Annotated in this window: 70 protein-coding genes and 1 tRNA gene (1 of these 71 only partly in view); 31 read left to right on the forward strand and 40 right to left on the reverse strand. The window is 53.7% G+C overall.

Annotation, left to right across the window (positions count from 1 at the left end; all coding sequences use genetic code 11):
• Positions 1-732: the 3' portion of an HAD family hydrolase gene (locus ACTQ1N_RS03490; protein WP_441954670.1), read on the forward strand. 27 nt of this gene lie to the left of the window's left edge; only the last 732 of its 759 coding nucleotides appear in the window; its start codon lies off the left edge, out of view; its stop codon occupies positions 730-732.
• 18 nt (positions 733-750) lie between these two features.
• On the opposite strand, the gene ACTQ1N_RS03495 is transcribed toward ACTQ1N_RS03490, so the two are convergent.
• Positions 751-1,713, reverse strand: coding sequence for an AEC family transporter (locus tag ACTQ1N_RS03495; RefSeq protein WP_441954672.1), 963 nt, complete (start codon positions 1,711-1,713; stop codon positions 751-753).
• 307 nt (positions 1,714-2,020) lie between these two features.
• On the opposite strand from ACTQ1N_RS03495, the gene ACTQ1N_RS03500 reads away from it, so the two are divergent.
• The 17 genes from ACTQ1N_RS03500 (at position 2,021) to ACTQ1N_RS03580 (ending at position 19,024) form a co-directional block, all read left to right on the forward strand.
• The gene (locus tag ACTQ1N_RS03500) at positions 2,021-3,412 is read left to right on the forward strand and encodes an NAD(P)/FAD-dependent oxidoreductase (RefSeq protein WP_441954674.1); all 1,392 of its coding nucleotides are present in this window, start codon (positions 2,021-2,023) and stop codon (positions 3,410-3,412) included.
• Positions 3,409-4,110 (forward strand): class I SAM-dependent methyltransferase, encoded by a 702-nt coding sequence (locus ACTQ1N_RS03505; protein WP_441954676.1) that lies wholly within the window; start codon positions 3,409-3,411, stop codon positions 4,108-4,110. Before ACTQ1N_RS03500 ends, ACTQ1N_RS03505 begins: the two co-directional genes overlap by 4 nt.
• A gap of 73 nt (positions 4,111-4,183) precedes the next feature.
• On the forward strand, positions 4,184-4,747 hold the full coding sequence (locus tag ACTQ1N_RS03510; RefSeq protein ID WP_441954678.1) for a hypothetical protein: 564 nt from the start codon (positions 4,184-4,186) through the stop codon (positions 4,745-4,747).
• A 51-nt stretch (positions 4,748-4,798) separates the two neighbouring features.
• On the forward strand, positions 4,799-5,875 hold the full coding sequence (locus ACTQ1N_RS03515) for an undecaprenyldiphospho-muramoylpentapeptide beta-N-acetylglucosaminyltransferase (RefSeq protein ID WP_441954680.1): 1,077 nt from the start codon (positions 4,799-4,801) through the stop codon (positions 5,873-5,875).
• A 385-nt stretch (positions 5,876-6,260) separates the two neighbouring features.
• A complete protein-coding gene (locus tag ACTQ1N_RS03520; protein WP_441954682.1) occupies positions 6,261-6,473 on the forward strand; it encodes a Flp1 family type IVb pilin in 213 nt (70 codons plus the stop codon).
• Between the two features lie 77 nt (positions 6,474-6,550).
• Positions 6,551-8,167: a DUF5702 domain-containing protein gene (locus ACTQ1N_RS03525; RefSeq protein WP_441954684.1), complete on the forward strand. Its 1,617-nt coding sequence runs from the start codon at positions 6,551-6,553 to the stop codon at positions 8,165-8,167.
• A gap of 456 nt (positions 8,168-8,623) precedes the next feature.
• Positions 8,624-9,286 carry a hypothetical protein gene (locus ACTQ1N_RS03530; RefSeq protein WP_441954686.1) on the forward strand — a complete coding sequence of 221 codons (663 nt, stop codon included), beginning with the start codon at positions 8,624-8,626 and terminating at the stop codon, positions 9,284-9,286.
• A complete protein-coding gene (locus tag ACTQ1N_RS03535) occupies positions 9,283-9,726 on the forward strand; it encodes a prepilin peptidase (RefSeq protein WP_441954688.1) in 444 nt (147 codons plus the stop codon). The genes ACTQ1N_RS03530 and ACTQ1N_RS03535 overlap by 4 nt, the downstream gene beginning before the upstream one ends.
• Positions 9,727-9,737: 11 nt before the next feature.
• A complete protein-coding gene (locus ACTQ1N_RS03540) occupies positions 9,738-10,232 on the forward strand; it encodes a TadE family protein (RefSeq protein ID WP_441954690.1) in 495 nt (164 codons plus the stop codon).
• Positions 10,229-11,800, forward strand: coding sequence for a DUF6382 domain-containing protein (locus tag ACTQ1N_RS03545; RefSeq protein WP_441954692.1), 1,572 nt, complete (start codon positions 10,229-10,231; stop codon positions 11,798-11,800). Before ACTQ1N_RS03540 ends, ACTQ1N_RS03545 begins: the two co-directional genes overlap by 4 nt.
• A gap of 45 nt (positions 11,801-11,845) precedes the next feature.
• Positions 11,846-12,463, forward strand: a complete 618-nt coding sequence (locus tag ACTQ1N_RS03550) for a rhomboid family intramembrane serine protease (RefSeq protein ID WP_441954694.1) — start codon at positions 11,846-11,848, stop codon at positions 12,461-12,463.
• Positions 12,450-12,857, forward strand: coding sequence for an HIT family protein (locus tag ACTQ1N_RS03555; RefSeq protein WP_441954696.1), 408 nt, complete (start codon positions 12,450-12,452; stop codon positions 12,855-12,857). The genes ACTQ1N_RS03550 and ACTQ1N_RS03555 overlap by 14 nt, the downstream gene beginning before the upstream one ends.
• 41 nt (positions 12,858-12,898) lie before the next feature.
• A complete protein-coding gene (locus ACTQ1N_RS03560) occupies positions 12,899-14,005 on the forward strand; it encodes a GDSL-type esterase/lipase family protein (protein WP_441954698.1) in 1,107 nt (368 codons plus the stop codon).
• Between the two features lie 188 nt (positions 14,006-14,193).
• Positions 14,194-15,426 carry a CpaF family protein gene (locus ACTQ1N_RS03565; RefSeq protein WP_441954700.1) on the forward strand — a complete coding sequence of 411 codons (1,233 nt, stop codon included), beginning with the start codon at positions 14,194-14,196 and terminating at the stop codon, positions 15,424-15,426.
• A gap of 169 nt (positions 15,427-15,595) precedes the next feature.
• Positions 15,596-16,375, forward strand: a complete 780-nt coding sequence (locus ACTQ1N_RS03570; RefSeq protein WP_441954702.1) for a type II secretion system F family protein — start codon at positions 15,596-15,598, stop codon at positions 16,373-16,375.
• A gap of 24 nt (positions 16,376-16,399) precedes the next feature.
• Positions 16,400-17,917 carry a hypothetical protein gene (locus ACTQ1N_RS03575; protein WP_441954704.1) on the forward strand — a complete coding sequence of 506 codons (1,518 nt, stop codon included), beginning with the start codon at positions 16,400-16,402 and terminating at the stop codon, positions 17,915-17,917.
• Positions 17,918-18,001: 84 nt separating this feature from the next.
• Entirely contained in the window at positions 18,002-19,024 is a 1,023-nt protein-coding gene (locus tag ACTQ1N_RS03580; RefSeq protein WP_441954706.1) for a nucleoside hydrolase, read from the forward strand.
• 68 nt (positions 19,025-19,092) lie between these two features.
• On the opposite strand, the gene ACTQ1N_RS03585 is transcribed toward ACTQ1N_RS03580, so the two are convergent.
• Entirely contained in the window at positions 19,093-20,970 is a 1,878-nt protein-coding gene (locus ACTQ1N_RS03585) for an outer membrane protein assembly factor BamB family protein (protein WP_441954708.1), read from the reverse strand.
• A gap of 93 nt (positions 20,971-21,063) precedes the next feature.
• Here ACTQ1N_RS03585 and ACTQ1N_RS03590 point away from each other — a divergent pair, with 93 nt between their 5' ends.
• Together ACTQ1N_RS03590 and ACTQ1N_RS03595 are read left to right on the forward strand one after the other, a co-directional pair.
• The gene (locus ACTQ1N_RS03590) at positions 21,064-21,750 is read left to right on the forward strand and encodes an A24 family peptidase (protein ID WP_441954710.1); all 687 of its coding nucleotides are present in this window, start codon (positions 21,064-21,066) and stop codon (positions 21,748-21,750) included.
• Between the two features lie 30 nt (positions 21,751-21,780).
• Complete coding sequence (locus tag ACTQ1N_RS03595; protein ID WP_441954712.1) at positions 21,781-22,896, forward strand: hypothetical protein; 1,116 nt, start codon at positions 21,781-21,783, stop codon at positions 22,894-22,896.
• A gap of 12 nt (positions 22,897-22,908) precedes the next feature.
• Here ACTQ1N_RS03595 and ACTQ1N_RS03600 read toward each other — a convergent pair whose 3' ends face one another.
• The 20 genes from ACTQ1N_RS03600 to ACTQ1N_RS03695 all read right to left on the reverse strand — a co-directional run bounded on the left by ACTQ1N_RS03600 (position 22,909) and on the right by ACTQ1N_RS03695 (position 50,589).
• Positions 22,909-23,931 carry an NAD(P)H-dependent glycerol-3-phosphate dehydrogenase gene (locus tag ACTQ1N_RS03600; RefSeq protein WP_441954714.1) on the reverse strand — a complete coding sequence of 341 codons (1,023 nt, stop codon included), beginning with the start codon at positions 23,929-23,931 and terminating at the stop codon, positions 22,909-22,911.
• Between the two features lie 168 nt (positions 23,932-24,099).
• On the reverse strand, positions 24,100-25,509 hold the full coding sequence (locus tag ACTQ1N_RS03605; protein ID WP_441954716.1) for an MATE family efflux transporter: 1,410 nt from the start codon (positions 25,507-25,509) through the stop codon (positions 24,100-24,102).
• Between the two features lie 101 nt (positions 25,510-25,610).
• Positions 25,611-27,398, reverse strand: coding sequence for an aspartate--tRNA ligase (aspS, locus tag ACTQ1N_RS03610; RefSeq protein ID WP_441954718.1), 1,788 nt, complete (start codon positions 27,396-27,398; stop codon positions 25,611-25,613).
• Positions 27,399-27,601: 203 nt separating this feature from the next.
• Complete coding sequence (gene nrdG / locus ACTQ1N_RS03615) at positions 27,602-28,186, reverse strand: anaerobic ribonucleoside-triphosphate reductase activating protein (protein ID WP_441954720.1); 585 nt, start codon at positions 28,184-28,186, stop codon at positions 27,602-27,604.
• A 243-nt stretch (positions 28,187-28,429) separates the two neighbouring features.
• The gene (nrdD, locus tag ACTQ1N_RS03620) at positions 28,430-30,685 is read right to left on the reverse strand and encodes an anaerobic ribonucleoside-triphosphate reductase (protein WP_441954722.1); all 2,256 of its coding nucleotides are present in this window, start codon (positions 30,683-30,685) and stop codon (positions 28,430-28,432) included.
• A gap of 538 nt (positions 30,686-31,223) precedes the next feature.
• Positions 31,224-31,832: a hypothetical protein gene (locus ACTQ1N_RS03625; protein WP_441954724.1), complete on the reverse strand. Its 609-nt coding sequence runs from the start codon at positions 31,830-31,832 to the stop codon at positions 31,224-31,226.
• The gene (locus tag ACTQ1N_RS03630; protein WP_441954726.1) at positions 31,813-32,031 is read right to left on the reverse strand and encodes a DUF1858 domain-containing protein; all 219 of its coding nucleotides are present in this window, start codon (positions 32,029-32,031) and stop codon (positions 31,813-31,815) included. The genes ACTQ1N_RS03625 and ACTQ1N_RS03630 overlap by 20 nt, the downstream gene beginning before the upstream one ends.
• A gap of 102 nt (positions 32,032-32,133) precedes the next feature.
• Entirely contained in the window at positions 32,134-32,970 is an 837-nt protein-coding gene (locus tag ACTQ1N_RS03635) for a carbohydrate ABC transporter permease (RefSeq protein WP_441954728.1), read from the reverse strand.
• A gap of 3 nt (positions 32,971-32,973) precedes the next feature.
• Positions 32,974-33,861, reverse strand: coding sequence for a carbohydrate ABC transporter permease (locus tag ACTQ1N_RS03640; RefSeq protein WP_441954730.1), 888 nt, complete (start codon positions 33,859-33,861; stop codon positions 32,974-32,976).
• Positions 33,862-33,962: 101 nt separating this feature from the next.
• The gene (locus tag ACTQ1N_RS03645; protein ID WP_441954732.1) at positions 33,963-35,291 is read right to left on the reverse strand and encodes an extracellular solute-binding protein; all 1,329 of its coding nucleotides are present in this window, start codon (positions 35,289-35,291) and stop codon (positions 33,963-33,965) included.
• Entirely contained in the window at positions 35,288-37,096 is a 1,809-nt protein-coding gene (locus tag ACTQ1N_RS03650) for an alpha amylase N-terminal ig-like domain-containing protein (RefSeq protein ID WP_441954735.1), read from the reverse strand. The genes ACTQ1N_RS03645 and ACTQ1N_RS03650 overlap by 4 nt, the downstream gene beginning before the upstream one ends.
• On the reverse strand, positions 37,093-38,151 hold the full coding sequence (locus ACTQ1N_RS03655; RefSeq protein ID WP_441954737.1) for a LacI family DNA-binding transcriptional regulator: 1,059 nt from the start codon (positions 38,149-38,151) through the stop codon (positions 37,093-37,095). The genes ACTQ1N_RS03650 and ACTQ1N_RS03655 overlap by 4 nt, the downstream gene beginning before the upstream one ends.
• A gap of 593 nt (positions 38,152-38,744) precedes the next feature.
• The gene (locus ACTQ1N_RS03660) at positions 38,745-40,466 is read right to left on the reverse strand and encodes a carbon starvation CstA family protein (RefSeq protein WP_441954739.1); all 1,722 of its coding nucleotides are present in this window, start codon (positions 40,464-40,466) and stop codon (positions 38,745-38,747) included.
• Positions 40,467-40,755: 289 nt separating this feature from the next.
• Positions 40,756-41,352 (reverse strand): hypothetical protein, encoded by a 597-nt coding sequence (locus ACTQ1N_RS03665; RefSeq protein ID WP_441954741.1) that lies wholly within the window; start codon positions 41,350-41,352, stop codon positions 40,756-40,758.
• Positions 41,353-42,078: 726 nt separating this feature from the next.
• A complete protein-coding gene (locus tag ACTQ1N_RS03670) occupies positions 42,079-44,121 on the reverse strand; it encodes a right-handed parallel beta-helix repeat-containing protein (RefSeq protein ID WP_441954743.1) in 2,043 nt (680 codons plus the stop codon).
• A gap of 12 nt (positions 44,122-44,133) precedes the next feature.
• On the reverse strand, positions 44,134-45,186 hold the full coding sequence (locus ACTQ1N_RS03675; RefSeq protein WP_154526833.1) for an NAD(P)-dependent alcohol dehydrogenase: 1,053 nt from the start codon (positions 45,184-45,186) through the stop codon (positions 44,134-44,136).
• A gap of 146 nt (positions 45,187-45,332) precedes the next feature.
• The gene (locus ACTQ1N_RS03680) at positions 45,333-47,351 is read right to left on the reverse strand and encodes a right-handed parallel beta-helix repeat-containing protein (RefSeq protein ID WP_441954745.1); all 2,019 of its coding nucleotides are present in this window, start codon (positions 47,349-47,351) and stop codon (positions 45,333-45,335) included.
• 43 nt (positions 47,352-47,394) lie between these two features.
• Complete coding sequence (locus ACTQ1N_RS03685; protein ID WP_154526839.1) at positions 47,395-48,234, reverse strand: carbohydrate ABC transporter permease; 840 nt, start codon at positions 48,232-48,234, stop codon at positions 47,395-47,397.
• A gap of 3 nt (positions 48,235-48,237) precedes the next feature.
• Positions 48,238-49,128 (reverse strand): carbohydrate ABC transporter permease, encoded by an 891-nt coding sequence (locus ACTQ1N_RS03690; protein ID WP_154526841.1) that lies wholly within the window; start codon positions 49,126-49,128, stop codon positions 48,238-48,240.
• 129 nt (positions 49,129-49,257) lie between these two features.
• Entirely contained in the window at positions 49,258-50,589 is a 1,332-nt protein-coding gene (locus ACTQ1N_RS03695) for an extracellular solute-binding protein (RefSeq protein ID WP_277066687.1), read from the reverse strand.
• 255 nt (positions 50,590-50,844) lie between these two features.
• On the opposite strand from ACTQ1N_RS03695, the gene ACTQ1N_RS03700 reads away from it, so the two are divergent.
• Both ACTQ1N_RS03700 and ACTQ1N_RS03705 read left to right on the forward strand, forming a co-directional pair.
• Positions 50,845-51,705 (forward strand): helix-turn-helix domain-containing protein, encoded by an 861-nt coding sequence (locus tag ACTQ1N_RS03700; RefSeq protein ID WP_205839827.1) that lies wholly within the window; start codon positions 50,845-50,847, stop codon positions 51,703-51,705.
• 140 nt (positions 51,706-51,845) lie between these two features.
• Complete coding sequence (locus ACTQ1N_RS03705) at positions 51,846-52,316, forward strand: hypothetical protein (RefSeq protein ID WP_321048602.1); 471 nt, start codon at positions 51,846-51,848, stop codon at positions 52,314-52,316.
• A gap of 7 nt (positions 52,317-52,323) precedes the next feature.
• Here the strand turns inward: ACTQ1N_RS03705 and ACTQ1N_RS03710 are convergent, their stop codons facing one another.
• On the reverse strand, positions 52,324-53,238 hold the full coding sequence (locus ACTQ1N_RS03710) for a ketopantoate reductase family protein (protein WP_441954749.1): 915 nt from the start codon (positions 53,236-53,238) through the stop codon (positions 52,324-52,326).
• A gap of 289 nt (positions 53,239-53,527) precedes the next feature.
• Here ACTQ1N_RS03710 and ACTQ1N_RS03715 point away from each other — a divergent pair, with 289 nt between their 5' ends.
• From ACTQ1N_RS03715 to ACTQ1N_RS03725, 3 genes are all read left to right on the forward strand, one after another.
• Positions 53,528-54,694 (forward strand): exonuclease SbcCD subunit D, encoded by a 1,167-nt coding sequence (locus ACTQ1N_RS03715; protein WP_441954751.1) that lies wholly within the window; start codon positions 53,528-53,530, stop codon positions 54,692-54,694.
• Positions 54,695-54,697: 3 nt separating this feature from the next.
• On the forward strand, positions 54,698-57,946 hold the full coding sequence (locus ACTQ1N_RS03720) for an AAA family ATPase (RefSeq protein WP_441954753.1): 3,249 nt from the start codon (positions 54,698-54,700) through the stop codon (positions 57,944-57,946).
• A gap of 138 nt (positions 57,947-58,084) precedes the next feature.
• Complete coding sequence (locus tag ACTQ1N_RS03725; protein ID WP_441954755.1) at positions 58,085-58,819, forward strand: PrsW family intramembrane metalloprotease; 735 nt, start codon at positions 58,085-58,087, stop codon at positions 58,817-58,819.
• Positions 58,820-59,014: 195 nt separating this feature from the next.
• On the opposite strand, the gene ACTQ1N_RS03730 is transcribed toward ACTQ1N_RS03725, so the two are convergent.
• The gene (locus ACTQ1N_RS03730; RefSeq protein WP_441954757.1) at positions 59,015-59,164 is read right to left on the reverse strand and encodes a hypothetical protein; all 150 of its coding nucleotides are present in this window, start codon (positions 59,162-59,164) and stop codon (positions 59,015-59,017) included.
• 210 nt (positions 59,165-59,374) lie between these two features.
• On the opposite strand from ACTQ1N_RS03730, the gene ACTQ1N_RS03735 reads away from it, so the two are divergent.
• The gene (locus tag ACTQ1N_RS03735; protein ID WP_441954759.1) at positions 59,375-60,562 is read left to right on the forward strand and encodes a PucR family transcriptional regulator ligand-binding domain-containing protein; all 1,188 of its coding nucleotides are present in this window, start codon (positions 59,375-59,377) and stop codon (positions 60,560-60,562) included.
• Between the two features lie 167 nt (positions 60,563-60,729).
• Here the strand turns inward: ACTQ1N_RS03735 and pyk are convergent, their stop codons facing one another.
• From pyk to ACTQ1N_RS03765, 6 genes are all read right to left on the reverse strand, one after another.
• On the reverse strand, positions 60,730-62,163 hold the full coding sequence (pyk, locus tag ACTQ1N_RS03740) for a pyruvate kinase (RefSeq protein ID WP_441954761.1): 1,434 nt from the start codon (positions 62,161-62,163) through the stop codon (positions 60,730-60,732).
• A gap of 219 nt (positions 62,164-62,382) precedes the next feature.
• Entirely contained in the window at positions 62,383-62,946 is a 564-nt protein-coding gene (locus tag ACTQ1N_RS03745; RefSeq protein ID WP_441954763.1) for an NUDIX hydrolase, read from the reverse strand.
• Between the two features lie 188 nt (positions 62,947-63,134).
• Positions 63,135-64,613, reverse strand: a complete 1,479-nt coding sequence (locus ACTQ1N_RS03750) for a uracil-xanthine permease family protein (RefSeq protein WP_441954765.1) — start codon at positions 64,611-64,613, stop codon at positions 63,135-63,137.
• Positions 64,614-64,744: 131 nt separating this feature from the next.
• Complete coding sequence (locus tag ACTQ1N_RS03755; RefSeq protein WP_441954767.1) at positions 64,745-66,184, reverse strand: sodium:solute symporter family protein; 1,440 nt, start codon at positions 66,182-66,184, stop codon at positions 64,745-64,747.
• Between the two features lie 275 nt (positions 66,185-66,459).
• A complete protein-coding gene (locus ACTQ1N_RS03760; protein WP_441954769.1) occupies positions 66,460-67,446 on the reverse strand; it encodes a 2-hydroxyacid dehydrogenase in 987 nt (328 codons plus the stop codon).
• A 369-nt stretch (positions 67,447-67,815) separates the two neighbouring features.
• Complete coding sequence (locus ACTQ1N_RS03765; protein ID WP_441954771.1) at positions 67,816-68,271, reverse strand: Hsp20/alpha crystallin family protein; 456 nt, start codon at positions 68,269-68,271, stop codon at positions 67,816-67,818.
• A gap of 332 nt (positions 68,272-68,603) precedes the next feature.
• Here ACTQ1N_RS03765 and ACTQ1N_RS03770 point away from each other — a divergent pair.
• The 4 genes from ACTQ1N_RS03770 to ACTQ1N_RS03785 all read left to right on the forward strand — a co-directional run bounded on the left by ACTQ1N_RS03770 (position 68,604) and on the right by ACTQ1N_RS03785 (position 71,440).
• Positions 68,604-68,680, forward strand: a tRNA-Arg gene (locus ACTQ1N_RS03770).
• A 307-nt stretch (positions 68,681-68,987) separates the two neighbouring features.
• The gene (locus ACTQ1N_RS03775; protein WP_441954773.1) at positions 68,988-69,212 is read left to right on the forward strand and encodes a helix-turn-helix transcriptional regulator; all 225 of its coding nucleotides are present in this window, start codon (positions 68,988-68,990) and stop codon (positions 69,210-69,212) included.
• Positions 69,213-69,217: 5 nt separating this feature from the next.
• Positions 69,218-70,489, forward strand: coding sequence for a HipA domain-containing protein (locus ACTQ1N_RS03780; protein ID WP_441954775.1), 1,272 nt, complete (start codon positions 69,218-69,220; stop codon positions 70,487-70,489).
• A gap of 9 nt (positions 70,490-70,498) precedes the next feature.
• Positions 70,499-71,440, forward strand: a complete 942-nt coding sequence (locus tag ACTQ1N_RS03785; protein ID WP_441954777.1) for a DUF1848 domain-containing protein — start codon at positions 70,499-70,501, stop codon at positions 71,438-71,440.
• Between the two features lie 5 nt (positions 71,441-71,445).
• Here ACTQ1N_RS03785 and ACTQ1N_RS03790 read toward each other — a convergent pair whose 3' ends face one another.
• The 9 genes from ACTQ1N_RS03790 to ACTQ1N_RS03830 all read right to left on the reverse strand — a co-directional run bounded on the left by ACTQ1N_RS03790 (position 71,446) and on the right by ACTQ1N_RS03830 (position 79,947).
• On the reverse strand, positions 71,446-72,426 hold the full coding sequence (locus tag ACTQ1N_RS03790; protein ID WP_441954779.1) for a LacI family DNA-binding transcriptional regulator: 981 nt from the start codon (positions 72,424-72,426) through the stop codon (positions 71,446-71,448).
• An 80-nt stretch (positions 72,427-72,506) separates the two neighbouring features.
• Positions 72,507-74,015 carry an alpha-N-arabinofuranosidase gene (locus ACTQ1N_RS03795; RefSeq protein ID WP_441954781.1) on the reverse strand — a complete coding sequence of 503 codons (1,509 nt, stop codon included), beginning with the start codon at positions 74,013-74,015 and terminating at the stop codon, positions 72,507-72,509.
• Between the two features lie 7 nt (positions 74,016-74,022).
• Positions 74,023-74,844 carry a carbohydrate ABC transporter permease gene (locus tag ACTQ1N_RS03800; protein ID WP_441954783.1) on the reverse strand — a complete coding sequence of 274 codons (822 nt, stop codon included), beginning with the start codon at positions 74,842-74,844 and terminating at the stop codon, positions 74,023-74,025.
• On the reverse strand, positions 74,841-75,806 hold the full coding sequence (locus ACTQ1N_RS03805) for a carbohydrate ABC transporter permease (protein WP_441954785.1): 966 nt from the start codon (positions 75,804-75,806) through the stop codon (positions 74,841-74,843). Before ACTQ1N_RS03805 ends, ACTQ1N_RS03800 begins: the two co-directional genes overlap by 4 nt.
• 133 nt (positions 75,807-75,939) lie before the next feature.
• Complete coding sequence (locus ACTQ1N_RS03810) at positions 75,940-77,208, reverse strand: ABC transporter substrate-binding protein (RefSeq protein WP_441954787.1); 1,269 nt, start codon at positions 77,206-77,208, stop codon at positions 75,940-75,942.
• 424 nt (positions 77,209-77,632) lie between these two features.
• Positions 77,633-77,842: a hypothetical protein gene (locus ACTQ1N_RS03815; protein WP_441954789.1), complete on the reverse strand. Its 210-nt coding sequence runs from the start codon at positions 77,840-77,842 to the stop codon at positions 77,633-77,635.
• Between the two features lie 265 nt (positions 77,843-78,107).
• Positions 78,108-78,731, reverse strand: a complete 624-nt coding sequence (locus tag ACTQ1N_RS03820; protein ID WP_441954791.1) for an ABC-2 transporter permease — start codon at positions 78,729-78,731, stop codon at positions 78,108-78,110.
• Positions 78,728-79,600: an ABC transporter ATP-binding protein gene (locus tag ACTQ1N_RS03825; RefSeq protein WP_441954793.1), complete on the reverse strand. Its 873-nt coding sequence runs from the start codon at positions 79,598-79,600 to the stop codon at positions 78,728-78,730. The genes ACTQ1N_RS03820 and ACTQ1N_RS03825 overlap by 4 nt, the downstream gene beginning before the upstream one ends.
• On the reverse strand, positions 79,570-79,947 hold the full coding sequence (locus tag ACTQ1N_RS03830; protein WP_441954795.1) for a GntR family transcriptional regulator: 378 nt from the start codon (positions 79,945-79,947) through the stop codon (positions 79,570-79,572). The genes ACTQ1N_RS03825 and ACTQ1N_RS03830 overlap by 31 nt, the downstream gene beginning before the upstream one ends.
• Positions 79,948-80,242: 295 nt before the next feature.
• Between ACTQ1N_RS03830 and ACTQ1N_RS03835 the strand changes: the two genes are divergently transcribed.
• Positions 80,243-80,707 (forward strand): Hsp20/alpha crystallin family protein, encoded by a 465-nt coding sequence (locus ACTQ1N_RS03835; RefSeq protein ID WP_441954797.1) that lies wholly within the window; start codon positions 80,243-80,245, stop codon positions 80,705-80,707.
• Positions 80,708-80,879: 172 nt separating this feature from the next.
• On the opposite strand, the gene ACTQ1N_RS03840 is transcribed toward ACTQ1N_RS03835, so the two are convergent.
• On the reverse strand, positions 80,880-80,969 hold the full coding sequence (locus ACTQ1N_RS03840) for an IS3 family transposase (protein ID WP_441954805.1): 90 nt from the start codon (positions 80,967-80,969) through the stop codon (positions 80,880-80,882).
• Positions 80,970-81,112: the final 143 nt, after the last annotated feature.

An 81,112-nucleotide genomic window follows, 5' to 3' on the forward strand; every position in this document is an offset into this window, starting at 1 on the left:
GACACGCTCTACAGCCGCGGGGCACTGCTGATCCAGGCGGCTGAGGAAACGCTCCGGCGGACAGATGGTTTTATTATGTCAGACAGGATGTCTTTTTCAGGTGAAGTTTTTCTTAAGATTTTCTACGAAAAAAGCGACGAGAATTTCGCGCTTGTGGAGAGCGGTCAAATCACGGCCAGAGAGTCGAACATCTGGCGTCTTCAGCAGACATTTCTGGCAATGGGGCTGCCCGCGGAATCATGGCAGGGTGCGCATTTCACAGACCGGTACACGCAGCTCCAGAATCAGATGGTGCTCTCTCCGACCATGAGGGGGTTGCTGGAGGATCTGGCCCGGTGCGCCAGAGAATCCGCCGGGCAGCTGCGGCTTGGCATCGTCACCAACGGGGCATCCGGCCATCAGTGGAAGAAATACCGGCAGCTCGGGCTGGAGAGCTGCATCCCGAAGGCGTATGTAACCGTCTCCGGGGACGTCGGCATATCCAAGCCGGAGCCCGGCATCTTCCGCGCAGCGGAAGATGCAATCGGTCTGATGCCCAGAGACCTCTGGCTTGTCGGAGACTCCCTGAAACACGACATTGAAGGCGCTCATGCTGCGGGATGGCATACGATCTGGATGAACAGAAATGCCGGCAGTCTGCAGTGCGCAGATGCCGGCATCACCGTCCACAGCGAAGCGGAGCTTGCAGCCGCCCTCCGGCAGCTTGTGCAGTTCACTGAACCCGGTACCTGAATCTGCCCGAAGCCGGCTTCAGATGCTCATGATCAGCTGATAGACAGCTGCCATGACCGGAAGCGTCACGATGGAAACGACCGACGTGAAGATGATCCCGTTGGAGCACTCCTCTGACCGGATTCCCCGCTCGGACAGCATCACGAGCGGCATCGTGCCGACCGGCATCGCCATCATGATCATGCTGAGCTGACGGATTTTCTCCGGCATCGGTACAAACCGGAGAACGATGACGCAGATGGCCGGAAGAACAATCATCTTGAGCAGCATGAAGAGATACATGCGGCGGTCCTTGAAAATTGCCAGCAGGTTCTTCTCCCGTCCGACGCTGACACCGATGATGATCAGTGAAACCGGAACCGCCGCGTCACCCAGATACGAGATCGGAGAGGCGACCACGTTGGGCACCCTGGCGCCGCAGACAAATACAATGAGAGCTGCCATACAGGCGATCGTCCCCATGTTGATCATCGGCCGGATCTTCTTCCAGAGAGACCCTTTCTCCGCCTTCCGCTCCGACGGTTCCATCTGGTCCAGATAATAGATGCCAAGCGTATAGAACAGGAGATTGTATTCAAAGATATAAATGGCAACGTAAAAAACATACTCAGGCCCGAGCAGACTTTTGACAACCGGAATCCCGATGAACCCCAGATTGGAAAATATGAACATCATCTGATAGATCAGTCTCCTGACGCGGTCCTTCGACAGAAAGCGGGCAAACAGCCAGCCAGTCAGAATCGCGACGAGAAAGATCAGTGCCGCAACAGCAAAGATCCCTCTGGAGAATTCAGGGCGCTTTCCTTCCGTATGAATCACCATACTTGAGAATATGATTGCGGGATTGAAGACATCCGCTGTCAGTCTGGACAGCGTCTTCAGCCCCGAATCCGAGATCATCTTCAATCTGTAGGCGGCAAAACCGACAGCAATGATCATCAGCACAACCACCATCTGCTCAAGTGTATGCAAGGGACTCATGACAATACCTCCGGGCTTAAGGGACTCATGACAATACCTCCGGGCTTAAGGGACTCATGACAATACCTCCGTTTTTTATACGGCAGAAATATGATACATGCAGCAGATGAGCCGGTCAAACGGTTTCAACCGTTTTTGGCGCTCATTTCCGCACATTTTCAGGTACAAACCTGTCCCCGGTTGTGGTATCCTAGAACCGGTTGTGTGCAATCGACGTGCCTGTCCGAGTCTTGCATCCCAGTTCATACAGGCACGGCACCAGATACCTGATCATTCACAGAGTTTACAGAATAAAGAGGGGATCTATATGAATCATTACGATACCATTATCGTCGGCGCAGGTCCCGGCGGCATTTTTTCTGCTTATGAGCTGGTCCGCCTGTGTCCGGATATGAAAATCGCCGTGTTTGAGCACGGCGGGCCGCTCCCGGAGCGAAGATGCCCGATTGACGGCGATCGGATCAAGAACTGCATCCACTGCAAGACCTGCTCCATCATGAGCGGATTCGGCGGCGCAGGCGCATTCTCCGACGGAAAGTACAACATTACAAATGAGTTTGGCGGCACGCTCTACGAGTACATCGGCCGGGAAAAGGCCATTGACCTGATGAAGTATGTCGACCAGATCAATATGGAGAACGGCGGCAGCCAGACGAAGCTCTACTCGACAGGCAACTCGCAGCTCCGCACGCGCTGCCTGCAGAACGACATGCACCTGCTCTCCGCTTCCGTCCGTCATCTCGGGACGGACATCAACTACCAGGTGCTGGGCAACATTTACGACAAACTGAAGGATAAGGTGGACTTCTATTTTCATACGCCTGTCAGCAGCATCCGGTCGGATGAGCCCGGATTTACCATCCAGACGGAGCGGGGCTCATTCACGGCGGACGACTGCATCGTCTCCGTCGGACGATCCGGTTCCAAATGGATGGAAACGGTTTGCTCCGACCTGAATATTCCGACCAAATCGAACCGTGTCGATATCGGAGTCCGCGTCGAACTTCCGGCTCCGGTCTTCCAGAACATCACGGATGAGCTGTATGAGGGCAAGATCGTCTACAAGACAAAAAAATACCAGGATCTGGTGCGTACCTTCTGCATGAACCCCAAGGGCGCTGTCGTCACGGAGAACACCAACGGCATCGTCACGGTCAACGGGCACAGCTATGAGGATCCGTCCCGCCAGACAGAAAACACAAACTTCGCGCTTTTGGTCTCGAAGCACTTCACCGAACCTTTCACCGACAGCAACGGGTACGGCGAGAGCATCGCACGCCTGTCGAACATGCTGGGCGGCGGTGTCATGCTGCAGCGATTCGGCGATCTGATCCGCGGTCAGCGGAGTACGGCGAAGCGTATTTCCAAATCCTTCACGCACCCGACACTGGAGGCAGTCCCCGGAGACCTGTCGCTGGTCATCCCGAAGCGCATCCTGGACGACATCATCGAGATGATCTATGCCCTTGACAAGATTGCGCCAGGTACCGCAAGTGATGACACCCTGCTGTATGGCGTCGAGGTCAAGTTCTACAACATGACCGTCGATATCGACAACGATCTCCAGACCTGCCACAAGGGTCTGTTTGTGATCGGGGACGGCAGCGGAGTCACGCATTCCCTTTCACACGCCTCCGCAAGCGGCGTGTATGTTGCAAGATACATCGCAGATCACCAGAAGGAATCCAAACAATCGTGAATACAAATACAGAAAACAAAGAAAAAGAAATAGAGGCAGCGGCAAATACGGCTGTCCCCCAGGACAGCACATCGGAACCGATCGACTTTACCTACATTGAGAACGCCAGAAAGCCGGTCGGCGAGCTGGGCGGAACAGTGTTGGACGACATGAACGAGAGTCATGCCGCCCTTACCGAATGGGGCTTTTCACACCTTCATTTTGGGAGCACCGTCCTTGACGTGGGCTGCGGCGGGGGCAATGCGCTCCGCCTCGCCATGCATCAGGATCCCGGTGCAGAATTCTTCGGCATCGATTACTCCGACGTATCAATTGAAAAGGCTACCTCTTTCAACGGGGAAGCCGTAATGAGCGGGCGGCTGAGCCTGAAGAAAGCCTCTGTCAGCAGTCTGCCCTTCAGGGACAGCTTCTTCGACACCGTCTACTCGGTTGAAAGCTACTTCTTCTGGCCGGATCTTCCCGGCGACATGAGGGAAATCTGCCGCGTCCTGAAGACCGGCGGCACCTTCGCCATCATCGTAGAAATGGTTGCCGGGGACATGAGCGATCGATTCGAGAAGATCACCGAGCACCTTCACATGAATGTACTTGCGCCGGAGCAGCTCGCTGAAGTCTACAGACAGGCCGGGTTCACCGACGTAACGTATGACTGGGACAAGGAAAAGGGCTGGCTGGTCATGCAGGGCAGAAAGGCCTGAGGCAGGCAGCGCGTATAAGATCACAGGACGGCCATGTGTCTGAAAAGAAATTGCTGAAACGGAGGGGATACAGATGAGGAAAGCTGCTGTTCTGTTTCCGGGAATCGGCTACAGCGTCGAGCGGCCGCTGCTCTACTATTCCGGAAAAATGGCAAGGGCACAGGGATATGATGTCATCCCAGTACCGTATTCAGGCTTCCCGAAAAAACAGGCAGGAAGTCACGATATGCTGCTGAAGGCATTTCAGGTCGGAAGAGCAGGGGCGGAATCGCTTCTGGAGAACTCACAGCTGGAAGCCTGCGACGACCTGATCTTCTTCTCGAAGAGCATCGGGACAGCAATCGGTGCGTCCTATGCCGATGACCACCACCTCGACCGGAAAGTCCGGCATATCCTGTACACACCCGTTGCCGAAACCTTTGATTTTCTGAAGGGCTCCGGAATCGCATTTCACGGCACAAAAGACCCCTGGGCGGAAAATGATGCCATCCTGAATGCCTGCCGCAAGTGCGACGTTCCGCTCTTTACCTTTGATGGTGCAAATCACTCTCTGGAGATCGGCGATTTCCGGACGGACATCCAGAATCTGGGACAGATCATGGAAACCGTCTGGGACTACCTCTTCTCGGGGATGTAAGCAAACTGCTCTTTGACAGCGATTCATGAATTTACAGGAAATTGTTTCACTATGAGTAAAAAAATCGTTCTGACCGGCGGCGGAACCGCCGGCCATGTTACACCGAACATTGCGCTGCTCCCGACGCTGAAAAAACTTGGGTATGAGGTCTCTTACATTGGCTCCTACAACGGAATTGAAAAGAAGCTGATCACAGAGCAGGGCATTCCATACAGCGGCATCGACTCCGGAAAGCTCCGCAGGTATTTTGACTGGAAGAATTTTTCCGATCCTTTCCGTGTCCTGCACGGCTACTTTCAGGCAAGACACATCCTGAAACGGACAAAGCCCGATGTTGTTTTCTCAAAGGGCGGCTTTGTCAGCGTGCCTGTTGTCCGCGCCGCCGCCAGCCTCCATATCCCGACCATCATCCACGAGTCGGACATGACACCCGGACTGGCCAACAGACTGGCCATCCCGGCAGCGCAAAAGGTCTGCTGCTCCTTTCCGGAGACCATGCAGTACCTCCCGAAGGACAAAGCTGTCCTGTCCGGCTCCCCTGTCCGTCAGGAGCTGTTTGAGGGTACCCGGGAAAACGGACTTCGGTTTACCGGGTTTCCGGATGACGGAAAACCCGTTCTCCTGGTCATCGGCGGAAGCCAGGGAGCGGCCTGCATCAACGCTGCACTGCGCGCCTGCCTCCCGGAGCTTTTAAAACAGATGCGGATCATCCATCTCTGCGGGAAGGGCAATCTGGATCCGTCCATCCGGCATCCGGGCGAATATGTCCAGTATGAGTATATCGAGAGCGAGCTCAAGGATCTCTTCGCGCTCGCCGACATGGTTCTCTCGAGAGCCGGTGCCAACGCAATCTGCGAGCTGCTCGCGCTGCGCAAGCCGAATCTCCTGATTCCGCTCTCCGCGGCGGCCAGCAGAGGAGACCAGATCCTGAACGCGCGCTCCTATGAAAAACAGGGCTACAGCATGGTCCTGGAGGAGGAAAAGCTCACGCCGGAGATTCTGCCGGAGAAGCTTCAGGCTCTGTATGAAAACAGGCAGCGCTATATCGACGCCATGAGCAGCGCAGCCCAGAGCAATGCCATCGACATTATCTGCGGATTGATCGAATCCTGCTCGAATGTCACATAAATGTGCATGATACATTTTCACTTCATTCGGAGGTTCTCTGTGCAGACCTCCGAATTTCTTTTTTCTGCCTCTGAAAGGGTTTACAGCCCGCATCCTAGATGATATAAATCCATCATTCCCAATTCACTTTTCTTTTACACCTCTCTTTGAAAGCCCCTCTGAGCATCCATCTGCTTCCATCACATGAAGATCTCCGGATCTCCGCCGGAAGGCCGATGGATCCTGATGTTTCTCCACGCTTCCAGCAGGTCTGTCTCCGGAGACGCATAAACCTCTTACGCTGATGTGTACAGGCACAGATCCGCCGTTCACTGCACAGGCATCTGAAGAGTCCCGCTCCGCAGAAAGATCCTGGCGGAAAATTCCAAAGAAAGGAGGCTCCCGTATGAACAGACTGGCTGCCCGTCTCACCCATTTCTCTTCTCTCGCGCGTTCTGCCGCCAGGAACTTCGTCCAGGATGAGGACGGTGTCACCGTTGTTGAAATCATCCTGGTACTCGTTGTTCTGATTTCACTCGTTGTCATCTTCCGAAAGCAGCTTACGAATATTGTCAAGGACATCCTTGACCGGGCTGCAAGAGACGCCAGAGGCGTCTGATGGCACTTCACCCCACACGCCGGCAGATTGCCGGGAGTGTCTGAGAACGCATCCTGATATGCGTAACCGGAGGGCATATGAGGCGCTCACGTGCGGTTATCACCGTTTTTTTCAGTCTTCTGAGTATTCTGTTTCTCAGTCTGATGTTCACATGCGCCGAGGCGGTCCGATATCGCGGTGCGCGCGCGCACTGCGCCAATCTGACGGCGGTCGGCAACTGGTCGGTATTCTCCGGGTTTGAGAACCGGCTGCTTGAAAAATTCGACCTGTTCGGCATCCACAGCGCGGGAGGCGGTACAAGCCTGTCCATCCCGAAGCTGAATGAATCCCTGAAATCCTGGATGGATGAAAACGCTGATGTCCGGGGATCGATCAGCGAAAAGCTGCCCGGGCTGACATTTGACCCCTTCCAGGTAACAGTCCAATCGACCGAGATCACCGCGTATGCTCTTCTCTCAGACAAAAGAGGCGCGTATTTCTACCAGCAGGCAGTAGATTTCATGCATGAAACTGCATGGATGAACGCGCTTGGCAAGCTTTCAGACGCTTCAAAATCCGCAAAAGACGCACAGGAGGCATTGAAAACCTATGAACAGTCAAAAAAAGACGCTGACAAAAAGGCTAAGCAGCTCAGGGAGAAGACAAAGCAGCTTGAAGGGACCCTCAAGGCCGATCCGGATGCCGGTTCTTCTCCGGCGGGCTCCGTCGTCATCATCGGCCCGAACGGTTCCGCCTCTGTGGGATCCTCCTCCGGCGGTCTGTCTCCTTCTCAGCAGCAGATGAAGGCGGAAAAAGAAAAAGCCTCCCGGGTCAAAAACCCCCTCTGGAAGATGATCGCGCTCAGCTGGAAGAATGTTCTTCCGCTTGTCTGCGGAGATCTGGACGTCTCCGCCGGAAAACTTCCCGGAAAGGAACTTCTGTCCAAACGCCGGAAAGAGTCCGGTACGCTCGATCTTGAGCAGAAACGCGGCGGCACGGCGGATAACCTGCTCTTTCGGGAATACCTGCTCGATCATTTTCCAAGATGGCATTCCGACGAGCCGGCAGCCCGCCTGAAGTATCAGATTGAATATCTCATCAGCGGGACTGCCTCCGACTCGAAAAACCTGAAAAACACCGTAAAACGGCTGATCCTTCTTCGCGAGGCATACAACTATCTCCATCTTCAAAAAGACCCGAAGGCACTGAAAGAGACTTCCACCCTTGCTGCTCTGATCCTGGGCTGGACCGGCAATGCTGCCCTGATTGAATCCTTCCGGGAGCTGCTCGTGTTCTACTGGGCATACGGAGAATCTCTGTACGATGTCCGGATTCTGATGCACAAGGGCAAGGTTCCCCTGATCAAGACCGCTGCTGACTGGCACGTCCCCTTACGTCAGCTCCATGACCTTCCGTCACGGCTGGAGAAGGCTGACCGGACATCCGGAAGAGGGCTTGCCTATGCTGATTACCTGCGGCTTCTTCTGAATATGCAGTCTGTAAAGGTTCAGAAAGAGCGGGCTCTCGATCTTCTCGAACTCAATCTGCAGAGTGAGGAAGGCTGCGAGACGTTCCGGGCAGATACCTGCGTCATCGCCATGAAGAATGTTTGTACATTCCGCATCCGTCCCGTCTTCTCTGCCATTCCGAGGGCTTTCCTTGGTACAGGCTTTTCCGGCGGAGAGATCAGGATTGAAGGCGGATTTGCATACTGATGAGGCTTTCCGGCCGCCAGACCGCACCCTGTTTCTGTCCCATCAACACTGACCACGCAAGTGAGGTGAGAAAGGATGTCCTTTCCAGGCAGAATCCAATCCGAATTACAATTATGTGTTCTCAGTCCCCTCTCCATCCCATCTACAGGCGGCAGCTCTGCACGCCAGGCTGAGAACCCAGACAAATCTGCCATGCTGACGCCGGCTGCAAAGAATCAATGCAGCTGCGGAAGCATTCAACCAACACACTCAGGAAAGGAAAACGCACTCTCTCCCACAATAAAGCGGTCAGGATTCCCCTCAGTCCGCCGGGTTGAACCGCGCCGAAGAAGGACATCCTCTCCCGCCTCACTTACAGTTGAAGCCGCACTGGAACTTCCCCTGTTTTTCCTTTGCATGATGCTGATTCTGCACCTGTCCGTCGTTTTCAGAGCCGCTGCGGAATTCTCCGGAAGAATGACCCAGGCAGCGGAACAGCTGTCCTTATTCGCCTACTCCCGTGCCTATGAGGACTCCAACCACCTGCTTCGAGGAGCGCTCTCCGATGTCTGGGTACACAGCCAGGTCATCCCCAAGGCTGCAGACAGGGAGGCCATCCAGCATCCCTCCTTTCTGCTCTCATCCTTTCTGAAGGAGGACAGCCGCATATCCCTTGTCCTCACCTATCAGATCAAAGCACCCGTTTCGGTCATCCGGCTTCCCTGGAAAGTCTTTGTTCAGAAGATCACCATTCGCGGCTTTACCGGCCGTAAAGGAGTCTCGGGCGAGAAAGGCGGTGAAGACAGTGTAGAGGAAACCCGGGAGGTTTATGTGACGGACTCCGGTACGGTCTACCACACAGATGCCGACTGCTCCCACCTGAAACTGACGGTCGCGCAGATCACGCGTCCGCAGCTGAAAACCGTCCGGAATTATAAGGGGTCAATCTACAAAAGCTGCCGGTACTGCGGCTCGAAGAATCCCGGAAGCAGCACCGTTCTTGTGAACCCCTACGGCGATGCCTGGCACACCAGCTCCACCTGTCCGGGACTGAAGAGAAGCATCCGGACTGTCCATGCGGATGATGTCCATGACCTGCGTGAGTGTCTGGACTGTGCGAAAAGGAGGACTGCGGCATGACCTGGAACCTGCTGATTTCCTATCTCGCAGCCCTGGTCTATCTCCTTCTGAGCGCCAGAAGCGACCTGAAGTACCGTTCGATCTGCCCACTTCACGCCATCCTGACCGCTGCTGCAGCGCTGCCCTTCAATCTGCTGACCGGGCTGTACCCGCCGGCGGAGCTTGTATATCTGCTTGTCGGCGGCGCTTTCCTGTTTCTGATCTCCTTTGCCAGTCACTTCGCTCTGGGGGCTGGAGACTGCTTCGCCATCACCGCCTGCGGCTTTCTGATCGGTTTCTCCGAAGAGATTGCCTGCATGACTTCAGGTTTCCTGCTTTGCGCCATCTGGTCTTTCTCCCTTCTTCTGCGGAAAAAAGCCGGCAGAAAGGACACGCTTCCATTTCTGCCCTTCCTGTTTGCCGGGCACCTGACTGTCTTCACGCTCAATCTGATCACCTGAGGATCCAATTCATGCCGAAACTGTTTTCTGTACCTTTTATCTTTGCCAAAACACGCCTTTCCGCAGTCTTCACCGTGGAAGCCGCCCTTCTGATGGCCCTGATCCTTCCTGTCCTGCTCAGTCTGATCTATATGGGATTCCTGGACCATGACCGCGGTGTCCTGCAGGGCGCTGCCTGCGAGGCTGCCTCCCTGGCCGACAACAGTGCTCCGGATAAAGCCCGTGAGAAAAAACTGCGTACCCTCACAGAAGAAATCGGAAAGGATGCCGTTCTTGTGTCCCGCAGCCTGGAGTCTTCTTTTTCACTCAGCAAAGATCTTGTTCAGGTTTCCTACACAGGAAGCATGAAGGTCCCTGGCCTTCTTCCTCGGCTTTTCGGCAGGGAAACGCTCTCGACCGGGCGGACCTTTTCAAGGAAATTGTTTTCTCCCGCTCCCGCCATCCGGAAAATCCGGGGACTGCGGTATCTCAGCTCCAGGCTGAACGGAAAAGAGGCTGCATCGTGAATATCACCGTTATCAAAGAAACAGACCAGACATACCTCTCGCTGGACGGATTTGATCCACAGGAATATGGCTACGCAGTCAACATGGCACAGAACTGTCCCCTCGAAAGCCTTCTGCCGATCCATATCTTTTTCTGCGACGGAAAAAGTCTTGTTCGCTACCGCATCACCGGTTTTACATCCCTGTCAGAACGCTTCAGTGACAGCCCGCTTCGGCTGTCTGACATCCGAAACATCCTCTATACACTCCGCGATATCTGCCAGCGGCTTCCGGAATATCTGCTTACTTCAGAGGACCTTCTCCTCGATCCGGAGAAGCTGTTCATTCGTCCCGGCAGCAGTAAGATCCATGTATGCTATATCCCGGGTCTCCCAACCGTACTTTCCTCCAGCCGGATGCTGCTTGCAGAATTTCTTCTGAAACGTACCGACCATGCGGACCAGGACGCCTCCGCCCTGGTATACCGGTTCTATGATCAGGTATCAGAAAACAACCAGTCTTTGTCTGATGCGCTCTTCCAGACGCTCCGGATTCCGCCCGGTTCCGGCCTGAATCCGGAATCTGCCGCTTCTTCCACCCCGATGGCGGACTGCCCACCCAGAGAAAGTCCCGCACCTGTTTTTCAGAACCCTTCTGAATCCAACGTTTACACAGCGCAGACCTCTCATGCAGCGAAACCTTCCTCCGTCCCTCGTCCCCGGCCATCCTCCCCAGGTTCTGACTGCCCGGCGCCCCGGCCTGCGGTTCCGAAGGTCATCCGGGAAAGGCTGGCACATGACCGGAAAAACCTGATCCTGCTGCTTCTGGCCGCCTCCCTGCTTGGCATCAGCTGCGCAGTTGCTCTGAAAATGGACGCTGCACAGATCGGCGGAATCGGATTTCTGACTGCCTCCGTCATCTGGCTCGTCAGACAGCAGCAGGTCAAAAAGAGAAGTGAGCTCCAGAATATCTGGTCCGATGAGGAACAGGAGATGGAAGACGATGATACGTTCTACCGTTCTCTTCTGAGCGAAGTGTATGCGGATCAGTCCCCCTCCACAGGTACTGCTCAGCGAAGCGGCCCGCCTTTTCCCGGAGAAGGCATTCAACAGGGTCTTCCGCCTTTTCCAGGGGGCAGTACCCCGCAGGATCCTCCGCCCTCCCCTGGAGGCAGCCCCCCGCAGGATCCTCCGCCCTTCCCAGGAGGCAGCACCCCGCAGGATCCTCCATCATTTTCCGGAGACAGTATCTCTCAGGATCCTCCGTCCTTCCCTGCGAATGCTGCGCTGTCGGGCTCACTCTGCCTTCAAAGCCTCTCCCCCGAACAATACAATGACATCCCGGTCAGCAGGCGGCTTCTCATCATCGGAAAGAGTCCCAGAGAGTGTGATATCTGTCTGAAGTCCGACACCGTGAGCCGGATTCATGCCAGAATTGAACGCGTCTCGGACACCTATTATCTGACCGATCTGTTCTCCACGAATGGCACCTTCCTGGATGGCCGCAAGCTGGAGCCCAACCATGCTTCCCCCATCCCGCCTGGCGCGGAGATCCGGATCGCCGGGTACCGTTACCGTGCAAATCTGTAAAGGAAAGCGGTTCACCACCGGCAGCAAACGTGCTATCATGGCGCTATGAATGAGCTGATCTATTTTTTTAAAACCAGAAAAAAGGCAAACCTGACCATCGTCATCATCAATGTCGTGGTCTACATCGTCCTTGCCCTGACAGGGGACCCGTCTGACTCCGCATTCATGCTGAGACACGGCGCCTGTTATCTCCCCGCTGTCTTGAACGGTGAGTACTACAGGCTGTTTACCTCCATGTTCCTGCACTTTGGTTTTTACCACATTGTCTACAACATGCTGAGTCTGATCTTTCTCGGCGACATTCTGGAGACCATCGCAGGACCTGTCCGCTACCTGGTCATTTATCTGGCCGGCGGAGTCGGGGGCAATCTTCTGTCACTGGGTGTCAGCATGAGAACCGGGAGCTACGCTGTCTCAGCAGGCGCCTCCGGTGCAATCTTCTCCGTTATCGGAGCACTGCTTTACATTGCCCTGCGAAACAGAGGCACCTTCGGAGAACGGAACATAAAAAAGCTGGTCTTCATGGTCGTCCTGATGATCATGCAGGGAACGGTTGACAAAGGTGTTGACGGTTCCGCCCATCTTGGAGGACTGATCAGCGGTTTTCTTCTGGGCATTCTTCTTTACCATCAGAAAAGGAGCACAAAATATGAAAGACTGTAACTGCATCTTCTGTAAAATCGCCAATGGAGAGATTCCCTCGGCCACACTCTATGAGGATCCGGATTTCCGTGTCATTCTTGACCTGAACCCCGCCTCAAAGGGGCACGCGCTGGTTCTTCCGAAGGAACACTACGCGAACGTCTTTGAACTTCCCGAGGGCCTTGCCGGAAAGGCTTTTGTGGTCGCAAAGAAGGTTGCTTCAAGGCTGTCGGAAGGCCTCGGCGCGATCGGCTTCAATATCGTCCAGAATAACGGAGAGCCGGCAGGGCAGACGGTTTTTCATTTTCATATCCACCTGATCCCCCGCTATGAGGGCGACAGTGTGCATGTCGGCTGGAAGCCCGGCACGCTGACCGATGAGGACCGGAAAGAAATTCTGGATCTCTTTGAATAACTGGTACGGCGCTGATTCATACCAACGGAGGGAAGCTGTCTATGGAAAACCGAACGATTGACCTGCTGCCCATGGTCAGAAGAATGGGGCGGACGACCATTCAAAGTGGAAAACTCTATCTGTTCTGGACAGCCTCCGGGATCGATTTCTGCTTCCGCGGAGAACGCATCAGCGTGGTCTTTACGGCTGGTTTTACCTCTATGGAACAGTGGATCTCGATGGAGCTGGATGGTTTCTTCCTGCTCCGCATGCCGCTTCACCGCGGCGAAAACCGGATCGACCTTCTACAGGGACTGGACGCCGGTGTGATGCACCGGATCCGCCTCTTCCGAGAGGTCCAGATGATTCCGGATGACAATGCCTGCTTTCTGACTCTGGACTGTCTCCAGTATGAGGGAGAGATCACTGCTCCCCCGGAATCCAGCCTGACCATTGAATTTGTAGGCGACAGCATCACCAGTGGGGAGGGCAGCTGTGGTGCCCAGATGGAGGAAGACTGGATCAGTCCGTATTTCGGAGTAGAAAACAACTACGCCCGGATGACAGCCGACATCCTCAATGCCAGATTCAGCTGTATCTCCCAGAGCGGCTGGGGGGTTGTGTCTGATTACCAGAATAATCCGCACTGTGTCCTTCCGCGCTTCTATGAGCAGATCTGCGGTGTCACATGCTGCCGGGAGAATATCCTGGCGCATGCCCATGACATGTTTGATTTCTCTGCCGACCCTTCCGACATTGTCGTTGTAAATCTTGGTACCAATGACGACGGAGCCTTTCACGCAGACCCCTACTTTGATCCGGAGACAATGTCTGTTTTCTGCCAGCGGCTCGATGAGTTTGGGCGTCCCCAGATGAAGGATGCGGAACGGCTTCAGGGGGCTATCGTCGCATTTCTTCAGAAAATCCGCAGGTGCAATCCACATGCGCAGATCATCTGGTGTTATGGGATGCTGGGAGACTTCCTGTCCCATGAAATCGCCGGCGCCGTGCGTACATACCGCACAGAATCCGGCGATACGGACACCCATTTTCTGCTTCTTCCTCCGACAAAGCCAGGCATGTTCGGTGCCCGGCAGCATCCCGGGCGCGCTGCGCATCAGGCAGCCGCACAGATTTTGTCATCCTATATCCGGCAGCTGCGGGGCTAATCGGTCTGCCGCCCCATACCTGCTGCCGTTTTCTATTACGGTTTGCTTTTATTGTTCATTTTATTGTTCTTTTTTCTGTCTTTCTGCCCTCTCCGGCTCTTATCTTTTCCGGCGCCTGCCGGCTCCCTTTCTCTTCCCTTTCATCCGTCAGCCCCGGCTCGTCCGTTCAGCCCCGGAGGTACCTTCTTATGGATCAGAAACGCTTTCAGGAATGCCGCAGCCAGCTTATGGATCGCATCGAAGTGACCCGTGATCTGTCTGATGCGGAAATCTATGCCATCATTGACGAGTTGATCGAGGAAAGTGATCCGCGCAGAAGAATGCGCCTCTCTGACCGCTGGGAAATGCGCAGGGAGCTGTTCAATTCAGTCCGCCGGCTCGATGTTCTTCAGGATTTCATCGATGACGATTCCGTCACGGAAATCATGGTCAACGGCCTTCAGAGCATCTTTATTGAACGCTCTGGCCGCCTGTTCCGCTGCCCCGAGCATTTTTCGTCACAGGAAAAGCTCCAGGATGTCATACAGCGCATCGTCGCGCTCTCCAACCGTGTGGCAAATGAGGCTGTCCCGATTGTCGATGCCCGTCTGGAGAACGGCGCACGCGTAAACATTGTCATGAATCCCGTTGCTGTCGACGGACCCGCCATCACAATCCGGAGATTTCCCGACCACCCCATCTCCATGCAGCAGCTGATTGAATGGAACTCTGTCTCCCGGGAGGCGGCCGACTATCTGAAAAAGCTGGTGACAGCCGGCTACAACATCTTTATCTCCGGCGGAACCGGATCCGGAAAAACGACATTTTTAAACGCACTTTCCAACTTCATCCCGAAAGATGAACGGATCATTACGGTCGAGGATAATGCAGAGCTTCAGATCCAGGGTGTACGGAACCTCGTCCGGCTGGAAGCACGCCGGCCAAATGCTGAGGGCGGCGGGGAAGTCACCATCCGTGATCTGATCAGAGCGTCCCTGAGAATGCGTCCGAACAGGATAATAGTGGGGGAGGTACGAGGCGCCGAAACCATCGATATGCTCCAGAGTCTCAACACCGGTCATGACGGCAGCCTCAGCACCGGTCACGGAAACAGTCCGCAGGACATGCTTTCACGCCTTGAAACCATGGTTCTTATGGGCTTGTCCATTCCAATACCGGCAATCCGCAGACAGATCGCGTCCGGCATCGACATCATGGTGCACCTCTCCCGCATGCGTGATAAAAGCCGGAAGGTTCTGGAGATTCTTGAAATAGATGGGTATGACATTCCCTCCGGTGAAATCCGGACGCACCCGCTCTTTGAATTCGAAGAAAGCGGAATGGACAAAGACGGCAGACTGACCGGCAGGCTCCGAAAGGTCGGATGTCTGTCCCATACTCAGAAGCTTCACCGGGCCGGCATCCGTGCTGAAGATATGTAGACGATGTATACACAGAAAGGAGTGGATCCCCATGCCCGAGCGCTCCCGAAGTATTCTGAAGAACAGCTCTCCTCCCCAAAGGTCCCGGCAGGCCGCCCGGCAAGCCGAGAACCGCGGCAATCCATATCCAGCCGGTCTTTCATCACTGCCGCCCCGCCGGTGCGCACCGGTGTTCAGAGCTAAGGCTGCCCCATCTCCCGTCCGGAAGCCCTGTGACTATGGGACCTATCTGTTCAGCCGACGTGAACGCCTCACAAACATTCTGGCATATCTGTGCCTGTGTTTCCTGATCTCCTGGCTGTTTTACCACTCGCTCCTGCCGGCAGCATTCTTCCTGCCAGGCATCCCGGTCTTCTTGAAAGCCCGGAAGGAAAGCCTGCTTGAGAAGCGGAAAATCCAGATGCTCCGCGAATTCACAACCGGCATGCAGCTGGTCAATGCTTCTCTTCAGGCAGGATACGCAGTTGAAAATGCCTTCCGGGAATCCCTCCCGGAGCTGAAGAAAATATACCCCTCCGACTCCTTTATCGTCCGCGAATTCAGGCGGATCGGCTCGCAGCTTGATGTCAGCATTCCGATTGAGAATGCGCTGTCGGACCTGTCAGCGCGCAGTCATATCGATGATATTCGGAACTTTACGGAGGTTTTCCAGACAGCCAAGCGAACCGGCGGCGACCTGATGCTGATCATCCGGAACACCGTTTCCGACATCCAGGAAAAATCAGAGACTCGTGAGCAGATCGAGGCAGACATCTCCGGAAAGGTACTGGAACAGAAAATCATGAGCCTTGTCCCGATTCTGATCATTGCCTACGTCAACCTTACATCCCCCGATTTCCTGGAAGTCTGCTACGTTACAGCCGCTGGGAGACTGGTTATGACTGCCTGCCTCGGTCTCTATGGAGCTGCCTTTCTCTGGGGCCGGAAGGTCATGAAGATCCAGGTATAAGCTCATTCCTGAAAGGAACAGCCAATGAAGAACAGAGCCCGTTTTTTCTCACAGCTTCATCCCCTCCGAACGTTTTCTGCCATTCTGTATGACCGCTTCGTTCCCCGCGGAAGAAAGCTGCGGCTGACAGATGAGCTGGACGCTGTGTCCTGCCATCAGAAGGACAGTACCCGCACCTACTATCTGGAGAAAATTTCTTCCACACTCTTTATCTCTTCTCTGATGGGTGCGGCTCTTCTCTTTGGAGCTTTGTACAGCGCCCGGCAGAATCGAAGCATCCCATCCAACTTGATAACACGCCCTGGCTACGGAGAAGCGGTCCTTGAGGAGACCCTGAATCTGACCGCGGCCGGAGAGGGGGAATCGGAGAGCGTAACAGTCCGGGTCAGTCCAAAGGCATACACTTACAAGCAGGCTCAGATTCTTCTGGATCAGGCTGAGATACAGCTTCAGAAACAGCTTCCGGGGCGAAATGACTCACTGGACGATGTCCGTTTCCCACTGCAGCTTCCCCAGGCCTTGATGGATGGCTCTATTTCAGCGGAGTACACCATCTCTCCCTACGGTGTGATCGATGACACCAGCGGTGCGATCGTCGGAGATCTGACCGAAAACGGTACGCCTGTAACCATCGAAGCGACCCTCAAGGTGCAGGAACTTGAACGGATATGCCGTTATGCAGCGGTTGTCTTTCCTCCTGTTCTGACAGACAGGGAACAGTTTTCCGCCGAGCTGGATACAGCCCTTCGGACGGCTGACAGTTCAGATCCCACTTCCGACCAGATCCAGCTGCCCGCTTATGCCGGAGATACTCCCCTGTCCTGGAGCCGCCCGAAAGGTCCCTTTCTCACGATTCTTTCCATCCTCACCATCCTCCTTCCCGCCCTTTTCTGGTTTCAGAAAGATGAAAAGATGAAAGAACTGGCAAAAAAGAGACGTGAACTGCTCGACCTGGACTACTCCGAGCTTCTCTTTAAACTCACGCTGCTGATCGGCGCAGGTCTGACCATTAAAGGTGCATTCTCCCGGATCTGCAGCCAGCAAGACACTCTGCAGAACGGTTCATCTATGCCAGCCGGAACCGGAACAGGCTGCATCCAACATCCGCGTCACATCGGCTCTCAGAACACGTATACACAGAACACGAGCAGAAAAAGGCGGCATGAAAGCAATCGGCGGCACTTCCGGGAGATAAAGGGATCCCGTCCTGCATCTGCCCATCCGGTATATGGGGAGATCCGGATTCTGCTGCGCGAGATAACGGATGGCGTGCCGGAGGAAACCGCCTACGAAAACTTTGGCCGGCGCTGCGGACTTCCGACTTACATCAAGCTTGGCTCCCTGCTCGCCCAGAATCTCCGCAAAGGCTCCAGCGGTCTGACCGCCCTGCTTGAAAAAGAAGCCTTTCTCTCGCTGCAGCAGCACCGAACCGCCGCCAGGAAGATGGGCGAGCGGGCATCTATGCGGATGCTCTTTCCAATGCTTCTGATGTTTGTCGATGTCATGCTCATCATGATGGTTCCGGCTATGCTCAGTTTCTGAGACGGGTACACCCCTGATTGTTTGACGATGTGCAGACTGCACGCTACAATAATGCCAAAATGACGAAAAGGAGACAAATCAGAGATGCTTGAAGAAATCAATACAATTCGTCAGCACGAAGAATCGGACTTCTGCACTCATCCTGTCCGGAAGATCCTGATCGATACAGATCCTGGCGTGGATGACGCGCTTGCAATCATGCTCTGCGCTGCCGATCCATCGGTTCAAATCACTGCCATCACGGCTGTTGCCGGCAATGTCGGTCTGAACCATACACTGGAGAATGCTCTGTATCTGAAGGAAGTCCTCGGGCTTTCTCATACCCTTGTATCGAAAGGGGCGGATCGTCCACTGGTTCTTTCCCCCGGGCGCGTCACAACAGTTCATGGAAATGACGGCCTCGGCGGACTGAGTAAGGCCCCGAAAGCGTCCCCTGACGCCGTACCGGCATGGGAGCGGATTTACGAGACTGCCGTCCAGGAGAAAGGGAATCTCGAGATTCTGGCACTCGGCCCGCTGACCAACCTGGCCATCGCGCTCCGGAAGCATCCGGACCTGAAAAGTCTGGTTAAAAACCTGGTCATTATGGGCGGAAGCGCAGGAAGCGGCAATGTGACAGAAGAGGCAGAATTCAATGCCTGGGTCGACCCGGACGCCTGCGATGAGGTGCTTCACTCCGGTATCCCGCTTCTGCTCTGCGGGCTGGATGGTCTTCAGCCTGCAGCCCTGGAGTTTCCGGAGCTGGATGCCCTGATGAACACCTTTCAAAACCGCGGCGGCGTGACTGAAAGCCTTGCCGTTCCGATCATCCGCTTTATTCGCCATTCGAGAAAAGGCTGGGGAGGACACCACAACGTCTGCATCTATGATCTGGCTACCGCTGTCTGCTTCCTTCATCCGGACGCCGCCCAGGCACGTTCCGCCCATCTGTCCTGTGTGACAGAGGATGGTCCCGCGCTTGGCAAGACTGTCGCATCGGCTGCCGTTTCCGGAGAAGCCTGCACCTCCCAGATCCTGTGCAGCATGGACAAGCAGCAGTATCTTGACGCGTTTCGCTTCATGCTGACCCGTCTGTCCGACCCGGATCTATCCCGCTCCTCTGTCTGACAGCAGCCCCACAGGGTAGCAAAAATCAAAAAGGCGCACCCGCAGGTGCGCCTCTTCCAAAAGTCATATCAGTGAAGCTTCAGACCCCATATCTTGCTCGATCTCGTCCCGATGATGACATAGTTGTTATAGACAGCCGGGGACGCCTCAATTGCCCCCTCGCTCAGTTCGAACTGTGTGAACTGAGCGCCTGTCTTCCCATCCAGGAGATACATCCGACCGCCACAGCTTGCATAGATCACATATCCGGTTCCATCCTCGTTATAAACACAGACAGGGGACGACCATGCATAGAATGCCTTGTGTTCCCATTTTACCTCTCCTGTCTTTTTATCAAGGCAGGCCAGAACACCACCTGAAGGCGTGCCCGTCATCGCGACTGTCACATAGATGTTGTCATCCAGACTGTCCCGGCCAACCGCGATTGTCGACTGGACACCGCCGGAGACCCCCTTCTGAGAATAACAGTCATATTCCCGCTTCCAGATGATTTCACCCGTCTCCGCATCAATCTTCCAGATCGGAATCGGAGCGGTCGTATTGCTCCTCCACCCTATATGAAAGGATGTCGATATGTACAGATACAGATGCCCATTCTCAGCCGACAGTACAGGGGTATCGTTGGTATCATCCAGCGTATCCTGGACCCAGACCAGCTGCAGCGTATGCAAATCCATGCACATCAGGTTCCCGCCATTGTCCGCCACAAACAAATAGCCCTTGTATATGTCGCAGCTGTCCTCCATACCAAGCCAGTACTGCTGAACGCTCGTCCTTGTTCCCATGTAGTGCCATTTGACCACCTTGTCCGGATTGATCGAAATCTGTCCCGTCGTCTGGTCATATACAGTATTCAGATGGAAGAGATACAGGATGCCGTTTTCTCCGGGCCAGATCAGTGTATCGGTTTCCGCATCCACAAGTGGAGACGAATCAAAATAGCTCAGGTTTCCCCTGAGTGAGAATTCATCGATCGCTCCGAATTCATACATGGTGCTCATGTCTACCAGATTCACGATAAATGCATGAGCTGTTCCCTCATTGCTGTCATATCCGGCACCGACATAGAGGATCGGATATCCTCTGGGATCAAGCGCACCCGCGCCCTTGAAGGTCCACCCCAGATAGAGCGGGTCCCTTGTCTTCTCCCCCGTTTCCATATCCAGGAAATAGACATATCCGTCCATACAGGCATAGATGACTTCGACCAGATCGTCCTTCTCCTTCGCCCAGTCGTACATTGCCATGTTCTTTTTCTGATTTCGGCTCCACCGCCTGAGAAGCGGCTGTCCAGTCCATCCGGACCCGGTCCAGGTAGCTGTGCCGACAGTCAGGCCACCGGTCTGCTGGGTCCAGACTCCTTCGATGGAGGCATCCCGGATGTCTGCATGTCCATACGTCGGATCGTCACGGAAGTTGTTTCCCCGGAAGGTCACAATCCCGTCCACATCCGTATAATCCTGCGGCATCCCGAACTGAATGTCCGTATCAGATACATACGTCGACGGATCATCCAGGACTTTCCCATTTACTTCGATTCCTGTCGATGCAATCAGATTAGAAGGTCTGGTCGATTCCACCGCATGCGGGGAAAAAGGTACCTCTGTCTCCGGTTCTGCCGCCGGCTCCGACTCTGTCTCCACCCCAGACATCATGCCGCTTTCCGTCCCGATTCCGCCCGTCTCACCCAAGTGAGTACCGGCTGCGTTATACTTCGCCTGATGGATCAGATTCCAGGCGCCTTCCCATCCGCTTTCCAGGACCGTACAGATCTGCGAACGGCCTTCCCAGCAGAAAAATGCAGCCACCAGAACCGCCACAAGGATCAGCACATTCCTCATTGTATGTCTGGGCTTCAGACAACCCATGTCCTTGTAGGGTTTTGTCGCTGCATACCGGCTGTACAACCGATACTTTTCCTGCTCCGGGCTGCTCTCTCTGCTCATCGTTCGATACTCCCTCCCTTTATACCTGTTAAGGCCAGTCCATTATCGCACCGCTGAAAAATCGCGTCAAACATCGATATGAGGTAACCAGACATGCTCCCACCCGATCTGCTGTTCCTGCTCTCCTTTTCAATGGGCTGCGCCATTTATGACCTGAAAACCGGAAAGATCCCGAATTTTTTCGTGCTCTGCGGACTTCTGTGCGGCTCTGCCACACTGCTTCTATCCTGTGCCGGAGCCTCCCTGAGCACGATCTTCCGGATCCGCTTTCCTGTTTTCAATCTCGCTCAGCCGGATCCAGCCAGCTGCATCCTGGGCTTCCTGCTGCCATACCTCCTCTTCGGACTTCCCGTCCTCCTCGGTATGATCGGCGGAGGCGACGTCAAGCTGCTGTCCGTCGCCGGTCTGTTTCTAGGCGCAGAAGCCGTATGGAACGTGATCCAGACCTCTGTCCTGATCGGTGCCGTCTATGCGGGGTTCATTCTGGTTCGTCACCGCAATGGATATCAGCGGTTTATGTTTCTCCGGAACTATCTCTGCGAGGTGGCATCTGTACTCCGCAGCCGCCAAACTCCCCCGGCCAGTCTTCCTGCCGTTTCGCACCCCAGCCTGTCCCTTTCAAATATCCATCCTTCCGGGGCAGCACATGCCGGCCCTCTGCTCTCTCATCCCCGCCTGCGCCGCTATCGCAGCGCAGGGACGGCAGATGCTGAATTCTGCTTCTCCGTCCCGATCTTTCTGGCACTTCTTTTTCACACCCTGCTGGCGCAGTTTCCATGAACGTCTTTCACCATCACCAGAGGAGGTCTTATGACAGAAACCAAAAAAATCTTTGCGATCTGCGATCTGGATGAACATTATGTCGTCCGGCTCGCGAACTACCTCACTGAAAAAAAGGCTGTTCCCTTCGAGATACTTGCCTTTACAAACCTTGACAGTCTCGCGATCTATGCCGGGGCACACCCAATCGAAATTCTCCTGATTTCGCGGCAGGCGCTGAATGAAAAGGTCAAGGAGCTGAATATCAGACGAATTCTGCTGCTAAGCGACAGCGATGAATTTGACCGCCAGCTCGCAGCGTCTCCGGATGACTTCCTTCATATCCCTGATGAGGAAGACACTGCATCATCCATTTCCTACCCGTCCATCCGGAAGTTCCAGTCCTCCGAGAACATCGCCAGGGAAGTCATGAGCTATTACACGGAGGGCCGCCTGGGACTTTCCAAGAAGCTTCAGGAAATCGGCACATCCATCTACGCTGTCCACTCCCCGATCGCCCGCTGCGGAAAAACGCTGTTCTCACTGACTCTATCGGAAATCCTGGGCGAAAAAAAGAAGACCCTCTACCTGAATCTGGAAAATTACAGCGGCTTTGAAGCCCTTTTCGGTCAGACATACCGGTCTGACCTGACCGACCTCGTCTACCTTTCCAGAAAAAATGAAGGGAGTCTTCCTCTAAAACTTGAACATGTCATCCGCCCGCTTCGGAACGCCGACTACATTCCTCCGGCTTTCTTCCCCGGTGACTTGAGAGAGATTCATGCCGGAGAATGGATCTCCTTTCTCACTTCCACCGCTGCTTTTATGGAGTATCGGGCAATTGTCCTCGATATCGGAAGCGAGCCGTCCGGTATCCCCGACCTTCTCTCATCCGCCGCCCACATCTACATGCCTGTGCTTCCCGATCCACTATCCCGGGCAAAAATCTCACAGTATGAAAAGGATATGGAAGCCTTGTCCTTCAGTCCGCTGATGGACAGAACCGTCCGGCTGTACCTTCCGGAAGTTTCCGTCCGCGGGGGCGGAAGCGAATTCCTGGACCATCTGATCAGCAGTGATATGGGGCGCTATGTCCGAAGACTGCTCTCCGAGGAAGCCATGCAGGCGTGTACGCCTCCCCGGCATCAGGCAGCGATGCAGCCCTGATCCTCCCCGTTGTCAGGAACGGATATAGTCCTGCTCAGACTTCGGCGGCCGGGTCATCAGGTTCCGAACCGTCTCCCTCGGATCCGCACCGTGGTTGATCACAGCATCGACGGCGTCAACAAGCGGCATCTCCACGCCATACTTTTTCTCCAGCTCCAGCGCTGCAGGTATGGCATTGATGCCTTCGACAACCATCCCGACCTTCTTCACAGCCTGGTCCGGCTTCATTCCCTGCCCGATCAGGTGCCCGCAGCGATTGTTTCTGGAATGCTCGGACGTCGCTGTGACAATCAGGTCTCCGATTCCTGCCAGACCGTAGAAAGTCTCCGCCTTGCATCCCATCTTCAGGCCAAGCATCGTAATCTCATGCATGCCGCGTGTGATCAGTGCTGCCTTCGTGTTGTCACCATATCCAAGCCCGAGTGCGATCCCGGACGCAAGTGCAATGATATTCTTCAGGGCGCCACAGAGTTCAATGCCCAGTACATCGTCATTCGTATAGACGCGCATGACATCATTCATAAAGACTTTCTGGACATATTCTGCCGTCTTCATATCTGTGCAGGACGCGACAATCGTCGTCGGAAGATCCAGTGAGACCTCCTCCGCATGGGTCGGGCCGGACAGCGCGACCAGCCTGACAGACGTATGTTTTCCGTCTTTGCCAAGCTCATCTCCAATCACCTGCGTCAGGGTAAACAGCGTATCCGGCTCAATTCCCTTCGCCACATCGACAATCACCTGTCCATCCGGGATATACGGAGCCGCCTTCCTTGCTGTTGACCGGACAAAGACAGAGGGCACTGCAAAAAGAAGAATATCCTTTCCCGTGCATACCTCCTCGATGTCCTTTGTAAAGACAATCGAATCCGGAATGATCATGCCCGGCAGATTCGGGTGTCTTCTCGTCTTGCTGTATTCCTCCACTTCTTTCGGAAGGGCGGACCACACCATCACATCATAGCCCATGTTTGAAAGCATTCTGGCAAGCGCCATTCCCCATGTACCTGCTCCGAGGACTCCAATCTTTACCATATCTCTATTCCTCTCTGCGAACCCAAACCTGCACCGACAAAAGCATTCTACCATCATTCCAAGACGGGGGCAAACTGCACCCTTCTGCTGCCTTCGATCCCCTCCGCCTGCTCTCGATCTGCTTCGATCTGTCCTTAATATGCCCTCAACCTGTCTTCCACCCCTACGTCAGCATTCCTTCTTCTCAGATACCGGCGCTGCCGGAATCTCGCCCGGCTCCTTCCTTGCCTTCAGCTGCTTCAGGAATGAAACCGCGAACGGGACTGAGATCAGGGCTGCGGTGATATCTGAAATCGGCTGTGCGATCTCAATTCCTGTCAGACCGAGATAAAGCGGAAGGAGCTCGATCAGCGGAATGAAGCAGAGCCCCGTTCGAAGCGCGGATAGAAAAAGCGCCCTTCCACTTTTCCCGATACTCTGAAACATCATGTTAATCGGAACCGACAGCGGCTGAAACAGTGCGGACACACAGGCCCATCTCAGGGCAATGGTTCCGATTTCAATCACCTCCGGATCGTTGCGGAACCAGGTGATGATCGGCTGAGCAAAAATCATACAGACGACGGCAAACACGGACAACAGGCCTGCGGCCATTTTCACCGTGAAATGGAAGCTTTCGCGCACACGCTGGTACTTCCGTGCTCCATAGTTGAAGGAAATGACAGGCTGCATGCCCTGCCCCGTCCCGATCGCGCAGGCGCCGATGAAGAAGCTCATTCTGCCTACGATACTCATCGCTGCAATGGCCGGATCGCCGTACACCTTCGCCTGCTGATTCAGCAGGATGGTACTGGCCGCATTCAGCCCCTGGCGCAGAAGACTGGGCGATCCGACCTTCATGATCTCCCAGTACGTTGAAAGCTCCGTGCTGATACGGTGCGGCGAGACATCTGTAACGGTGATATGGATGTAGAACATTGAAAGAAGAATCAGAAAACTGATGATCTGAGAAAGGCAGGTAGACAGCCCGGCGCCGGACACCCCCATCCTAAAGCCGAACATCAGGATCGGATCGCCGATCATATTCAGGATTCCGCCGGTTGTCAGGCCAATCATCGCGTACATCGCCCTGCCCTCATAGCGAAGCAGGTTGTTCAGCGTACAGCTTGCGGACAGAAACGGGCCGGCAATCAGAATCCAGACGGCATACTGACGGGCATACGGAAGGATGGTCTTGGTGCTGCCCAGAAAATACAGAACCCGGTTCAGATTCAGATAGAAGGCCAGTGACAAAAGCGTTCCCAGAAGGGAGGACAGGAAAAATGTACTTGCCGCGAACATCTTTGCCTTTTCAGGGCTCTTCGCCCCGAGAAACCTTGCAACAAAACTTCCTGCGCCATGTCCGCACATGAATCCGATGGCCTGATAGAAGGTCATGAACGCGAAGACAATCCCAACCGCCCCTGAGGCAGATGTCCCGAGCCGCGAGACAAAGTACGTATCTGCAGTATTGTAGATGTTTGTCACAAGCATGCTGATAATCGTCGGGAACGCCAGCGTTCCGATCAGCTTCCCGATGGGTGTCTGCGTCATCCGAATGTACTGCTTCCTTGTCTGCTCTTCATTTTGATTCTGCATACCATGATTCCTTCATTCCTGTGGGACTGCCGCTCCACCACAGACAACAGAGCGGCAGAGCCTGATTCTCTCTGCCGCTTTCATGTCTTCCGTATTTCCTGTTACTCCGCTTCTTCGTCTTCCTCAGCCGTGCACCGGATGTGAAGCTCATCCAGCTGCTGCTGCGTTACCTCGGAGGGCGCTCCCATCATGACATCCTGCGCAGTTTTATTCATCGGGAACGGAATGACTTCCCGGATGGAATCCTCCCCTGCCAGAAGCATAACCATGCGGTCAATGCCTGGCGCGATGCCGGCATGAGGCGGTGCCCCGTAAGTGAAGGCATTGTACATCGCCGGGAATCTCTTCTTGACATCTTCCTCGCCGAGACGAACCATCTCGAATGCCTTGACCATAATCTCCGGATCATGGTTCCGGACCGCTCCTGATGAAAGCTCGATGCCGTTGCAGACGATATCGTACTGGTCCGCCATGATCGAAAGAGGATCGATTTCACCTCTCTCCGCCTTCAGCAGGGTCTCAAGCCCGCCGCTCGGCATGGAGAACGGATTATGGCAGAACTCCAGCTCTCCGGACTCCTCGCCGATCTCATACATCGGGAAGTCCACAATCCAGCAGAATGCATACTGTTCTTTGTCCATATGGCCGGGAACTGCCGCGCCAAGCGTCTTGACCAGAACACCTGCCGTCTTCTGCGCCTGGGAAAGCTTTCCTGACGAAAGCGCAACAAAGTCACCCGGCTTCAGATTCAGCTTTGCAAATACCTGCTCCCTGATCGGCTTGACAAACTTTGAGATGCCGCCGACCAGCTCTCCCTGCTCGTCCACACGGAACCAGTATGGTTTGTCACCTGCCTGGACTTCAACGCCTGCCAGCGTCTTGTCGATGAACTTTCTGGTCTCATTGAACCCGCTCACCACGACTGCCTTGACGACGCCGTTCTCAAACGGTCCGAAGCCACAGCCGCCCAGCACATCGGTCACATCCTGGACATACAGATCAATTCTCAGATCCGGTTTGTCTGTTCCATACTTGTCCATCGCTTCCCTGTATGGAATCCGGAGGAATGGAGCCTCAGACGCCCTGTCATAGGTGCCGTATTTCGCAAACACCGGCGGAAGGACGTCCTCCATCACCTGGAATACATCCTCCTGGCTTGCAAACGCCATCTCCATATCCAGCTGATAGAACTCGCCCGGTGAACGATCCCCGCGGGCATCCTCATCGCGGAAACAGGGGGCAATCTGGAAATAGCGATCAAAGCCCGCTGTCATAAGCAGCTGCTTGAACTGCTGCGGAGCCTGCGGCAGCGCATAAAACTTTCCTGGATGCTTCCTTGCAGGAACCAGGTAGTCTCTCGCGCCTTCCGGGCTGGAGGCCGTCAGAATCGGCGTTGTGATCTCCATGAAGCCATGATCCGTCATCGCCTGCCTGAGCGCTGCCACAACCTGGCAGCGGAGTATAATATTCTTCTTCACCTCCGGATTGCGGAGATCCAGATAACGGTATTTCAGCCGCTGGGACTCATCCGCCTCACGGCTGCGGTTGATCTCAAAAGGAAGCTCGCTGTGGAAACACTTTCCAAGCACTGTCACCTTCTGCGGGACAACCTCGATCTCGCCGGTTGCCTGCTTTTTGTTCTTGGAGCTTCTCTCCCGGACCGTTCCGGTCACCTGGATCGTGGATTCTTTCGTGATATCCCTGAAGAGTCTTACCATCTCTTCTGTCTCGGCAACGACCTGCGTGGTTCCGTAAAAATCCCTCACGACAACGAACGCAAGACCGGCAGAAACAACACGCATATTCTCAAGCCAGCCTGCAAGCGTGACCGTCTTTCCAACATCCCCAATGCGAAGCTCGCCACATGTATGCGTACGCGACTGCATCATACTCTACCTCCTGACGCGGGCCTGAACTTCCGCACAGACGCCCCTGCTGACGACCTGAAAGAACCCCCGCCTTGAATTTTCACACTCCGGATATTCTACTATTTCTGCCGGTTTCTGTAAACCAGCCAGCTGCAACCTTCGTAAAATCAGCTGCAGCCTCCGCAAAGTCCTTCCCGGACGGTCCTTTCAGAGTCCGTATCTCTTTACGGCGCAGTCCTGGTCGGAATGTAAACACCCTTATAGTGCTTGATCTCATGATCCCGCTTTCGCTCATCCGGGACCTGATATCCGTGGAGCCCGATCAGCCGCTGATTGCTGCTCCCGCGAAACAGGAGCGTGGAATCCTTCTTCTCCAGTACAAACTCGCCATCCACCAGACAGTCAATATAGGAAAGCATTTCGTCCGTCACCTCAGTCCGGACCTTCACTCCTGTGCTGGATACACTGTCACTCAGAAGATCCTTCTCGTATGTATACCCTGTATAGCACCAGATGTCCTTTTCCGGATACGTTTCCCGGACCTTTCTGAGCAGCTTCACCAGCACACGCTGGTTCTCCGGTTCAAATGGCTCTCCGCCCAGCAGCGTCAGCCCCTGGATGTACACCGGGCTCAGCAGCCGCAGAAGCTCCGCCTGCGTCTCCTCCGTATAAGGCTTTCCATACTGGAAATCCCAGGCCATCGCATTGAAGCACTCCCTGCAGTGATGCCGGCAGCCTGACACAAACAGGCTGACCCTCACGCCTGGTCCGTCGGCAACATCGACTCCTTTGATATTCGCGTAGTACATATTGCTTCTCCCATCCCGTTGTTCTTGTGTCTTCCGGCTGCCGTCCATTTGCGCATGAGACTGCATTTTTCACAGCTGCCGCACCTCTCCACCTTCCCGGTTCAGCCAGGCGGCATCCGATTCATGTTAAGCCGGCACCTTTCAAGCCTGAAGAAACAGGCGCCCGCTTCAATCGGACGCCTGTTCCCATCATTCATATGGTGATTCAGATACTTTTGATCCCCCGCGCCTGCGTGCTTGCGATTACAGGTGCAGTACCCTGTCCTTGATCTCCTGCGTTCTTCCCTGATTCCAGAACTGGGTTCCGATATAACCACAGGTACGTCTTGCAACGGACATCTTGGTCTGATCGGTATTGCCGCAGTTCGGGCAGACCCAGATCAGCTTTCCGTGCTCATCCTCGTGGATCTGAATCTCCCCATCATACCCGCAGACCTCACAGTAATCGCTCTTGGTGTTGAGCTCCGCATACATGATGTTCTCATAGATGAACTGCATAACCGAAAGCACTGCCGGAATATTGTCCTGCAGGTTCGGCACCTCCACATAGCTGATTGCGCCGCCCGGGGAGAGCTTCTGGAACTCCGACTCGAACTCCAGCTTGCGGAATGCGTCGATCTTCTCTCTGACATTCACATGGTAGCTGTTGGTGATGTAGTTATGGTCTGTGACATCCTTGATGATGCCGAACCGCTTCTGCAGGCACTTTGCAAACTTGTATGTTGTGGATTCCATCGGCGTACCGTAGAGCGAGTAGCTGATATTCTCCGCTTTTCTCCACTTCATGCAGTAATCATTCAGCGTCTGCATGACCTTCAGTGCAAATGGCTTTGCCTCCTCATCGGTGTGACTCTTTCCGGTCATCTCCACGCACATCTCATACAGGCCGGCATAGCCGAGGCTGATGGTCGAGTAGTTTCCGAACAGCAGCTTGTCTATCTTCTCGCCCTTCTTCAGCCTTGCAAGCGCGCCATACTGCCAGAGAATCGGTGCCACATCTGACGGCGTACCCATGAGTCTCTCATGACGGCAGCGGAGCGCCCTGTGGCAAAGCTCCAGGCGCTCATCAAGAATCTTCCAGAATTCGTCGAACTTGTCCGTTCCGGTCTTCTCCGCCTCCCGGACAGCAGAGCAGGCGACGTCGACGAGGTTGATCGTGACAACCCCCTGATTGAAGCGGCCATAGTACTTGTGCTGCCCCGGCGTGTAATCTCCTGCCTCTGCCTTGTTGCCAGCGTTGCAAAGTCCCTCCGGCTGCTGTTCATTGTCCGGTGTCAGAAAACTTCTGCAGCCCATGCACGGATAGACATCGCCCTTGAGCTCCTTCATCTTCTTCGCAGAGATATAATCCGGCACCATCCGCTTTGCCGTGCATTCCGCAGCCAGCTTCGTCAGATACCAGTACTTGGAATCCTCTGTGATGTTGTCCTCATCCAGCACATAGATCAGCTTCGGGAACGCCGGCGTGATCCACACGCCCTTCTCGTTCTTGACGCCCTGCATCCGCTGGCGGAGCACCTCCTCAATCAGCATCGCCAGGTCTTCCCGGGTCTGCCCCTCCGGCACCTCGTCCAGATACATGAACATCGTCACAAACGGCGCCTGACCGTTGCAGGTCATCAGTGTAATCAGCTGATACTGAATCGTCTGGATTCCCCTTGTAACCTCATCCTTCAGGCGGATCTCGGCGATCGACTCAACCTTCTTCTCGTCAATCTCTTCCCCGACCGCCCGGAGCTCATCTGCCGTCTGCTTTCTGAGTTTCTTTCTGCTGATGTCGACAAACGGCGCCAGATGCGCCAGCGTGAAGGACTGCCCGCCGTACTGGTTGGATGCCACCTGCGCGACAATCTGCGTCGTGACGTTCGCTGCTGTGTAGAAGCTGTGCGGCTTCTCAATCAGCGTCTCGCTGATGACCGTCCCGTTCTGAAGCATATCCTCCAGGTTGATCAGATCGCAGTTATGTTCCTTCTGTGCATAATAGTCCGAATCATGAAAATGAATGATCCCAGCTTCATGCGCCCGGACAACCTCCTCCGGAAGCAGGATTCTGCGGCTCAGATCCCGGCTGACCTCACCGGCCATATAATCACGCTGAGTGGAGTTGATGACAGGATTCTTGTTGGAGTTCTCCTGCTTTACTTCCTCATTGTTCTGCTCGATCAGCGCCAGGATACCGTCGTCGGTCGTGTTGGACTTGCGCGCAAGCGTCCTCTTGTAACGGTAGCGGACATACTTCTGCGCCACCTCAAAGCCGCGCATCTCCATGATACCGGTCTCGACCATGTCCTGAATGTCCTCGACATTGACCGCATGAGGCGCCCTGCGGACCTCCCGGGCGACATTCTCGGACACCGCACGGATCTGCACATCGCTCATCTGGTGGATCGGATCCACCTCCTTGTTCGCCTTCTCAATGGCATTGAAGATCTTCTCAATGTCAAACGTAACTTCCTCTCCGTTGCGCTTGATCACGTTTGTCTGTACATTCTCTTCCACGATAGCTCCGCCCCTTCCCACTGATTCATCATACAATACCTTATCCTTGCCGGAATTCTTCTGCAAACACGCACAGATTGTCTGTTTATTCTGTCAGCAGCCGCTCATATTTCATTTGCTTTATCCAGATATAGGCATGTATGTTTTCTTTTTCACAATATCTTGTATGTTTGTGCCTTGCTATCATATCGCAGCAGTACTCCTTTTGCAACATGGCAAAATAGACAAACTCCTGACTGCCTTTCTCGAAGGTCATTCCGCAGGACGTTTCAGGAACGCGGAAATCAGGCAACTCTCCAAACGCTTCCCCGCTGACAGACGGCGTGCGCTGCGGCTGATGATCCCGAACATATCAGGATTTCAGCGGCTGCTGCACACGCTTCGTGCAATTTGACGAAGCCAGCCGCCAGGAGTCATGATCTGCAAGCAAGCCTGCATCATGGCTTCCGGCTCGCCGCCTTCACAAAAATCCCCGCAGAGTCAAAGACCCTGCGGGGATTTTCCTCCATGTCAGTCCGCACTGCAGCCTGACCGGCGTTCATGATTTTTTTCGGATTGTGTAATGCATCCCGCCATTCTCATCCAGCGCGAACGGTGTGCCATCCAGCATTCCCGCCATCACACTGCTGCGGATCCTATAGTAGACAGCCGCATCGCCGTCCCACCCGGCTGCATGGATATCCTCTGCCATATGCCAGGAGACCTGGTCATCGGAGCTGCCGTCGACAACATTCACCCTATCACATGGCATCCCGTTTAAGAAGAAATCCTCGAATGCGCGGTAGATGCCGGAAGCAGAAGCGGCATCCGGTCTGTTCATCTGTCCGAACGCATACGCGACGCCGAGAAGTTCCTCCAGACGCTCCGGATGCCCGGAAAGCACGCCCTTCACCAGAGAAGCAAGCCTTGTCTCCGAATCTGCGATACGGCTCTGAAGCCATCCGTGGATATTGGTGACATCGATCACGCTCTCCAGTTCCGGGAGACGCACCGCAAAGTCTTCTGGTTTCCCGATCCACCCCTTCTCTGCCGAGTATGCAGCCAGTTTTCCAGCCAGCTCTTCCTGTTTCCCGATTTTATGATACAGCCAGTAGTGAACCGGCCCCAGATATGCACTCATCTGCTTCTCACCCTCTGCTCTCTGCAATCTTACTGTTGACCTCTTTCACGACCGCCTCCGCATCCACACCGTGGACCATGCAGGCGTCCCGCAGGCTCTCCCCGAGAGATGCCGGGCAGCCAAGACAGTGCATGCCGATTCCGAGCAGAACATCTGTCGTCTCCGGGTACTGGCTCACCAGCTCACCGATCAGTGTCGTCTCATCTACAAACTTACTTTCCATCATATGCCACCTCTTCTGCATTTTCCGCTGTCACCTGTATGTCTCAACTGTATGGTGGCATTATAATGGGGAATTAATAACTTTTACGTTGTCATAGCAACATAATTATCCTTTCACGCTTCCTGCTGTGAGCCCCTTCACAAAGAACTTCTGGCAGGAAATGAAGACAATGAGGATCGGAATCAGGCTGAAGACCGACAGGGCGAACACATATCCCCACTGCGTGAACTGGTGCTGGCCGAAGAACCCGGAGATGGCAATTGGCAGTGTCCGCTTCATGTCATCATTGATGACCGTGTTCGCCCACGGAAATTCCTCCCATGCTGTCAGAAAATTAAAAATCGAGATTGAGGCGATCCCGGGTTTTGCAAGCGGAAGCACTACATGGAAATACACGGTAAAAACATTCCCGCCATCGATATAGGCGGCTTCATCCAGTTCCCGCGGAATGTTTTCCACGAATCCCTTGATCATAAATGTTGAATACGGGATGACCCAAGCAGTGTAAAAGGGGATCAGCCCGCCAATGCTGTTGATCGTATGGAGCTTCACGGCCAGCTCATACTGCGGCACAATCATCGTCGTTCCGGGAATGATCATCGTCAGGATGATGAACGCAAACAAAAATCTCCTTCCCGGGAACCGGAAACGTGCGATACAGAACGCCAGCGCGGAGGATACAACTGCCGACAGGGCAACCGTACTCACAGAAACGAGGACGCTGTTCAGAAAGTTGTGCAGGAATCTGCCCTGCGAGAGGACGTACCTGTAATTTTCCAGCGTGATTTCCTTCAGCTTCGGAAAGAACTTCGGCGGATACTCGTACAGAGCCCCATTCGGCTTCAGCGAGGTACTGATCATATACACCATCGGCAGGACAACGATTACCATGCCGGCGATCAGAAGGACATACATCCACAGAGCTGTTCTCTTCTTCCTCATGGTTCAGTCATCCTCCTTCCTCTGCATAAGCCGGAACTGTACAACTGCCAAAACCGCCAGGGCAAGTGCAATGATGAAGGACAGCGCTGCCGAATAGCCGAATTTTCCGCTGCTGAACGCCTTGTAATACATCCATGTCAGAACAACCTCCGTCTCATGCCCCGGCTTTCCGTCCGTGATCAGCTTGGTAGATGTATAGACGTTAAACCCTCCGATTGTCAGCATAACAAGCGCAAAGAGGATGGTTCCTCTGATTCCCGGCAGCGTCACGTGGACAAACCGCTGCCAGACTCCGGCGCCGTCCATCGACGCGGACTCATACAAGGACTGCGGCACCTGCTGCAGCGCCGCCAGGAAGACAACCATGTTCCAGCCGATCCCCTTCCAGATTCCCAGCAGCATGGCAACCGTCATGCCACCCCACCTGGAATCGAGCCAGTGGACATTCTGAGAAGTTATGTGAATCACATTTGTCAGAAAATAATTCAGCATGCCTTCCGTATTAAAAACATATTTAAAAACCAGGGAGGCAATGACCCAGGAAGTAATCACCGGAAGATAGTATGCTACACGGAAAAAGATCTTCGCATGGGTGATCGAGTTGATCAGCATCGCAACAAGCAGTCCGAGAATCATCTGCGCCGGGACGGTCACAAGTGTATAGACGATGGTATTGGTGAACGCCACCCTGAAGTTTTGATCACTCAGAACTGTTCGATAGTTTTCAAATCCGATGAATTTCTGGTCGAAAAATGAACCGAAATCCCATTTAAAAAAGCTCATCCAGAAGAGTCTGACGATCGGATAAAAGGTAAAGATACCAAAGATCAGCAGTCCCGGCAGCAAAAGCGCAAGAACCCGGACTTTATTCCAGCCTTTCAGTTTCATCATGCTGCAGTCTCCTTTAAAATGGGGCAGCCGCAGGTTTAAATGCGCCCTGCGGCTGCCCCGGATATCATATAACCCGCAATCCAGGAGAGGCGGGTTGCCGGTTATTCTTCCGCAAGCAGCTCATCCACCTCAGCTGCCAGCTGATCCATCGCATCCTGCGCCGTGGTGTCCCCATTCACCACACCTGTAACAGCCTCGGAAAGCTTGCTGTCGATTTCAGACCAGCTTGCCACAGTCGGGCGGGATTTTGCCGTCTTCAGCTGCTCGATGTAAGGCGCAAAGTCCGCCTTTTTCACCGTATCGCTCTCAAGCGCTTCCTTGTTACATGGGATCTGCCCGCACTTTGCCATGGCCTCCTGTGCATACTCACTGGTCATAAACTTCATAAATTTCCACGCAGCATCCTTGTGGGCTGACTTGAACATTCCGATGTCCTCACCGCCCAGGACGGAGACCGAACCACCCTCTCCTGCCGGAACCGGTGCGACGCCATACTCAAAGTCCGGATATGCACCGGCAAGCTCCGAAACCTTCCAAGGTCCTTCCAGGAGCATCATATAGCGCCCTGTGCCGAACCCGTCTGTCATCGGGATGTCTCCGCTGTTCCAGCCGGTAATCGCGCCTTCCTTTGCAAGATCTGCGAACATCTGGATCGCCGCAACCGTCTTCTCCCCGTTCAGATATCCGGTTGCCTTCGTCTGGTCCTCATTCGTGATGGCTCCTCCCATGCTCCAGATAAACGGGCAGAGATTCCAGCCGGACAGGCCAGGCTCGTCATACCCCCATACCTGCTGGCCATTCTTGTTGGTTCCGGAAAGCTTCCGGCAGGCCTCTGCGAACTCATCCATCGTCTTTGGCACTTCCACACCTGCATCCTTCAGTCCCTGGACGTTGTAATAAAGGATCTTCGTGTTGGTATTCAGCGCCAGCGCATAGAAGTCCTCCCTGATCTGCGCTGTTGTCATGGCGCTCTCCAGAAGCCCGCCGGAGACATCTCCGAAGTCACTCATTTCCTTGTTCAGTGGTACCAGGATCCCCATCTTCTGGAATTCCGGCACCCAGGCGCTGTCCAGCCTTGCGACATCCGGCAGGGTATCGGACTGGGCGCTGATCAGGATCTTGTCATGGAGATCCGCCCACTCGTGGGAGACCGCATTGACTGTAATCCCGGGGTTCTCCTCCTCAAACTTCGGAATCAGGTCCTTCATCAGTGTTTCATTCTCCGGCGATTGTGCGCTATAATGGTGCCAGAAGTTCAGCGTAACTTCTTCAGACGGAGCCGCAGCTTCTGTACCGGATGCCTGCGTTTTGACTGAATCCTCATCCTTCACTGAGGATTCAGCCGCTCCTGCTGTCATACTGCCTGCCAGCGCCATGCACATCGCTGCCGAGAGGATGGCTGTCTGGATTCTGCCTGAACACTTCTTCATAAGTTTTCCTCCTTTGTCTGTTCTTCCTTGAACATGACCGCCGAATACGATGCCAGTGTCACATTCAGGTATCCCTTGTAATGGATCACTTCTTCATTCAAAAAATGCTGCTGACCTCCCTTTTCCGTTTGGAAAGGCTCCGTTTCCTGCTGCCCCGCACCGGTCTGCAGCAGTACCCTGTAACGTCCTTCTGACACGACCGGGACCCGAAGATCATGGTCAGTCCCGCCTGCATTGATCAGGATATAGATGGCATCCCGTCCTTCACCCCGGAAATACCCGTATACATCCTTCCCGCAAAGCATGGTTCTCTGACGTCCCGTCCGAAGAGCCATCTCCTGCTTCCGAAGGCGGATCAGCTTCCTGTACAGCTCATAAAGTTTCCGGTCACGCCGGCTTTCCTCCCAGATCATGCACCTGCGGCAATCCGGATCATTTCCCCCCTCCATACCGCACTCATCACCATAATAGATAGATGGCGAGCCCATAAAGCTCATCTGGAGGACGGCCGCCAGCGCCATCTTCCTCCGGTCGCCGCCGCAAAGCGTCAGAAACCGTTCTGTGTCATGGCTGCCGAGTGGAAGGAACATCGAAAGATCCATGTCCGCCGGATAGTCGGACAGCATCCTCTGGATTCTGGCGTCAAATTCCTCCGCCCGGATTGTTCCAAGTGCGATGAAGTCCCGGACCGCATCCCGAAACACATAATTCATGATGCTGTCCATCTGCGTGCCGTTCATCAGCCGCAGTCCGCTCCCCCAGGTCTCCCCTAATAGAAGCATATCCGGATACTTCTCCTTCAGCACGATCCGCGCCATCTCCCAGACGCTCTCGTCGACCTCATCAGCAACATCCAGCCGCCACCCATCGATTTTGAATTCCGATACCCAGAAGTCCATCACGCGCAGGATGAACGCCCGAACTTCCGGATTCCCGCTGTTGAGCTTCGGCATATACTTGTACGCACCAACACACTCATAGTCATGATGAGTGATGTCAAATGGAAAATCCGTGACGAAAAACCAGTCCCTGTAGCGGGAGTGCTCCTGGTTTTTCAGCAGATCCTGGAATGGCTCAAAATGAATCCCGCAGTGATTGAACACCCCATCCAGGATAATCCGCATCCCGGACGCATGAACCCGCTCCACCAGTTCCTTCAGATCCTCATTGGTTCCGAACTGCGGATCGACCTCAAAGTAGTCTGTCGTTGCATACTTGTGGTTGAAATCACCCTTGAAGACCGGATTCAGATAGAGACAATCCACGCCAAGTTCCTTCAGGTACGGCAGTTTCCTGATAATTCCCCTCAAATCACCTCCCATGTCATGCTCTCTGTCCGGAGAGCTGCCCCACGGCATGCACCCATCCGGGTCATTGCCCTGATCTCCGTTGCAGAACCGTTCCGGAAAGATCTGATAGAATACCTGTCCCCTCGCCCATGCCGGCACTGTGACGGCATCGGTCGTGTTCGCGTACAGGAATTCGAAGAAGCCATCCGTCGGACAGCGTTGCGAAAAACCATGCGCTGTATAGTACAAGGCATCGTCAAACCGGAAATAATACTTCTGATACCGGGCAATCTGGTGAAACGTGACGGCTGCCGCGTAATAGTCAAACAGCTCATCCCGGTACTCCCACAGCATCGGAATCTCCCGGATCCTTTCCGGCTTTGTCCTTGCAAAGCAGAACAAAGTGCAGCGCTGTACATCTGCTCTGGCAGTCCGTATCCTGAAAACCAGCGTTCTGCGGTTTTGAAGATAAACATCCGGGTATGTCCCGGTATGCCTGACTGCTTCTCTGATCATTGAACCTCCTTTCCCGCTGATGACATCCGCCTGATCAGGCTGGTACCGACCAGCACCTGTCTGGGCGATCTGTCTGCCTCATGTATGCTCTGTATCAGAAGCTCTGCCGCAGCCTTCCCAAGTCTGGATGTATCCACATCCACCGCCGTAAGCGGCGGATCCATAAAAGGCGCCAGCGGATAATTATCAAAAGTCACCACTCCGGCATCCTCCGGCACCCGGCATCCGGCTCCGTGAAGGGCGCGCAGCACATGGTACGCAATCTCATTGTCAGCGCACAAAAAGGCATCTGCCTTCCCCTCGCTGACAAGTCTGACAGCCAGCTGTTCCATCTTCGCTGCCTGTCCGTCCGTCCAGAATTCAGCATCTTCCTGTTCAGGCCGGCTCCTCCGCCCGTCCGGCTCCTCCACGCAGATCACCTGTGGGGAGCATATTTCTGCCACACCGTCCTGATAGCCGCGAATACGATTTCTGGCAAAAACCGTCCTGTCGTTTCTGACAATCATGACAATCCTGCGAAACCCCTGCTGGCTAAGGTGGGAAACCGCCTCCCTGCTCCCTCTCCGGTTATCGACATCCACCCAGGTCATCCGCATCTGGTCGATTGCCGGCTCTCCGAGCACAACAAAAGGAAAATGCTCTTCCTCCAAAAACCTTACAGTCTCCTCATCGAGGCTTGCCGGGGGAATAATCAGCCCGTCCACCCGCTTTTCATAGACCAGCGTCCGGATCGAAGAGCCTGGACGATTGTTTGTGATCAGAAGGCTGTAGGAATGCTCCTGGACAACCTTCTCGATTGCATATACACTCCGATTGAAAAAACTATTCGCGAAGGTTCCTTCGTCCGCTGCGTCAATCACAAGCCCGATGGTGCAGGAGGCACCGCTTGCCAGGTTTCTGGCTGTACTGTTCGGATGGTAGTTCAGCTTCTTCATCGCCTCCCTGATCTTCTCCTGGGTCTCCTCCGATATCGGAGCCGTCCGGTTGACCACCCTTGACACCGTGGAAGGAGACACACCAACCATCTTTGCAATATCCTTGATCGTCGCTGCCATATTGATTTCCTCCTGCTGTCTGTCTCTGTCTGGCGTCCGAATCTCACCTCTTAATGCAACCGTTTGCACGAACGTTGTAAAATATATGCAATCGTGCAACCGATTGCATACTGAATATATACGTTATTCTGTTTTAATTGTCAATATATTTTCATGTCTTTCTGTTCATTTTCATGAAATCTGCACAATCCAGGGGTTCTATTTTTATGCAAGCTGCTCGAGCAGGGCAGATTATCCCTGCCCTACACGTTTCGGCTCGCCGCCGTCCTCTCGTGCTTCGCACTCGATGATGTGCGGTCGCCAGGTGCCATGATCTGCAAGCAAGCTTGCATCATGGCTTCTGGCTCGTCGCTTTCACAAAAAAGAGGCACGGAGCGCTTCCGTGCCTCTCTCCGGGAAACGATGCGCTTCCCTGTTCTTTCAATTCTCGGATATAGATTCTGACACAGTTTTTGTACAACCACAATCTCCGGTCAGATCTGCTCCGGTTGCTTTGGTGTAGTTCTGGTGTAGGTTTGGCGTACCCTTGGCATACTTTGAAACTCCTAACACCCCTAACCTGACAACCGGATGGTACGAAATGATTCCAGTTGTTAAGCCGCACTTGCTTTCTTCTCAAGGCTCTGCCTTCTCATGGTTCTGATGGAATCCACTGCAAGAATCAGCGCCAGCACAACAAGAAGAACAGCAATAACGGTTCTTGCGACATCCCATCCGAAGTCTGTCGCCGCACCGGACGTAAGCGCATTTACATTCTTGATGACCGTCTGGATCAGGGATGTGACCGTGACACACATCATGAAGATCATCGGCACGTAGAACATTTTGTTCTTCTTCCCAACCTTGCCGAGCCAGGTTGCAACCGCGAGCAGACCGACAGCAGCCAGCAGCTGGTTGGATGCACCGAACAGCGGCCAGATGTTCATGTACCCGGTCATGCCAAGTCCAACACCCAGCACCACCGTCAGGACGGAGGAGAAGTACGGATTGACAAGAACTTTCTTGAAGCCCTTCACATCAGCAACCGTCTCGCCCGGAGCCAGCCAGAATTCCTGGAAGGTATATCTCGCCAGCCTCGTGGAGGTATCCAGCGAGGTCAGGCAGAAGACAGAAATTGCAAGGATCAGAAGCGAGCGGATGACATTCTCCGCTCCTGAAAGTCCCGGGAGAACCGCAACCATCTTCGCAATGCCGATGGAGAACACCTGCATCGGGTTGGTTGTCGTTCCGGACGCAAAGTCCTTCCAGAGGTAGCCGACCGCGCAGATCGTGCACAGACCAAGCACGCACTCGATCAGCATGGAGCCATAGGCAACCGGGAGCGCATGCTTCTCGTTGTCGAGCTGCTTGGACGTTGTTCCGGAGGATACCAGCGAGTGGAAACCGGAAATCGCGCCGCAGGCGATCGTGACGAACAGCGCCGGGAACAGATATCCCTGCGTCTTGTTATAGAAGCCTGTGAAGGCCGGCATCTGGGAGATGCTCGGGTGCGCACCGAAGATCCCGATGACCGCAAGCGCCATCATGAAGTACAGCAGGAACGAGCTGAGATAGTCTCTCGGCTGAAGCAGAATCCAGACCGGAACGATGGATGCCGCCGCGATGTACACGCCGATCAGCACCATCCACGTGCTGTTATTCAGGTAAATCGGATGCCAGTTCAGCCCGATCGCGATGATGGCTGCAATCGCCACGACACCGGCAATCGTGGACACCAGGAGCGGTGCATTTCTTCTGTAGATCATGAAGCCAAATGCAATGGCGATGACGATGAACAGAATCGAAATCATCGCCGTCGACGCATTGGTCGCGCTTGCCGCCTTGTCCAGGACACCGTCCGTGTAGGTTGCGCTGAAGGTTCCGGCAACCATGGAAGAGAATGCTGCGATGACCAGAAGCAGGGTCAGGTAGGTAAAGACCAGAAACAGCTTCTTCATCTTGCCGCCCATGGTATCTCCGATGATCTCTCCGATCGACTGGCCCTTGTGGCGCAGCGAAGCAAACAGCGCGCCGAAATCGTGGACGCCTCCGAAGAAAATTCCTCCGATCAGAATCCAGAGCATAACCGGCACCCAGCCGAATACGGCCGCCTGGACCGGTCCGGTAATCGGGCCTGCCCCCGCGATGGACGAGAAATGATGTCCCATCAGCACCGGTGCCTTTGATGGTACGTAGTCGACGCCATCCTGGTATTCGACAGCCGGCGTCTTTCTCGACGGATCGATGCCCCATGTCTTCGCAAGCCATCTGCCGTAGAACAGGTACCCGCATGCCAGGACAACGATACCGATGAACAGTATCACTGCAGCATTCATTGTGTTTCCCTCCTCTTGTTTCCTGTGCCAGTCCGTGCGCTTATGTTCATTCTCTGCGGATCTTCCCTGTGTTCCGAAAATGAACAACCATGCAGCACCTTCCCGGCTGTTTTCCTGCTGCCGGTTTCCCGGCTTTATCATCAGCGCCAAACAGCGCAGGATGAACCAAATTGTGACAGCCTGTGGCTTCTGCCTTTCGTCTGTCTTTCCATATGCTTTTGCTTTTCGCCTGCCATTCACCCAGAACAGACAGAAAGCCAGCCAGCTGACTGCAGGCGGGCGTCTGCTCTCACCGGATCAGCTGCTTCAGCAGTTTCAGATTGTCGTGCCCGCCGAAGTTTGCGGCAGCCTTCCCGCTTTCCATCGCCATCAGGCCAGTGTGAAAATCCATCCAGCCGTCCAGTGAAAAGCGAAAGCTCTTGTGAAGCCGGCACTTTCTCAGAAGCTTCTCAGCGCCAGGTTCACTCCTGTCACAGACAACAAGAAGCGTCAGCGTCGTGCACATGTGCCCCTTTCCGGGGTGAACCAGCTTCATTCCTTCCTCATAGACGTACCGCTCCAGCGACCGGTAGATCTCCTCTGTGAGAAGCGGCACCGAAAAGATATAGCAGTGTTCCCTGCTCTCCGCACTCCAGAGCTCATTCTTCTTCAACAGGACATACTGTGCATTGCGCACGGTGAAATCGCAGCGGCAAATCAGTCCGGCCGGCCCCTCCAGTATCTCTGCTGAAACCGGTTCTGCCTGCTGAGGCGCTTCCCCCGCCGTTTTCTTTGCCGTTGACTCTGCTCGGAGCGCATTGAATGCTGCCGCAGAGGCAGCCGGGATGATGTCGTAGTATCTGCGGTATGAGCTGATCAGCCTTTCCACATATCGTCCGCGGTCCATACGGCTTTCCTCCCTTCCGCCCTCATATGTCCCCGCTTCCCCATCTCTGATGCCGTGCAGGCGCATCACAGGATGTTCCTGAGCATTCCCGGCAGCTCCGCCAGGTGATCTCTGCTGCCATGCAGACACGGCGCGGGATGGGAACGGCGACTGGCCTTGTGTAAAAAAAGTCTCCGCCTGCACGGCGCAATACGCGCTGTGCAAAGGCGGAGACTTTCATCTTCGTGGTACCACTTTGCTTGCTGCCGAAGGCAGCCACTCTGTCTGTCGCGGATATCCGCTGCGGCTGCTGCGGAGCGTCCTGAAACAGTTCATCATATGACGGTGATCACCGGCGGCATCTACTTCTTCTGCCCAGGGGGATGTAAAAAACGCCCCGGACACCCGGTTCAATGTGCTGCTCGCAGATGAGACTCATCCGAACTTCCCATGCCGCATCTCAGCACCCGCGGCTCTCTGTGATGTTCCACTCGTGAGCATGTTCTGGTCATTGCATTTCTCTGTTGTATGTCGGTTCTTTCGAACTTGAACAGAATCATACCACCTGTTAATTGTTTTGTAAACCAAATGTTTCTCTAATTTTCGGCATACTGTCCGATATTTTTCGGCTATCTCATAATCATCCGAATAGATTCTGTTCTTCTTGTATTCTCTGTTTTATCCCGCTGTATTGTCTCTCTGCTTTTGTCTTCCTGCTGCCGGCAGACAGCCCGGCTGAAACGGTTCTTACACCGTTCCCCACTGGTACACGGTCCTGCCGTCGGCATTCTCCGCGAACGGCCCGGGAAGCGGAGCGGCTCCTCTGTGCGCACCGAAGTAATCCTCTTGAAAGACGATTCTGCTGCCATCCGGGTTCTCAAACCGTTCTTCCGGCTCAAAGGCTTTTCCAAGTGTATCCGAGTCAACGACGGCGTCCTTAAAGCCCGACTGTCTCAGCCATTCTCCGATGTTCGTCCTCAGAATGACGCTGCCATCCCGCTCCTCCACATTCGCATAAGGTGCTTCCGGAAGCATTGACGCATCAGGGATGCAGCCCTTTTTCTCATGCTTCCATGCTTCTGCCCCGTTCAGATAGAAGTTTCCCTCAGACCAGACGGGCAGCTTGTCAAAATGATGCGGTTCAAGCTTCTTCATATCCGGGACGTCCGAGTCCATATCGAACTGACCAATCCACTCCTCATAGGTCGGATAGCTGTCGAACACAGCCGTCCCAACCTTCCGGTTGTCCCAGTCCGCTGCGCCAGGCTCGCTGTCGCTGGCATTGAGGTAGTCCGCGGACGGCCATTTCTGCAAAAATACATTGTTGTAGAAGCGGTCGTCTCCGTGCAGGATGGTCATGAAGCCCATGACTTCCGTCCGGTGCGGGATGTGATACGGAGTGTAGCGCTGTCTCAGCAGACCGTCCACGATCGCATCTGTTCCGCCTCCCACGACCGTAAAGGCTCCGCAGATGAGATTGTGCACCATCGCAACCCCCTCCGTCGCAAACCGAAGCGAGACATCGGAAAGCAGGATGTTGTTGTCGATCAGTGTCGGTCCGTGGCCGACCTCGACGAACAGATCCTGGCTGCACATGCCGCCCGGAAGCCGCTTTGCCCCCTCAGGCGCCTGATTGCGGTACAGCAGGTTCTGCGTGATTCTCGTCCCCTGTGCCTCCCAGTCGCACCAGATACCCATCGTGCAGTCATGGATCCAGTTTCTCCTGATCGTCACATCGATGGCCGCGTGCATCTTGATGCCCGCAATCTCCGCGCCTCCAAGCTCCATCATATTGTTGATATGGTGGATATGGTTGTCCTCGATCACGCTGAAGACACCGCCCATGCGGCCGATGATCCCGCCCTGCTCGCAGTCATGGATATTGTTGCGGCGGATGATATGGCTTCCGATCTTTTCCTTCAGCCAGCCATAGTACTGTCCTCTGCAGACCGCGTCTCGCTCCATCTGAGTCGGACTCTTCACGTGTTTTGTCGTAAAGTAATGGTCATTCTCCGGGTCATAGTACTTGCCCAGTCCGATGCCGGAGCACTTGCTGTTCGAGATCTCGCAGTCCTCGATGATCCACCCCTTTGACCAGTGCGGACCGATCATGCAGTCCTGGAAAGCGGCCGGCGGTGCCCAGGTCGTCGCAGCCTTTGTCACCACGAAACCGGAGACTGTGATGTACCCGATCCCCTCCTGCTGCGGCATGAAGCACTCTCTGCGAACATTGATCTCCACATTTTCCTTGTTCGGGTCCTTGTCTTGGAAATTTGCATAGAAGACCGTCTCATCTCCGTCCTGCTCCGCGTACCACTGGTAAACAGACTCCTCCGGCCGCCAGGAGTACGGGCTTTTCTCCGCCTTCAGGCAGTCCTCCAGCGTCCTCGCCTCATACAGCATCCGGTCATTCAGGTAGACCGCTCCGGTGTGTCTGCCCTTTCCGGCAAAGTACCAGTCGCCGTAGACATAGGTCGTATACGGATTGTAGTCCCCGAAGATGCCGTTCCTGACGCGTGCTGTCCAGACAGTTCCCTGATACCGCTCCCAGTCTTCCAGCTTCTCCGCGCCGGTGATCACTGCACCGAGCTTTTTCTCGCTCCTGTAGATAATCCGTGCGTCCGGGCGCCCGGCGTTCTTCGGGTCTACATACTCGCGGTACACCCCGGGTGCCACAACAACCTCATCTCCAGGCTTCGCCACACTCGCGGCATCCTGAATATGCCGGAACGGCCTGTTCTCACTGCCGTCTCCCTGAAATGAGGCAGCAGCGTTGACATAGTAAATCATCCGTATCTCCCTTCACCCCTTGACCTTGATCACTGCCTTGACCAGATCCGTCCGATTATTGACACATTCCTGATAGGCATCATCGATATGATCGAAGTCAAACTCATGTGTGACAATCTGCTTGACATCAATGGCTCCCTTTGCAACTGCAGCAATCGCCTTCGGGAAGATATTTCTGTATCTGAAAACAGATTTGATTGTCAGTTCCTTATCCATGATCTGCGCAAAGCTATAGCTGATGTCTGACTGAACAGAAATCCCTACCAGAACAACGACACCGCCGCGCCTTGCAAGATAAGGTGTCTGCTGAATGCAGACTGCAGCCCCGCTCGTCTCAAAGACCTTGTCTGCCCCGCGTCCCCCGGTCAGTTCGGCAACACGCTCCAGCACATTCTCCTTCCCGCTGTTGATCACAACGTCTGCGCCCAGCTCTTTTGCCTTGTTAAGTCTGGCCTCCACGATATCCGCTACGATAATCTGCCCTGCTCCGTGAGCCTTCGCTGACAGAAGCGTGCAAAGTCCGATGCACCCGCTCCCCAGAATGACCACGGTATCTCCGACGCCAACGCCGCCCTGGTTCGCCGCGTGAAAACCGACAGACAGCGGTTCGATCAATGCGCCTTCCTTTGTGCTGACATTGTCAGGAAGCTTGAAGCACCAGTCTGCGGGATGCTCGATGAATTCCTCGTTACAGCCGGGAACCGGCGGGGTAGCGAGAAACTGTACATCCGGGCACAGATTATAATATCCGGTTTTGCAGAACTCACAATGTCCGCAGGTGACACCCGGCTCCAGCGCAACCCGGTCTCCAACCTGAAGATTTGTGACACCCTCTCCAACCTCGACAACTGTTCCTGCCGCCTCATGCCCCAGCATATAATCCTGCGTCAGGTCAACTGTATAAGCGCCAACCTTACCGGCATGATAATAATGAATATCTGACCCGCAGATCCCGATGTATTCCAATGCTACAACTACATTTCCCGGTCCCGCAGCAGGTTTTTCAATCTCTTTGATGATCATATGATCAAGCCCTCTCATGAAGGCTCCCTTCTGAGTTGCCATCTTTTTATTCCTCGCTTTCTCTCTTGTCATTCTGATCAGCAGCCCCTGCCTTCCAGGCACTGCTCAGGCTTATTACACCCTCCATATCAGCCATGCCCCTGTTTTCCGGCATCATCTCACGTTCATTCCCGGCAGGCTGCCATTTTTCAGAAGACAATCATTTCATCCTGAATCTCCGCAAATGGTCCTGCAGCCGGCTCGATTCCTCTTGGATGATCGAAATAATCCAGGTTAAATACAATTGGCTTTCCATCCGGCTCCTCGAACCGCTGTTCAGGTTCAAACGCCATCCCAAGTGTATCGGTCGAAACCACCGGGCATGTTCCCGTCGGAAGAGCTCTCATCAGGTCCGTCCTCAGCACCATCTGCCCCTGTTCCGATTCCAGAAGTTCAATGTGCACCTGATGTTCTCTGTCCACAATGGCACCCGATTCATGATTGAAAGGCTGCGCTCCGTTGAAGTAGAGATTGCCGCTTGTCATTACCGGAAGATGGTCATAGTAGAAATCCCGGCACACGCCATCCTGTCCATGATAGCCCGCAAAGGTCTCCTTATACATCTCCAAATCCGGATAATCGTCATAGGGCTTCGTTCCGCAGACAAACTGATATTCATTCCGACCATAAACGTCGTGTTCCTCTGCATAGGCAATATAGTCCTTCCGGATCGGTCTCTGGACAAATATATTGTTGTAGAAACGGGCATCTCCGTGAAGAATCGTCATGAACCCTGCCACATCTGTTCCGTGCGGCACATGGTATGGTGTATAGCGGTTTGTCGGGAACTTCTTCCCACCGTTGTCTGTTCCGCCGCCTACCCATGTAAATGACCCGCAGATCAGATTATGGACAAATGCGATCCCCTGCGCGCTGATTCTTGCCGCGCAGTCCGACAGCAGAAGATTGTTGTCAACCAGAGTCGGACCGTGAGAAACCTCTATGAACAGATCCTCGCCGAGCGACAGACCTGTTCCGATTCTGGTTCCTTCCGGTGTCGTGTTGTCGTGGAACAGGTTCTGTGTAACCCTTGTCCCCTGGGCCTCCCAGTCCAGCCAGATTCCTCTTGTACAATGATGAATATGATTTCTCCGGTAGGTCACATCAATGGCGGCATGCATCTTGATCCCGCCGATCTCGGCTCCGGTAAGATCCTGCTTGTTGTTGATGTGGTGAATCTCGTTGTCCTCAATCAGAGAAAAAACACCGCCAAGATGGCCGACGATTCCCGTCTGTCCGCAGTCATGAATATTGCAGCGCCTGACCACGTGGGAACCGACTGTTTCCCTTGACCATCCTTCCCGCTGCGCCTGGCAGACACAGTCCCTTTGGGTCTGCGTCCCGTCCTTGAAAAACCAGGTCGACCACTTATTTTCATTTCCCTTCTGAAGATACTTTCCGAGGGAAATACCGCTGCATCTTGAGTCTGAAATCTCGCAGTCCTCTATAATCCAGCCCTTTGACCAGTGTGGCCCGACCATCCCGTCCTGGAATGCTGTCGGTGGCGCCCATTGTGTCGCCGCCTGACGGATTACAAATCCAGAGAGCGTAATATAGCTAATTCCCTCCTTTGATGGGAAGAAGCACCGCCGCCTCACATTGATTTCCACATTCTCTTTGTTCGGATCAGCCCCCTGAAAATTTGCATAGATCAGTGTTTCATCTTTCCGCCCGTCCTGGCAGGTATACCACTTGTGTTTTGTAAATGGAACATCCCAGGATTCTTCATAGAAAACCGGGTGAAGCACTTCGTCAAGCGAGGGTACCTCATACATAGCTTTTCCGTTCAGATAAAGTTCTCCCGTATGAACTGGCTGTGTTGCAAAGTACCAGTCTCCCTTTACGGGCGTTGTATATGGATTGTAATCTCCGAACACCCCGTTGGAGATATGTGCAAGATAGGTATCTCCCTCATAGTGTTCCCAGCGACCTGTCTTTTCAGCTCCTGTGATGATTGCTTTTCCCTTTTCCAGAGAGCGGTAGGTGATGCGGTGCCTGTCGTCTGTACCGCCCACTGCTGGATCTACCTCTTCACGATAGACGCCCGGAAGGACCGAAATCACATCCCCCGGCACCGCACAAGCCGCAGCTTCCCCGATGGTTCTGAATGGGTGATTTCTGGAGCCATCGCCCGATCTGAGTGCGGTTGATGATACAAAATATTCCATGTTGTCTCCCTGTTTGAATGACTTTTGGACCTGCTGTTCGCATTCATCCCTTGACGGCGCCCGCCATCATGCCCTTGATCAGCTTGTCCTGTCCGAAAATGAATACAATGATCATCGGCAGGATCGATATGAACAGCACCGTCAGAATCATCGGTGTATTCATGGTGTACTGCCCCTGGAACTCATTGACAGCAAGCGGAAGCGTTCTGTTAGCTGCGCTCTGTGTCAATGTCAAAGCAAAGCTGAATTCATTCCAGATATTGACGCCATCATAGATGACAAGTGTTGCCAGGCCTGGCTTCACAAGCGGAAGCATCACTTTTCCAAACATCTGATATCTGCCGCAGCCGTCAATCTCCGCCGCTTCCTCCAGCTCCTTCGGGATCGTTGCCATGAAGGTTGTCAGAATGAATACAGAAATCGGAAGATTGAATGCCACATATGGTCCGATCAATGCCCAGATACTATCGTACAGGCCTGTTTTCACACTCATCAGATACAGCGGAAGAAGCGTGATATGAATCGGAATCGACATGCAGGCAACGATGAATCCATGTATCGGTTTGTTCATCCTGAACTTCCATCTGGAAAGCGGATAGGAAGCAAACGCACTGAATGAAAGAAGGATCACCAGCGTAACGACCAGAACAACCAGGGAATTCAGAATGTATCTCCAGATTCTTCCGGATTCAAACAGGGCTTTGTAATTGCCCAGATAAAATCCTTCCGGAAGTGCAAATACCCCATTGTTCATCATTTCAAACTGCTGCTTAAACGTGCTCATGATCAGAAAGACCAGAGGGGTCAGACAGATCAGGAACCAGAGAACCACCAGAACCGCAACAATGATGGAGGACGGTCTGAACTTTTTCTTTGAATTCATGACTTAGTCCTCCTTCCGGTTGAGCAGTCTCATCGTCACAATCGCGATGAGCGAAATCAGGATAAACATGCCGCAGGCAAGTGTGGATGCATATCCGTTTCTATGGGATTCAAATGCCATGGAATACATGTAGGTTGCCATGAGCTCTGAAGCATGGCTTGGTCCGCCCTTTGTAAGAACATAGACCAGATCGAAGTACTTCAATGAACCGACCATGGATAGAATCACCGCGCTCTTGATGGTCGGTTTCAGAAGCGGCAATGCAACTCTCCAGAAATACTGTCTTTCCGTTGCTCCGTCAATCATCGCTGCTTCCTTGACATCCTCGGATAATCCGCTGTATCCGGCCAGGTAATAGACCATATAGAATGGTGTAAACTGCCATGAAATAATGAAGATGCAGGTCAGAAGAACCTTCCCCGGGTTTCCGAGCAGGTCCACTCTTCCTCCTCCGAACAGCTGGGACAATCCTGTGACAAAACCTGTGTTTGCATCCAGTGCATAGCGGAACAGGTAGCCGATTGCAACCGAGCTCATGAGCATCGGGATGAACCAGATGACCTTTGCCACATTCCCCTTGCGTCCGACCTTGTCCAGCCAGGTTGCAAGGGCGATACCGATCGGCATCTGAATACAAATTGACAGCACCATCACGATCAGGTTGTTTCCAAATGCCTTCCAAAACACCTTATCGTGGAACATTTCCTTCCAGTTGCCGAAACCAACGAACAGTTTGTCCGTAATGCCGTTCCAGTCATATGCACTCGTCGCAAAAGAATCGATGATCGGATAGATAATAAAAATTGCGATCACAAGCAGTGCCGGAAACAGGAATACTGTCGAAGCCACTGCAATGGATTTCTTTCGTCTGAATGCGAGAGAAGTCTGCTGCATCTTTCCCTCTCTTTCTCTCTGCACTTCTTTCTGCAGGCCATTTCCGAAAGATGGGGTTGCCACTCCTCATGGCAGCCCCATCTTATAATCATCTATAAGTAAATCACGGATTAGGCAGCCGCCCGGTCATCAGGCCTCTGTCTCAGCTGACTCTGCCTCAGTCGACGCTGTTCCCTTCTTTGAAAGGTAAGCGGTCATTGCATCCTGAAGCTCCTTGTCTGCCTCGGCCGGTGTGATTGTCTTTCCGAAAATTTCCTGGCTGGTTGTCTTGTGAACCTCCGCAACCTCGCTCGGCAGATACTGGTCATACCAGAGCTGGATGCCCTTTGCCTTGCTGATCGTATCCAGGACTTCCTGGACAACCGGGTCGCTTGTCTTAAAGGACTTCAGCGGGATAATCTTTGCAAGATCGGTACGTTCCTTTACTGCCTCATCATCAAGCAGGGACTGAATGACCTTGAAGGCTGCTTCCTTGTCGGCGCACTTATTCGACACAACATAGAGGTTGTCACCGATGGTGCCGAGGCAGAGAGACTGATCCGCCTTCGAATCCGGAATCTCCGGGAACGGGAAGAATCCAAGCTTCCCGTCGTCAAGGAACTGCTTGTTCTCACCGGCAATGGTCATCGTGAACCAGGAGCCCATCAGATCCATCGCTGCGCTTCCTGTATAGAACAGCGCACGTGCCTGGCCGGAGTCATCATCCATGCCGTTGAATCCGTCACAGAAGTATCCCTTGTCGACCCAATCCTGAATCTTGGTTCCGGCGAACTCGAATGCATCATTCTCGAAAGAGCCCTTGCCCGCTGCCGCATCAGCAAATGGCTCCAGTCCGCCATAGCGGGTCGCCAGATACTGGAAAAACATCGAGCCCGTCCACTTTGTCGCGTTAGCAAGTGCAAACGGAGCCACGCCATTTTCGACAAGCGTGTCACAGATCTTCTCAAGATCATCAAGTGTCTTCGGCTCCTCAAGATTGTATTTATCGAACACATCCTTGTTGTAGAAGATTCCGGCAACGGAGATGTTCTCAACAGGAACTGCCCAGATCTTATCCTTGTAGGTGCACTGTGCGATGCCGGCATCCACGAACTGATCCTTGTAGTTGTCCTTGTTCATGTATTCTGTCAGATCTGCGATCAGTCCCTGATCCGCGTAATCGTACATCGTCTGTCCGCCCCAGGTAATGAAGATATCCGGGAGGGTTCCGGCCTGCGCCGCGAGAGATACATCTGTCTTGAATGTATCATTCTGCTTCTGGACAACCTCGACGTCATAATCCGGGTTCGCCTCCATGAAGCGGTCGACAGAACCCTGAATGACATTCGCCATCTCGCCTGTCTGGATATGCCAGAGTGTCAGCTTGGTCTTTCCGGCTGCCTGTACTGTTGTCATGGATCCTGCCATCAGAGACAGGAGCATCGTTCCGCTGAGAACTGCAGATATCGCTTTCCGATTCATCTTATCCTCCATACATAATTCGCAAAAAATCATTCTTATCCGCGGCGGACTGGCCACCCCGCCACGTGAAATTCCGGCTGCAGCTTGTTCCTTTCGGTGACAACATCCTATCAGATCACTCCGATACCTTCTATCAATTTTCTTTGACATATATCAGTTTTCTTGGTATATTTCTTGTCTGAAATGCAGCATCATGACGTAAAACAGGTGTAAATCTTGTTCATTTCCACGATGTTCACAAAGGAGGACTATGCAATGAGGCCACAACCGGAAACGTCTCCCCGCAATTCAGACAGGGCTGTAACCGCGATGCTTGGCGAAACCAGACGGGACAAGGAGATCATGAATGTTGTGCTGGAAAAGCAGGCGCGTATTCAGTTTTCATACATCGCGCGATCTGCCGTCCACAATCCATATGACGAAGAGGTCCGCCAATACACCAGTATTGAGAACGGCGACAAGGATAGTTATCTCAGAAGCATCCGTGAAGCTTACACAGGAGAGCTGGGAACCCTCTCGGATGACCCGATTCGAAATGAGCGAAACATGGCGATCGTCAATATCACGCTGGCATGCCGCGCAGCCATGCGGGCAGGCATCAACCCTGAAGTCGCCTATTCCCTTTCCGATGCAGAAATCCAATATTGCGAAGTATTAACTGATGTCCGGGAACTGAACCGCTACCGAAGCCTGTGCGAGCTGTTATTTCTGAATCTGGTTCATGAAAAAAAAGAAAGGGAACGGATGAAGAATGCCCCGGTTCCCCGGAAGGGGAGCCCGGAGCTGACTGTTGAAAGCTGCAAGGAATATATTGCCTGTCATCTGCATGAGAAAATACTGATCCGGGACATTGCAAAAGAATTGTTTGTCAATGCCGATTACCTGTCCGATATTTTTCATAAAAAGACCGGAACGACCATCACCCAGTATATCCGCCAGCATAAGGTACAGCTCATCTCCAACATGCTCACCTACTCCGACTACAGTTACCTGGAAATTGCCACCTACTTCGGTTATTCCTCCCAAAGCCATCTGGGCTCTGTTTTCCGGAAGGAAACAGGCATGACGCTTCAGCAGTACAGGGCAAAATACCATGTCAGAGAATTCCGCAAGTGACAATCCGTCATTCACTCTGCCTGCTCTTGACGATCCGGCTTTCCTGTGACAGAGTGGTAGCATCATGAAGCAGCTTTGAAACGGATCAGAATTCAGGTGCCTGAATGTTCAGGCATCTGAAAGCAGTCAGGAGGCGGAAAATGGAGCGTGTACGCAAGGTTCTTGTAGGGTTCTCTGAGGTGATTGAGGTCGTCCTCGCAATCGGGGTTGCGGTTCTTCTGGTGATGGATATTATCGGCCTTCTCCCGAAAATCGGGGCCTTCTGGGCTGTCCGCGGAGATGCCGAAGAATTCTCGAAGCTGCTCAGCTCCGTCCTGGGCATCGTGGTCGGCACCGAGTTCATCAAGATGCTGATCAAACCAACCTTCTCCAACGTCACGGAGGTACTGGTCTTTCTGATCGCCCGACATGTCATTCTCTCGGAGGCGACGCCGACTGACAACCTGATCTCCGTCATCAGCATCGCGATTCTCTTCGCTCTTGAGTATTTCCTGTCCCACGAGGGAGCGGACAGCAGCCTCATGGCCGATGTCTCCAAAAAATTCCGCTCACGCCGGCGCTCCAGAGGTGCCGGCTCCCGTGAAGGCGACGACAGCGAATCTGACAATTGATGCTTTCTCAGCCCCAGCTTTCCTCCATTCTCCTGACAGCGTCCAGATACTTTCTGTTGACAGGAGTGGGAATTCCATGTTTCTCACCGAGCTGAATAACCGTCCCGGCAAACATATCGACTTCCGTCGGTCTTTTTGCCACGGCATCCTGCCGCATCGACGGATACCCATCCGGCTTCAGAGTCTTCTCCAGCTCAACACACCGGTTCAAGTCTTCCTGTGTCAGGTGAACCCCTTCTGCTTCCGCAATTCGGATAACCTCTGTCATCGCACCGATCATCTCATCCAGGATCGGACCCGGCGCTGTTGCGTGCGCGTAGTCTGTCTCATAGACCGTGCATGCCTGGTTGATTCCGACATTCAGCATGAACTTATTCCACATACTCCTTCTGATATCCGGGCAGACCTCATACGGGATCCCCGTCCTCTCCAGGAATGAAACAAGTGCCTGAAACGCGGGGTTCTGTTCCCCTTCCGTCACGCCGATCTGCAGCCGCCCCGGCTTTGTGTACCGCAGCGCCGTCCCCTCCCGCATCGCATCCATCCCGATCGCGACGCAGTCGATGACGTTCCTGCGCAGGTATGTCTGTGCCAGGATATCCTCGCTGCTGATGCCATTCATAACAGAAATGATCACCGTGTCAGGTCTAACCGCCGGCTTCATTTCTTCGACAACGTCCTCCAGATCCTTGTACTTGACCGCCACAATCACCAGGTCATATGGCACTGCGTCCTCTGCTGCCTCGATCTGAAAGTGCTTTTCGATCCCATTCACGGAATATCTGTCCTGCTGATGCCGCTTTGCACGTTCCTGGTTCATCAGGAAGGTCACGGCATTCCCCCCATCCGCCTCCGCAATCTGCGAGCCAAACAGAAGGCCGAGGGCGCCCATTCCGAAAACTGCTGTCCTTTTGATTTCCATCTCCACTGTCCTCTCTCAGTTGTCAGTGTCTTCTCTGGCCATCCGCCCATGACGGTCACGGTCAAGGTGCGGCACTCCTTCCGGATGCTCTTTCGTCCTCCGAACACGCAAGCCGCAGCGGCCTGAGTCTGCCTTATTCTACCGCATTTTCCAGTCATTGTCGCATCCTGCCTGCAGACTTGAAAAACAGATGCGGCTTGTATAAAGTACCCGTATAAGATCATGGAGCCTCCGCCTGGCACCGCCCTGCATGTCGCCCTGCCCGGCAGCTCACGAAAGGAACATATTTATGAAATTTCTTCACCTTGCCGATCTTCATCTTGGCCGGTCTCTCAATGAGATCAGTCTGATCCCCGACCAGAAATACCTGCTTGACCAGATTCTGGAGCTTTCCGCGCAGGAAAAACCGGATGCCGTCCTGATCGCCGGCGATGTCTACGACCGCGCTGTTCCTTCCGAGGAGGCCGTTGCGCTTCTGGACGGCTTTTTATCAGAGCTTGCCGCCATGCGTCTTCCGGTTCTTCTGATCAGTGGCAATCACGATTCAGATGAACGGCTGAATTTCGGCAGCCGGCTTTTGAAGGAGAGCGGCATATACATCTGCGGAAAGTATGACGGGACACTCCACCAGGTATCGCTCACCGATGGGTATGGCCCCGTCCACTTCTGGCTGCTTCCATACATAACGCGTGCCCAGGTACAGCATTTCTGGCCGGATGAGGACACCAGAACGTATGAATCTGCTGTCAGGACAGTTCTGCGCCACGCAGAGATTGACTTTACAGAGCGCAACGTGCTTCTCGCGCACCAGTTCGTGACACCAGGGAAGGCCGGCAGCGGAGATCCGATCCTGGCCGGATCAGAAACTGCTGCCCAGAATGTCGGGACGATTGACCGGATCAGCAGCGATGTGTTTGATCACTTTGACTATGTGGCGCTCGGCCATATCCACAGACCGCAGAAGGTCGGCCGTGAGAGCATCCGCTACGGCGGCTCCCCGCTTCGGTATTCGTTGAGCGAGGTCGGTCAGGACAAGGCATATACCCTCGTCGAGATGGCGAATAAAGGGAGCCATCCGGCTGTCACGCTCATCCCGGTGAAGCCGCTCCACGAAATGCGCCTGCTGAAGGGTCATTTTGAAGAGCTCATGAAGCCGGAAAACATCGAGTACCCGGACGATTACGTGTTCGTCACCCTCACAGACCGGACGCCTGTACCCGATGCATTTGCCGCCATCCAGGCGCATTACCCGAATGCCTGCGGCCTGCGCTATGAGCTGCCGGAATCATCAAAGGCAGCCCGATCCGAGAAAGGGATAAGTCCGGAAGGCGACAGCGTCCCGACCTTTTCCGATCAGATCCGCGCCTTTTACAGGCAGATTCTCGGCGAAGAACCGACTGATGAGGAAATGAAGATTCTGGAAAGTGCCGCGCGGGAAGCCGGCGTGGGGGACTGACCAATGAAACCACTCTATCTGGAAATGACCGCCTTCGGTCCGTACAAGGACACGCAGCGCATTGATTTCACAACGCTGGGCACAGACGGACTGTTTCTGATCACCGGCGATACCGGAGCCGGGAAGACGACCATATTTGATGCCATCTCCTATGCGCTCTATGGGCTGACCAGCATGCCAGGACGTTCTGCCGGTTCAATGCGGAGCGACTTTGCGCCTGAAAGTCAGGCAACCATCGTCACATTCCGCTTCTCACACCGCGGGCGTCAGTATGAAATCATGCGTCAGCCTGCCTATACCCGACATCTTCTCCGGGGCGCCGACCGGTCAAAAACAACGACCGTTCCGGAGAAAGCAGAACTGACAGGAGATGGGATTCAGCCTGTAAGCGGAGCCAAAAATGTGACAGACCTGGTCCAGAATCAGATTCTCCATCTCGACCACAGCCAGTTCTGTCAGGTTGCGATGATTGCGCAGGGAGAGTTCCGGAAGGTTCTGACCGCCTCCACCGATGAGCGCACGAAGATCCTGCAGAAAATCTTTCTCACAGAAGGGTACCAGCGGATGAGTGAAATTCTGAAAACGCGTACCGCTTCTGCCCGGGCGCTGCGCGACAGAAGCGCCTCCGGCATCTCAGACCGGCTGCAGACCATCCGGCCAGGAGCAGAGAACGCCGAGGCGCTCTCGCAGTTTCAGTCCATCGCCTCGCCCGTCGACCTGCTCTCCCGCAGAGAACAGGTTCTCGGACTTCTGGACGACATCCTTCGATCAGATCAGGCGCTGTCAGCTTCCCTCGCTGAAGCGATCTCCCATCTTCAAATCGAGGCCGAAGCTCTGACCCGCCGTCTCGCACTGGCAGATTCGGATAACCGAAAACTGGATGAGTACCAGGCAAGCCAGACGATGAAAACACAGCTTGACGCGCAGACTCCTTCGATGGAGACGCGGCGGAAAACTCTCACTCTCCGGAAAACGACCCGCTACAGCGTCTATCCCTTCTATGAGCAGAAGCAGCGTGCCGGCAAAGACGCTTCCGCCTCCGCTGCCGCATATGCAAGAAGCCTGGCAGCTGTCTCTGAAGCGCAAAGACAGCATGAAGATGCTGAAAAACAATATGCCGCCGCGCAGACTGAAAAAGCGCTGCTTGACCAGAAGAAGCTGGAGCTGAGGCAGCTGCAGGATCAGATCCCGCTCTACAGCCGCAGGAATGCGCTGCAGGCTGACCTTGAGGCAGCCTCCGCAGCGCTCAGGCAGCTTGATGAAAAATCCCTCCTCCTTCAGACCAGGCTTCAGGATCATGATGCCCTGACCCGGAAGCTGAAGGATTATGTGACCAGATCAGCAGATGTTCCGCTTCAGAAGAAGGAGGCAGACGTCCGCCTCCAGACGCTCGAGAAGCAAAGAGAAAGCCTGCTGGATCTGTGCAGACGGACCCGTCAGGCGGAAAAACAGCGCGTATCCTGGGAAAGGTCGAAAAAACAATATGTCTCTGTCAGGCGGCAGTACGACAGCCAATATGCCGCACTGTCCGAGGCGGAGCGTCTATTGGAAATGAACCGCGCCGGTCTTCTCGCTCAGGAGCTGAAAGACGGTGCGCCCTGCCCGGTCTGCGGGTCAACCGTCCACCCGCATCCGGCCTCTCCTTTCCTCCCGGATGCTTCAGACAGCAGGGTGACTGTCACAGATGAAACCGTCCGGTCCCTCCGCGCAAAGTCAGATCTTCTTCGGCAGAAGAAGGATGAAGCAGCGACTGAAGCCGCCTCGCTGAAGGCTGCTGCCGGGACAGCTTCTGCCCAGCTGCGCGATGACCTTGTCAGAAACCTGTCGGCCATCCAGGCTGAAATCGGGCTGCAGGAGACAGAGATTCCCCCCGAAGAGGACATTCGGGACGACGAACGTCTGCCGCTGAGCCGACTTGAGACACTGCTCACCCAGCTGCAGGCTGCGCTCGATTCTTCAGCCGCAGCAGTCAGGCAGCAGGTAGAAACGCTTTCCCTTCAGCTTACAAATCTGCAGCTTGCCCAGAAAAGACAGGAGAAAGCGGATGAAGAAAAAAGACAGCTGGATACCCAGAAGGAAACGCTCCGGGCAGACAGAGAGGCCGTCGTGCAGCGGCAGACTGCGTGCAAGGCCGCCCTTTCTGGTCTTCCTGTCCTCTCTTTCCCCACACTGAAGGAGGCGGAGGCTGCCGTAACAGCTGCCAGGGAGGTTTGTGAGCTGCTGTCGAGGCAGATCGAGGAGGCCGGACAGAAAAAAGAAGCGGCTGCGCGTGCGCTGGCTGCAAGTCTTGCTTCCAGCAAGGCTGCCGAAGCGCAGCGGGACAAAGACAGGCTCTCCGCCCTGGACGCTGCAGAGAAGCTCAACCAGAAGCTGAAAGAAACAGGCCTTCTGTCGGAGGAAACCCTGCTGGAGAACCTGTGTTCCGAGGAAGCGCTGAAAGAGGAGGAACAGGCGCTTTCTGCATTCGACCGGCAGCAGGCCGCCGCCACCGCCCGCCTGAAGGCCGCACAGACTGCCGCAAAGGGACTGGTCCGAACAGACCTCGGACAGCTCCGGGCATCCCAGACAGAACTTTCCACCCGCCTGGCAGCCCTCCGGGATAGAAAAGCGCGGACAGAGGGCAGAATAGAGAACAATGAATCCGTCCGAAACAGCATATGCGCGGAGTACAGCAGACTTCAGCAGCAGGAGCACAGCTATGAGATGCTCGACAAGCTCTACCGGCTTGTCTCCGGCCAGACCCAGAACGTGAAGATCACATTCGAGCAATATATTCAGGAAACAGGCTTCGATGAGATCACGCGTGCCGCCAATATCCGGCTGGATATGATCACAGACGGTCGGTACCGGTTCTTCCGCCGGGAGGAAATTGATGCCGGGAAGAAATCCAAGAATGCCCTTGCGCTGGACATCCTGGACAACTACACCGGGAAAAAAAGACCGGTCAGCACCCTGTCAGGCGGAGAGAGCTTCAAAGCCTCCCTGTCCCTGGCGCTCGGTCTGTCGGACAGCATTTCTTCCAGAGCCGGCGGCATCACGATTGATTCGCTGTTCATTGACGAAGGCTTCGGCTCCCTCGACAAGCGTCAGTCCCTCTCCGATGCCGTGAACATGCTGGTCTCCCTCTCGACCCACCACAAGCTGATCGGTATCATCAGTCACTGCGATGAACTGAAGGAACAGATCCGGCGGCAGATCGTTGTCACAAGAGGCCGCGACGGCAGCCATGTGCAGGTTGTCAGAGAGGACTAATCGGATGGCTCTGCCTCCGGGCAGCTGTTTACCGGGGAAAAAAATCAGCACAGTCATGGCTGACGAGCCTCCCTGTGCTGATGTAGAATAGCTTCAGGTACATTTCAGTTACGGTTACGGATCATAAGGAGGCGTTCCATGTATTTCTTCATCCCGCTTGTCACCATGCCATTCCTGTATCTTGCCATGATCTATATCGCAGCCGCCATCCTGCCGGCAATCCTGCTGATGCGCTACGTCTATCAGCAGGATTCCATCGAAAAGGAGCCGCCCCAGCTGCTGATCAGTCTTGCCTGGCGCGGCGTCCTTGCCGCACTGGCTTCCATCGTTCTGGAAATGATCGCACAGGGCATCCTGAATGTCACGCTGGATCCGAATGATCCGCGCTACCAATATGTCCTTGCCTTCCTGTGCGTGGCCGCGATCGAGGAAGGAACCAAGTTCTTCTTCCTGTATCGCCGGACCTGGCACGACCCGAATTTTAACTTCCGCTACGATGGAATTGTCTATGCCGTATTTGTTTCTCTGGGTTTTGCCGCCTTCGAAAATGTGAAATATGTCTTCAGCTATGGTCTTTCGGTCGCACTCCCGCGTGCCGTTCTCGCCATCCCCGGCCATATGGGATTCTCTGTCTTCATGGGTGTCTTCTACGGAAGGGCAAAGCTGAAATATGACATGGGAGACCGGTTCGGATCAACTCTGAATCTTATATTCGCGTATGTCTCGGCTGTCGCTCTCCATGGCATCTACGATTCCTGCTGCATGAGCGGCACAAAGCAGTCTACCGCGCTCTTCGTTCTCTTTGTCATCGCGATGTATCTGATCGTCTTCGGCCTGATCCGGCATGAATCCAGGCGCGATACGCCTGTCTGACCGAAAAATATGAATCCTATGGAAATGCAGAATCCCGATAACATTCGGTAAAGCTTGATATATTTTTTGAACAATATGTAAACTTCTCGAATGGAAAATACGTATTGTGTGTCCGACGTATAAAAAATGAGGCTGTCGTATATCAATACGACAGCCTCACTTTTTGTTTTCTCCTGTGCTAGCTCATCAGCCTGTTCACTTCCAGAGCCATGCAAACAGCCGTCTCCACATGCCGGCTGTTTTTCTCGGGAGTCCCTGGCTGCAGTAATCATACCGTTCGATTTTCTGCCAGTCAGGCACCCGCTGATAAAGGTCTGCGCTCATATAGGGTGTGAAGATTGTCATATCTATCAGCCTCCTTTGTCCTCCTGACATCTCTTCCTTGCATACCCATGATAGTCACTTGTCTGCACATATTCAACGTGTCCCTGACATAAAAATAACAATCTTTTTTTGTGCTGACAGCACAAATTGTGCTATGCTGAAGAACAGACAAGCATCTGCGCACGGACACCATGCTTTCACGACAGACGGTTTAAAAAGGAGGCTTCGAAGATGGGATTTACGGTTGAGGATATGCTGCTCGTCTCAAGACAGCGGTACCAGATGAAGCTGATTGCAGGACAGGGAGGCTGGTCCAATTCCATCAGCTGGCTTTTAATGGTCGAGGACCTGACCATCGTCCAGCGGTTCAGCGGCAAGGAACTCGCCGTTACAACCTGCCTGGGATTTCAGGAGGAAGAAAAACTGCGCCTTCTGCTGGAGGAGCTTGTCCGCAGGCAGGCTTCTGGCCTGATTATCAATACAGGCTGCTATATCCGGGAGATCCCTTCCCACATTCTCCATTACGCGGACGCCAATGCGCTCCCGCTGCTCACTGTTCCCTGGGATATCGAAATTGCCGACATGATCAAGGATCTGAGTATCCGGATCTTCCTGCAGGGCTCCACCGATGAACAGCTCTCCGCCGCATTCATAAAAGCTATCGAGGCACCGGACGACTATGAAGCATACGCAAAAACGCTGCTGCCTCATTTCGATATCGAAGGCTCCTTCCAGGTCATCCTCCTTCATCGGAATGGGCTGGCGGAAATGGACACGGTGGAGCGCAAGCGGATCGGTTACCGTCTGCAGCTTGCCCTGACGAACCTCACGCACAACGGTCATTTCTTCTATTACGATTCCAGCTTTGTCGTCATCATCAACGCGCTGAGCCCCGCCGCCACTGCAGAGATTCTTCGTCAGTTCCGCGCCAACATTGTCCGGAGAATCCCCGACCAGTCCTTCGTGATCGGAGTCGGAAGCGCGCTGACAGGTATCCGCTCCCTCCACCTCTCCTACCGCCGGGCGAAGGCTGCCGCCAGAATGTCGGAAGTCTTTCGAGCAGACGAAGGCCGGAATGGATTTATGCTGACCCAGTTCGACACGATGGGAATCTGGCGCCTTCTCAGCATGGTCTCCGACCAGCAGCTTCTTGCAGAATTTGAGGAGGAATATCTAAAGGCGCTTGAGGACTATGATGCCGCCCACGATTCCGAATATGTCCGGACACTCGAATACTACCTGAAGTATAACGGCAGCATTCGGCAGGTTGCGGACGCGATGTTCATCCACCGCAACACCATCAGCTACCGGATGAACCATATCCGCGAGATCATCGGCAGCCCGCTCGACACAGAGGAGGAGCGGCTCTGCTGCCTGACCGCCTGCATGATCCGACGTATGCGGCAGGCAGCTCCCTGACCGTGCACAGCGAGACCCTGTCGTCCTGCTGCCTTTCCGGCAGCCTCCTCACAAGTCCGCTGTGAGGCCGCAGCGGACACCGCGCCAGCTTTCCTCCGACGACGCCTGACCCCCGCGTCAAAAAACGCGCACGCTTTTTTGTTAAGCGTGCGCGCAATTCTCTGGTATTACCTGGCCTGAATCACATACATCATATTCGTCATGTTGCCCTCGCCCCGGACCTCGTTGTTCGCGGGATCTCCGGCTGTGATGACAACCATATCTCCGGAGCTGACGAGCTTATCCCGCTCAACCACATACATCGCGTGCGAAACAATATTCTCGGGAGAGTCCTCCTGATATCCTTTCACCGGAAGAACGCCCCAGTCCAGCTGCATCTGATGCAGCGCCCGGTCATTCGGAGACACGGCATAGATCGGCTGTGTCGGCCGCAGGTTGGAAACCAGCCGCGCCGAGAAACCGGACATCGTCGGAATCACCAGCGCCTTTGCATCAACATTCGCCGCCGTGCGGACCGCCCCGACACCGACAGCGCTCGATACGCTGTGTTTTCCTTCCAGTTTTTTAAACTCAGGAATCCGGTATTCATAGAACGGCTCCGTGGACTCGCAGATATGCACCATCATCTTCACGGCCTCGACCGGGTACTTTCCGGCAGCCGTCTCTCCGGACAGCATGATGGCATCGGTGGACTGCATGATGGCCGTCGCCACATCCGTCACCTCCGCCCGGGTCGGACGCGGATTGCGGATCATCGAATCCAGCATCTGTGTCGCCACGATGACCGGCTTATAGGCAGCATTCACCTTCTCGATGATCATCTTCTGGATGTGCGGAACCTCCCAGGCCGGAATCTCGACGCCCATGTCACCGCGTGCAACCATCACACCGTCTGCTTCCTGGATGATCTCGTCGATGTTCCGGATCCCCTCCTGGCTCTCCACCTTCGCGATGATATGAACATCCTCCGCGTGATGCTGCCTGAGCAGATCCCGGATCTCCCGGATATTCTCCGCACTTCTGACAAATGAAGCTGCAATGAAGTCGATCCCCTGCCCGATCCCGAAGAGGATGTCCTGCTTGTCCTTTTCCGTGATGCCCGGGAGGTGAATCTCAACATTCGGGAGGTTGATCCCCTTGCGCTCTCCAAGCATCCCGCCGTTATCAACCCTGCAGACGACATCTGTATCCGTCGTCTCCTGAACGGTCATGGCAATCAGGCCATCATCAATCAGGACAGTATCCCCTGGCTTCAGATCCGTTGGAAGCCGGTCATACGTCTGGGAGACGATCTCACTTGTCCCCTCCACGTCTCTTGTCGTCAGTGTGAAGGACTGACCCTCGACAAGCTCAACCTTTTTACCGCCCTTCAGCAGCTTTGTCCGGATCTCCGGTCCCTTCGTGTCAAGCATGATCGCAATCGGCTTCTTTTTCTCTGCCCGAACCTCCTTGAGCAGGTCCATCCGTCCCTTGTGTTCCTCATAGCTTCCGTGCGAGAAATTGAACCGTGCCACATCCATACCGGCATCGACAAGCGCACCGAGAATCTCCTTGCTGTCGGTGCTCGGCCCCATCGTGCATACAATCTTTGTCCGTTTCATGCTGAAGTTCCTCCCAGGGATGTCCTTAAACCGCTGCGCAGCGCCGGATGCATTCAAACGCCGGGTGCACAGTTTTTTCATATAAGTATACCATGATATGAGTGTCATAAGTACCCTTTGCCACTCATTTATGATTACGCGCGGTTTCGTTGCTTCGCAACTCACACCGCGCTGCCATAACCGGCATCTCGCATGTTTGTGTACAGGCGGTGCCGGGGTTTATGGGCGCTCTTCAAGAAGATATGCCCTCAAAACTTCCAGCCCGCCGCGCGGCACGCAGTACATCGGGTCATGCCGAAGCACCGCCTGCCAGGTTTCCTCCAGATCAAACCAGCCGGCTGCCTCTACTTCCTCCTTCTGCAGCTTCAGCTCTGAAAGCGCAACCGGACGGTCGCAGACGTACACAAAGGCAACCTCGTCATCCAGAAATGGTTTTCCGTGGAAGGTTTCCGTATAGTGGACCCGGAACTTTCCCGCAAACTTCAGCTCCTCTGGTCTGACTGTGATCCCCAGTTCCTCCCGAAGCTCTCGTACAGCCGAGATACGAGGCTCGTCACCGGCATGGATATGCCCGGCCGATGATGTGTCATACTGCCCCGGAAAGGAATCCTTGTCCATTGCCCGCTTCTGCAGCAGAATCTGGATCCCGCTTTTTTCCGGCTCCCTCCGGACGGCCCAGATATGTGCCGTCCGGTGTCGGATGCCCTTGTCATGCGCTTCCTGCCGGGATACAGTCTCCCCTGTCGGTCTTCCCTCCTCGTCTACCACATCAAACATTTCCATTTCCTGCTGTCCCCTCCTCATCCAGTCCGATGCCGCACTGTGCCTCTCAGACGACGTTTGCGCCGAATGGGCCGGCGCCTTCTCCTCATGCCGGCCAGTGCCACGTTGTATCGCGGCAAGCAAGCAGGCCGGGCATATGCCATCCATGCCCGGCCTTGCTCTGACAGATTCTTTTATTCTACCTTTTCTCACTCCTTCGGTTCAATCAAGGGTTCCATCGGATTGTCCGGAACCTCCGCTGCCGGAGGGGTATGCGGCTTGTCCTTCGGGATCACAATATTCATGACCAGCGCAATCACGCACGCAGACACAATACCGGACTCACCGAAGATCAGCTGAATGAACTGCGGGCACTTTGCAAGCACACCCGGGGTTGCACCGAGTCCGTAGCCGACGCCAAGGGCTGTCGCGACAATCGAAACATTCCTCGGCGTCAGCGGATCCTTCGTGACAAGCTGCATGCCTGACACGATGATGGACGCAAACATCAGAACGGCCGCGCCGCCGAGCACACTGTTCGGCATAATGCTCATCAAAGCTGCCAGCTTCGGAAACAGGCCGCAGAGCACCAGGAAGATGCCGCCGATCGCAATCGTGAACAGGTTGACGACCTTGTTCAGCGCAACCAGTCCGACATTCTGGCTGAAGGAGGTGTTCGGAAGAACGCCGAACAGCGCCGCGAAGGAGGATCCGAGACCGTCACAGATGATTCCGCCGGACAGCTCCTTATCGCTCGGTTCACGGTTCATGCCGCCCTCGCAGACGCCGGAAATATCACCGACCGTCTCGACAGCGGTGACGATGAACATGATCATAACCGGAAGGATCGCCTTCACGTCAAACACCCACTTCACAGGCATCAGCGCCGGAACCTTGAACCATGCCGCATCTTTCACAGCCTGCCAGTTCAGCACCCAGCTCTTTGTTGCCTCCACGGTCTTACCCGCAGCGTCCGTATAGGTGTAGGTATGCGGCAGGAAGATCCCCATAATGGCGCAGAGGATGTATCCTGCGATAATTCCGATCAGGATGGAACTCGTGCTGGTAAAGCCCTTCGTCCCATGCTTGAGCACCAGAATCACGATCAGAACAAAGAATCCGATCAGAAGATTCTCCGGCGAACCGAAGTCCCCGTTCTTGTTGCCGCCGCCAAATGAATTGACCCCGACGGAGATCAGGGAGAGTCCGATGGACATGACAACGATTCCTGTCACCAGCGGCGGGAAGAACTTCCGGAGCGGCTTCAGAAAGACGCCCAGCACGGCCTCAAAGATACCACCGACAAAGCTGGCGCCAAGCACCGCACCATATCCGATGACACCGCCGCCCATTGCATTCGCTGCGGAAGTCATCACCCCAATGAATCCGGAGGATGTCCCCATCACAATCGGAACCCGCCCACCGATCGGTCCGATCGAAAAGACCTGCACCAGTGTCACAATCCCGGCAATCAGCATCGCATTCTGAAGAAGCGAAACGCGAAGCGCCCCGAAGCCTCCGTCAACCGTCATCCCGCAGATTCCCATCAGAATGATCAGCGGTGTCAGGTTTCCGACAAACATCGCCAGGACATGCTGCAGGCCGAGCGGAATCGCAATCCGAAGCGGCGGCCGCCCCTCCAGCTGATAGATCAGTTCCTTCCCGGAACCTGAATCGGTCTTATCCATTATAATGATCCTCCCTCTCCGTACATGTTTAAATATCTTTCACCTTCTCTCATGATATCAGGATGTTCAGGTATCGTCCAGCGCTTTCTGATTCCGTTTTCTGATGAAGCGTTCCCAGCTGATACCGGAACTCAGTCCTCCGGATAAGCCGAAGGAGCCGGCGCGGCACCCATTTTCCAGCCAATCAGATTGACCAGGAAAAATGTCAGCGTTCCGACGCCGCAGCCGAACACGACTGGCAGAATTCCAAGATAGAAGTTGCCGCCGCTGAGTACCTGCCAGATGACAACGCCAATGGTTCCGGTGATAATGGAGGCGATGCCGGAGGCCCTGACCGCCTTCTTGACGACCATTCCCAGCCCGTATGCGGCAAACGGTCCCGCGCAGCGAATTGCAAATGCGAAGGTGTTCATCGTGACAATGTTGACATTGCCGAGCGCAATGAGCGTTGCAACCACAGCGCAGACCACGTTGCACAGCCTGGTATAGAAGATCACCTTCTTGTCCGGTGCCTTCTTCAGATTCGGATCAATCTTTGTGAAGATGTCATTCATCAGGATCGTGCTCATGCACAGCAGGTTCGAATCTGCCGAAGACATCGTCGCCGCAATGATGGATGCCGACACAATCCCGGTGATCACGGCAGGTGCATGGTGATTTGTAACAGCCATCATCGCCGTGTTCGCCTTGTCCGGTGTCAGTCCCAGCTCGTCCTTCATCGACAGCGCCGCAAGTCCAAGGATAGTCGGGAAGACCGCCATCGCCGCCATCAGAATGGCAGACAGGAAGGAAGCCCCGACCGCCGTCTTCTCATCCTTGCAGCTTTCAAAGCGGCTGACCATCTCCGGTCCGGACAGGAAGGTGCAGAAATAGTTGAAGATATAGCCAATGATCGTGACCCATCCGATGTGCGTGAAGCTCAGCTGTGAGGCCGGAAGAGCGGCAGAGATCGCGCTCCAGCCGCCGCAGCCCTTCACGACAAAGGGCGTTGCGATTGCAAGGCCGATCAGGATGATCAGGAACTGAACCATATCGGAAATCTGGTCTGCGATCATGCCGCCGACAGTCGTGTAGATGATTGTGACCGCCGCAGCGATGAAAACACAGACATTCAGCGGGATGCCTGTCAGAACACTCACAACCGAACCGGAAGCCATGATCTGAGAGGAAGTCAGACAGAATAGCGCCAGCACATTCAGCACAGCAGTAAAGGTCCCGGACACTGACCCGAACCGCCGGGTTACCACCTCCGGAATCGTCAGTGACATCGTCCTGCGGATTTTCGGCGCAAAATACGCCAGCGGGATCATCGCAATCGATGCTGCCAGCACGTACCAGATGGCACTCATGCCCCAGGCGCCGAAGGCCTTGGCCGCTACGCCCGTCGTAGATCCGCCGCCGATGTTGTTTGCCGAAAGCGAAAATGCAACCATGAACAGGCCCATCCGCCTGCCCGCAACCATATAGTCCTCGCTGTCCTTGATCTTCAGCTTGCCGACCACCAGGCCGATGACCAGCATGCCGATCAGATAAGCCGCGACGATGATCAGAGATATCACATTCACACTCATACCTGTTACCTCCAGTTTTCCTCCGGTTCTCCTTCAGACTGTTCCCCCGGAAACAGTTCTCTCGATATCGTCTGTCTCCGGAATCTGAAAAAGGCAGGGTGGCGTCCCGGCCACCCTGCCTCTGCGACAGCCTGATTCTATCAAAAGATCAGGTGTGTTTCAAGCATATACATGCAATATCTTTGATAACAATACACAGCTTCTGAATAATTTACGGATCTTACTGTCCGCGCCCCGGCGAGGCAGGCAGAAGCCGAATTCGGGTTGAAGAGACTTCAGTTCAGCTCCGTCCCGGCCTTCTCCCCCTTCAGATAGGCTTCCGCGTTGCCCAGCGTCGTCTCTGCGATGGCCGTCAGCGCCTCTTCAGTAAAGAAGCCCTGATGCGACGTTACGATCACGTTCGGGAAGGACAGCAGCCTGGACGTGACAGAATGCATCATGATGTCGTCCTCATGATTCTCGAAGACGTTGTCCTTCTCCTCCTCATAGACATCCAGCCCGACACCTGAGAATTTTCTTTCACGGATTCCCTGGATGAGGTCATTGGTGTCGATCAGTCCGCCTCTCGACGTATTGACCAGAATCACACCATCCTTCATCTGATTGATCGTGAAGATATTGATCATATGATAGGTTTCCTTCATCAGCGGGCAGTGCAGAGAGATCAGATCGCTCTCACGGAGCAGCTGCTCCAGACTGACATACTCAACAAAATCAAGGCTCTTGTTCGGATACTTGTCATAGCCCAGCACCCTCATGCCATAGCCCCGGCAGATCCGCGCCATCGCCGCCCCGATCTTGCCGGTTCCGATGATGCCGGCCGTCTTTCCATAGAAGTTCTTGCCGGTCAGTCCCTGCAGGGAGAAATTGTTCTCCCTCACCCGGATATAGGCCTTGTGGATGTGACGGTTTACCGCGCTCGCCAGCGTCATCGCCAGCTCCGCGACAGCCTCCGGAGAATATCCCGGCACACGCATCACCTTGATTCCATTCGCCGTTGCAGCCTCAAGATCCACATTGTTATAACCGGCGCAGCGCATCAGAAGCAGCTTTACCCCTCTGGAGGCCAGAACGCGCAGGGTGTCCGCCCCGGCATTCGCGTTCACAAACGCACACACAGCTTCGCTGTCTGTCACGTACGCCGCCGTCTTCGGATTCAGCTCTGCCTCCCAGTACTCCAGCTCCAGATCCGGATAATTGGCCTTGATGGCATCAAAGGATTCTGTATCATAAGACTTCGCGTCAAAAAATGTAATTCTCATAAGCAGGCCCTCCTCTCGACCTGTCTACAGTATGAACCATCTGAAGATAAAAAACTGTTGCTCCGGCAACAATTCGCAGTGTTTTACTGCGAATTCAATTCTACATGCCCTCCTGACTGATGTCAAATCCAATCACCGCCAGCGACTGCCAGACCAGGATCTGCAAAACTGATTTTCACTCGCTGATGAGCAGTCGCCAGGAGCCATGATCTGCAAGCAAGTCTGCATCATGGCCTCTGGCTCGCCACCTTCACAAAAAATGGGCATCCCACTGCGGAATGCCCATTTTTCAAGATACGATTCTTCTCAGTTTCATACAGCCATCGTCCTCAGCCTTTGAGAACACCTCTGTATGGTACAAGCTGCTGATCAGTTGATTTGAATTACGTGCTTTTTATCTTCAATCTGCTGCTGATCCTTCTTCGGAACCGTCAGACGAAGTACGCCATCCTTGAAGCTTGCATGTACATCATCTTCCGTCAGATCCTTACCGACGTAGAAGCTGCGGCATACATTACCAGAATAACGCTCACGACGGATGAAGCGTCCGTTCTCATCCTTCTGATCGTTGTTCTCATCCTTCTTTGCTGCAATCGTCAGATAACCATCCTTCAACTCAACAGAAACATGATCCTTGTCGAATCCAGGCAGCTCCACTGCAACTTCATATTCCTTCTCGCCTTCCTTGACATCGGTCCTCATGAAGTTTGCGTTCACTCCGCCCATCTTCTCGTCAAACTTTCTTGCCTCTCTGCTCACCGGCCAGAATCCATCATCAAACCAGTCATCAAACAGATTATCATTAAAAATACTCGGTACTAACATAAGGCACCCCTCTTTCCATTATGGCAGCCGCCCATTGATGAATGACAGCGCCCAGCTCACTGTTCCACGGAATCGGATGATCTGTTGTTCTTCCTTCATCTTCTTCCTTCGTTCTGACCATGTTATAGCACCGGTTGTTAGCACTGTCAATAGTTGAGTGCTAATTTTCTTACAATTTTCTCTGTCCCGCATGACCCAACAAACGATTCATCAAAACGATTCATCAAACCATTGTCTGTCTGGTCGATTTGCCCCTTGCCACATGGAGTCTGAACCGCTATAATAAGAAAATGCTTACAGGCTTCTAAAGCCTGATGCATCATAACAAGCACGTCTGCGTAGCTCAGCTGGATAGAGCGACCGCCTCCTAAGCGGTAGGTCAGAGGTTCAAATCCTCCCGTGGACGCCAGATAACAGTCCGGAAACCCGCTTAAATATTGGGTTTCCGGTTTTTTTCTCCAGCACGTCTTCTTGAATCCAACCTTTTTGTATAACGTCCGGCCAAAGCCAGGCTGCTCCGCGTACCATTGGACAACATCCCCTGGCTGACCATGCCTTGACTGAATATCGCCGATCGGCTATCATTATATCCCTACAACGCGTAGTATCGCCGATCGGCTATAATCTATCCCTGCAGCGTTCAGTATCGCCGATCGGCTATATCAAAGGACAGTATCCGAATCATATCGTCGTTCGGCGATCAACAAGGAGCGAATATGACAGATCAATCATTTCGAATAAAAGATGTGGCAGACTTTGGCAAGGCTGTGAAGAACCGGAGAAAAGAACTCGGATACACACAGAAGGATCTCTCTGAGATAACCGGAATTAGTGCCAGCTTTCTCTCAGACCTTGAAAACGGCAAGGCAACTGTTGAACTGGGGAAGGTTCTGATGGTTGTCAGCTTGCTTGGACTGAACATCTATTGTTCGAAGAGGTGACCCTTATGAAAGATTTGCATATATCTATTGAAAAAAACGGGGAGCAGACGAAGGTTGGCACCATTCAAGGCGATGGAATTTCCGATGCTGTATTTCGTTATGACAGAGCATGGCTTGATCGGGAAGACGCGATTCCAGTATCGCTCAGCCTGCCGCTTCAGGAAGAAGCATTTTCTTCAAAAAAAACAAAAACTTTCTTTGAAGGCTTGCTGCCTGAGGGGTTCACAAAAAGATCTGTCGCAAAATGGATGCACGCGGATGATCAAGATTATCTGACAATGCTTTCCGGTCTGGGACAGGAATGTCTGGGTGCCATCCAGGTGATGGAAGGAAATTCAAAACCTCCCAAGGCCAGATATACCAGAATGACAGAACAACAGTTGCGGGAATTTGCAGCGGAGGGGGCGATCAAATCAGCTGAGCTCGTAACGGCACTGCATCTTTCCCTTGCCGGCGCCTCAGGAAAGACAGGCTTGTATTTTGACGCTGACAATCAGTGCTGGTACCTTCCTGAAGGCACAGCGCCCAGTACACACATCGTAAAACAAAGCCATGTCCGGTTCAAGGATATTGTGACAAATGAACAGCTTTGCCTGACTACTGCAAAGAATCTCGGGATATCTGTTCCATCCAGCTTTGCAGTAAATACTGAAGATGAAAATCTTCTGTTTGCAACGCCACGGTACGACCGGGTACTAACAGAAAAACACAGAGTGCTTGACGGCCTGCCGGTTCCACTCAGACTTCATCAGGAGGACATGGCACAGGCCCTGGGAATCCCCGCCGAAAACAAATATGAAATCGTGCCATCCGGCTACTGCGAAAAGATTTGCGGACTGCTTCGGGATTTTTCAAGCAACCCGATCAGAGATATCCTTGATTTTTGGAACAGAATTATTTTTAACGATCTGATCGGAAATACAGACGGACACCTCAAGAATTTTTCATTTCTGTATGATGAGAACCTTGCAGGATTACACCTTGCTCCGGCTTATGATATCGTAAGCACAACAATCTACCCCGGGCACACACGGACTCTGTCTATGTACATTGGTGACAGCAACGCCATTGACCAGATCCAGCGCAGTGATTTCATCGAAGGCGCCGGGCGGTCCGGGATCCGGTCAGCCGTCATCCTGAGGCAGCTTGACACGATGGCTGAACATTTCGAAAAAGCGATCAGTCAGGCAGCTGACACCCTTCAGGAAAAAGGATATAAAGATGCAGGTACGATCAAGGACAGGATTCTGGAAACTTCCGGGTACAAATATTTATAAGGAGGCATAATGATTATCAATACCGGAAGCCGCACCGACATTCCGGCCTTCTTTCATACCTGGTTTTACAACCGGATCCGGGAAGGGTATGTCCTGGTGCGCAATCCCTATCAGCCCCAGCAGGTGACCCGCTATCTGCTCGATCCCGCAGTGGTCGACGTCCTGTCCTTCTGCTCCAAGAATCCTGCCCCGATGCTGCCCCGTATCCATGAACTGGACACCTTCCGGCAGCTCTGGCACGTGACAATCACCCCTTATGGCCGTGACATCGAACCTTATGTCCCGACGAAGACCGAAGTTCTGAAAACCTTCCGGGCACTTTCCGAAGTTGTCGGGAAAGATGCCATCGTCTGGCGGTATGACCCGGTCTTTCTGTCGGAAAAATACAGTCTTTCGTTCCACAAGAAGGCCTTCCGGTCCATGGCAGCGTTTCTGAGAGGCACTACAGAGCAGTGTGTCGTGAGCTTCATTGATCTTTATGAGAAGACGAAGAGGAACTTTCCTCAGGCCCGGACCGTTTCCAGCGCTCAGCAGGAGGAGCTCATCGATGCGTTCGACAGCATCGCGGCAGAAAACGGTATGCAGATTCATCTGTGCTGCGAGTCCTCTGCCTTGACTGCCGGACATCCTCATACAGACGCCCAGGGCTGTTTCTCCCAGGCCGTCATCGAAAAGGCGGCAGGCATCCATCTGTCCGTTCCGTCCCATTCGCCAGCCAGAAAGGCCTGCGCATGTCTCCTTGGCGGAGACATCGGGGCTTACAACACCTGCCTGCACGGCTGCCGCTACTGCTATGCAAACTACGACAGGGCAATTGTGGAAGCACATGCCGCGGCACATGACCCCGAATCGCCCTATCTCATCGGTCATGCGATGGCAGGCGACATCATCAAGGACGCAGATCAAAAATCGTGGATCGACCGGCAGATGAACCTCTTTGATTTTCTGTAAAGCACTCAGAGTGTCTTTCCATTCAGATAATCCGCTGAGATTACGAGATCTGTTATGCAGTCTTTTTTCTCAATGAGGGACAGCAGCATATCTACGGCCGCATGGCCGATCTCTTCCTCATGATTGTCGATGGTATCAATCCGCGGGACGACATAGTCCAGGATGCTGGTACCGTCAAAACCGGTCAGACCGTACTCCGTCCCGGCGCTGAGTCCGCAGCCGCGGAAGAATTTCATGAGCTCCAGCGCAAAGATATCCCCGGAACAGATGAATGCAGTTCCTCTTTCCGGCAAGAGAAGCGACTTACACCTGTCACTGTAGTCCTCGCATTCGATGACGTAATAATCTGAAAATCCGGCGTCCTTCACAGCTTCCAGAAATCCCGCTCGGCGCTCCTCGTGTACATAGAGATTCAATCCTCTTCTGGACAGAGGCGGGCATACGAATACAAGCCGTCTGTACGCTTTACGGATGGCTTTCTGCACAAGCTGGTAGACAGCCTTCCGATTGTCTACTCCTACAAATGGGAGTCCTCTCCCGACCCTGTTGTCCACCGTTACAATCGGCACCGGCGCCTTTTTCAGCATGTCTGCATAGGAGCCTTCCGCATTGACGGAAGACAGGATGATTCCGTCAACATGGTAATCCAGAAGCCGATTGACCTGCTGTTGCTCCAGCGCCGGATCCTGTCCGTGCAGCATAATGTTGACGCTATATCCATTGTTCCGGGAGCGCTCCTCGACGGCGTTCACAATCTGTGCAAAATGCTGGTTCATGACATTCAGAACCACAACTCCGATCGTATAGGTTCTCGACATCGCCAGTCCGCGCGCAAGCAGATCCGGCCTGTAGCCATTCTCCTGTGCAGTCTGCCTGATTCTGGTTTTTGTGGCATCACTGATCCGCCCCGTACCATTCAGCGCACGGATCACCGTTGTTCTTGATACGCCGCAGATTCTCGCGATATCATTGATCGTCACGCCCATACTGTGCCCCTCTCGTTTTCCCTGTCGGATCCTTCTTTCAGCACCGCAGGGATTTTCTCGATTATAGCATGGAAAACCACTCAGACCAGAGACACGCTGACCATTTCAAAGGAAAGCGGCTCCATCCTCACTGTCATCTTCCCATTTTTAAGCAGCACATTGTCACACGTATGCGGCACGACCTTATTATGATCAATACTGTTATTATCCTTCCTGTCCTTCGCACTGAGGACCTGATCCAGGATGACCGCCTGCGGCTGAAACCCTTCCATCGAAAAGACCGCCTCTGAGGCATTCTCGGCACGATTCACCAGACAGAAGACAAGCCGCTTCCGCTCCTCGTCATAGATGGTGACATGATCCAGATACGGAACATTCTCAAATCCGCCGGCGGAATAACCGTCTTCTGCTGAGCGTTCCTCCAGCACACGTCCTCTGCAGTTTTCCGCCATCAGGGAGAACACGTAGTATATAGGCTGTAACCAGATGCCGCCCCCTTTGACCGTCATGATGCAAGCACTGATATTGGTCAGGAGAGACTGGCAGCCAATCTTCACTCTGTCCGCATGCTTCAGCATCGCCATCAGCATGCTGGCAAAAAGCAGGGAATCCTCAAGCGAATAGATCTGCTCACTGAATGCCGGTGCGATCCGCCAGGGATGCGCCGCCACATCCGCTTCAACCTGCTTGTCAGAAATGGACCAGACGCCCCATTCGTCCATGGCGATATCGATCGTCCGGCCGCTCCGTCTCCTGAATTTTTCAACATCACAGAGGTCTGCGATGGTTTTCATGAAGCGTTCAAGATCGAGCGACTGCGACAGAAACGCAGCTGTTCCTTTCTCCTGCCCGCCATAGTACTGGTGGAGTGAGATGTAATCCGCATAATCATAGGTTTCCCGGATCACTTCCTGATCCCAGTCCGGACAGGTCTCTCTCGATGACAGGGAACTTCCGCACACTGCCAGCTGAATAGACGGATCGAGCAGCTTCATGGCCTTTCCGGTCTCATGCGCCAGCCGCGCATACTCCTGCGCTGTCCTGTGTCCGATCTGCCACTCCCCGTCCATCTCGTTGCCGAGGCACCAGGTTTTCACCCTGTACGGCTCCGGGTGACCATTTTCCACGCGAAGATCGCTGTAACAGGTTCCTGCCTCACTGTTCACATATTCCAGAAAGGATACAGCCTCCCTGATCCCTGCTGTCCCGAGGTTCACTGCCAGAATCGGCTCAATCCGGGCTTTGTCTGCCCATTTCATGAACTCGTCAATCCCAACCTCGTTGGTCTCAATGCTTTTCCAGGCCAGGTCTCTTTTTTTCGGACGCCGGCTGACCGGTCCTGTCCCGTCCATCCAGTCATATCCGGACACAAAATTCCCGCCCGGATAGCGGACCGCCGTCACCCCCATGTTCCTCGCTGCGTCGATCACATCCGTCCGGAATCCATCCTCGTCCGCAAGCGGATGCCCTTTTTCATAAATTCCGGAATACACCACGCGCCCCATATGCTCGACAAACGATCCGAACAATCTCCGGTCGATCCATCCTTTTGTATATGCTCTGTTGATCGTAATCGCTGCTCTGTTCATATCGTTTTTACTCCTTCATGCCGGATGTCGCGATGCCCTCTACAAAGAATTTCTGTCCTGCAAAAAACAGGATGAGAAGAGGCGTCACAGAAATTGCGGTTGCCGCCAGCGTCGGCCCATACTTAATGGAGTGCGTTCCTACTAGAATTGCCAGTCCTGCAGAGAGCGTCCTGTTCTCCGCCGAGCTCGTCAGCATCATCGGATACAAGAGGTCATTCCAGTTGTTCATAAAATGAAAGATTCCAAGCGTGACAAAGGCGGGCTTTGACAATGGCAGGGTGATGGTTCTGTAGATACCGAATTCACTCATTCCATCGATTCTGGCTGCCTCGTCCAGGGAAGGCGGAATATTGCGGAAAAAGGAGGTCAGCATGAAAATCCCATAGGCACTGGATGCTCTTGGAAGTACAAGACCGACAATGGTATTCAAAATCCCCATCCGGTACTCTTCCATGTAGAGCGGAATCATGATGACCTGAAATGGCACCATCATCGTGAGCAGGATGATGCTGAAAAGCATTTTCCTGCCTCTGAAGTGCATCCTTGAGAAGGCGTATGCCGCCAGCGAATCAACCCCAAGCGAAATCAACGTTACCAGACCCGCGAAGAGAACTGTGTTCACCAGCATCCGGAGCACCGGAATTGCCTTCATGACATATGCGTACTGTACCGTCACAAAACGGGACGGAAAAAAGTGCGGCGGCCATTTTATGACGTCAATGTCTGACTTGAAGGAAGACACATACAGCCAGACAAGTGGAAAAAGAACCAGTATCATAATCAGCACCAGAAGGATATCCCCCGGAAGCTGTGATTTTCTTTTTTTCATAGTTCATCGTCCTGTCCGAATGAATATCTGCGTGTGACCGCAGTCACAACCGCAATCAATAGGAAGAGATAGACGGCGATCGAGGAGGCATACCCCAGATTGAAGGGTGCCGTCTGAAATCCCCGGTCGTAGATATATCCGACCAGTGTCTCCGTCTTGTAGAGCGGTCCGCCCCCTGTCATGACATAGATCTGATCAAAAACCTGAAGGGCCGTGATCAGCGTTGTAACGAGACAGAATCCGATAGAATCCCGGATTCCAGGGATCGTCACGTAGAAAAACTGCTGCCATCTGCCTGCGCCGTCGAGCTCCGCCGACTCATAGAGAGACGGCGAAACGCCGAGCGCCGCAGCAGACAAGATGGTAAGGGTATACCCGAACGATTTCCAGACAGACACGAAGATGACCGTCGGCATCGCCCATGTGGGACTTCCCAGAAGGTTTGGAAGCTGAATGCCAACTTTCGACAGCAGGTACGGAAGCATGCCGGAGTTCGGATCCAGAAGCATGGACCACACAATGCTGATGGCCGTCATGGAGCACACATAGGGCAGGTAGAACACCGAACGCAGAAACTTGTCAAAGCGCCGGTTCCTCATCATGAACATCAGGAGGAAAAGTGCCAGAAACACCTGAAGCGGCACCTCAAACAGGGTAAACACACAGGTATTCAGGGTTGCGTTCCATACCCGGCTGTCGTGAAAGGCCTTCCTGAAATTGTCCAGCCCTACAAAGCTTCCGCCTTTCATATAGATGTTAATGTCCGTCAGACTGATCCCGAAAGCACCGATCAGCGGAACAAAGACAAACACGGTGAGGATCGCAAGGGACGGCAGTAAAAAAAGGTATGCCTGTTTCTGGGAACGCCGGGTGCCTGTCTGTTTTCCAGATTTCTTCGCAGGCCATCGCCTTCCTCTTCCACATTCAGTCTGTCCTTCCAAAATCATCCTTTGTTCTGCCATCCCTCTTCCTCCTGCTGCGCACGCTCAAACATACACGCAGTCTGCGTGATTCTTCATGCGATCTGCTTCGGCGCTCAAACATGCACGCACTCTGCGTGTTTCTTTGTGATTCAGCAGACTGCCGTCTGCCGGATTACTTTCCTGCAATCACCTGATCAAGCGCATCGGACGCTTCCTGCACGCAGGTCTTCACATCCTGCCCTGCAAGAACCTTCTCCATCATCGGCTTCATCACATCGTTATCAATCTGGCTTCCGCTTGCCAGTCTCAGATGCCAGTCACGCCCGATCGTGGAAGCCTTCGAAACATCCGTCAGAATCTCATTCCCCTTGATATCCGGATCCTCCAGAAGTGTCTTGGACCACACCGGGAATCCGTTTACCATGGACCACTTCTTCAGCACCTCATCAGAAAGCCAGTGCGCCATCCATTTGTAGACTGCAGCCCGCGTCTCGTCACTTGCACCCTTGGCCAGCATCCAGTCACATCCTCCTGCCGGAGCAAATGCACCTGCCGAGCCTGCCGGCAGCGCTGTAATGCCATAGTTGATCCCCAGCTGGTTCAGACCATTGATGTTCCAGGGTCCATTAATCTCCATTGCAAGCTGACCGGCCTGGAACATCGTGTCCGCCTCCGCCGCGCCGAGGCTCTCCGGAGAAACCCCATCCTTCATCAGATTCTGCATCCATGTCAGTGTATCGATGTTCTCCTGAGAGTTCAGCAGATTCTTCGTCCCATCCTCACTGATCACATCGCCTCCATTAGCCCAGAGGAACTCGACATAATTCAGATAATCTGTCGGAAATGCAATTCCGTACTGCTTCTTTGAGGCATCTGTTGTCTTCCTCGCCGCATCTGCGAATTCATCCAGTGTTGTCGGCGGAGTCTCCGGATCCAGCCCTGCTGCCTGAAACAGATCCTTGTTGTAGTACAGATACTGAAGGTTATACTGCATCGGTACCCCATACTGGCTGCCATCGATATAGGAATTCTGCAGGACACTGTCCGTAAAGTTCGATGAATCAAGTCCGGTTACTTTCCAGAAATCATCAATCGGCTCGAGCATATCGTTGTCCTTGTACTGCTGCATCAGCTCGATCCCGGCGAGGATAAAATCCGGCCCATTCCCGGTAGAGACGGCAGTCGGAAGCTTTGCCTGCAGCGTCTGGTAATCCATGATGTCGATATTGACCGTTACGTTGTCGGTGTTGGTCTTGTTATAGTCATCGACAATCTCACGAAGCACGTCTCCGTCTGACCCGGTGAAGTTGCACCAGAACGAGATCGTGATCGGATCCGAAGCTGCCGCTTCTGTCTCTGCTGCCATCGCCGGCATTCCGCCCAGCAGCATGGATGCTGTCATCGCCCCGGCAAGGACTGTACTACAAATCTGTTTGTTCATACGCTTGTCTCCTTTGTGAAGTGTTTGTGGTGATATCGACGGTTTCTGTGTATGCGTACTCGCGTACGCATATTTCCAAAATAGAATGCGTACTCGCGTACGCCTTATATACTTCTTATCACTTTGCCCGAATCATGTCAATAGTGATTCTATTTTATGGCATTATGCACAATTTAATGACTCCGATTTTGTAACGTCAAACGAAACCGGAACGATCACAGACACTTCACCCCGCCCGATGAAGCCTTCCATGCCGTTCCGGCTGTGTCTAACGCTGAGAATCTTCCAGGATTATTTCAGGCTTTATTTCTCCAGTTCTACCTCATCTGTATACTCCGGTGGCTTGTCATGAACGCGGTCCCCACCCCTGACAAACCGGGTCGCGATATAGAAATGCTTTGGAGCCTCCTGGAACCCGGTACTGTCAGCTCCCAGCTTCCGTCGCCCAGCTCTTCCACATCTTCAGACTGTCCTTATCAAGATCAAAGCGATGGTGTTCCTGTCCGCTCACCTTGACATTCATCTGGTTCCGGACCAGATTCTGCGCCTGCTTTGTACGGAAGAAGTGTTCGAAGATAGATGCAAGTTTTCCTGAGGTCGCTGCTATGACAGCTCCGCCAAGTAACTGTGTCAACGCAAGCTGCTGCATTGTATCTGCACCGGTACTTTCATTGTCACACTTAATAGAGTATTCTGCAGGGCATATGGTTCAATACCTCAATCGAGTAGGACACGGTCGCCTTCCATAAAAAAGCGCCAGTCCAACCCTGGGCTGGCGCTTTCAGCGTCCCGTAACCATCTCTGATTCTTTTTTCAGTGAGCACTCCAGCATTCGTCGTTTTCTGTGTCGATTATTGGAAGCGGCCATGCTCTGAGCTTTGTTCTGTCCTGCCCCTGTGTCACTCCCTGCGCTCATACACTCTGATAGAAATGAACCAGGATACGACAGCCGTCACAGCAGTCACAACCAGCGCGACTGTAGCGGTCAACGCTGTGTTCACCTCCAGAATCTGTATAGCCATATTCGTCCCTTCCCCGAGGATGGTCACGCCAACAGCGACCATCAGCGCGATCAGAATCATCTGGACAATCGGCGCTTTCAAGGAGCCGAACCGGAGCGTCAGCGGTATCGAGATCACCGCCATCAGGCTGGGTACAATCACCATCAGCAGAACGGTCGGAAATACCGGATAGGTTCCGCGCACCGCATACCGGACAATCAGCGCAGCCACTGTGTAAAGTGCTGTCGAAAGAAGCGTTGTCACATAGGTCGTAATATAGTACGTGGTGACAACGGTTTTCCCTGAAAGCGGAAGGAGCCTGCTGTACCGGTTCCATCCCGACGCCTCATCTGCCCTGATTCTCGCTCCGGCAAATGTACTGAGCATCAGCTCCGCGTAGACAGCCCAGTAGCTGCCCTTCCCCGGCATCACCCCCATCACCAGAAACAATGCATCCATCAGCAGCAGATACCGGAACTGTCTGAGCATTAATATCCTGTCTTTATATAGTAACCCCCTCATTTCATGTCTCCCTTTGCCATCATCACAAACAGCTCTTCGATATTCACCGGTTGAACATTCAGCTCCCGGACAGCGTCCGTCCTCTTTATAATGCATTCCACACCATAACCGGTATCCCGCTTTCCGATGATATCTCCCGGGCTGATCTTCTCAAAATCCGCCCTGCTGCAGACAATCTTCCCATACATCTCCTGCAGCCTGTCCTTTTCCTCCGACAAAAGCAGCCTGCCTTCATGGAGGAAAGCAATATAGTCGCAGGCCTTCTCGAGGTCGCTCACGATATGGGAGCTCATCAGGACCGCATGTGTCTCGTCCCGCGTGAACTCCAGCAGTATATCCAGCAGTTCGTCCCTGACAACCGGGTCAAGTCCTGAAGTGGCTTCGTCCAGGATCAGCAGCTTCGGGTGGTGAGATAGCGCACATACAATCCCGAGCTTCATCTTGTTGCCGCGTGAAAAATCAGAAAACGGCTTGTCTGTCGGGATCCTCAGGTTCGACAGAAGACGATCATAGACCGTACTGTCCCAGCTTTGATAGATCATCCCCATCATCTTCCCGATTTCCGATGCTTTCATCGGGGCAGGCAGACACACCTCGTCAAGAACAACGCCAACCTCCTCTCTGATGGCCGGTTCTGACAGCGCGTCCGGTTTTCCGAACACCTGAATCTCTCCCTCATCTTTCCGGATCAGATTCAGAATCAGCCTGATCAGGGTGGTTTTACCTGCCCCATTCTCCCCGACAAGGCCCAGGATTGTGCCCTCCGGCAGTGTCAGGGAAACATGGTCCAGTTGAAAATTCTGGTATGCCTTGCAGACATTCCTGACAGCGATTGCGTTCATGCCTCGTCCTCCCACATCGTATTCCACATCTCAAGTACCTCCTCTTTGTTCAGGCCGGCTGAAGAGGCCAGCTTCTGAATCTGATCCATCTTTTCCTCAATCTCCCGAAGATAATTCTCCCGTACGAGTGCCTCATTCCGTTTCGCGACGTAGCAGCCCTTTCCGGCGATTTTATAGAGAAACCCTTCCTGCTCCAGCTCCTCATAGGCTCTTTTGGTCGTGATGACACTGATCCTCAGGTCCTTCGCCAGATTCCGAATTGACGGGAGCGGATCGTCTGCCTTCAGTCGTCCGTCCAGAATCTGCTCCTTGATCTGTGTAAATATCTGCTCGTAGATCGGCACCCCACTATAGTTATCAAGCAGTATCTCCATCCGGCGCCTCCTTTTATATACAGTATATACAGTAATTACGATATTTACAATCCCTCGTTTCAAAAAATTGTGACGATATTGTGAACATTAGCACTCACCTATTGACAGTGCTAACAATAAGGACTATAACGTAGCCAGAACGAAGGAGATGAGGAAATGAAGTTCCTCAGATGAAATTCCTTCATTCCGGAGGAACAAGAAGTTGTAACTGGAACCCGTAAGCAGAAGCGTTCACGAGTACAACGGTTACATAAGTTAGGTCCTGGATAAGGATATAGAGAAAGGGGAATGACTTATGTTTATGCCGAGTATTATTGATGACAATCTGTTTGATGACTGGTTTGATGATGATTTTTACATGCCGTATCTTCCGGATATGAGCCGCGTTGACAAGAAGCTGTATGGCAACAAGGCCGCTCGTGAAATGAAGACAGATGTGAAGGAAACGGATCAGGGTTATGAAGTCGCCGTTGATCTTCCGGGTGTGAAGAAGGATGACGTGACAGTGGAACTGAAGGATGGTTACCTGACCATCTCCGCGAAGAAGAATGTCGGCAACGACAAGAAAGACAAGAACGGTAAGTACATCCGCCGCGAGCGCTACTCCGGTACAATGAGCCGCAGCTTCTATGTCGGCAAGGATATGAAGCAGGAAGATGTACATGCAGCATTCAGTGATGGAATCCTGACACTTCAGCTTCCGAAGAAGGACGCTGCAAAGCAGATCGAAGATCAGAAGCATCAGATCAAGATTGCATGACCGCGTGAGAATCGCGCAATTGCATCCGGATCACAGAGCAGGCTGTGCAGGCCGGTGCAGCTGCATCCGGATTAGAAAAGCCGCCCCTGTTTCTGCTGTGCTACCCGTCAAGAGGACAGTGAATAATTAAAAAGTTTTGTGCCGCCAGTCGAATGATCGACTGGCGGTATTCTTATGCCGCTACATAATAGTTCTCATGGTATTCAACAGGGGTCATGAGGTGCAGCTTCCGCTGTATCCGTTCTGTGTTATAGTAGCGAATATAGTGTTGTCCGGCAAATTAAATGATGTCCCATCCGGCAGATTATTTCGCGCCGATTTTGGATTTCTACAGATGTGTCAGTCACTTTAAAAGTAACTGTTTCTGCGAATTGTTTTCCTGACAGAAAAACCCCCGCAAATTAA

The sequence above is a fragment of the Porcincola sp. LCP21S3_C12 genome, assembly GCF_052118625.1.
Taxonomy (GTDB): domain Bacteria; phylum Bacillota; class Clostridia; order Lachnospirales; family Lachnospiraceae; genus Porcincola.

Excerpts from the sequence above, each read along its gene's own strand:
- ACTQ1N_RS03495 (WP_441954672.1), bottom strand. The coding sequence starts at position 1,713 with ATGAGTCCCTTGCATACACTTGAGCAGATGGTGGTTGTGCTGATGATC.
- ACTQ1N_RS03500 (WP_441954674.1), top strand. The coding sequence starts at position 2,021 with ATGAATCATTACGATACCATTATCGTCGGCGCAGGTCCCGGCGGCATT.
- ACTQ1N_RS03510 (WP_441954678.1), top strand. The coding sequence starts at position 4,184 with ATGAGGAAAGCTGCTGTTCTGTTTCCGGGAATCGGCTACAGCGTCGAG.
- ACTQ1N_RS03515 (WP_441954680.1), top strand. The coding sequence starts at position 4,799 with ATGAGTAAAAAAATCGTTCTGACCGGCGGCGGAACCGCCGGCCATGTT.
- ACTQ1N_RS03520 (WP_441954682.1), top strand. The coding sequence starts at position 6,261 with ATGAACAGACTGGCTGCCCGTCTCACCCATTTCTCTTCTCTCGCGCGT.
- ACTQ1N_RS03525 (WP_441954684.1), top strand. The coding sequence starts at position 6,551 with ATGAGGCGCTCACGTGCGGTTATCACCGTTTTTTTCAGTCTTCTGAGT.
- ACTQ1N_RS03530 (WP_441954686.1), top strand. The coding sequence starts at position 8,624 with ATGACCCAGGCAGCGGAACAGCTGTCCTTATTCGCCTACTCCCGTGCC.
- ACTQ1N_RS03535 (WP_441954688.1), top strand. The coding sequence starts at position 9,283 with ATGACCTGGAACCTGCTGATTTCCTATCTCGCAGCCCTGGTCTATCTC.
- ACTQ1N_RS03540 (WP_441954690.1), top strand. The coding sequence starts at position 9,738 with ATGCCGAAACTGTTTTCTGTACCTTTTATCTTTGCCAAAACACGCCTT.
- ACTQ1N_RS03550 (WP_441954694.1), top strand. The coding sequence starts at position 11,846 with ATGAATGAGCTGATCTATTTTTTTAAAACCAGAAAAAAGGCAAACCTG.
- ACTQ1N_RS03555 (WP_441954696.1), top strand. The coding sequence starts at position 12,450 with ATGAAAGACTGTAACTGCATCTTCTGTAAAATCGCCAATGGAGAGATT.
- ACTQ1N_RS03560 (WP_441954698.1), top strand. The coding sequence starts at position 12,899 with ATGGAAAACCGAACGATTGACCTGCTGCCCATGGTCAGAAGAATGGGG.
- ACTQ1N_RS03565 (WP_441954700.1), top strand. The coding sequence starts at position 14,194 with ATGGATCAGAAACGCTTTCAGGAATGCCGCAGCCAGCTTATGGATCGC.
- ACTQ1N_RS03575 (WP_441954704.1), top strand. The coding sequence starts at position 16,400 with ATGAAGAACAGAGCCCGTTTTTTCTCACAGCTTCATCCCCTCCGAACG.
- ACTQ1N_RS03580 (WP_441954706.1), top strand. The coding sequence starts at position 18,002 with ATGCTTGAAGAAATCAATACAATTCGTCAGCACGAAGAATCGGACTTC.
- ACTQ1N_RS03585 (WP_441954708.1), bottom strand. The coding sequence starts at position 20,970 with ATGAGCAGAGAGAGCAGCCCGGAGCAGGAAAAGTATCGGTTGTACAGC.
- ACTQ1N_RS03590 (WP_441954710.1), top strand. The coding sequence starts at position 21,064 with ATGCTCCCACCCGATCTGCTGTTCCTGCTCTCCTTTTCAATGGGCTGC.
- ACTQ1N_RS03595 (WP_441954712.1), top strand. The coding sequence starts at position 21,781 with ATGACAGAAACCAAAAAAATCTTTGCGATCTGCGATCTGGATGAACAT.
- ACTQ1N_RS03600 (WP_441954714.1), bottom strand. The coding sequence starts at position 23,931 with ATGGTAAAGATTGGAGTCCTCGGAGCAGGTACATGGGGAATGGCGCTT.
- ACTQ1N_RS03605 (WP_441954716.1), bottom strand. The coding sequence starts at position 25,509 with ATGCAGAATCAAAATGAAGAGCAGACAAGGAAGCAGTACATTCGGATG.
- aspS (WP_441954718.1), bottom strand. The coding sequence starts at position 27,398 with ATGATGCAGTCGCGTACGCATACATGTGGCGAGCTTCGCATTGGGGAT.
- nrdG (WP_441954720.1), bottom strand. The coding sequence starts at position 28,186 with ATGTACTACGCGAATATCAAAGGAGTCGATGTTGCCGACGGACCAGGC.
- ACTQ1N_RS03630 (WP_441954726.1), bottom strand. The coding sequence starts at position 32,031 with ATGATGGAAAGTAAGTTTGTAGATGAGACGACACTGATCGGTGAGCTG.
- ACTQ1N_RS03635 (WP_441954728.1), bottom strand. The coding sequence starts at position 32,970 with ATGAGGAAGAAGAGAACAGCTCTGTGGATGTATGTCCTTCTGATCGCC.
- ACTQ1N_RS03640 (WP_441954730.1), bottom strand. The coding sequence starts at position 33,861 with ATGATGAAACTGAAAGGCTGGAATAAAGTCCGGGTTCTTGCGCTTTTG.
- ACTQ1N_RS03645 (WP_441954732.1), bottom strand. The coding sequence starts at position 35,291 with ATGAAGAAGTGTTCAGGCAGAATCCAGACAGCCATCCTCTCGGCAGCG.
- ACTQ1N_RS03650 (WP_441954735.1), bottom strand. The coding sequence starts at position 37,096 with ATGATCAGAGAAGCAGTCAGGCATACCGGGACATACCCGGATGTTTAT.
- ACTQ1N_RS03655 (WP_441954737.1), bottom strand. The coding sequence starts at position 38,151 with ATGGCAGCGACGATCAAGGATATTGCAAAGATGGTTGGTGTGTCTCCT.
- ACTQ1N_RS03660 (WP_441954739.1), bottom strand. The coding sequence starts at position 40,466 with ATGAATGCTGCAGTGATACTGTTCATCGGTATCGTTGTCCTGGCATGC.
- ACTQ1N_RS03665 (WP_441954741.1), bottom strand. The coding sequence starts at position 41,352 with ATGGACCGCGGACGATATGTGGAAAGGCTGATCAGCTCATACCGCAGA.
- ACTQ1N_RS03670 (WP_441954743.1), bottom strand. The coding sequence starts at position 44,121 with ATGATTTACTATGTCAACGCTGCTGCCTCATTTCAGGGAGACGGCAGT.
- ACTQ1N_RS03675 (WP_154526833.1), bottom strand. The coding sequence starts at position 45,186 with ATGGCAACTCAGAAGGGAGCCTTCATGAGAGGGCTTGATCATATGATC.
- ACTQ1N_RS03680 (WP_441954745.1), bottom strand. The coding sequence starts at position 47,351 with ATGGAATATTTTGTATCATCAACCGCACTCAGATCGGGCGATGGCTCC.
- ACTQ1N_RS03685 (WP_154526839.1), bottom strand. The coding sequence starts at position 48,234 with ATGAATTCAAAGAAAAAGTTCAGACCGTCCTCCATCATTGTTGCGGTT.
- ACTQ1N_RS03690 (WP_154526841.1), bottom strand. The coding sequence starts at position 49,128 with ATGCAGCAGACTTCTCTCGCATTCAGACGAAAGAAATCCATTGCAGTG.
- ACTQ1N_RS03695 (WP_277066687.1), bottom strand. The coding sequence starts at position 50,589 with ATGAATCGGAAAGCGATATCTGCAGTTCTCAGCGGAACGATGCTCCTG.
- ACTQ1N_RS03700 (WP_205839827.1), top strand. The coding sequence starts at position 50,845 with ATGAGGCCACAACCGGAAACGTCTCCCCGCAATTCAGACAGGGCTGTA.
- ACTQ1N_RS03705 (WP_321048602.1), top strand. The coding sequence starts at position 51,846 with ATGGAGCGTGTACGCAAGGTTCTTGTAGGGTTCTCTGAGGTGATTGAG.
- ACTQ1N_RS03710 (WP_441954749.1), bottom strand. The coding sequence starts at position 53,238 with ATGGAAATCAAAAGGACAGCAGTTTTCGGAATGGGCGCCCTCGGCCTT.
- ACTQ1N_RS03715 (WP_441954751.1), top strand. The coding sequence starts at position 53,528 with ATGAAATTTCTTCACCTTGCCGATCTTCATCTTGGCCGGTCTCTCAAT.
- ACTQ1N_RS03720 (WP_441954753.1), top strand. The coding sequence starts at position 54,698 with ATGAAACCACTCTATCTGGAAATGACCGCCTTCGGTCCGTACAAGGAC.
- ACTQ1N_RS03725 (WP_441954755.1), top strand. The coding sequence starts at position 58,085 with ATGTATTTCTTCATCCCGCTTGTCACCATGCCATTCCTGTATCTTGCC.
- ACTQ1N_RS03730 (WP_441954757.1), bottom strand. The coding sequence starts at position 59,164 with ATGACAATCTTCACACCCTATATGAGCGCAGACCTTTATCAGCGGGTG.
- ACTQ1N_RS03735 (WP_441954759.1), top strand. The coding sequence starts at position 59,375 with ATGGGATTTACGGTTGAGGATATGCTGCTCGTCTCAAGACAGCGGTAC.
- pyk (WP_441954761.1), bottom strand. The coding sequence starts at position 62,163 with ATGAAACGGACAAAGATTGTATGCACGATGGGGCCGAGCACCGACAGC.
- ACTQ1N_RS03745 (WP_441954763.1), bottom strand. The coding sequence starts at position 62,946 with ATGGAAATGTTTGATGTGGTAGACGAGGAGGGAAGACCGACAGGGGAG.
- ACTQ1N_RS03750 (WP_441954765.1), bottom strand. The coding sequence starts at position 64,613 with ATGGATAAGACCGATTCAGGTTCCGGGAAGGAACTGATCTATCAGCTG.
- ACTQ1N_RS03755 (WP_441954767.1), bottom strand. The coding sequence starts at position 66,184 with ATGAGTGTGAATGTGATATCTCTGATCATCGTCGCGGCTTATCTGATC.
- ACTQ1N_RS03760 (WP_441954769.1), bottom strand. The coding sequence starts at position 67,446 with ATGAGAATTACATTTTTTGACGCGAAGTCTTATGATACAGAATCCTTT.
- ACTQ1N_RS03765 (WP_441954771.1), bottom strand. The coding sequence starts at position 68,271 with ATGTTAGTACCGAGTATTTTTAATGATAATCTGTTTGATGACTGGTTT.
- ACTQ1N_RS03775 (WP_441954773.1), top strand. The coding sequence starts at position 68,988 with ATGACAGATCAATCATTTCGAATAAAAGATGTGGCAGACTTTGGCAAG.
- ACTQ1N_RS03780 (WP_441954775.1), top strand. The coding sequence starts at position 69,218 with ATGAAAGATTTGCATATATCTATTGAAAAAAACGGGGAGCAGACGAAG.
- ACTQ1N_RS03785 (WP_441954777.1), top strand. The coding sequence starts at position 70,499 with ATGATTATCAATACCGGAAGCCGCACCGACATTCCGGCCTTCTTTCAT.
- ACTQ1N_RS03790 (WP_441954779.1), bottom strand. The coding sequence starts at position 72,426 with ATGGGCGTGACGATCAATGATATCGCGAGAATCTGCGGCGTATCAAGA.
- ACTQ1N_RS03795 (WP_441954781.1), bottom strand. The coding sequence starts at position 74,015 with ATGAACAGAGCAGCGATTACGATCAACAGAGCATATACAAAAGGATGG.
- ACTQ1N_RS03800 (WP_441954783.1), bottom strand. The coding sequence starts at position 74,844 with ATGAAAAAAAGAAAATCACAGCTTCCGGGGGATATCCTTCTGGTGCTG.
- ACTQ1N_RS03805 (WP_441954785.1), bottom strand. The coding sequence starts at position 75,806 with ATGGCAGAACAAAGGATGATTTTGGAAGGACAGACTGAATGTGGAAGA.
- ACTQ1N_RS03810 (WP_441954787.1), bottom strand. The coding sequence starts at position 77,208 with ATGAACAAACAGATTTGTAGTACAGTCCTTGCCGGGGCGATGACAGCA.
- ACTQ1N_RS03820 (WP_441954791.1), bottom strand. The coding sequence starts at position 78,731 with ATGAGGGGGTTACTATATAAAGACAGGATATTAATGCTCAGACAGTTC.
- ACTQ1N_RS03830 (WP_441954795.1), bottom strand. The coding sequence starts at position 79,947 with ATGGAGATACTGCTTGATAACTATAGTGGGGTGCCGATCTACGAGCAG.
- ACTQ1N_RS03835 (WP_441954797.1), top strand. The coding sequence starts at position 80,243 with ATGTTTATGCCGAGTATTATTGATGACAATCTGTTTGATGACTGGTTT.